Origin of the sequence: Actinoallomurus rhizosphaericola (assembly GCF_024055675.1) — a bacterium.
Classification (GTDB): Bacteria; Actinomycetota; Actinomycetes; order Streptosporangiales; family Streptosporangiaceae; genus Actinoallomurus; species Actinoallomurus soli.
Map to the genome: position 1 here is coordinate 1 of NZ_JAMXMW010000001.1, position 112,135 is coordinate 112,135.

Annotated in this window: 112 protein-coding genes, 1 rRNA gene and 2 pseudogenes (1 of these 115 cut by a window edge); 50 read left to right on the forward strand and 65 right to left on the reverse strand. The window is 71.7% G+C overall.

The features are described from left to right. Positions 1-8: 8 nt before the first annotated feature. A 5S ribosomal RNA gene (gene rrf / locus NE234_RS00005) occupies positions 9-125 on the forward strand. 311 nt (positions 126-436) lie between these two features. Next, a pseudogene (locus NE234_RS00010) lies at positions 437-640 on the forward strand (DUF397 domain-containing protein); the annotation flags it as partial. 145 nt (positions 641-785) lie between these two features. Here the strand turns inward: NE234_RS00010 and NE234_RS00015 are convergent. After that, positions 786-974: a hypothetical protein gene (locus NE234_RS00015; RefSeq protein ID WP_252775567.1), complete on the reverse strand. Its 189-nt coding sequence runs from the start codon at positions 972-974 to the stop codon at positions 786-788. 271 nt (positions 975-1,245) lie between these two features. Further along, positions 1,246-2,049 (reverse strand): histidinol-phosphatase, encoded by an 804-nt coding sequence (gene hisN / locus NE234_RS00020; RefSeq protein ID WP_252775568.1) that lies wholly within the window; start codon positions 2,047-2,049, stop codon positions 1,246-1,248. 82 nt (positions 2,050-2,131) lie between these two features. Here hisN and NE234_RS00025 point away from each other — a divergent pair, with 82 nt between their 5' ends. Next, positions 2,132-2,815 carry an HAD family hydrolase gene (locus NE234_RS00025; RefSeq protein ID WP_252775570.1) on the forward strand — a complete coding sequence of 228 codons (684 nt, stop codon included), beginning with the start codon at positions 2,132-2,134 and terminating at the stop codon, positions 2,813-2,815. Positions 2,816-2,959: 144 nt separating this feature from the next. Here the strand turns inward: NE234_RS00025 and NE234_RS00030 are convergent. The 3 genes and pseudogenes from NE234_RS00030 to aroA all read right to left on the reverse strand — a co-directional run. Continuing rightward, a pseudogene (locus NE234_RS00030) lies at positions 2,960-3,160 on the reverse strand (MmyB family transcriptional regulator); the annotation flags it as partial. A gap of 26 nt (positions 3,161-3,186) precedes the next feature. Continuing rightward, positions 3,187-4,212 carry a ribosome small subunit-dependent GTPase A gene (rsgA, locus tag NE234_RS00035; protein WP_252775572.1) on the reverse strand — a complete coding sequence of 342 codons (1,026 nt, stop codon included), beginning with the start codon at positions 4,210-4,212 and terminating at the stop codon, positions 3,187-3,189. A gap of 3 nt (positions 4,213-4,215) precedes the next feature. After that, the gene (gene aroA, locus NE234_RS00040; RefSeq protein ID WP_252775574.1) at positions 4,216-5,472 is read right to left on the reverse strand and encodes a 3-phosphoshikimate 1-carboxyvinyltransferase; all 1,257 of its coding nucleotides are present in this window, start codon (positions 5,470-5,472) and stop codon (positions 4,216-4,218) included. A gap of 251 nt (positions 5,473-5,723) precedes the next feature. On the opposite strand from aroA, the gene NE234_RS00045 reads away from it, so the two are divergent. Then, positions 5,724-6,449 carry an ATP-binding cassette domain-containing protein gene (locus NE234_RS00045; protein ID WP_252775575.1) on the forward strand — a complete coding sequence of 242 codons (726 nt, stop codon included), beginning with the start codon at positions 5,724-5,726 and terminating at the stop codon, positions 6,447-6,449. Positions 6,450-6,497: 48 nt separating this feature from the next. On the opposite strand, the gene NE234_RS00050 is transcribed toward NE234_RS00045, so the two are convergent. Next, on the reverse strand, positions 6,498-7,055 hold the full coding sequence (locus NE234_RS00050; RefSeq protein ID WP_252775576.1) for a DoxX family protein: 558 nt from the start codon (positions 7,053-7,055) through the stop codon (positions 6,498-6,500). 95 nt (positions 7,056-7,150) lie between these two features. Between NE234_RS00050 and NE234_RS00055 the strand changes: the two genes are divergently transcribed. Together NE234_RS00055 and NE234_RS00060 are read left to right on the forward strand one after the other, a co-directional pair. Further along, a complete protein-coding gene (locus NE234_RS00055) occupies positions 7,151-7,885 on the forward strand; it encodes an SOS response-associated peptidase (protein WP_252775577.1) in 735 nt (244 codons plus the stop codon). A gap of 21 nt (positions 7,886-7,906) precedes the next feature. Beyond that, positions 7,907-8,239, forward strand: coding sequence for a TraR/DksA family transcriptional regulator (locus NE234_RS00060; RefSeq protein ID WP_252775578.1), 333 nt, complete (start codon positions 7,907-7,909; stop codon positions 8,237-8,239). A 171-nt stretch (positions 8,240-8,410) separates the two neighbouring features. Here NE234_RS00060 and NE234_RS00065 read toward each other — a convergent pair whose 3' ends face one another. Further along, a complete protein-coding gene (locus tag NE234_RS00065; RefSeq protein ID WP_252775579.1) occupies positions 8,411-9,178 on the reverse strand; it encodes a methyltransferase domain-containing protein in 768 nt (255 codons plus the stop codon). Positions 9,179-9,443: 265 nt separating this feature from the next. On the opposite strand from NE234_RS00065, the gene NE234_RS00070 reads away from it, so the two are divergent. The 6 genes from NE234_RS00070 to NE234_RS00095 all read left to right on the forward strand — a co-directional run bounded on the left by NE234_RS00070 (position 9,444) and on the right by NE234_RS00095 (position 14,936). Continuing rightward, on the forward strand, positions 9,444-10,043 hold the full coding sequence (locus NE234_RS00070) for a sigma-70 family RNA polymerase sigma factor (RefSeq protein WP_308206815.1): 600 nt from the start codon (positions 9,444-9,446) through the stop codon (positions 10,041-10,043). Further along, entirely contained in the window at positions 10,040-10,306 is a 267-nt protein-coding gene (gene rsrA / locus NE234_RS00075) for a mycothiol system anti-sigma-R factor (protein WP_252775581.1), read from the forward strand. Before NE234_RS00070 ends, rsrA begins: the two co-directional genes overlap by 4 nt. Before the next feature lie 225 nt (positions 10,307-10,531). Then, positions 10,532-11,872, forward strand: coding sequence for an HD-GYP domain-containing protein (locus tag NE234_RS00080; RefSeq protein WP_252775582.1), 1,341 nt, complete (start codon positions 10,532-10,534; stop codon positions 11,870-11,872). Positions 11,873-11,930: 58 nt separating this feature from the next. Then, positions 11,931-13,199 (forward strand): HD-GYP domain-containing protein, encoded by a 1,269-nt coding sequence (locus NE234_RS00085; protein WP_252775584.1) that lies wholly within the window; start codon positions 11,931-11,933, stop codon positions 13,197-13,199. Between the two features lie 95 nt (positions 13,200-13,294). Continuing rightward, a complete protein-coding gene (locus NE234_RS00090; protein ID WP_252775586.1) occupies positions 13,295-14,626 on the forward strand; it encodes an acetyl-CoA carboxylase biotin carboxylase subunit in 1,332 nt (443 codons plus the stop codon). A 97-nt stretch (positions 14,627-14,723) separates the two neighbouring features. Further along, the gene (locus tag NE234_RS00095; RefSeq protein WP_252775588.1) at positions 14,724-14,936 is read left to right on the forward strand and encodes a biotin/lipoyl-binding carrier protein; all 213 of its coding nucleotides are present in this window, start codon (positions 14,724-14,726) and stop codon (positions 14,934-14,936) included. 49 nt (positions 14,937-14,985) lie between these two features. On the opposite strand, the gene NE234_RS00100 is transcribed toward NE234_RS00095, so the two are convergent. The 7 genes from NE234_RS00100 to NE234_RS00130 all read right to left on the reverse strand — a co-directional run bounded on the left by NE234_RS00100 (position 14,986) and on the right by NE234_RS00130 (position 21,185). Further along, positions 14,986-15,702, reverse strand: a complete 717-nt coding sequence (locus tag NE234_RS00100; protein WP_252775590.1) for a hypothetical protein — start codon at positions 15,700-15,702, stop codon at positions 14,986-14,988. A gap of 168 nt (positions 15,703-15,870) precedes the next feature. Next, a complete protein-coding gene (locus NE234_RS00105) occupies positions 15,871-16,422 on the reverse strand; it encodes a GNAT family N-acetyltransferase (RefSeq protein ID WP_252775592.1) in 552 nt (183 codons plus the stop codon). A gap of 79 nt (positions 16,423-16,501) precedes the next feature. After that, positions 16,502-18,121, reverse strand: a complete 1,620-nt coding sequence (gene mctP, locus NE234_RS00110) for a monocarboxylate uptake permease MctP (RefSeq protein ID WP_252775594.1) — start codon at positions 18,119-18,121, stop codon at positions 16,502-16,504. A 4-nt stretch (positions 18,122-18,125) separates the two neighbouring features. Further along, positions 18,126-18,386, reverse strand: coding sequence for a DUF3311 domain-containing protein (locus NE234_RS00115; protein WP_252775596.1), 261 nt, complete (start codon positions 18,384-18,386; stop codon positions 18,126-18,128). A gap of 110 nt (positions 18,387-18,496) precedes the next feature. After that, complete coding sequence (locus NE234_RS00120) at positions 18,497-19,147, reverse strand: hypothetical protein (RefSeq protein ID WP_252775598.1); 651 nt, start codon at positions 19,145-19,147, stop codon at positions 18,497-18,499. Beyond that, complete coding sequence (locus tag NE234_RS00125) at positions 19,144-20,514, reverse strand: sensor histidine kinase (RefSeq protein WP_252775599.1); 1,371 nt, start codon at positions 20,512-20,514, stop codon at positions 19,144-19,146. The genes NE234_RS00120 and NE234_RS00125 overlap by 4 nt, the downstream gene beginning before the upstream one ends. Continuing rightward, a complete protein-coding gene (locus NE234_RS00130) occupies positions 20,511-21,185 on the reverse strand; it encodes a response regulator transcription factor (protein ID WP_252775601.1) in 675 nt (224 codons plus the stop codon). Before NE234_RS00130 ends, NE234_RS00125 begins: the two co-directional genes overlap by 4 nt. Before the next feature lie 162 nt (positions 21,186-21,347). Between NE234_RS00130 and NE234_RS00135 the strand changes: the two genes are divergently transcribed. Further along, the gene (locus NE234_RS00135) at positions 21,348-23,450 is read left to right on the forward strand and encodes a transglycosylase domain-containing protein (protein WP_252775603.1); all 2,103 of its coding nucleotides are present in this window, start codon (positions 21,348-21,350) and stop codon (positions 23,448-23,450) included. 4 nt (positions 23,451-23,454) lie between these two features. Here the strand turns inward: NE234_RS00135 and NE234_RS00140 are convergent, their stop codons facing one another. The 3 genes from NE234_RS00140 to NE234_RS00150 form a co-directional block, all read right to left on the reverse strand. After that, complete coding sequence (locus NE234_RS00140; protein ID WP_252775605.1) at positions 23,455-24,213, reverse strand: hypothetical protein; 759 nt, start codon at positions 24,211-24,213, stop codon at positions 23,455-23,457. A gap of 101 nt (positions 24,214-24,314) precedes the next feature. Continuing rightward, positions 24,315-25,052 carry a dethiobiotin synthase gene (gene bioD, locus NE234_RS00145; RefSeq protein WP_252775607.1) on the reverse strand — a complete coding sequence of 246 codons (738 nt, stop codon included), beginning with the start codon at positions 25,050-25,052 and terminating at the stop codon, positions 24,315-24,317. Between the two features lie 39 nt (positions 25,053-25,091). Beyond that, positions 25,092-26,042 (reverse strand): SDR family oxidoreductase, encoded by a 951-nt coding sequence (locus tag NE234_RS00150; protein WP_252775609.1) that lies wholly within the window; start codon positions 26,040-26,042, stop codon positions 25,092-25,094. Between the two features lie 113 nt (positions 26,043-26,155). On the opposite strand from NE234_RS00150, the gene NE234_RS00155 reads away from it, so the two are divergent. Continuing rightward, a complete protein-coding gene (locus tag NE234_RS00155; protein WP_252775611.1) occupies positions 26,156-26,758 on the forward strand; it encodes a TetR/AcrR family transcriptional regulator in 603 nt (200 codons plus the stop codon). 95 nt (positions 26,759-26,853) lie between these two features. Here NE234_RS00155 and NE234_RS00160 read toward each other — a convergent pair whose 3' ends face one another. Both NE234_RS00160 and NE234_RS00165 read right to left on the reverse strand, forming a co-directional pair. Continuing rightward, positions 26,854-27,606 (reverse strand): GntR family transcriptional regulator, encoded by a 753-nt coding sequence (locus tag NE234_RS00160; protein WP_252775615.1) that lies wholly within the window; start codon positions 27,604-27,606, stop codon positions 26,854-26,856. Between the two features lie 15 nt (positions 27,607-27,621). After that, positions 27,622-28,788, reverse strand: coding sequence for an 8-amino-7-oxononanoate synthase (locus NE234_RS00165; RefSeq protein ID WP_252775616.1), 1,167 nt, complete (start codon positions 28,786-28,788; stop codon positions 27,622-27,624). Between the two features lie 38 nt (positions 28,789-28,826). On the opposite strand from NE234_RS00165, the gene NE234_RS00170 reads away from it, so the two are divergent. Continuing rightward, complete coding sequence (locus NE234_RS00170) at positions 28,827-30,338, forward strand: histidine kinase N-terminal domain-containing protein (protein ID WP_252775618.1); 1,512 nt, start codon at positions 28,827-28,829, stop codon at positions 30,336-30,338. A gap of 271 nt (positions 30,339-30,609) precedes the next feature. On the opposite strand, the gene NE234_RS00175 is transcribed toward NE234_RS00170, so the two are convergent. After that, complete coding sequence (locus NE234_RS00175; protein WP_252775620.1) at positions 30,610-30,864, reverse strand: WhiB family transcriptional regulator; 255 nt, start codon at positions 30,862-30,864, stop codon at positions 30,610-30,612. Positions 30,865-31,120: 256 nt separating this feature from the next. Further along, positions 31,121-32,047: a diacylglycerol/lipid kinase family protein gene (locus NE234_RS00180; RefSeq protein WP_252775622.1), complete on the reverse strand. Its 927-nt coding sequence runs from the start codon at positions 32,045-32,047 to the stop codon at positions 31,121-31,123. 83 nt (positions 32,048-32,130) lie between these two features. On the opposite strand from NE234_RS00180, the gene NE234_RS00185 reads away from it, so the two are divergent. Beyond that, complete coding sequence (locus tag NE234_RS00185; protein ID WP_252775623.1) at positions 32,131-32,508, forward strand: hypothetical protein; 378 nt, start codon at positions 32,131-32,133, stop codon at positions 32,506-32,508. A 126-nt stretch (positions 32,509-32,634) separates the two neighbouring features. Here NE234_RS00185 and NE234_RS00190 read toward each other — a convergent pair whose 3' ends face one another. The 3 genes from NE234_RS00190 to sodN form a co-directional block, all read right to left on the reverse strand. Further along, positions 32,635-33,393, reverse strand: coding sequence for an RNA polymerase sigma factor SigF (locus NE234_RS00190; protein ID WP_252777388.1), 759 nt, complete (start codon positions 33,391-33,393; stop codon positions 32,635-32,637). A 106-nt stretch (positions 33,394-33,499) separates the two neighbouring features. Then, positions 33,500-33,919: an ATP-binding protein gene (locus NE234_RS00195; protein ID WP_252775625.1), complete on the reverse strand. Its 420-nt coding sequence runs from the start codon at positions 33,917-33,919 to the stop codon at positions 33,500-33,502. Positions 33,920-34,116: 197 nt separating this feature from the next. After that, the gene (gene sodN, locus NE234_RS00200) at positions 34,117-34,518 is read right to left on the reverse strand and encodes a superoxide dismutase, Ni (RefSeq protein WP_252775627.1); all 402 of its coding nucleotides are present in this window, start codon (positions 34,516-34,518) and stop codon (positions 34,117-34,119) included. A gap of 78 nt (positions 34,519-34,596) precedes the next feature. On the opposite strand from sodN, the gene sodX reads away from it, so the two are divergent. Beyond that, a complete protein-coding gene (gene sodX / locus NE234_RS00205) occupies positions 34,597-34,953 on the forward strand; it encodes a nickel-type superoxide dismutase maturation protease (protein WP_406566914.1) in 357 nt (118 codons plus the stop codon). Between the two features lie 4 nt (positions 34,954-34,957). On the opposite strand, the gene NE234_RS00210 is transcribed toward sodX, so the two are convergent. From NE234_RS00210 to NE234_RS00225, 4 genes are all read right to left on the reverse strand, one after another. Further along, a complete protein-coding gene (locus NE234_RS00210; RefSeq protein WP_305886646.1) occupies positions 34,958-35,740 on the reverse strand; it encodes an amino acid ABC transporter ATP-binding protein in 783 nt (260 codons plus the stop codon). Beyond that, positions 35,737-36,684 carry an amino acid ABC transporter permease gene (locus NE234_RS00215; RefSeq protein ID WP_252775629.1) on the reverse strand — a complete coding sequence of 316 codons (948 nt, stop codon included), beginning with the start codon at positions 36,682-36,684 and terminating at the stop codon, positions 35,737-35,739. The genes NE234_RS00210 and NE234_RS00215 overlap by 4 nt, the downstream gene beginning before the upstream one ends. Before the next feature lie 7 nt (positions 36,685-36,691). Continuing rightward, positions 36,692-37,588: an ABC transporter substrate-binding protein gene (locus tag NE234_RS00220; RefSeq protein WP_252775631.1), complete on the reverse strand. Its 897-nt coding sequence runs from the start codon at positions 37,586-37,588 to the stop codon at positions 36,692-36,694. Between the two features lie 142 nt (positions 37,589-37,730). Further along, positions 37,731-38,813 (reverse strand): ABC transporter substrate-binding protein, encoded by a 1,083-nt coding sequence (locus tag NE234_RS00225; protein ID WP_308206833.1) that lies wholly within the window; start codon positions 38,811-38,813, stop codon positions 37,731-37,733. Positions 38,814-38,893: 80 nt separating this feature from the next. On the opposite strand from NE234_RS00225, the gene NE234_RS00230 reads away from it, so the two are divergent. The 4 genes from NE234_RS00230 to NE234_RS00245 all read left to right on the forward strand — a co-directional run bounded on the left by NE234_RS00230 (position 38,894) and on the right by NE234_RS00245 (position 41,924). Then, positions 38,894-40,078, forward strand: a complete 1,185-nt coding sequence (locus NE234_RS00230; protein ID WP_252775634.1) for an NAD(P)-dependent malic enzyme — start codon at positions 38,894-38,896, stop codon at positions 40,076-40,078. Positions 40,079-40,238: 160 nt separating this feature from the next. After that, positions 40,239-40,508, forward strand: a complete 270-nt coding sequence (locus NE234_RS00235) for a hypothetical protein (RefSeq protein ID WP_252775636.1) — start codon at positions 40,239-40,241, stop codon at positions 40,506-40,508. Then, positions 40,495-40,923: a type II toxin-antitoxin system VapC family toxin gene (locus NE234_RS00240; RefSeq protein WP_252777391.1), complete on the forward strand. Its 429-nt coding sequence runs from the start codon at positions 40,495-40,497 to the stop codon at positions 40,921-40,923. Before NE234_RS00235 ends, NE234_RS00240 begins: the two co-directional genes overlap by 14 nt. 32 nt (positions 40,924-40,955) lie before the next feature. After that, positions 40,956-41,924, forward strand: coding sequence for a zinc-binding dehydrogenase (locus NE234_RS00245; protein WP_252775638.1), 969 nt, complete (start codon positions 40,956-40,958; stop codon positions 41,922-41,924). A gap of 22 nt (positions 41,925-41,946) precedes the next feature. Here NE234_RS00245 and NE234_RS00250 read toward each other — a convergent pair whose 3' ends face one another. Next, positions 41,947-43,857, reverse strand: coding sequence for a RiPP maturation radical SAM C-methyltransferase (locus NE234_RS00250; protein ID WP_252775640.1), 1,911 nt, complete (start codon positions 43,855-43,857; stop codon positions 41,947-41,949). Between the two features lie 78 nt (positions 43,858-43,935). Further along, positions 43,936-46,083 carry a B12-binding domain-containing radical SAM protein gene (locus NE234_RS00255; RefSeq protein ID WP_252775643.1) on the reverse strand — a complete coding sequence of 716 codons (2,148 nt, stop codon included), beginning with the start codon at positions 46,081-46,083 and terminating at the stop codon, positions 43,936-43,938. 228 nt (positions 46,084-46,311) lie between these two features. Between NE234_RS00255 and NE234_RS00260 the strand changes: the two genes are divergently transcribed. From NE234_RS00260 to NE234_RS00325, 13 genes are all read left to right on the forward strand, one after another. Then, positions 46,312-46,527 (forward strand): aroma-sacti cluster domain-containing protein, encoded by a 216-nt coding sequence (locus tag NE234_RS00260; protein WP_252775644.1) that lies wholly within the window; start codon positions 46,312-46,314, stop codon positions 46,525-46,527. A 46-nt stretch (positions 46,528-46,573) separates the two neighbouring features. Further along, positions 46,574-46,789 (forward strand): aroma-sacti cluster domain-containing protein, encoded by a 216-nt coding sequence (locus NE234_RS00265; RefSeq protein WP_252775646.1) that lies wholly within the window; start codon positions 46,574-46,576, stop codon positions 46,787-46,789. Positions 46,790-46,871: 82 nt separating this feature from the next. Beyond that, entirely contained in the window at positions 46,872-48,239 is a 1,368-nt protein-coding gene (locus NE234_RS00270; protein WP_252775648.1) for a radical SAM/SPASM domain-containing protein, read from the forward strand. Continuing rightward, entirely contained in the window at positions 48,236-48,817 is a 582-nt protein-coding gene (locus NE234_RS00275) for a flavoprotein (protein ID WP_252775650.1), read from the forward strand. Before NE234_RS00270 ends, NE234_RS00275 begins: the two co-directional genes overlap by 4 nt. Beyond that, complete coding sequence (locus NE234_RS00280; RefSeq protein WP_252775653.1) at positions 48,814-50,100, forward strand: MFS transporter; 1,287 nt, start codon at positions 48,814-48,816, stop codon at positions 50,098-50,100. The genes NE234_RS00275 and NE234_RS00280 overlap by 4 nt, the downstream gene beginning before the upstream one ends. Positions 50,101-50,125: 25 nt before the next feature. Next, positions 50,126-50,308 carry an aroma-sacti cluster domain-containing protein gene (locus tag NE234_RS00285; RefSeq protein ID WP_252775655.1) on the forward strand — a complete coding sequence of 61 codons (183 nt, stop codon included), beginning with the start codon at positions 50,126-50,128 and terminating at the stop codon, positions 50,306-50,308. Between the two features lie 54 nt (positions 50,309-50,362). Further along, positions 50,363-53,434, forward strand: coding sequence for an adenylate/guanylate cyclase domain-containing protein (locus NE234_RS00295; protein WP_305886649.1), 3,072 nt, complete (start codon positions 50,363-50,365; stop codon positions 53,432-53,434). Next, positions 53,431-54,342, forward strand: coding sequence for a S8 family serine peptidase (locus tag NE234_RS00300; protein WP_252775658.1), 912 nt, complete (start codon positions 53,431-53,433; stop codon positions 54,340-54,342). The genes NE234_RS00295 and NE234_RS00300 overlap by 4 nt, the downstream gene beginning before the upstream one ends. Further along, positions 54,281-54,955, forward strand: a complete 675-nt coding sequence (locus tag NE234_RS00305; protein WP_252775660.1) for a GAF domain-containing protein — start codon at positions 54,281-54,283, stop codon at positions 54,953-54,955. The genes NE234_RS00300 and NE234_RS00305 overlap by 62 nt, the downstream gene beginning before the upstream one ends. Continuing rightward, positions 54,952-55,923, forward strand: coding sequence for an ATP-grasp domain-containing protein (locus NE234_RS00310; protein WP_252775661.1), 972 nt, complete (start codon positions 54,952-54,954; stop codon positions 55,921-55,923). Before NE234_RS00305 ends, NE234_RS00310 begins: the two co-directional genes overlap by 4 nt. A 50-nt stretch (positions 55,924-55,973) precedes the next feature. Continuing rightward, positions 55,974-57,365 (forward strand): YcaO-like family protein, encoded by a 1,392-nt coding sequence (locus tag NE234_RS00315; RefSeq protein ID WP_252775663.1) that lies wholly within the window; start codon positions 55,974-55,976, stop codon positions 57,363-57,365. 5 nt (positions 57,366-57,370) lie between these two features. Beyond that, the gene (locus tag NE234_RS00320) at positions 57,371-57,910 is read left to right on the forward strand and encodes a TOMM precursor leader peptide-binding protein (protein WP_252775665.1); all 540 of its coding nucleotides are present in this window, start codon (positions 57,371-57,373) and stop codon (positions 57,908-57,910) included. Then, positions 57,907-59,706 (forward strand): hypothetical protein, encoded by a 1,800-nt coding sequence (locus NE234_RS00325; RefSeq protein ID WP_252775666.1) that lies wholly within the window; start codon positions 57,907-57,909, stop codon positions 59,704-59,706. The genes NE234_RS00320 and NE234_RS00325 overlap by 4 nt, the downstream gene beginning before the upstream one ends. A gap of 67 nt (positions 59,707-59,773) precedes the next feature. On the opposite strand, the gene NE234_RS00330 is transcribed toward NE234_RS00325, so the two are convergent. From NE234_RS00330 to NE234_RS00360, 7 genes are all read right to left on the reverse strand, one after another. Continuing rightward, complete coding sequence (locus NE234_RS00330; protein WP_252775668.1) at positions 59,774-60,661, reverse strand: ParB/RepB/Spo0J family partition protein; 888 nt, start codon at positions 60,659-60,661, stop codon at positions 59,774-59,776. Between the two features lie 271 nt (positions 60,662-60,932). Then, a complete protein-coding gene (locus NE234_RS00335) occupies positions 60,933-61,568 on the reverse strand; it encodes a response regulator transcription factor (protein ID WP_252775670.1) in 636 nt (211 codons plus the stop codon). A 215-nt stretch (positions 61,569-61,783) separates the two neighbouring features. Then, a complete protein-coding gene (locus tag NE234_RS00340) occupies positions 61,784-62,530 on the reverse strand; it encodes a PadR family transcriptional regulator (RefSeq protein ID WP_252775672.1) in 747 nt (248 codons plus the stop codon). A gap of 30 nt (positions 62,531-62,560) precedes the next feature. After that, positions 62,561-63,367 (reverse strand): DUF4097 family beta strand repeat-containing protein, encoded by an 807-nt coding sequence (locus tag NE234_RS00345; RefSeq protein ID WP_252775674.1) that lies wholly within the window; start codon positions 63,365-63,367, stop codon positions 62,561-62,563. Positions 63,368-63,499: 132 nt separating this feature from the next. Next, positions 63,500-63,679: a DUF6104 family protein gene (locus NE234_RS00350; protein ID WP_252775676.1), complete on the reverse strand. Its 180-nt coding sequence runs from the start codon at positions 63,677-63,679 to the stop codon at positions 63,500-63,502. 92 nt (positions 63,680-63,771) lie between these two features. Continuing rightward, entirely contained in the window at positions 63,772-67,455 is a 3,684-nt protein-coding gene (locus NE234_RS00355) for a multifunctional oxoglutarate decarboxylase/oxoglutarate dehydrogenase thiamine pyrophosphate-binding subunit/dihydrolipoyllysine-residue succinyltransferase subunit (RefSeq protein ID WP_252775678.1), read from the reverse strand. Positions 67,456-67,655: 200 nt separating this feature from the next. Next, positions 67,656-68,699: a serpin family protein gene (locus tag NE234_RS00360; RefSeq protein ID WP_252775680.1), complete on the reverse strand. Its 1,044-nt coding sequence runs from the start codon at positions 68,697-68,699 to the stop codon at positions 67,656-67,658. Positions 68,700-68,822: 123 nt separating this feature from the next. Here NE234_RS00360 and NE234_RS00365 point away from each other — a divergent pair, with 123 nt between their 5' ends. Next, positions 68,823-69,491 carry a DedA family protein gene (locus NE234_RS00365; RefSeq protein WP_252775682.1) on the forward strand — a complete coding sequence of 223 codons (669 nt, stop codon included), beginning with the start codon at positions 68,823-68,825 and terminating at the stop codon, positions 69,489-69,491. A 293-nt stretch (positions 69,492-69,784) separates the two neighbouring features. Then, positions 69,785-70,684, forward strand: a complete 900-nt coding sequence (locus NE234_RS00370) for an SDR family oxidoreductase (RefSeq protein ID WP_252775684.1) — start codon at positions 69,785-69,787, stop codon at positions 70,682-70,684. 59 nt (positions 70,685-70,743) lie between these two features. On the opposite strand, the gene NE234_RS00375 is transcribed toward NE234_RS00370, so the two are convergent. Next, positions 70,744-71,418, reverse strand: coding sequence for a cupin domain-containing protein (locus NE234_RS00375; RefSeq protein ID WP_252775687.1), 675 nt, complete (start codon positions 71,416-71,418; stop codon positions 70,744-70,746). A 124-nt stretch (positions 71,419-71,542) separates the two neighbouring features. Here NE234_RS00375 and NE234_RS00380 point away from each other — a divergent pair, with 124 nt between their 5' ends. Both NE234_RS00380 and NE234_RS00385 read left to right on the forward strand, forming a co-directional pair. Then, positions 71,543-72,130 carry a DUF1707 SHOCT-like domain-containing protein gene (locus tag NE234_RS00380; RefSeq protein WP_252775690.1) on the forward strand — a complete coding sequence of 196 codons (588 nt, stop codon included), beginning with the start codon at positions 71,543-71,545 and terminating at the stop codon, positions 72,128-72,130. A gap of 259 nt (positions 72,131-72,389) precedes the next feature. Further along, complete coding sequence (locus NE234_RS00385; protein ID WP_252775692.1) at positions 72,390-73,130, forward strand: L,D-transpeptidase family protein; 741 nt, start codon at positions 72,390-72,392, stop codon at positions 73,128-73,130. A gap of 60 nt (positions 73,131-73,190) precedes the next feature. Here the strand turns inward: NE234_RS00385 and NE234_RS00390 are convergent, their stop codons facing one another. Continuing rightward, the gene (locus NE234_RS00390; RefSeq protein ID WP_252775694.1) at positions 73,191-73,577 is read right to left on the reverse strand and encodes an SCO5389 family protein; all 387 of its coding nucleotides are present in this window, start codon (positions 73,575-73,577) and stop codon (positions 73,191-73,193) included. 222 nt (positions 73,578-73,799) lie between these two features. Between NE234_RS00390 and NE234_RS00395 the strand changes: the two genes are divergently transcribed. Beyond that, the gene (locus tag NE234_RS00395) at positions 73,800-76,628 is read left to right on the forward strand and encodes a hypothetical protein (RefSeq protein WP_252775695.1); all 2,829 of its coding nucleotides are present in this window, start codon (positions 73,800-73,802) and stop codon (positions 76,626-76,628) included. A 97-nt stretch (positions 76,629-76,725) separates the two neighbouring features. Here NE234_RS00395 and NE234_RS00400 read toward each other — a convergent pair whose 3' ends face one another. The 10 genes from NE234_RS00400 to NE234_RS00445 all read right to left on the reverse strand — a co-directional run bounded on the left by NE234_RS00400 (position 76,726) and on the right by NE234_RS00445 (position 84,817). Then, the gene (locus NE234_RS00400; RefSeq protein WP_252775698.1) at positions 76,726-76,902 is read right to left on the reverse strand and encodes a hypothetical protein; all 177 of its coding nucleotides are present in this window, start codon (positions 76,900-76,902) and stop codon (positions 76,726-76,728) included. Positions 76,903-77,071: 169 nt separating this feature from the next. Next, the gene (locus NE234_RS00405) at positions 77,072-78,157 is read right to left on the reverse strand and encodes a Zn-dependent alcohol dehydrogenase (protein ID WP_252775701.1); all 1,086 of its coding nucleotides are present in this window, start codon (positions 78,155-78,157) and stop codon (positions 77,072-77,074) included. 124 nt (positions 78,158-78,281) lie between these two features. Beyond that, entirely contained in the window at positions 78,282-78,473 is a 192-nt protein-coding gene (locus tag NE234_RS00410) for a ferredoxin (protein ID WP_252775702.1), read from the reverse strand. A 10-nt stretch (positions 78,474-78,483) separates the two neighbouring features. Next, positions 78,484-78,912: a pyridoxamine 5'-phosphate oxidase family protein gene (locus NE234_RS00415; RefSeq protein ID WP_252775704.1), complete on the reverse strand. Its 429-nt coding sequence runs from the start codon at positions 78,910-78,912 to the stop codon at positions 78,484-78,486. A 205-nt stretch (positions 78,913-79,117) separates the two neighbouring features. Then, positions 79,118-79,507: a D-ribose pyranase gene (gene rbsD / locus NE234_RS00420; RefSeq protein WP_252775706.1), complete on the reverse strand. Its 390-nt coding sequence runs from the start codon at positions 79,505-79,507 to the stop codon at positions 79,118-79,120. Next, a complete protein-coding gene (locus NE234_RS00425) occupies positions 79,504-80,388 on the reverse strand; it encodes a ribokinase (RefSeq protein ID WP_252775708.1) in 885 nt (294 codons plus the stop codon). Before NE234_RS00425 ends, rbsD begins: the two co-directional genes overlap by 4 nt. Further along, positions 80,389-81,339, reverse strand: a complete 951-nt coding sequence (locus tag NE234_RS00430; RefSeq protein ID WP_252775709.1) for a substrate-binding domain-containing protein — start codon at positions 81,337-81,339, stop codon at positions 80,389-80,391. It abuts the gene before it with no gap. Between the two features lie 27 nt (positions 81,340-81,366). Then, positions 81,367-82,326, reverse strand: a complete 960-nt coding sequence (locus NE234_RS00435; RefSeq protein ID WP_252775711.1) for an ABC transporter permease — start codon at positions 82,324-82,326, stop codon at positions 81,367-81,369. Beyond that, complete coding sequence (locus tag NE234_RS00440; protein WP_252775712.1) at positions 82,323-83,819, reverse strand: sugar ABC transporter ATP-binding protein; 1,497 nt, start codon at positions 83,817-83,819, stop codon at positions 82,323-82,325. The genes NE234_RS00435 and NE234_RS00440 overlap by 4 nt, the downstream gene beginning before the upstream one ends. Beyond that, entirely contained in the window at positions 83,816-84,817 is a 1,002-nt protein-coding gene (locus NE234_RS00445; RefSeq protein WP_252775713.1) for a LacI family DNA-binding transcriptional regulator, read from the reverse strand. Before NE234_RS00445 ends, NE234_RS00440 begins: the two co-directional genes overlap by 4 nt. A 184-nt stretch (positions 84,818-85,001) precedes the next feature. On the opposite strand from NE234_RS00445, the gene NE234_RS00450 reads away from it, so the two are divergent. Further along, positions 85,002-85,625, forward strand: coding sequence for a class I SAM-dependent methyltransferase (locus NE234_RS00450; protein WP_252777393.1), 624 nt, complete (start codon positions 85,002-85,004; stop codon positions 85,623-85,625). Positions 85,626-85,629: 4 nt separating this feature from the next. On the opposite strand, the gene NE234_RS00455 is transcribed toward NE234_RS00450, so the two are convergent. Both NE234_RS00455 and NE234_RS44060 read right to left on the reverse strand, forming a co-directional pair. After that, entirely contained in the window at positions 85,630-87,888 is a 2,259-nt protein-coding gene (locus tag NE234_RS00455) for an MDR family MFS transporter (RefSeq protein ID WP_252775715.1), read from the reverse strand. 312 nt (positions 87,889-88,200) lie between these two features. Further along, complete coding sequence (locus NE234_RS44060; protein ID WP_256528158.1) at positions 88,201-88,332, reverse strand: hypothetical protein; 132 nt, start codon at positions 88,330-88,332, stop codon at positions 88,201-88,203. Here NE234_RS44060 and NE234_RS00460 point away from each other — a divergent pair. Then, positions 88,325-88,822, forward strand: a complete 498-nt coding sequence (locus NE234_RS00460; protein WP_252775717.1) for a C39 family peptidase — start codon at positions 88,325-88,327, stop codon at positions 88,820-88,822. The genes NE234_RS44060 and NE234_RS00460 overlap by 8 nt on opposite strands. 116 nt (positions 88,823-88,938) lie before the next feature. Here NE234_RS00460 and NE234_RS00465 read toward each other — a convergent pair whose 3' ends face one another. Next, positions 88,939-89,481 carry an NADAR family protein gene (locus NE234_RS00465; protein WP_252775719.1) on the reverse strand — a complete coding sequence of 181 codons (543 nt, stop codon included), beginning with the start codon at positions 89,479-89,481 and terminating at the stop codon, positions 88,939-88,941. Between the two features lie 84 nt (positions 89,482-89,565). Between NE234_RS00465 and NE234_RS00470 the strand changes: the two genes are divergently transcribed. Beyond that, positions 89,566-90,057: a hypothetical protein gene (locus NE234_RS00470; RefSeq protein WP_252775721.1), complete on the forward strand. Its 492-nt coding sequence runs from the start codon at positions 89,566-89,568 to the stop codon at positions 90,055-90,057. Positions 90,058-90,067: 10 nt separating this feature from the next. Beyond that, positions 90,068-90,952, forward strand: a complete 885-nt coding sequence (locus tag NE234_RS00475) for an alpha/beta fold hydrolase (protein ID WP_252775724.1) — start codon at positions 90,068-90,070, stop codon at positions 90,950-90,952. Here the strand turns inward: NE234_RS00475 and NE234_RS00480 are convergent. The 7 genes from NE234_RS00480 to NE234_RS00510 all read right to left on the reverse strand — a co-directional run bounded on the left by NE234_RS00480 (position 90,949) and on the right by NE234_RS00510 (position 98,118). After that, positions 90,949-92,052 (reverse strand): prenyltransferase, encoded by a 1,104-nt coding sequence (locus NE234_RS00480; RefSeq protein WP_252775725.1) that lies wholly within the window; start codon positions 92,050-92,052, stop codon positions 90,949-90,951. The two genes, NE234_RS00475 and NE234_RS00480, sit on opposite strands and share 4 nt — an antisense overlap. After that, complete coding sequence (locus tag NE234_RS00485; protein WP_252777394.1) at positions 92,039-92,794, reverse strand: class I SAM-dependent methyltransferase; 756 nt, start codon at positions 92,792-92,794, stop codon at positions 92,039-92,041. Before NE234_RS00485 ends, NE234_RS00480 begins: the two co-directional genes overlap by 14 nt. Positions 92,795-92,796: 2 nt before the next feature. Beyond that, positions 92,797-94,062 carry a glycosyltransferase family 4 protein gene (locus NE234_RS00490; protein ID WP_252775728.1) on the reverse strand — a complete coding sequence of 422 codons (1,266 nt, stop codon included), beginning with the start codon at positions 94,060-94,062 and terminating at the stop codon, positions 92,797-92,799. A 140-nt stretch (positions 94,063-94,202) separates the two neighbouring features. Further along, positions 94,203-95,405 carry a cytochrome P450 gene (locus NE234_RS00495; protein WP_252775730.1) on the reverse strand — a complete coding sequence of 401 codons (1,203 nt, stop codon included), beginning with the start codon at positions 95,403-95,405 and terminating at the stop codon, positions 94,203-94,205. Positions 95,406-95,416: 11 nt separating this feature from the next. Further along, positions 95,417-96,286, reverse strand: coding sequence for an SDR family NAD(P)-dependent oxidoreductase (locus NE234_RS00500; RefSeq protein ID WP_252775732.1), 870 nt, complete (start codon positions 96,284-96,286; stop codon positions 95,417-95,419). Between the two features lie 103 nt (positions 96,287-96,389). Then, positions 96,390-97,610, reverse strand: coding sequence for a cytochrome P450 (locus NE234_RS00505; protein ID WP_252775734.1), 1,221 nt, complete (start codon positions 97,608-97,610; stop codon positions 96,390-96,392). A gap of 100 nt (positions 97,611-97,710) precedes the next feature. Continuing rightward, entirely contained in the window at positions 97,711-98,118 is a 408-nt protein-coding gene (locus NE234_RS00510) for a MerR family transcriptional regulator (protein WP_252775737.1), read from the reverse strand. A gap of 124 nt (positions 98,119-98,242) precedes the next feature. Here NE234_RS00510 and NE234_RS00515 point away from each other — a divergent pair, with 124 nt between their 5' ends. Further along, on the forward strand, positions 98,243-98,578 hold the full coding sequence (locus NE234_RS00515) for an EthD domain-containing protein (protein WP_252775739.1): 336 nt from the start codon (positions 98,243-98,245) through the stop codon (positions 98,576-98,578). Positions 98,579-98,608: 30 nt separating this feature from the next. Here the strand turns inward: NE234_RS00515 and NE234_RS00520 are convergent, their stop codons facing one another. From NE234_RS00520 to NE234_RS00530, 3 genes are all read right to left on the reverse strand, one after another. After that, complete coding sequence (locus tag NE234_RS00520; protein WP_252775741.1) at positions 98,609-99,805, reverse strand: steroid 3-ketoacyl-CoA thiolase; 1,197 nt, start codon at positions 99,803-99,805, stop codon at positions 98,609-98,611. A gap of 198 nt (positions 99,806-100,003) precedes the next feature. After that, a complete protein-coding gene (locus tag NE234_RS00525; RefSeq protein WP_252775744.1) occupies positions 100,004-100,243 on the reverse strand; it encodes a DUF397 domain-containing protein in 240 nt (79 codons plus the stop codon). Beyond that, a complete protein-coding gene (locus tag NE234_RS00530) occupies positions 100,244-101,110 on the reverse strand; it encodes a helix-turn-helix domain-containing protein (protein WP_252775746.1) in 867 nt (288 codons plus the stop codon). It lies immediately after the preceding gene. A 162-nt stretch (positions 101,111-101,272) separates the two neighbouring features. On the opposite strand from NE234_RS00530, the gene NE234_RS00535 reads away from it, so the two are divergent. Further along, complete coding sequence (locus NE234_RS00535) at positions 101,273-101,821, forward strand: ATP-binding protein (RefSeq protein WP_252775748.1); 549 nt, start codon at positions 101,273-101,275, stop codon at positions 101,819-101,821. 39 nt (positions 101,822-101,860) lie between these two features. On the opposite strand, the gene NE234_RS00540 is transcribed toward NE234_RS00535, so the two are convergent. Continuing rightward, positions 101,861-102,130, reverse strand: coding sequence for a hypothetical protein (locus NE234_RS00540; RefSeq protein ID WP_252775751.1), 270 nt, complete (start codon positions 102,128-102,130; stop codon positions 101,861-101,863). Beyond that, positions 102,127-102,474, reverse strand: a complete 348-nt coding sequence (locus NE234_RS00545) for a YidH family protein (protein WP_252777395.1) — start codon at positions 102,472-102,474, stop codon at positions 102,127-102,129. Before NE234_RS00545 ends, NE234_RS00540 begins: the two co-directional genes overlap by 4 nt. Positions 102,475-102,840: 366 nt before the next feature. Here NE234_RS00545 and NE234_RS00550 point away from each other — a divergent pair, with 366 nt between their 5' ends. From NE234_RS00550 to NE234_RS44065, 3 genes are all read left to right on the forward strand, one after another. Then, the gene (locus NE234_RS00550) at positions 102,841-103,590 is read left to right on the forward strand and encodes a hypothetical protein (protein ID WP_252775753.1); all 750 of its coding nucleotides are present in this window, start codon (positions 102,841-102,843) and stop codon (positions 103,588-103,590) included. 19 nt (positions 103,591-103,609) lie between these two features. Beyond that, a complete protein-coding gene (locus NE234_RS00555; protein WP_252775755.1) occupies positions 103,610-108,319 on the forward strand; it encodes a cation-translocating P-type ATPase in 4,710 nt (1,569 codons plus the stop codon). A gap of 109 nt (positions 108,320-108,428) precedes the next feature. After that, positions 108,429-108,557: a hypothetical protein gene (locus tag NE234_RS44065; RefSeq protein WP_256528159.1), complete on the forward strand. Its 129-nt coding sequence runs from the start codon at positions 108,429-108,431 to the stop codon at positions 108,555-108,557. A 27-nt stretch (positions 108,558-108,584) separates the two neighbouring features. On the opposite strand, the gene NE234_RS00560 is transcribed toward NE234_RS44065, so the two are convergent. Continuing rightward, on the reverse strand, positions 108,585-109,181 hold the full coding sequence (locus NE234_RS00560; RefSeq protein WP_252775757.1) for a TetR family transcriptional regulator: 597 nt from the start codon (positions 109,179-109,181) through the stop codon (positions 108,585-108,587). A gap of 227 nt (positions 109,182-109,408) precedes the next feature. On the opposite strand from NE234_RS00560, the gene NE234_RS00565 reads away from it, so the two are divergent. Further along, positions 109,409-111,046: an AMP-binding protein gene (locus tag NE234_RS00565; protein ID WP_252775759.1), complete on the forward strand. Its 1,638-nt coding sequence runs from the start codon at positions 109,409-109,411 to the stop codon at positions 111,044-111,046. 9 nt (positions 111,047-111,055) lie between these two features. Next, positions 111,056-112,135 carry the 5' portion of an acyl-CoA dehydrogenase family protein gene (locus tag NE234_RS00570; RefSeq protein ID WP_252775761.1) on the forward strand. The gene runs 135 nt beyond the window's last position, so 1,080 of the gene's 1,215 nt are visible here — the first part of the coding sequence; it begins with the start codon at positions 111,056-111,058; its stop codon lies beyond the right edge, outside the window.

Genomic DNA, 112,135 nt, shown 5'->3' on the forward strand with positions numbered 1-112,135 from the left:
TTGGTCGTTTCGGTGGTTATGGCGAAGGGGAAACACCCGGTCCCATTCCGAACCCGGTAGTTAAGCCCTTCAGCGCCGATGGTACTGCACTGGAGACGGTGTGGGAGAGTAGGACGCCGCCGGACACTTACATAGATCAGGAAAGCCCGCCAGGCTAACGCCGGCGGGCTTTCCTGCATTTCAGGCCGATTCCAGGCGTCAAAACGGCGATTTCTCACGGTCGAGGCTTCGGTCACCGCCGGGCGATCATCGGCGGTGAAACCGAAGGTGATCTCTCGGTCGGCATTTTCAGGACCTTTCACGTCCGCGCGTTCGGCGGCCTGCTGCATTCACCCGTTCGGGCCGGTCCGGAACTGCGAACAACGGGTTCGATACGGTTGGTGCCTGCTAGGTTTGAGCTGCGCCGTTCAGCAGGCGGCGCGTCAGCGGTCATTCGACCGCCCGGGGAACTGAGGTGCGTGTGTCCAACGAGGGCCAGGGCGAGCGCGTCATCGCGGTTCGCGACAGCAAGGATCCTGACGGTCCCAAGCTGTTCTTCAGCGTGAGCGCATGGCGGGACTTTCTCAATCGCATCAAGGCCGGCGAATACGACCTGCCGGAGGACATGCGCGAGGGCCTCGACGAGCGTTTCGCACGCTGACGGGCACACGGCATCGCTCAGCGGCCGGTCATCGCGCTCCTGACCGCGTACGAGGTCGCGCGCATCGACCCGGCGGCCGGTGCGATCTCGATCGGCCGTGATCAAAGACCGACCGCGGCGCCCGCCGCGCCGGCGCCGAACCCTGTCAACTCCCGATCCGCTTGCGGGCCTGCCCGCGCAGCCGCCGCCGCTGGGACGGGTCGAGCATCAGGTAACCGGCGATCGGCGCGGCGATGAGGCCGAGCACGATCAGCAGGGTCACCCACCAGGGCAGCAGCCACCAGGCGATCAGCGCCACGGCCACGCCGCCCACGACATATCCGGTGCGTCCCATGACAGTCTCCGTTCCGAGGGACTTCGCCTAAGGAACGAGTACCACCGCGATCGGTGTTCCGGGAAGCGCGATATATCTTGTCCCGGCGGGCGGCCCACGTGCTCCGAGGGCGCGCTCCGGCGTACGCGGCCGCGCGTGATCGACCACCGGTCATCGAGAGGAGCCGGCCTTCATCGTCCCGGCGGTGACGCCGACGCGACCAACCCGCACCCGTGTCCCCGGAACGCCGTGAAAAGCCCTCTCGCGGCTTCGTACGCCCGAGGACGCGGCTCTAGACCCGGAGGGTGAGCGGCCCGCCGCCCAGCTGCTCGAGGAGCTGGGCGTGGAGCAGGCCGTTGCTGCAGACGACGCTGCCGCCGTCGGGGCTGGGCACGCCGGACAGGTCGGTGAAGATCCCGCCCGCCTCCTCGACGATGATCTGCAGGGCCGCGACGTCCCACAGGGAGACCTCGGGCTCGGCCGAGGCGTCGACGGTGCCCTCGGCGACCATGACGTGCGACCAGAAGTCGCCGTACGCCCGAGTGCGCCACACCTTGCGGCCCAGGTCGAGGAACTTGTCGAGACGGCCCTGCTCCTCCCAGCCCGTCAGGCTCGAGTAGGAGAAGGAGGCGTCCGCGAGCTCCGTGACGCCCGAGACCCGGCAGCGCGTGGCCTTGGCGAGGCTGCGGCCGGTCCAGGCGCCGCCGCCCCGCGCGGCCCACCAGCGGCGGTTCAGCGCCGGAGCGGACACGAGCCCCACGACGACCTCGTCGCCCTCCATGAGGGCGATGAGCGTGGCCCAGACGGGAACGCCGCGAACGTAGTTCTTCGTCGCGTCGATCGGGTCGATGACCCAGCAGCGGGGACCGTAGCCGGTACGGCCGTACTCCTCGCCGTGGATGGCGTCGCGCGGCCGGGCCCGCTTGAGCGTGTTGCGCAACGACTCCTCGACGAGCCGGTCGGCGTCGCTCACCGGGGTGAGGTCGGGTTTCGTCTCGACGCGCAGGTCGAGGGCCCGGAACCGGCGCGTGGACACATCGTCGGCCGCGTCCGCCATGACGTGTGCCAGCCGCAGGTCATCCGAATAGTCCGCCACGAAGGGCAACCGTATCGCGACAGAGCCCGTGGCAGACACACTGGACGGCGTGAACACCTCAATATCTTCCGAATCCCGGCCGATGCCCGAACCACCGACGCCGGCGCTGCTCTTCGATCTCGACGGCACGTTGATCGACAGTGTGTACCAGCATGTGATCGCCTGGCGTAACGCGCTGACCGTCGTGGGAATCGATCTGTCGGTGTGGCGGATCCACCGGCGCATCGGCATGAGCGGTGGTCTGTTCGTGTCGGCGCTGCTGCGAGAGACGGGGGTGTCGCTGACTCCGGCGGAGATCGAGGAACTGCAGAGCCTGCATGCGCGGGCCTACCTCGAACAGGTCGATTCCGTACGGGCGCTGCCCGGTGCGGCCGACCTCCTCGGCTTCCTCACCGAGCGGGGCGTGCCGTGGGCCATCGCCACGAGCGGCCGGATGGAGACGGCGCATTCGGCGCTGGCGATGCTCGGGCTGCCGGAGGACACCCCGATGATCACCCGGGACATGGTGCGGTTCGCCAAGCCGGATCCGGACCTGTTCCTCGCCGCGGCAGCCCTGGTCGGGGTCGAACCGCGGCATGCCATGGTCGTCGGCGACAGCGTGTGGGACCTCCTCGCCGCCCGCCGCGCCGGAGCGCTGGGAATCGGCCTGCAGTCCGGTGGCTACGGCCGTGAGGAGCTCGAGCGGACGGGCGCCTTCCGCGTGTACACCGACCCCGCCGACATGCTGACCCGGATCGACGAGCTCGGCCTCCGGCAGACGACCTGACCGACGGGGATCCGCACGACGGCGACCGGCCGAGGCCCGCCGGCCGGCGGGGACGCCAGGGGAGCGCCGGGCCCGGACACTCGCGGCCGGGCCCGGACATCCGATCGGCGCCTCGGTGCTCCAGGAGGCCAGGAGGCGCGGGTTCGCCTCCGACGGGGAGCCCGCCTCCACGGCGTAGGTGACGAGGATCCGATCCGGGTCATCGGGCAGCCGGAACGACTCGTAGTCCAGGGCCGGCTCGCCGGCCAGCGGGTGGTGCAGGTGGTCGGCCCACCAGCGGCGGAAGTCCTCGCTCTTGACGGACAGCTCTCCGACGAGCGCCGCGAGCTCGTCGGCTCGCCACAGTGCTCACCCCGCGCTCGCCGCGGGGATCAGTCGGTGTCGTCGCCCTCGCGGGCGGCCAGCAGGCGGCGCAGTGAGTCGAGGCGGGCCGCGTCGGCGTGGCCCGCGGCGACCCACGCGTCAAGGGCGCAGTCGGCCTGCAGGTGCGTGCAGTGCGGCGGGCACTCCGCGGCGCCCTCGACCAGGTCGGGGAAGGCGCCCAGGATGTCGTCCGGTGTGACGTGGGCCAGGCCGAAGCTGCGCACGCCCGGGGTGTCGATGATCCAGCCCTCCGCGGAGGGCAGCTGCAGCGCGACCGCCGAGGACGACGTGTGCCGGCCGCGCCCGGTCACCGGGTTCACCTCGCTCACGGCGCGCTCGGCATCGGGGACCAGGGCGTTCACCAAGGTCGACTTCCCGACGCCCGAGTGCCCGACGAGCACGCTCAGCCGCCCGGCCAGGCATTCGTCCAGGTGGTCGACCGGCTCGTCCTTGCGCGTCACGACGTACGGGATGCCGAGCGGCGCGTACGTCTCCAGCAGCGGGTCCGAGGGCGCGAGGTCGGCCTTGGTCAGACACAGCAGCGGCTCCAGGCCCGCGTCGTACGCGGCGACCAGGCACCGGTCGATCATCCCCGGGCGGGGCGGGGGGTCGGCGAGCGCGGTGACGATCACGAGCTGGTCGGCGTTGGCGACGATCACGCGCTCGATCGGGTCCGTGTCGTCGGCGGTCCGGCGGAGCGTCGACGTGCGGGGCTCGATGCGGACCACCCGCGCGAGAGTGTCCGCGCGGCCGGACACGTCGCCGACCAGGCGCACGCGGTCGCCGACGACGACGCTCTTGCGGCCCAGCTCGCGGGCGCGCATCGCGATGACCGTACGGGGGCGGTCGCCCTTGCGGCCGGTGCCGTCGCCGTTACCGCCGACGAGACAGGTGTAGCGGCCGCGGTCCACCGCGGTCACGAACCCGCCGACGGAGTCCTCGTGGGCCGGCCGCCGTCGGGTACGCGGCCGGGAGCCGCGTCCCGGCCGCACCCGAACGTCGTCCTCGTCGAGCCTCCCCCAGTCGCGCGCCATCGGTTAGCGGAGCATCTCCGTCCAGAGCTCGCCGAACTCGGGGAGCGTCTTGCCGACGGTCGGGAGGTTCTCCACCTCCACGTCGGGCACGGCCAGGCCGAGGACCGCCCCGGCCATCACCATCCGATGGTCGTCGTACGTGTGGAAGACGCCGCCGCGCAGCGGTTTCGGCCGGATCTCCAGGCCGTCGGGCAGCTCGCGGACGTCGCCGCCCAGACCGTTGATCTCCGTGGTGAGCGCGGCGAGCCGGTCGGTCTCGTGGCCGCGCATGTGGGCGATACCGCGCAGCCGCGAGGGGCCGTCGGCCAGGGCGGCGAGGGCCGCGATCACGCAGGTGAGCTCGCTGACGTCGCCGAGGTCGACGTCGATGCCGTGGATCCGGCCGCTGCCGCGCACGGTCAGGTCGCCCGCTTCGTACGTCGCCGAGCCGCCCATGTCGGCCAGCAGGTGGCGCAGTGCGTCACCGGGCTGGGTGGTCTCGGCCGGCCAGTCGCGGACCGTCACCCGGCCGCCGGTCACCAGGGCGGCGGCGAGGAACGGCGCGGCGTTCGACAGGTCAGGCTCGATGTCGGCCTCTCCGCCGCGCACGCCGCCCGGGTGGACCCGCCAGACGTCCGGGGCGCTCTCGACGGAGACACCGACGTCGGTCAGCATCCGCATGGTCATCGCCAGGTGCGCGGCCGACGGCACCGGCGGCCCTTCGTGGCGGACCTCGATCCCCTTGGCGTAGCGCGGGGCGGCCAGCAGCAGGCCGGAGACGAACTGCGACGAGCCCGACGCGTCGATCGTGACCGAACCGCCGGGCACCGCGCCGGTGCCGCGCACGGCGAAGGGCAGCGCGTCACCCTCCACCTCCACGCCGAGCGCGCGCAGGGCGGCCAGGATGGGGCCCATCGGCCGCTTGCGGGCGTGCGGATCGCCGTCGAAGGACACCGTGCCGCTCGCCAGCGCCGCGACCGGAGGAACGAACCGCATCACCGTGCCGGCGAGCCCGACGTCGAGGGTCGCCGGGCCGCGCAGCTCGCCCGGGGTGACGCGCCAGGCGCCCTCCTCCGCCTCGTCGACGGCCACGCCCAGCGATCGCAGGGCGCCCGCCATGAGGAGCGTGTCGCGGCTGCGCAGGGGCCGCCGGATCAGCGAGGGCTCGTCGGCCAGCGCCGCGAGGACCAGCGCGCGGTTGGTCATCGACTTGGACCCCGGCAGCGCGACGACGGCGTCGACCGGCCCGTCGGCGGCAGGTGCGGACCACAGAGGATGCATGACTGAAGGGTACCGGTCGCGGCCGTGGCGAACGGCGCGTAAAGCGCCGGTTCCAAGACCGCCGCGAGACGGGAATGCGCCGGTAGATCTCGCGGCGGCGGCCCTGACCGGTCGCTACGTTGACGGCAGCCGACCGACACGCGGACCGGCGGCCGGGCCGCATCAGGGACGGCGGCCGGATCGTCACGCGGTCTGATGGCCGGGCCGAGGCCAGGGACGGCGGCGGATCGAGATGACAGCAGGGGAGGATCGTGGACGCATCGCCACGGTCACGCCGGGCGCGGCGTGTGCCGGCCGGCCCGGACACGCCCGCGGCCGGACGGCGATCGGCGCCGCTCCCCCCGGGACCGTACGAACTGCGCCTCGCCGACCTGCGGACCCGCTGGCCGGGCGGGGAGGTCATCGGCTTCGGCGACGCGGACCTGCTGCTGCCTCAGGGACGCCGGGTCGCGCTGCTGGGCCGCAGCCGTGTGGGCGCCTCGGCGCTGGCGGCCGTACTGCTGGGGTTCCTGGACTACCAGGGCGTCGCCACTCTGAACGACGTGCAGCTTCGTGATCTCGCCGACGAGGACGTCCGGGGGGTCATCGGGCTGTGCGCGCACGACGCCCACCTCTTCGACACGACGATCGCCGAGAACGTCCGGGTCGCCCGGCCGGACGCCACGGACGAGGACGTCGCCCGCGCGCTGCGCGAGGCGGGGGTCGACCTGCCGCCCGACACCCGCGTGGACGATCAGAGCGTGGTGGTCGGCGCCGGACGCCGGCGCATCGCCCTGGCCCGCGCCCTCCTGGCCGACCTGCCGATCCTCATCCTCGACGAGCCGGACACCGGCCCCGAGGATCCCGGCGCGGACGCCGCGCTGGCCGGGCTGATCGCCGCGGCCGAGGGCCGTACGCTGCTGCTGATCATGCATCGCACGGTCCTGCCGGGGGCCGCGCCGATCCTCCGCCACGTCGACGAGGTCCTGGAGATCTGACCGTTCGCGAGCGCGAAGTCGCGGCGGGCGGCCCCGGCGCGACCGATGTCAGTGTCCGACCTTCGCGGCCTTCTTACGGGTGCTCGACACGCGCTTGGCGGCCTTGCGCCGTGCGCGCTCGGCCTTGCGGCTCGCCTCCGACCGGGCGAGCGCCGCCTGCAGCTTCGCCTCGTGCGCGCCCGCGCGGGCCGCCTTCACCGGGCGGTACTTGCTCGGCGCCGTCGCGGCGACGAGCAGCGCCCCGAACAGCCCGGCGGTCTTGAAGAACTGAGATCGCTCCGCGGCGCGGCGCTCCGGGTCGTCCTCGGCCCAGAACCGGTGCTCGGCCAGCAGACTGGGGACGAGCTGGCCGGCGAGCACGAGCGTCGACAGCCGCTGGAACCGGCCCAGGGCCAGCAGCGCGCCGGTGCCGAGGGACAGCGCCCCCTGCAACCGTACGAGCGACTCGGGATCCTTGGTGGGAAGCCAGGACACACGGTCGGCGAGGGGTTTGATCACGGGGGCGATCTTCTCGGCACGGGTGCCGGGATCGCGCAGCGTCTCGATGCCCGTCACGACGAACGGCGCCGCCATGAGGGGACGAGCGAGAGTCCTGATGGGTTGCATGACTCCCGTCATGCCCACCGTACGCGCGAACAAGCCCCCCTCTTTGGCAAGCTTGGCGGGTCCGGCGCGCGGTGCGCCGTACGGACGGGAAGGGGATGCGCGGAGCCATGTGCGGGCGGTATTCCACGACGCGTGGGCGAGACGAGATCATCGACGCCTTCGACGTCGAGCGCGACACGACCGACGCGCTCGAACCCGACTACAACGTCGCGCCGACCAAGCCGGTGCCGATGATCATGACGCGGGACGTCCGTGAGCTCCACGTGGCGCGCTGGGGGCTGGTGCCGTTCTGGGCCAAGGATCCGGCGATCGGCTCCCGGATGATCAACGCGCGGGTCGAGACGGTGCACGAGAAGCCCGCCTTCCGGCGCGCCTTCACCCGGCGGCGCTGCCTGCTGCCCGCCGACGGCTACTACGAGTGGTACACGCGTGAGGAGGGCGGCAAGCAGCCGTTCTTCATCCGGCCCTCCGACGGGAGCATGCTCGCGATGGCCGGCCTGTACGAGATCTGGCGTCCCTCCGAAGAGGCGCCCGCGGAGGAATGGCTGCTGACCTGCACGGTCATCACCACGGAGGCGAGCGACGACGTGGGCCGCATCCACGAGCGGATGCCGATGCTCGTCGAGCCCGAGCGGTTCGGCGCGTGGCTCGATCCGGAGCTGACCGCCCCGGACGAGGTCCGTTCCCTGCTGGTGCCCGCCGCCGCGGGCCGGCTGGAGGCCTATCCCGTTTCCACGGCAGTGAACAAAGTCCGAAATAACGGGCCTGAACTGGTCAAACCCCTGTCCGATATGGGTATCTCTTCCGGCGAGAGCCCCACCCTGTTCTGACCGCCTCGCCGGGAGGTACGCATGGTCGTGGACACGGCGCAGAGGCGCCTGGAGGACATGCTCGCCGATCTTGATCAGGCGATCGCCGTCCTGCGGAGCGAACATCCGGAGGCCGACCAGCACACCGCCGACGCCGGCGCGAGCCTGTCGGCCACCGACCGGGCGGAGGCCGCGCTGGACGCCATGCGCCGCGAGCGCGCCGAGGTGCTGGCCGCTCTCGCCCGGGCCCGGGCGGGCACCTACGGCAAGTGCGTCGACTGCGGCCAGCCGGTCCCGGAGGGGCGGCTGGAGGCACGGCCCGCCGCCGCCCGCTGCGTGACGTGCCAGGCCAAGCACGACCGCTTCCGGCGCTGACCGGCCTGGGGGCTCCCGGTGCCGGCGCCGACCGGCCTCGGCAGCTCCCGTGCCGGCGCCGACCGGCTCGGGAGCCGCCGGCCTTCCGGCGCGCAAGGACCCCGGGAGCTCCCGATCTTCCGGCGGCCGCAGGGTCTCGGGAGCTCCTGATCTTCCGGCGCTGGAACGGCCTCAGGGGCTCTTGATCGCGCTCGCGACCAGGTGGATGCCGACCGGCTCGTCGCCGAGCGGCGCCGTCAGCTCCGCGCGGACCAGGCGCGGGAGCGCCTGAGGACTCGTGGTCAGGACGTGCTCGACCGTCGAGGGCGACAGGGTCGTCCGCGGCCTGATCCACTCCAGCTCCAGCCCGCTGTCGGTGAGCAGCTCCCGGAGCTGCTCTGCGCCGAAGCAGCGGGTGATCGAGCCGTCCGGCCAGGGCACGAGGACGACCTCGGAGCGGGGCACGTCCGACAGGTGCGCCCAGAAGTTCTGCTCGGCGAGGATGGCCATGCCGAGCACGAGCGAGTCGACGCACATCAGCACCCGGCCGCCCGGCCGGAGCACCCGAGCGATCTCCGCCACGACGTTCTCGGTGACGAGGTGCCGGGACAGCACCCGCCCTTCGGCGACCACGGCGTCGAAGGAGCCGTCGGCGAGGAATCCGAGCGAGGCGGGATCGGCCACCACCGGTTGTACCCGCCGCGAGCGCGGCCCGCCGCGCGGTGTCTCCCGGACCTCGACGACCGTGTGGCCCGCCGCGGCCGCCTGCGGCGCGCACCGTGCCTGCGGACCCGACAGGTCCAGGACACGTGACGGCCGGCGCGGGAGCCAGCGGGAGAGTTGGGCGGCGGCGACGGCCCAGTAGAAGGTCCAGTAGCTCGCGAGCGACTCGGACTCGGACTCGCCGACAGCGGGATGCTTCGCCGGAATCGACAGCACGGCGGCTCCTCGGGGATGCATTTATCCCAATCCTTCCCTGTCGGCGGCATGGCTTCACCCGTTGTCACTGGTGACCGAGCATTCCTCTTTCCCGGGAATCTCGCGGCCATGCGAGGTGTTGCACTGCGTCATAACGGTCAGTGACATGGATTAGTTCGAGGTGACGATGAGCCTTCTGCTCGCGGACCGTCGGCAGGCCTCGCCGGCGGACCCGCTATCGTCTGGTGCGTACGGTTTCGATGCCGACGCCGGCCGGACGGAGGAGGTGGGTCAGGTTTCCGAGGCAGTGGAGACTCTGGAGGAGCGGACGAGGCGCTTCGAGCGGGACGTCCTGCCGTTCCTCGACCAGCTCTACTCGGCCGCGCTGCGGATGACGCGGAACCCGGCCGACGCCGAGGACCTGGTTCAGGAGACGTTCGCGAAGGCCTTCGGCTCCTTCCACCAGTTCCAGGAGGGTACGAACCTCAAGGCCTGGCTCTACCGGATCCTCACCAACACGTTCATCAACTCCTACCGCAAGAAGCAGCGGGAGCCGAAGCAGTCCGCCGCCGAGGAGATCGAGGACTGGCAGCTCGCGCGCGCCGAGTCCCACACCTCCAGCGGGCTGAAGTCCGCGGAGTCCGAGGCGCTGGAGCACCTGCCCGACTCCGACGTGAAGACGGCCCTGCAAGCGCTGCCCGAGGACTTCCGCATGGCGGTCTACTTCGCCGACGTCGAGGGCTTCTCGTACAAGGAGATCGCCGACATCATGGGCACTCCTATCGGTACGGTGATGTCCCGGTTGCATCGGGGCAGACGTCAGCTGCGGACGATGCTCGAGGACTACGCGCGTGAGCACGGCCTCGCCCGCGCGAACGGCGGCCAGCGTAGGGAGGACCAGTCATGAGCTGCGGCAAGCCGCACGAGACCCCCTGCTCTGAGGTGCTGGGCCGGATCTACGACTATCTCGACGGTGAGCTGGACCAGGGCGGATGCTCCGACATCAAGCAGCACCTCGACGAGTGCGGGCCCTGCCTGAAGGAGTACGGCCTGGAAGAGGCCGTCAAGAAGCTCGTGCACCGGTCGTGCGGGTGCGACCCGGTGCCGCAGGACCTGCGGGCGAAGGTCATGGGACGCATCGAGCAGGTCCGCTCCTCACTGACCGAGTAAGGCGGATCAGGACCGTAGGTGACGATTGGTTCACGCTTCGCTCACGTTTCAGCGGGCGTCTGCGTGACCTGCCGCAGTCGGGTTAGGCTTACCCCCGATCATTCGGGCATCGTCGAGTCGTAGCCGGGCTGCCGCACCGCCAGGTGCCCAGGCTCGACAGGGGAGGCAGAAACACATGCGAGTAGGCGTGTCCTGGGCTTAGCCCATTACCTCGTGGGGGCGGCATTGCGTGGACTACCCCTGGCCGCATGGGCTTACGTCTGTACGGTCGTCGCGCTCGGCACCTCATGCATCGCACTCTCGTCCTTCGACGGCATCGACTGGACGACACTCGCGGTGCTGGCGGTGCTCTCCGTGATCTGCGAGTCGGTGCCGGCGCTGCTCAGCAGCGCCAGCGCCCGCGTCTCGCTGAGCTATTCGGCCGGACTGGCCTCGGTCGTGCTTCTCGGCCCCGTCGGCGCCGCCCTGGTGGGTGCGTCCGCCGTCGTCACCGGCCGGCGTGACGTCGACCTCGTCAAGAGGGTCTTCAACGGCGCGCAGTTCGCGCTCTCCGGCTACCTTGCGGGCGTCGTCTACCGCGCCGCGGGAGGCACGGTCGGCCGGCCGAGCGACGGCTCGTTCCCCGCGATCATTCCGCCGTACGTCGCGGCGCTGGTCACCTACGTCGCGGTCAACCTCGGCCTGATCGCCATCATTCTGGTGCTGATCAAGCAGGCGCCCATGTGGGGGTTCCGCTGGGGGCCCGTCGGGCAGCTGACGATCGGGCAGCTGGCCTACGGCATGTTCGGCCTGCTGATCGCCGCGCCCTGGAGGGTCGTCGGGCCGTTCTCCGCGGTGCTGGTGCTGCTGCCGATGTTCATCGCCCGGTGGGCCCTCGAGCAGACCCAGGCGCAGCAGGAGGCCCAGGCCGCCACCATCGCGGCGCTGTGCCAGGCGGTGGAGACCAAGGACTACTACACGCGCGGCCACAGCGAGCGGGTCTCCCGCGGCGCGGCGATGATCGCCCGGGAGATCGGGATGCGGCCCGACCGGGTCGGCGCGGTCCGGTACGCCGGCATGCTCCACGACGTCGGCAAGCTCGGCGTGCCGACGAAGGTGCTGCAGAAGTCCGGCGCCCTGACCGAGGAGGAGTTCGCCGCGATCCAGCTGCACCCGATGCGCGGCCTGGAGATCGTCCGTGACATCGGGTTCCTCGACGAGGCCCTGGCGGGGATCATGCACCACCACGAGCGGATGGACGGCACCGGATACCCCATGGGCCTGGCCGGATCGGAGATCCCCGAGTTCGCCCGGGTGATCTCGGTGGCGGACGCGTTCGACTCGATGACCTCCACCCGGTCCTACCGCCCCGCCATGTCGAACGAGGCCGGCATGGCCGAGCTGCGGCGCTGCGCGGGCACCCACTTCGATCCGGCGCTGGTCGACGCGTTCGTCACCGCGGTGGAGCGCGACGGCTGGACCCGGCCCGACCCGGTCGCCCCGCCCGAGGGCGAGGAGACGGCCCAGCAGGACCACGACGACCCGAGCGTGCCGCTGCGCGTCGCCGGTGAAGGCGTCCGCTCGTGACCGCAGGCCGGGAGGCCCCTATCGCCGGCCGGGAGGCCCCAATGAGGACGAGGCGCCCATGACCGCGCCGGCGCCCGTACGCCGGCGCACCATCGGCCAGGCACTCGACTCCGCGCAGCTCCTCCTGAGCGCGGTCGCCGGGCTGCTCGTCATCGGCTCGGTCACCCAGGTCGCCGCGGTCGGCGTCGTCGACTCCCGTACCGCCGTGCTGTTCGGCGCGCTGATCGCGGTGGGCGAGCTGCTGCGCATGAACGTCCCCGGCAACCGGGAGGTCGCGCCGATCGCCAGCGCGGGCGCCCTCGGGTACGCGCTCCTGCTGAAGGTCGGGGCCGAGTCCGCCGCCCACTCGGCGTTCCAGGTCGTGACCGTCACCGCCTGCGGCACCCTCGCCGGCGCGCTGCCGCACATCGCGGTGGGCCGGATCCCCAAGCTGGACGCGCTGGCCCGGCGGATCCTCACCCCCTCGGTGGTGGCCTTCATCTTCCGGCCGATCATGGACTCGTCGCTGCGCGAGCACTGGCCGGCGCTGATCACCGTGATGGTGCTGACGGTCATCCTGTCCTGCGTCATCGACATCAGTGTCGCGGCCGTGATCCGGACGGAGGCCGTCCGCGCGCGGTTCGGCATCGCGCTCGGCGACGAGATCCAGGCCATGGGGCCGCTGTGCGCGGCCTCCGGCGCGACGGGCATGCTCCTCGCCGTCAGCACGTTCGTCATGGGCCCGGCCGCGCTGCTCGTCTTCACCGCGCCGATCCTCGTCACCCAGGTCGCGTTCCGGCGGTTCGCCGGGATCCGGGCGACCTACCTGCAGACCGTCCGCGCCCTGTCCCAGGTCACCGAGGTCGGCGGGTACGTCGAGGCGGGGCACTCCCGGCGCGTCAGCCGGCTCGCCGTCGCGATGGGCCGGGAGCTCGGGATGACCGAGGAGGAGCTCCTCGAGCTGGAGTACGCCGCGCTGATGCACGACATCGGGCAGCTCTCGCTGCGCGACCCGATCCCCGGCGGCGCGACCGTCCTCGCCTCGCCCCAGGAACAGCGCCGCATCGCCGAACTCGGGGCCGGCGTGATCACCAAGACGGGCGTCCTCGACGAGGTCGCCGAGATCGTACGCCGCCAGTCCGACCCGTACCGCGTCAGCGACGGATCGGCGCCACCCCTCGCGAGCCGTGTCATCAAGGTGGCGAACGCCTACGATGATCTCGTCGGCGACTCGGCCGACCGCGATCGGGCGGCGGCCGTGCTGGAGCGGCTGCGCCTCGACTCGGCGGCGGAGTACGACCCCACGGTGATCGAGGCCCTCGGCCACGCTGTCGACCGCATGCGGTGACAAGTCGACCCCACGGGTTTTTGTCGCCGCGCGCGACGGTACATCGGGCTTCGCATGGTTATTCTCGCTGGGCCGAGTGCGAATGAGGAGGATCGGTGTTCGAGTCCGTATTGGTGGCCAACCGCGGAGAGATCGCCCGACGGGTGATCCGTACGGTGCGCGCCCTGGGGATCAAGGCCATCGCGGTCCACTCGGAGGCCGACGCCGACCTCCCGTACGTCGACGAGGCGGACGAGGCGATCCTCATCGGCCCCGCCCAGCCCGCGCAGAGCTACCTCGACATCGACGCGGTGATGGAGGCGGCCAAGCGCACCAACGCGCAGGCGATCCACCCCGGCTACGGCTTCCTCGCCGAGAACGCCGCGTTCGCCGAGCGGGTGATCGCCGAGGGACTGGTCTGGATCGGCCCGCCGCCCGAGGCGATCGCCGCCATGGGCGACAAGATCAACGCGCGTAACCTCATGGAGAAGGCCGGCGTTCCGGTCGCGTCCGGCACCCGTGAGCCCGTCCCCGACGCCGACGCGGCGGTCGCCGCGGGCATCGGCTACCCCGTCATGGTCAAGGCGGCCGGCGGGGGCGGCGGCATCGGGATGAGCGTCGCCCGCGACGAGGCGGAGCTGCGCAAGGCCTACGAGACGGCCCGTACCCGCGCCGAGCGGTTCTTCGGCAACCCGGACATCCTCCTGGAGCGGTACATCGAGCACGCCCGGCACGTCGAGGTGCAGATCCTCGGCCTGGCCGACGGCACGGTCGTGGCGCTGGGGGAGCGCGACTGCTCCGTGCAGCGCCGGCACCAGAAGATCGTCGAGGAGACCCCCTCGCCCGGCGTCGGCCCGGAGCTGCGCGCCCGCATGCTCGCCGCCGCCGTCCGCGCCGGTGAGGCCGTCGGCTACCGCGGGGCCGGCACGGTCGAGTGCCTGGTCGACCCCGTCGCGCAGGACTTCGTGTTCCTGGAGATGAACACCCGCCTCCAGGTCGAGCACCCGATCACCGAGCTCGTCACCGGCCTGGACCTGGTCGAACAGCAGCTGCTGATCGCCGCCGGGGAGCCGGTCTCCTTCACGTCCGTCCAGCCGCAGGGGCACGCGATCGAGTTCCGCGTGTACGCCGAGGACCCGAAGCGCTTCCTGCCCAGCCCGGGCCCGATCACCGTCTGGGAGGAGCCGGCCGGCGAGGTCGTCCGCGTCGACTCGGGCTACCGCGCCGACAACAAGGTGACCCCGTTCTACGACCCGCTGCTGGCCAAGCTGTGCGTGTACGGCCCGGACCGGGCCCAGGCCCTCGCCGCCGCCCGAAAGGCGGTCGCGGAGTTCCGGATCGAGGGTCTCAAGACCAACCTGCCGTTCTTCACCGAGCTGCTGGACGACCCGGGCTTCACCGCCGGCGAGTACGACACCGGTCTCGTGGACCGGATGCGAGCCCGGTGACGGACCGTACGGCACACTGCGAAGACGCGAACGAGAGCCTTCGTCCGATGGGTAACGTGCGTCCGGCGTACGCCGGCGTTTGAGGAGAGGAGCCGCAGTGGCTGAGGTCCGCGCGGAAATGGTGGCGAACGTCTGGAAGGTGCTCGTCAGCGAGGGTGACCAGGTCGAGGAGGGCGACACCCTCGTCATCCTGGAGTCGATGAAGATGGAGATCCCGGTGCTCACCGAGGACTCCGGCACCATCTCCAGTCTGAAGGTCGCCGAGGGCGACGTCATCCAGGAAGGCGACCTGATCGCCGTCATCGACTGACCCCCGTAGACCGCCTTCACCGAGACCTCTGCACGCCTGGACGGCGCGCTCAGCGGCCGGCGTCCTCGCCGGTACGCCTGCGCGCCACCGGGATGCGTTCAGTGCGCGGCAGCCGGGGTGCCGGTGGCCTCGGGCCGGGTCGCCGGGAGACGACAGCCGTCACGGTGCTGTTCCGCTCGATCCACGCGGCCGCATGCGGGCACACGGCCGATGCCACGAACAGCAGATCCGCGTAGTCGGCCGCCAGGTCGCGGCGGTGGATCGGCTCATGATGAGCCAGTCGATTCCGCAGCAGGTGGAGCCGCGCGACCCGGTCGGCGACCTCCCGGCGTCTCTGCGGCCGCAGCTCCGGAAAGGCGTGCCGCAGCGCAGGCGTCCAGAGACTCTGCTCGTACCGAGAGCTCAGCAGGTAGCGCCAGAACCCGAAGCTGAGCTCGGACACCATCCGTCCTGGAGTGACCGGACGGCGGAGGCGCTTGATCCGTCGTCGCGCGTCAGCGATGTCCGCCTGTCGATGTGTCTCGAAGACGCCGAGGGGATCGTCGTACCAGCCGCCCGGCAGCCCTCGTGTCTTGTGCCAGGCGGTGAGTTCTCTGTGGAGAGCGTTGCGGAGGACGACCTCGAACCCCTGGAGAGAGGCGAACATCGCCGCGCTGGCCTCGGTGTTCCATTCGTAGAGGGCGAGGCTGCCGGTGTGGTGGCCTCCGGTCACCGCGTCGTATGACGCAAGGCGTTCCTCCGCGAGGCGGATACGGAGAGTTTTCATCCATGTGGGACTGGTGACCTCGACCACTGTCGGCTATCCTTCAGGGGAACACCCCGGATGGCCTCTGCATCGCAAGCCGCCGGGGTTACTGTTTTCGTGACCTCCTTATTACTAGCAGTGACCGTCTGGTCGCGCAGGCGTTCGAGTCGACAGGACGGCGAGGCCGGGTCAGAGGGCCAGGGCGTAGGTGAGGAGCTCGCCGCCCGGGGTGGGGCTCCAGTCGCGGTCCGGGGTGCGGACGAAGCCGAGCCTGCGGTAGATCCGGTGGGCGGCGTGCATGACCGGCTCGGTCGACAGGCGCAGCGTCGTGCAGCCGTCCTCGCGGGCCCGGCGGATGCAGTACCTCACCAGGGCCTCGCCGAGGCCCAGCCCGCGCGCCATCGGGTTGACCGCGAGCATGCGGAACTCCGCCTCCTTCGGTCCGGCCAGCTGGGCCCAGGCGCTGTCGTGCCGGCAGTAGGTCACGGTCCCGATCGGCTCGCCACCCCGGGCCGCGACGACCAGCTCGGCATCGCGGGCGCGGGAGGCGGCGTCGCGCAGGTAGGGGACGTAGCTTCCGTTCGGGCTGATGTACCCGGCGGCGACGTAGACCGTCGCGGTGAGCTCGCCGATCGCACGCAGCTCCTCGGGGCGGGCGACGCGGATCTCGATGCCGGCCGGCGTCCCGGGTGCGGGCGGTTCCCCCGGTGAACCCAGCACCGGAGGCTTCTCCTGGCTCACGAACGAAGCTTAGAACAACACAAAACCGACCATGTACCCCCGTAGCCTGCGGCAGCCTCGGAGCGGCCGCCGCAGGCGCTCAGCCGGTGGTCACTTCGGGGAGGTCGCGGACGCGCGCGTCGTCGGCGTCCGCGAGGAAGTCGGCCGGGCTGGTCTCGTCAACGCCGTCCGCGACCTTCAGCGCCCTCAGCAGGACGGTGAGCACCACCACGACCAGCATGTTGAGGACGAACGCGGTCAGCGCGATGTACCCGGTGTGGTGGATGAGGGGGATGTCGGCGATCGACTGGCCGAAGTGCTTCTGGGTGGGCGAGGACTGCCGGTACGCCGTGACGGTCCCGTACACCATGGCCACGGCCCAGCCCGCCAGCAGCGCCCAGCGGTGGAACCACCGGGTGAACAGCCCGATCGCCAGCGACGGGAAGGTCTGCACGATCCAGATGCCGCCGAGGAGCTGCAGGTTGATCGCCAGCGACTTGTCGAAGGCCAGGACGAAGATGAGCGCGCCGACCTTCACGAGCAGGGACACGAACTGCGAGACCCGCGTCTCCTCGGCCGGGGACGCCTCCGGCCGGAAGAAGGCCTTGTAGACGTTGCGGGTGAACAGGTTCGAGGCCGCGATCGACATGATCGCCGCCGGGACGAGCGCGCCGACGCCGATGGCGGCGAAGGCGACCCCGGTGAACCAGCTGGGGAAGACGTGGTCGAACAGGGTCGGTACGGCCAGCTGCGGATTCTTCGCGGCCTTCACGGCGGCCGCCACGTCGGGTCTTGCCAGCGCCATGTAGCCGAGAAGGGCGAGGAGCCCGAGCAGCAGGGAGTACGCGGGGAGCAGCGCGGCGTTCCGCCTGATCACGTTGCGGCGGCCGGCGGCGAGCGCCCCCGTCACGGTGTGCGGATAGATGAACAGCGCCAGCGAGGAACCGAGGGCGAGCGTGCCGTACGCCCAGTGGTTCAGGTCGCTGGTGACGATCGATCCGCCGGGCTTGTGGGTCGCCGGGTTGACCTTGGTGAGGGACGCCTGGGCGGTGTCGAAGATGTGGCCCCAGCCGCCGAGCTTCGTCGGGATGTAGAGGATCGCCACGATGATCACGAGGTAGATCAGCGCGTCCTTGACGAAGGCGATCAGCGCCGGAGCCCGCAGGCCGGACGTGTAGGTGTAGGCGGCCAGGAGCCCGAACGCGATGAACAGCGGCAGGTCCCGTGCCAGGCCGGAGCCCTTGACCCCCATGACGGTGAGAACGGCCTGGATGCCGACGAGCTGCAGCGCGATGTAGGGCATCATCGCCAGGATTCCGGTGACGGCCACGGCCAGGCCCAGGCTCTTGGAACCGAAACGGCCGCGGACGAAGTCGGCCGGTGTGACGTACCCGTGGACGTGGGACACCGACCACAGGCGGGGGCCGATCAGGAAGACGATCGGGTAGGCGATCGCGGCGTACGGCAGGGACCAGAAGCCCATCGCACCGCTGGCGAACACCGCGGCGGGCACCGCGATGAACGTGTAGGCCGTGTAGAGGTCGCCGCCGAGCAGGAACCAGGTGACGAACGTTCCGAAGCTGCGCCCGCCGAGGCCCCACTCGTCCAGGTGCAGGAGCGTCTGGCCGCGTCGCCACCGGGCGGCGGCGAACCCGACGACGGTCACCAGGAGGAGGAAGAAGACGAAGACCGCGAGCTCGACGCCGTTGACGTGGTCCATGGACTCACTCGCCCTTCTCGTCGGCCCGGTCGGGGGAGGATCCGCCGGTCTCGCGGCGGGTGAGCGCGTACGCGAGGCCGATGAAGGCCGCCGTGAGGATCACCCAGACCAGTTGCCACCAGTAGAAGAAGGGGAAGCCGGCGAGGCGGGGCTTGATCTTCGCGTAGCTCGGGACGGCGAGGTAGATGACGAAGGGCGCGATCAGGAGGACGGCGATCACGACCCGCACGAGAGGGCGGGTCGGTGGTGCGGCTTTGTTCGGCATGTCGGGGCCCCTTCGGAACAAAGGTTCGCTCCCGCCACTCTGAACGCATGTGATCACAAACCGATCTCGGCCTGCGGCGTCCAGATAACGAACCGGTAACGTCCCGGTGCTCAGCCCGTCGGCTTCGGCACCGGCGGAGAGCCGTTCCCGGGCGAGAGCAGCCGTTTCCGTGGCACGGTCACCGTCGGAGCGCCCGTGGCCCCGATCGGTCCGGGGTACGGGGAGGTGGCGGTCGGGTCCGCGGTCGGCACCCCCTCCGGGCCGCTGGACCCGGCCCCGGCCGGGCCGTCGCCCGCCTGGCACGGGGCGGACGAAAGCTTTTCGATGAGGACCGGATTGAGAGACGGGCCTCTCACGATCGGCGCGCCGGGCAGCAGACGTGCTGTGCAGAAGATCTGCTGATATCCGTCCACCGCCTGTTGCATCAGCCGGCGCCGGGACTCGACGAAGATCGCCTTGGTGCCGATCGGGTGGATGGTGACATCCGCCGTCAGTTCCGTGTGCAGGCCGCGTTCGCGCTCCTGGGCGGTCGGACCGGCCAGAAGGGCGTCGAACACCGCCTGGCTGTCCCACGGCGGAACGGACCGCTCCACGGCCGTCAGGCCGCCGTCATCGAAGAAGTACACCCGTGCCTTGGGCAGGGAGGTGGCGGTCGCGGTCGGCGCCTCTCCGGCGCTCACCACGCCGGTCGGGCGCACTCCGCACCCCGCGAGCAGGCAGACCACGGCGGCCACGGGGACCGCGCGTACGGGCCGCCTCATGCCGGGATCCGTACGGTGAAGACCGCGCCGCCGCCCGGCGCGTTGCCCGCCTCGATCCTCCCGCCGTGCAGGGCGGCGTTCGCCTGGGCGATCGACAGGCCGAGCCCGGTGCCCTTGCCCGCCGGGCGCGCCGGGTCCGCCTTGAAGAACCGGTCGAACACGTGCGGCAGCACGTCGTCCGGGATGCCGGGACCATTGTCGATCACCCGTACCTCCAGCCCGGGCCGCGCGACGACGCGGACGGGCGGGGCGCCGTGCCGCAGCGCGTTGGCCACCAGGTTGGCGATGATGACGTCGAACCGCCGGGCGTCGAGCCGTGCACGCAGGCCGGGCGGGATCTCGATGACGACCTGGTCGGCCCAGCCGCGGGTGGTCACGCACTCGCGGACGAGGGCGGCGAGCGGCACGTCGTCCAGGGTCAGGTCGGCGGTCCCGGCGTCCATCCTGCTGATCTCCAGCAGGTCCTCCACCAGGGCGCCGAGGCGCCGGGTCTGCTCGGCGACCAGGCGGGCCGCCGTGCCGGTGTCCGCGGGGAGCCGGGCGGCGTCCTCCTCCAGCAGGTCGGTGACGGCGGTCATGGCGGCGATCGGGGTGCGCAGCTCGTGCGAGACGTCGGCGGCGAACCGCCGGGCGGTGGCCTCGAGGCGGCGCAGCTCACCGACGGTGTACTCCAGGGACGCGGCGCTCTCGTTGAAGATCCGCGCGACGTCGGCCAGTTCGTCCCGGCCGCGCACGTCGACGCGGGCGGCGAGCTGGCCCTTGCCGAGCGAGCGGGCGGCCCGGGCGAGACGGCGCAGCGGCCGCAGCACGCTGCGCCCCAGGAGCGCGGCGAGGACCACGGCCAGGACGATCGTCAGCGCGCCCGCGCGCGTCAGGGCGCTCTGGATGCGGTCCAGGTCGGCGTTCTCCTTGGCGAGGGACGCGAACACGGCGACGGCGAGCGGCAGCGGCCCTCCGTCGCGGCCCCGCACGCGCGTGGCGGTGACGAGCCAGGGCGTCCCGTGGATGACGACCCGCTGGAAGTACAGCCCCTGGGCGGCGTGGGAGGCCAGGCCGGCGGGCACGTCGCGCGGGCCGAACTCCCCGGTGGCGACCACCGTGGTGCCGTCGGTCACGACCACGTACCGGTCGGGGCGCACCAGCGCGGTCGCCACGTCCCGCAGCGTCCGCTCCGGCACCGGGGCGGACAGGTCGCCGGGCACGGTGTGCGCGAGCGTCTCGCGCGTGTCGATGAGGACGGCGTCCTGCGCCCGCTGCAGGATGGCCCGGCGGACGAGGACGTACCCGATGCCGGCGACGAGCGCGGTGGAGGCGAGGCAGGCGGCGACGAATGCGATGAACAGGCGCGCGCGCAGTCCGCTGATCACGGTGCCGTGAACCGGTAGCCGAAGCCGCGGACCGTCTGGATCAGCGTGGGCGCGGCCGCGTCCGTCTCGATCTTGGCGCGCAGCCGTTGCACGCAGGCGTCCACGAGGCGCGAGTCACCGGCGTAGCCGTGGTCCCACACTTCCCGCAGCAGGTAGCCGCGGGTCAGCGCCTGCCCGGGATGACGGGTCAGCTCCAGGAGCAGCCGCAGCTCGGTCGGGGTGAGGTGGACGTCCTCGCCGGCCTTCGTGACGCGCAGCGCCGCCCGGTCGATGACCAGGTCGCCGAAGCTGGAACGGCTCATCGGGGTCTTCTCGGCGCGCCGCAGGACGGCGCGGATCCGCGCGTCCAGCACGGCCGGCTCGACGGGCTTGACCACGTAGTCGTCGGCACCCGCCTCCAGGCCGACGACCACGTCCAGGCTCTCGCCCCGCGCGGTCAGCAGGATGATCGGGATCTCGTCGGACTTACGGAGCCGACGGCAGACCTCCACGCCGTCCAGGCCGGGCAGCATGACGTCCAGCACGACGATCTCCGGGCGGCGCGCCCGCGCGTACTCGAGGCCCTCCTCGCCCGTCGTCCGTGCGGTGACCGAGTGCCCCTGACGGGTGAGGGCGAGCTCCAGCCCCGTACGGACCGACGGGTCATCCTCCACCAGCAAGATCGCGACCATCGGCCCATTATCGAGCGGCGGGCCCCGCGGCGTGGTTCTGTCACCGAATCCAGACATTTTCCGGGAAGTGTGACCGCATCCCGACAGCTTGATGACGCTTCCTGACGATGGTTGATCGACATGGCAGGACGTCGCAGACGCGAGCGGAGACGATGGACGCGGATGGCGGTACGGGGTCTCGGGGGCCTCATACCGCGCAAGGGCCGCAGGCTGCGGCTGGTCCGGCGGGCGGGCTACGTGCTCGGCGGTCTCGTCGTGGTCCTCGGAATCTGCCTCTGGGTGGTCTACACGCAGGTCAAGGTGCCGCCGGTCAGCGCCGCCGCGCGGGCGGAGGCGAGCATCCTGTACTACCGGGACGGGACCCCGATCGCCCAGGTCGGACGGCTCAACCGCGTCGCCGTGCCGCTGCGGTCGATCCCGGCGCACCTGCGGGGCGCGGTCCTCGCCGCCGAGGACCGCGGCTTCTACAGCGAACCCGTCGTCTCGCCCACCGGCCTGACCCGCGCGGTCTTGGCCGCGCTGTCCGGCGGGCCGCGCCAGGGCGGGTCCGGCATCGCCCAGCAGTACGTCAAGGTCGCCTACCTGAGCCCCCGCCAGACGCTCGACCGCAAGGTCAAGGAGCTGTTCATCGCGGTGAAGCTGAATCGCTCCCGGTCCAAGGACTGGATCCTCGAGCAGTACCTCAACACCGTCTACTTCGGCCGCGGGGCGTACGGGGTGCAGGCGGCCGCGCGCGCGTACTTCCGCAAGGACGTCGGTGACCTCACCCCGGCCGAGAGCGCACTGCTGGCCGGGGTGATCCAGGCGCCGTCGTACCTCGATCCCGCGCTCGGGCACACCGCGCAGACGCAGGCCCGCTGGCGGTACGTCATCGACGGGATGATGAGCACCGGAGTGCTGCCGAAGGGGCCACGGCCGGCGTTCCCGAAGGTCGCGCCCGCGCACACCGACGCGCTGTACGGCGGGCAGCGCGGCTACCTGATCGAGCGGATCACCGGCGAACTGCACCGGCGGGGCTTCGACGACGACGCGATCTACCGGCGCGGCCTGCGGGTGACCACCACCCTCGACCGTGCGACGCAGGAGGAGGCGCCGCGCGCGGTGGCCGATGCGGTCGGCGGGGACAAGGACATCGAGACCGGGCTCGTCTCCGTACGGCCGGGCACCGGTGAGATCCTCGCGGCGTACGGCGGACGGGACTACCTCAAGCACCAGTACGACAACGCGTTCCTCGCCGACCTGCCCGCGGGTTCCTCCTTCCACCCGTTCGTCCTGGCCACGGCCCTGCAGGACGGCATCGGCCTGCGCAGCGTCGTGGACGGCTCGCCCCTGAAGGACGTCCGCAACGACGACGACCACAAGGCCGGCGCGACGGACCTGCTCGAGGCCACGGCCGCCTCGTACAACACGGTGTTCGCCCGGCTGGGGGCGAAGACGGGCGCCTCCGCCGCCGGCCGCGTCGGCCTCCCGAGCCGGCCCGTGCCGCCTCGGGTCCACGCCGTCGACCAGGCCGCGGCGTACGCCGCCCTGGCCGACGGCCGGTACGCCGACCCGCACATCATCGCCCGCGTCACGGACGCGTCCGGGAAGACGCTGCTGACTGTACGGCCGCACGTCCGGCGGGCGCTGTCCCCGGCCGTGGCGGCGGACGTCACCTTCGCCCTCGGGCTCGGGGCGAAGGTGGGCGGCGCGCGGGCCGTGCTCGACCGCCCGGCGGCCGGCCAGATCGGCACCACGGACGCCAACGCCGCCGCCTGGTACTGCGGCTACACGCCGAGCGTGGCCACCGCCGTCGTCACCTACCGTGCCAGCAACCGTCCGCTGATCAACCAGGGTGACGCGCCCCTGCGCAAGACCACCGGCACGCCGGCCGCCATCTGGAAGGCCGTCACGACCACCGCCGTCGCCGACCGGCCCCCCGAGGACTTCCCGCCGCCCGCCTGGGTCGGCACGCCCCAGCGGTTCGCGACGCCCACGCCGAGCCCCACCCCGCCGACGCCGCCGACCACCCCGCCGGTGTACGTGCCGCCGGAGAAGCGGGCAACGCCGCAAGTGCGGTCACCGAAGGGGATGCTTTCCAAGACGTCTCCGCCCACCCGCCCCTCGAAGGGCCACGCGACCCACCCGGCGACGGCCGACCCGGACGCGACGGCGGACCCGGACGCGACGGCGGACCCGAAGGGGCCGCCCGACTCGGAAGGGAACGCCGACTCGGAAGGGAAGGCCGACTCGGAGGGGAAGGCCGACTCGGAGGGGACGCCCTGACCGGTCAGGCGAGGGCCGAGCAGTCCGCCTCGTCGGGCAGCAGCGGCCGGAACATCACCCGGTAGAACCGGCCGTGATCCGTCCAGTCGCTCCACCGGCCGGCCGGCGCCTTCCGTGCGTCCGCGCCGGTGAGGACGGTGCAGGTCCGCGTGCCCACCCGCGTCCCCGAGCCGAGCGGCACGGCGAACGGCCACCGCGGCGCTCCGGTCGCGGATCCGGGCAGCGCCAGCGCCGCGACCTTGGCCGGGCGGTACGGGTGCGGCGCGGCGGCGAGGTCGCCGCGCGCCCAGGCCGACGGGTTCAGCAGGGCGAGCAACGCCGCCGCCCTGCCGTCGCTCACCGGCTCGACGAGCCGGGTCGTACGCGGCCGCCCGTCGACGACGAAGGTGATGACCGCGTACATGGCGTCGGCCATGTACGGGCTCTCCACGGTCCGCGGCGTCGCGAGCCCGGCGTTCCGAGCCGCCGACACGATGCGCCGCACCGCCCGCGGGGTCAGCCGGTACTCGGTCAGCGCGCCGGAGGCCCCGGCGACGACGCGCCCGTCGCCGTACAGGGAGAAGTCCGGCAGGCTCCCCGGGCCGCCCAGCCCGGCGATGCCCCCGCTCGTGCTCGTCCGCAGCACCAGCGCGGTGCCGGACGGTGCGGACGCCGACGGCGCGGACGCCGGCGGCGGCGCCGGCGTGGGATCGAGCCCGGCCTCCGAACGTCCGGAACAGCCCGCCGCCGCCAGCGCGGCGGCCACCACGACCATGGCCTTCATAGAAGATCGCTCCTCAGTGCGTGGCGCGTCCCCGGAACTCAGACGTGCTCCGAGGCCGCGCGGTTCCCTGGTAGGTCGGGGGGAGCGGGTCGTAGGGGGGTTCAGGGGATGAGGTCCCAGCTGCGGGCGCGGGCGGCGCAGTCCGCGCGGAAGGCCGCGGCGTCGAACACGCCGCCGAGATGCGGGGCCAGACCGTCGCGGGCGGCCAGCAGGAACTCCGGCCCGGACAGCTCTCCGGACCGCTCGGGCAGCGCCCCGGACAGCGGGCGGGCGGCGATCGTCTCCAGGTCCCGGACGTTGCACAGGTCGTCGAGGCCGGGCCGGCGCGGCCAGGACCCGATGACGACCCCGGCGAGTTCGAGCCCGTGATTCGCCATGGCCTCCAGCGTCAGCGCCGTGTGGTTCAGCGTGCCCAGCCCCGGCCGCACGGCGACCAGCACGGGCGCCCGCAGGGAGTGCGCGAGGTCGGCCAGCGTGGTGCCGTCCTCGTCGTAGCGCACCAGCAGCCCGCCGGCCCCTTCGACGATCACCAGGTCACGGTCGAGCGCCTGGATCCGCTCGGCGGCCGTGCGGAGATCGAGCGGCGGGAGCCCGGTCCGCCGGGCGGCCGCCGCCGGTGAGAGCGCGTCGGTGTAGCGCGCGAACTCGTGCAGATCGCCGACGCCCGCGAGCCGCCGCACCTCGTCCAGATCCCCGGCCTGGTCCGGGCGCGCACCGGTCTGTGCGGGTTTGACCACCGCGACCGACGCGCCACGCGCCCGTGCCAACGCCGCGAGGGCCGCCGTGACGACCGTCTTCCCGACCCCGGTATCCGTCCCGCTGACCACCAGCACACTCATTCGAGTGAGCGTAATGAGAGAAGACGCCGAACGAGAGCCTCAGCGCCGAGGATTTCCGTGCCGATGGCGACTCCGATCCTCGGCATGAACGTTCCGCCCGTTCTCCTCCTCGAGGAGGTCCGCAATCAGGCCGGGTCTCGCGGGGGTCCAGCCGAGCAGGTCGCGGGTGCTCTGGCTCGAGGTGGGAGCGTCGAGGCCGATGAAGGCGGCCAGATAACCGAAATGCTCCGCGGCGTCTTCGGGCGCGATGGGTGCGGCCGGAACGCCGAGCCGGCGGGCGATGGCCGCGGCGATGTCCCGGAGGGCGATGCCCTCCTCGGCGACGGCGTGCAGACGGGACCCCGCGGGCGCGGATTCGAGCGCGCGGCGGTAGAGGCGGCCGACGTCGCGTGTGTCCGCGGCGGGCCATCGGTTGGCGCCGTCGCCGGTGTACCCGGACACTCCCGTGGCCTGCGCGATGGCGATGAGGCCGGAGGCGAAGCCGTAGCGGCCGCGGCTGTGCACCGTCGGCGGCAGACGGACGACCGAGGTCCGTACTCCCTGCTCGGCGAGGGCGATCACCCGGTTCTCCGCGTCGATCCGCGGTCCCCCGGGCCACACGTCGTGCTCGGTGATCCTCGCGCGGGAGCCGGCGAGCGCCAATCCGAGCAGGGCGTTCGTGCCGACGAAGGGCTTCCCCGTGCCTCGCAGGGCGGCACCCATCGTCTCGATCGCACGCAGGTCGGCGGTGGCCGCGCCGCCCAGGTCCCCGGCGCGCATCTCGTCGTGCTTGAACGCGAGGTGGATGACACCGTCGGTGTCGTGGACCGCGGCGGTCAGACGGTCGAGGTCGTCGAGGTCGCCATGGCGGACGTCGGCGCCGAGCGACCGCACGACGGCCGCCGACCGCTCCGAGCGGGCCAGCCCGACGACGCTGTGACCGGCCGACACCAGTTCGGGGATGACCGCGGAGGCGATGTGCCCTGAGGCGCCGGTGACGAATACCCGCATTGCTGGACCTCCTTCGAGGCCGCGCCGAGGTACGAGTCGGCACGGTGACTGCACTTGGTGCAGTCAGTCTACCGACGCTGACTGCACTTTGTGCAATGGGTACGCTCGCAGGCATGCCGAGATGGGAACCGGACGCCGTCGGCCGCCTGCAGGCCGCCGCTCTCGACCTCTTCGCGGAACAGGGCTTCGAGCGCACCACGATCGAGGAGATCAGCAGACGGGCGGGGCTCAGCAAGCGCTCGTTCTTCAATCACTTCGGCGACAAGCGCGAGGTCCTCTTCGGCCCGGTCTCCGAGATGCAGCGGGAGACCGTCACCCGCGAGATCGCCGCGTGCCCCGAGACCCTGCCGCCGCTCGAAGCCGTCGTCCGCGGCCTGCAGGCCGCCGCCGACGCGGTGTTCGAGGCGCGCCGCGACGCGGCGACGCGCCGCCGCGACATCGTCGAGGCCAATCCCGAACTGTGGGAACGCGAGCTCCGCAAGCAGGCCGCGCTCACCGACGCCGTCGCCGCCGCGCTCCGCGCGCGAGGCGTCGACCCCGACACGGCGCTCCTCTGCGCCCGCGCCGGCATGGTGGTGCACCAGACCGCGATGCGGCGATGGACGCGATCGACCGACGGCCGGTCCCTGCGGGATCACCTCTCCGACGCGCTGGACGCACTGCGCGCGACCGCCGCCCAGACGGCGGGTCAGGGAGACGCCGACGCGGCATCGTGAAGGGGGAGGCGTCCCGCGCCGATCTCGGCGTCCGCGCAGCGTCGCGGCAGGCCCCCGATCACTTCACGGACGGGCCCGTCGGGTCGCAGGAGCCGTCAGGGAGTCTGACCCTGGCGGCGGAGGCGGGTGATGAACTTGTAGCGGTCGCCGCGGTAGAAGGACTGGGCCCACTCGACGGGGTGGCCGTCGACGTCGAAGGCGTGCCGGGACAGCAGCAGGAGCGGCAGGCCCACGTCGACGCCCAGGAGCTGGGCGTCGTCGGGGGTGGCCAGCACGGTCTCGATGGTCTCCTCCGCCTCGGCGAGGTGCACGTCGTACGCGGTGGCGAGGGTCTCGTACAGCGAACCGTGGCGCGGCAGCTCCTTGCGGAGGCCGGGGAAGCGGCGGGCGGGCAGCAGGGACGTGTCGATCGACATCGGCTCACCGTCGGCGAGGCGGAGCCGGTGGATGCGCAGGGCGCGGCCGCCGGGCCGGATGCCGAGCAGGCCGGCGACCCGTTCGTCCGCGGTGACGTAGTCGATGTCGAGGATGCGGGTCTCCGGTTCGAGGCCGTGGTGCCGCATGTCCTCGGTGTAGCTGACGAGCTGCAGCTCCTGGGCGACCTTGGGCTTGGCGACGAACGTGCCCTTGCCCTGGATCCGCTGCAGGCGTCCCTCGATCACCAGCTCGGCGAGGGCCTGCCGTACGGTCGTACGGGAGGTGCCGTACTTCTCCGCGAGCGTGCGTTCGGGCGGGAGAGGGCTTCCCGGGGTCAGCGCCTCGGTCAGCTCGATGAGGCGCTTCTTCAGCCGGTAGTACTTCGGGATCCGTGGCTCGATCCCGAGCTCCGGTGCCTGCTCAGCCGTCACGCGCACTCCTTACGTTCACCGCCGCGTCGCTCCGGCGTTAGGAGCAGGGTACGGTCTGGTCCGCTTCTTGACATTAGCCAGTACTCGCGTGACGGCTGTGAGATCCGCCTCGCCGAGGTCGGCGCGTGCGGTGAGCCGCAGGCAGGCGCGCCCCACCGGAACGGAGGGCGGCCGGAAACAGCCGACCCGGACCCCGTGGTCCGCGCACAGCTCCGCCGCGCGGACGGCCTCGTTCGGGTCCCCGATGATCACCGGGACCACGGCGGCGGCCGGGGACGTCGTCTCGAGCCCGAGCCCACGGGCGACATCGGCCAGGTGGAGGGCGCGGGCGCGGGCGCGCTCCGGCAGGTCCGGCTCGGCGGCCAGCACGCCGAGCGCGGCGAGGGCCGCACCCGCGCACGCGGGCGCCAGCCCGGTGTCGAAGACGAACGAACGCGCCGTGTCGATCAGCGTCTCGATCACCTCGGGCGCGCCGAGGACCACACCGCCCTGCGCGCCGAGCGACTTGGACAGGGTGGCGGTGAGAACGACGTCGGGCTCGCCGGCGATCCCGGCGGCGTACGCCGCGCCCCGGCCGCCCGGCCCGACGACGCCGAGCGCGTGCGCCTCGTCGATCAGGAGGATCGCGCCGTGGCGCCGGGCGACCCGGTGCAGCTCACGGAGCGGGGCCAGGTCGCCGTCCACCGAGAACACCGCGTCGGTCGCGACGACCGCGTCCGCCGAGCCGGTCAGGGCGGCGTCCACGGCCGCGACGTCCCCGTGCGGCGTGACGGTGACCGCAGCACGGGACAGCCGGCACCCGTCGATCAGCGAGGCGTGGTTGCCCTGGTCGGAGACGATCAGCCGGGGGCGCAGCGCGGTGAGGGCCCCCAGGTTGGCCAGGTAGCCGGAGGAGAACACCAGGGCCGACGGCATGCCGGTGAACTCCGCCAGCCGGTGCTCCAGCTCGGCGTGCAGCTCCGTCGTCCCGGTGACGAGACGCGACCCGGTGGATCCGGCCCCCCACTTGCGTACGGCCTCGATCGCCCCCTCGGCCAGCCGGGCGTCGCGGGACAGGCCGAGATAGTCGTTGGAGGCCAGGTCGAGGAGCGACGCGACGGGCGGGCGTGGGCGCAGCGTCCGGTGCAGGCCGGCGGCCGTGCGCTCGTGGGTCGCGGCCGTCAACCGCTGAAGTGGGTCCACCCGGAAATCATTCCAGCCCCGCCTGCGATTATGCAGACGTGCCCACGTTGACCGACCTCACCAGGCAGCACACCGATCTGGACGCGGCGGACCTGGAATGGATCCACGCCCTGGTGTCGGACTGGCAGCTGCTCGCCGACCTGTCGTTCGCGGACCTGGTGCTCTGGGTCCCGCTGACCGGCCGCCGCTCCCGCGGGGGCGGCGGCCCCGGTGCCGTCGACGGCTGGGTGGCCGTCGCCCAGATCCGGCCCACGACCGGCCCCACCGCCTACACCGACGACCTCGTCGGCATGGTCGTCGAGCCCGGCGGGCGCGGCCTGATCGACGTCGCCTGGGCGGAGGAGCGCATCTGCCGGGAGGGGGACCCGGAGTGGGGGAGCGGCATCCCGGTGCGGGAGGAGGCGATTCCCGTACGCCGGGACGGCCGGATCCTCGGCATCATCCAGCGGAGCACGAACCTCAGCTCGGCGCGTACGCCCAGCCACCTGGAGCTGACGTACCTGCAGAGCGCCAGCGACCTGGCGAAGATGATCGACGAGGGGCGGTTCCCGTTCCGTGAGGTGGAGCCGAACCTCGCCCGGTCTCCGCGGGTCGGCGACGGCCTGATCCGGGTGGACCGGGACGGGCGGGTGCTCTACGCGAGTCCCAACGCGCAGTCGGCGTACCGCAGGCTGGGGCTGGCCACCGACCTGGTCGGAACGCTGCTGGGGGACACCACCGCCCGGCTCATCAACACGGCGGTGGACGACTCGCTGGCGGTGGTCGCCGGCGGCCGCGCCCCGAGCGAGACCGAGATCGAGTCGAACGGCGCGATCGTGCAGCTGCGGGCCATCCCGCTGATCGTCGACGGGGACCGTACGGGCGCGCTCGTGCTGCTGCGGGACGTCACCGAGCTGCGCTGGCGCGACCGGGCGCTGATGAGCAAGGACGCCACGATCCGGGAGATCCACCACCGGGTGAAGAACAACCTGCAGACCGTCGCGGCGCTCCTGCGCCTGCAGGCCCGGCGGCTGCGGGTTCCGGAAGGACGGGCCGCCCTGGAGGAGGCCGTGCGCCGGGTCGGCTCGATCGCGATCGTCCATGAGACGCTCTCGCACACGCCGGAGGAGCTGGTCGACTTCGACGACATCGCCGACCGGGTCATGGCCATGGCCGGGGAGGTCTCGGCGCCGGAGACCCGGGTGCGGCCGAAGAGGGTGGGGAGTTTCGGGGTGCTGCCCGCGGTGATCGCCACCCCGGTCGCCATGGTCCTCGCCGAACTGCTGCAGAACGCCCTCGAACACGGCCTGGCGAACCGCCCCGGAACCCTCGAGGTGGTGGTGACGCGCGGCGACGAGCGGCTGAAGGTGCTGGTCGCCGACAACGGGAGCGGGCTGCCCGACGACTTCGACGTCGACTCGACCGCGAGCCTGGGCCTGCAGATCGTCCGCACGCTGATCGTGGGGGAGTTGGGCGGGGTCATCGACCTGCGGCCGCGTCAGGGCGGGGGCACGGAAGTGGTCCTGGACATCCCCCTGGACCAGGGGCCGCGTACGGCTCCGCACCCCTGAGCCGGGCGACCGGTCAGCGGCGCGGGCCGTCCGGGCGGAGCGGCGACCTGCGCCGCCGCCCGAGCCGGAGGGCGCGGCGGGCGGGCCGGCCGAGCCCGGCGGGGCCGACGGGCCGATTGAGCTCCGCGGGGCGGACGGGCCGCCCGAGCCCGGCGGGGCCCGGGAAACACGAACGCCCGTGACCTGGGGTCACGGGCGTTGATCCGGCGCGATGTCGATGGGCCGATCTGCGAGCCACGATGCGGCGGACGTCGTTTCTCAGGGTGGTCTCTCAGACGTGGGCGCGAGCGCGGGCGCGGGCGTTCCGGCGCTTCAGGGCGCGGCGCTCGTCTTCGCTCATCGCGCCCCAGACCCCGGCGTCCTGGCCTGAGGTCAGTGCCCAGTTCAGGCAGGCGTCGGTCACCGGGCAGCGGCGGCATACCTGCTTGGCCTCTTCGATCTGTACCAGCGCGGGGCCGGTGTTCCCGATCGGGAAGAACAGCTCGGGGTCCTCGTCACGGCAGGCAGCGCGGTGGCGCCAGTCCATGCGGTCCACTCCTTCGTAGCGCGTGAAGTGTCGACTCCACTTGTGAACGGTTTCACGATGTCGCGAACAGTCCAAGGACCATGGGTAAGGTCCGGGAAGTGTTCATGGCGGTCTCGACCAGGGGTGATACCCGATGCCGCGCGCCACTTAGAGATTCCCAGGGCGTCAGAGAGGGCGCAAGAGCTTTGAGAAACTTTTCTCAAAGTATGGCTGTCGCGTGTGTCACATGGCCGAAACCCGAACGTAACTTCGTGACTCAGATCACGATGCGCACCGCTTTGGGAACGGACCGGAAGGTCACCGACTCGCGTTGCCCGAGGTAGTCCCCGTCGACCTGGAACGCTATCGGCCGGTGGGAGCGCAGCGTGAACTCCGTCAGGTCGTGCAGACCGAGGACCTGGCTGCCGCGCGGCTGCCGCTGGAACGGCGGCAGGATCTGCGACAGCACGTTCAACGTCGACAGCACGTCGAGGCGCCGCAGCCCGAACAGGTCCAGGCCGGTCGCGAACGCCGCCCGCGGGCTCGGGTCGACCGGCCAGGGACCGGCGTACGTCCACGGCGAGGTGTTCGACACGATGCCCATGAAGATGTGACCGAGCGGCGGCTTGCCGGGCACCTCGAGGGTGAGCGCCGGGCGGCGCCGGTCCGTCAGCACGAAGAACTGGCGCAGCGCCGTGCGGATGTACAGCGTGGAGTACGCACGGGAGCCGGCGGCCCGGCGCTGCTCGACGGCGTGGACGACCTCGGCGTCGAGCCCGAGGCCCGCGCAGAACGTGAAGTACCGGTCGTCGGCCATGCCCAGGCCGACCGTACGGTGACGCCCGGCTCGCAGCGCCTCCAGGACCTGCCCGGCGGCGTCGAGGGCGTTGTTCGGCAGCCCGAGGGAGCGGGCGAAGACGTTCGCGCTGCCGGAGGGGACCACGGCGAGCGCTGGCAGGTCCTGCGACGGCCCCGCGGCGAGCAGCCCGTTGACGGCCTCGTTCACGGTGCCGTCGCCGCCCAGGGCGATGATCACGTCGTAGCCCTCGCCGACCGCCTGCTCGGCCAGTTCCATCGCGTGCCCGCGCCGCTGGGTCTCGGCGAGCTCCAGCCGCACCTCGCCGGCGAACGCGCGCATCAGCACGTCCCGGGCTCGCCGTGACGTTGTCGTCGCCTTCGGGTTGGCGATCAAGAGAGCGCGCACGCCAAAAGGGTAGCTTCACCGCAGACCAGTGGATGGTGCGGCCTGGCCATCACGGGGCGACGCGCCCGGCTACTGTTCCGGTTGTGTCCACACGTCCAGCCACTCTGAGCGCCGCAGCCGTCGTCGAGGCCCTGGAAGGGGTCGCCGTGCTGGCCGTCGGCCTGTACGTCGGCGTCGAGGCCGTCATCGGCCGTCCCCACGACCTCGCGAGCGCCGTCGCCCTCGCCTTCATGGCCGTCCTCGGCGGCGCCGGCATCATCGCGGTCGGCTGGGGGCTGTGGCAGGTACGCCGCTGGGGACGCGCGCCCGCGCTCCTCACCCAGATCTTCACCTTGATCATCGCCGTGTCGATGTTCCAGAGTCATCGGCAGGTCCTGGGGATCGTCCTCGTCGTGGTCGCCGTCGTCGGCGCCGCCGCCCTGCTCAGCCCCCCGACGACCCGCGCCCTCATCGACGAGTGACCGCAGACGACGGGCCCGCCGGAGACGACACGCGCAGCAGGGAACGACGCGCCGCCGGGACGGCGGAAACGACGCGCCCGCCGGAACGGGTGTTCCGGCGGGCGTGTTCGGTCGGTCTGTGCGGGCTCAGTCGTCGGCGGTCAGGCCGTCCCGGAGCTGGGCCAGCGTGCGGGCCAGCAGCCGGGAGACGTGCATCTGCGAGATGCCGAGCTCGGCGGCGATCTGCGACTGCGTCATGTTGCCGAAGAACCGCAGCAGCAGGATGCGCTTCTCCCGGGCAGGGAGCTTCTCCAGCAGCGGCTTGAGCGACTCGCGGTACTCGACGCCCTCGAGGGCGTCGTCGACGATGCCGAGGGAGTCGGCGACCGCCGGGGCGTCCTCGTCGCCGGAGTCGGGCGCGTCGAGGGAGACGGTGGAGTAGGCGTTCGCCGACTCCAGGCCCTCCAGCACCTCCTCCTCGCTCATCTGCAGGTGCGCGGCGAGCTCGCTGACGGTCGGCGCCCGGCCCTCGCGCTGGGCGAGGTCGCTGATCGCCTTGGTCAGCGACAGCTTCAGCTCCTGGAGCCGGCGCGGCACGCGGACCGCCCAGCCCTTGTCGCGGAAGTGGCGCTTGATCTCACCGACGATCGTCGGCGTGGCGTACGTGGAGAACTCCACGCCACGCTCGAGGTCGAACCGGTCGATCGACTTGATCAGCCCGATCGTCGCGACCTGGACGAGGTCGTCGAGCCACTCGCCGCGGTTGCGGAACCGGCGGGCGAGGTACTCGACGAGCGGCAGGTGCAGCTCCACCAGCTCGTCCCGGATGCGCTGGCGCTCCGGGTCGCCTTCGGGCAGGGTGGCGAGCCGCTCGAACAGCAGACGCGCTCGAGCGCGGTCGGGCACTCCGTGCTCGTTGCCGGCCACCGTGGTCTTCTCGGTCACGCGTCCACCTCGCTCAGCGGCCCGAAGCCGCGTGGGCGGTGATCGAGTGCCGTGGGGATCGCGGCGTTCATGACGTCTTCCCGCGCCGCTTGTTCATGACGATGGTCACCCGGTCGTCGACACCGACCTTGGCATCGACGTCGCCCGCGAGCGAGCTCAGGACGGTCCAGGCGAACGTGTCCCGGCTGGGCTCCAGGCCGTCCACGGTCAGGACCGAGACCGAGATGCTCATGGCGTCGTCGGTCAGCTCGAACTCGCAGGTCAGATCCGTGCCCGGCACCGCCTGGGCCAGGAGCATCGCGCACGCCTCGTCGATCGCGATCCGCAAGTCCTCGATCTCGTCGAGGTTGAAGTCGAGGCGTGCCGCCAGCCCGGCCGTGGCCGTGCGCAGCACGGAAAGGTAGGCGCTGTCGGCCGGCAGCCGTACGGTCACGACGTCGCGCACGTCGGACACACTCGCCGCCATGGCCGCGGTTTCCTCGGTCACGTCACTCCCTCGTTGGGGCTACCCGCTGATGTCGAAACTACCGCCTCAACGCACCCGCGCGCGCATCCGGCGCGCTCGGACGTCGAAGTGATGATCGTAGAGGCCGGGGGGCGTCTGGCCGCCGACGGGGGCCGCCCGTACGGCCCCTGCTCCCGCGGGCCCGCCGCTGGTCCGATCCCGGCCGAGAGAAGCCCGGATCAGGCGTTCTTGGTCTCCCAGAAGATCTTGGCGATCTCATCGATCTTGGCGAGGAGCTCGTCCGCCTTGGCCACATCGAGGGTGCCCTTGGTGCCGGCGGCACCCGCGAGCTTGGTGGCCTCGTTGAACAGCTGGTGCAGCTGCGGGTACTTCTCGAAGTGCGGCGGCTTGAAGTAGTCCGTCCACAGCACCCACAGGTGGTGCTTGACCAGCTGGGAGCGCTCCTCCTTGATGATCAGAGCCCGAGCGCGGAACACCGGGTCGTCGTTGGCCTGGTACTTCTCGATGATCGCCTTGATCGACTCGGCCTCGATCCGGGCCTGCGCCGGGTCGTACACACCACAGGGCAGGTCGCAGTGGGCCGACGCCGTGGTCTTAGGGCGCAGAAGTCGTGCAAGCACCTGCGTGTCCCTTCCGTTGTTTCGGATCATGCTCCGCTAGCAGACACTACTCCTGGTACCCTTCCCGCGCGCAGAGAGGTGACCCACGTGCAGACGGTCGAGGTCACGGGTGAGTCGATGCTGCCGGTCCTGCGGCCCGGCGACTGGCTCCTCGTACGCCGCGGCGCCCGCCTCGCCCCCGGCCACATCGTCGTCGCGCGTCATCCCCGCGAGGCCCGGCTGATCGTCAAGCGGGTGGCCTGGCGCGACCGCGACGGGTGGTGGCTGGAGAGCGACAACCAGCGGGCCCCAGGACGGCAGGACAGCTGGGACTTCGGCGCCGTGCCGGACGATCTGATCGTCGGGCGCGTCATCGCGCGCTACTGGCCCCGCCCCTCCGTACGGCTCCGCGCGCCCCGGCGGGGCCGGAGCGCGCGGACACGGAACGACGCGTAGAACCTCAGAGCACCTTGGACAGGAAGTTCTGGGTGCGCTCGTGCTGCGGGTCGGTGAGCACCTCGCGGGGGTCGCCCTCCTCCACGACGACGCCGCCGTCCATGAAGACCAGCGAATCGCCGACCTCGCGGGCGAAGCCCATCTCGTGGGTCACCACGACCATCGTCATGCCGTCCTCCGCGAGCCGCCGCATGACGTCGAGGACGTCACCGACCAGCTCGGGGTCGAGCGCGCTGGTCGGCTCGTCGAACAGCATGAGCTTCGGCTCCATCGCCAGCGCCCGCGCGATGGCCACGCGCTGCTGCTGGCCGCCGGACAGCTGCGACGGGTAGCTGTCCACCTTCTCGGACAGTCCCACCTGATCGAGGAGCCGGAGCGCCCGCTCCCGTACGACCTGGCGGGGCTCGCCCTTGACCCGGACCGGCGCCTCCATGATGTTCTGCAGGGCCGTCATGTGCGGGAACAGGTTGAACCGCTGGAACACCATGCCGATGTCCCGGCGCTGCGCGGCGACCTCCTTCTCGTGCATCTCGTGCAGCTTGTCGCCCCGCTGCCGGTAGCCGACGAGGTGCCCGTCCACCCAGAGCCGCCCCGCGTCGATCTTCTCGAGGTGGTTGATGCAGCGCAGGAACGTCGACTTGCCGGAACCGGACGGGCCGATGACGCACATCACCTGACCGCTGCGGACCTCCAGGTCGATGCCGCGCAGGATGTGCAGGCGGCCGAAGTACTTGTGGACGCCCTCGGCCTTGACCATCACGTCGTTCGCCGGTGCGTTCTCCGTCATGCGGACCCCTCCCGTACGGCCGGGGGCTTGGCGTGGAAGGTCGTCAGGTTCCGCCGCAGCCGTTGCAGCGGGGTCGGCGGCAGTTCCCGTGCGGAGCCGCGGCCGAAGTGACGTTCCAGGTAGTACTGCCCGACCGAGAGGATCGAGGTGACGATGATGTACCAGACGCTGACCACGATCAGCAGCGGGATCGTCTTGTAGTTGGCGTTGAAGATGTCCTCGCCGGCCTTCAGCAGTTCGGTGAACGCCACGGTGGAGGCGAGCGAGGTCGTCTTCAGCATCGAGATGGTCTCGTTGCCGGTCGGCGGGATGATCACGCGCATCGCCTGGGGGAGCACGATGCGCCGCATGATCTGCAGCCGCCGCATGCCCAGCGCCTGTGACGCCTCGGTCTGACCCTCGTCCACCGACAGGATGCCCGCCCGGACGATCTCCGACATGTACGCGGCCTCGTTCAGGCCGAGGCCCAGGATCGCCGCGATGAAGGTGGTGACCAGGCTGTTGACGTCCCAGGTGATGAAGGTCGGCCCGAACGGGATGCCGAGCGAGATGTCGCCCATCAGGGACTTGATGTTGAACCAGAAGATCAACTGGACCAGGACCGGCGTACCGCGGAAGAACCAGATGTACAGCCAGGCCGCCGACGACATCAGCGGGTTCGCCGACAGCCGCATCAACGCCAGGATGATGCCGCCCACGATGCCGATGGCCATCGCGATGACCGTCAGCTCCAGCGTGGCGACGAGGCCCTTGAGGATGCCGCCGTCGAAGAAGAACTTCTGGAAGGTCGTCCAGTCGAGGTTCTTGTTGGTGAACAGCATGTGGACGAACATCGCGGCCAGCACGAGGATGACCGCGCCGCTCACCCACCTGCCGGGGTGCCGGACCGGCACGGCCTTGATGCTCTCAGGCCGCGCCGATCCGGTGCTGTCGATCTCGGTCACGTTCGCCTCAGCCACTCGCCCCGTTGACCTTCGGGTCGGTCAGGGCACCCGCGGAGATGCCCCACTTCTCGGTCAGCTGCTTGTAGGTGCCGTCCGTGATCAGATCCTTGACGGCCTTCAGGATCCCGTCCCGCAGGTCGTTCTCGTTCTTCGGGACCGCGATGCCGTACGGGGCCGTGTCGTAGGCGTTGCCGGCGATGACGAACTTGCCGCCGGACTCCTTGGCGGCGTACGCGGCGACCGGCGAGTCGGCCAGCACGGCGTCGGCACGGCCGGCGCCGAGAGCCAGGTTGGCGGCGTTCTGGTCGTCCAGTGAGATCTTCGTCGGAGCCGGCTTGCCGCCCTGCTTGCACTTGTCGAGGCGCGCGCCGGCGTCGGGCTTGGCCGCGGACTTCGGCGTGAGCTCGTCCTCCTGCGTCGTGCCCTTCTCGACGGCGATCTTCTTGCCGCAGAGCGACAGGTCGTCCGGGCTGAGCTTCTCGGGGTTGCCGGCCTTGACCATCAGGCCGGTGCCCGCCGTGAAGTACGTGACGAAGTCGAAGCTGGCCTCCCGCTGCTTGTTGTCGGTGAAGGAGGACATGCCGATGTCGTACTTCTTGCTCTGCAGCGCGGGGAGGATGTTGTCGAACTTGACGTCCTGGAACTCCGCGGTGACGCCCAGCTTCTTGGCGATCGCGGTGCCGAGGTCGACGTCGAACCCGACGATCTGGCCGTTCTGCTTGAACTCGTTCGGGGCGTAGGACGCATCGGTGGCGATGACGATCTTGCCGTTCTTCTTGATCGTATCGAGTGCGCTCTTACTGCCCCGGGACGTCGTCTTGGCGTTACAGGCGGACAGGGCGACGGCGGCCGCCAGGACCGAGATGCCCGCCCCGATGGCGTGACGGCGAAGACCGCTGTGCACGGCGTCCTCCTCCAGGCTTACGGGGCGGTCACGCCCCGGTCGATTGCACGGTGGTTGTGCGACATCTTGGCGCAACCCCGTCCGAAGTGCGATTACTGCCTTGAAACAATCCCACAACGGCCGGACGATCTTCGGGCAGGTCTCAGCTCGCCGCCGCGTTGATCTTGGGCTCGCGGACGGCCCCCGCCGAGATGCCCCACTTGTCGGTGAGCTGCCGGTAGACGCCGCCGTCGATCAGGTCCTTGACCGCTTTGAACACCGCGTCCCGCAGGTCGTCGTGGTGCTTGGGGATCGCGATCCCGTACAGCGCGTCGCCGTACGGCTGCCCCGACGTTTCGAAGCGGCCGGCGGACTGCTTCGCGCCGTAGATCACGGACGGCGTGTCGGCGAGCACGCCGTCGGCGCGCCCCTTGGCGAGGGCGGCGTTGGCGGCGGACTGGTCGTCGAACGACAGCCGGACGGGCGCGGGCCTACGGGCGCTCTTGCACGCGCCCAGGCGCGAGCCGGCGTCCGGCTCGGCCGCGCTGGCAGGCGTGAGCTCCTCCTCCTGCGTCGTTCCCCTCTCCACGGCGATCCGCCGGCCGCACAGGGACGGGCCGTCGGGCCGCAGCCGTTTCGGATTTCCCTTTCGGACCAGCAGCATCGTGCCCGCGGACAGGTACGTCACGAAATCGAGCCGGCTCTCCCTTTCCCGCGTGTCAGTGAACGAGGAGAGGCTGAGGTCGTACTTGCCCTCGGTCAGCGCGGGCAAGATCGACTCGAATTCCATGTCCTGAAACTGCGGTTGAACGCCTAGTTTCCGGGCGATCGCGGTGCCCAGGTCGATGTCGAAGCCCACGATCCGTCCGTCCTGCTTGAACTCGTTCGGCGGATACAGGGCGTCGGTCGCGATGACGATCTTTCCGGCCTTCCGTACGCGGCCCAGGGCGCCTGCGGGATCGGTGTCCCGGCAGGCCGAGAGGGCGGAGGCCGTCGTGAGGGCCGTGAGGGCCGCCGCGATCAGGCGGCGGCCGAAGGGACGGGGACGCAGTGCTCCTCCTCGGGGCGGAGGCGGGGGGACGTACGGGGGAGTCGGACGACATCTTGGCCTACTCTCACCCGGATCGTGATCAAGATTGACACGAATGGATAACGGGCGATGTCTTGTCTCACACATTGCGCCCCGCTGACTGCCGAGCGCCGTAGGGTGTGGGACCATTGGTCGACGGGTGACCCCCGTACACATCGAGAGACGGCCGCGCTGTCCATTGACCCGGAGGCAAATGCGGTCGTCTGCCCGTATTTCCACTAGTAGCAGGGGTCGCTGTGGCCGTTGAGCCTGTCGAACCGCACAATTACGACGATGATCCGGCCTTCGCGTTGCATCGCGGAGGCAAACTCGAGGTCTGTTCCACCGTCCAGGTCCGGGACAACGACGACCTCGCCCTGGCGTACACCCCCGGTGTGGCGCGCGTGTGCTCCGCGATCGCGGAGAGGCCCGAGCTCTCCTACGACTACACCTGGACCTCCAAGGTCGTGGCCGTCATCACCGACGGCACCGCCGTGCTCGGTCTCGGCGACATCGGCCCGGCCGCGGCCATGCCGGTGATGGAGGGCAAGGCGCTGCTGTTCAAGGAGTTCGCCGGAGTCGACTCCGTGCCCATCTGCCTCGACTGCACCGACACGGATGAGCTGGTCGAGACGATCACCCGCCTCGCGCCCAGCTTCGGGGGCATCAACCTGGAGGACATCAGCGCGCCGCGCTGCTTCGAGATCGAGGACCGGCTGCGCGAGGCCCTCGACATCCCCGTGTTCCACGACGACCAGCACGGCACCGCGATCGTGGCGCTGGCCGCGCTGCGCAACGCGTCGCGCCTCATCGGCAGACCCCTGTCGAAGATGCGCGCGGTCGTGGCCGGGGCCGGTGCCTCCGGAGTGGCCGTGTCCCGCATCCTGCTGAACGCCGGGATCGGGGACCTCGCCCTCTCCGACAGCAAGGGCCTGATCCACGAGGGCCGCGAGGGGCTGAACCCCATCAAGCGGGCGCTCGCCCGTGAGACCAACCGCGCCGGGCTCAAGGGCTCCACCGAGGACGCCCTGCACGGCGCCGACGTCTTCATCGGCCTGTCGGGCGCCACCATCCCGGAGGACTGCCTCGACGTGATGGCCGAGGACGCCGTCGTGTTCGCGCTGTCCAATCCGGAGCCGGAGATCCACCCGGAGATCGCCCGGCGGCACGCCCGCGTGGTCGCGACGGGGCGGAGCGACTTCCCCAACCAGATCAACAACGTGCTGGCGTTCCCCGGGGTGTTCCGCGGGGCCCTCGACGTCCGCGCGCACACGATCACGGAGGGGATGAAGCTCGCGGCGGCCGGCGCGCTGGCCGACGTGGTCGGCGACGACCTGTCCGAGGACTACGTCATCCCGAGTCCCTTCGACGAGCGCGTCGCGCCCGCCGTCACCCAGGCGGTCGCCGACCAGGCCCGCAAGGACGGCGTCGCCCGACTCTGACCCACCCGCACCGCGGCCCGCGCACCTCACCCAAGGCGCGCGCGGGCCGCGGCGCGTTTCCGCCAACGGTGACTTCGTACAGTGATTACCAAGGAACCGATTGTGATCATTGACATCTTTATGTCACGCTGCCGACACTGAAGGCATGCGGAGGACGACGGTGCGGATCGACGATCAGCTACTCGCGGACGCCAAGGCGTTCGCGGCCCAGCAGCATCGCAGCCTGAATTCGGTCATCGAGGATGCGCTGCGTCAACTGTTGCGGCGTGCGGACGCTTCCTCTCGAGAGCCCGCCGCGTTCCCCACGTACGGCGGCACTGGACCGGCCAGACCCGATATCGACCTGAACGATCCTCGCGTACTCAAGAGTCTCATGTACGAAGAGGAAGACGAGGATTACAGGATGCGAGCCCGTGATGCGGCTGGTTGATGTCAACGTCCTGGTGTACGCCCATCGCCCGGATATGGCCGATCACGAGCAGTATCGGGGCTGGCTCTTCGAGATGATGGACGGCCCAGAACCCTTCGCAGTGTCGGACCTCGTACTGAGTGGGTTCGTTCGGGTGGTGACGAATCGGCGCATCTACAAAGATCCGACACCACTCACTACGGCGTTGGCCGCCGTGTCCACTCTTCGCAACCGGTCGAACTGTGTCCCTCTCGTACCGGGTCCGCGTAACTGGGCCATCTTCACCGAACTCTGTGAGAAGACCGGCGCCAACGGCAACGACGTGGCGGATGCCTATCACGCCGCCCTCGCCATCGAGCATGGGTGTGAGTTCATCACCACGGACAAAGGCTTCAGCCGGTTTCCAGGGTTGCGGTGGCGGCATCCCCTGAACTGATCGTCTGGCGAGGGGCGGGTTAGGCTGCGGGCATGTTCGCCGTCACTGCCGCACGCATCGATGCCGACGACCCGCTGAACGCGCTGGAGTTGGGGGATCGTCCCGAGCCGACGGTTCCCGAGGGGTGGACGACCGTCACCGTCAAGGCGGCCGCGCTCAACCATCATGACGTCTGGACGCTCCGCGGTGTCGGGATCCGGGAGGACCGGCTGCCGATCGTCCTGGGCTGTGACGCGGCCGGGGTCGACGAGGACGGCAACGAGGTGATCGTGCACTCCGTCATCGGCGATCCGGAGCGGGGCGGGGGCGACGAGACGCTCGATCCGAAGCGCTCCCTGCTGTCGGAGTCCTATGACGGCACGTTCGCGGAGAAGGTCGCGGTGCCGCGCCGCAACCTGGTGCCCAAACCCGCCTCGATCTCGTTCGAGGAGGCGGCCTGCCTGCCGACCGCGTGGCTGACGGCCTACCGGATGCTGTTCGACAAGGCCGGGCTGCAGCCCGGGTCGACCATCCTGGTCCAGGGCGCGGGCGGCGGGGTCGCCACCGCGCTGATCGCGCTCGGCGCGGCGGCCGGTTACCGCGTCTGGGCCACCAGCCGTACCCAGGAGAAGCGCGAGCGCGCCCTCGAACTGGGCGCCGACCAGGTCTTCGAGTCCGGGGCGCGGCTGCCCGAGCGGGTCGACGCGGTGATGGAGACCGTGGGCCAGGCCACCTGGTCGCACTCCCTGAAGTCCCTGCGGCCCGGCGGGCGGATCGTCGTGTCCGGCGCGACCAGCGGCCAGGCGCCGCCGGCCGAGCTGAGCCGTGTGTTCTTCCTGCAGCTGTCGGTGGTGGGCTCCACGATGGGCACCCGGGACCAGCTCGTACGGCTGGCACGCTTCCTCGACAAGACCGGCGTGCGCCCGCGGATCGACCGCGCCATCCCGCTGAGCCAGGCCCGTGACGGCTTCGCGGCGATGATCGAGGGCGATGTCTTCGGGAAGATCGTCTTCACCGTGTGATTGGTCTTAGGACCACTCGCGGCTACCAGCCCGGGTTCTCGGGGAGCGCCAGCGAGAGGTACTTGTCGTCCTCGGAGACCATCAGCCCCACCTGGCAGCAGCCGTCCAGGAAGGCGGTGACCTCGCCCAGCGACAGGTCGAATCCCCCGTCGAGCAGTGCCTGGTGGACGCGCTTACCGGCCCGCGCGGTGTCGCCGCACGCCTCGTACGCCTCGGCCTGCCAGCCGCGCAGCACCGCCTTCCGCGGGCTGCCCGTACGAGTGTCGATGACCTTGAGTCTGCCGGGCAGGCGCTCGTAGAACAGCACCGGCCGGTCGCCGCTCGCCCATCTGCGCTTCCACTCCATGACCGCGGACGCCATGACGCCGTGGCTGTCAGTAGAGGCGACGTCCGGGGCTTCGAAGTCGAAGAAGTAGGCGATGCGGGAATGGTCCAGCTCAGGCGGGTAGACGTACTTGTAGCTGGCCTGCGGGTGGACGCCGGAGATCGCGAACGACGGATCCGTGAAGTACGGGCTGAAGCGTTCGAGCCAGATGCCGACGTGGCTCCCCGGCGGTTGCAGGTGATGCAGCAGCGGAAGCAGCTCGGCCTGTTCGGTGTAGTCCTGGTCGGTCTCGCCGGGGAAGCCGAGCAGGACGTGCCAGGCGAGCGAGATGCCGTGATAGCGCGCCCACTTCAGCAGCCGGATGTTGATGAGCTTGCTGGAGCCCTTGCGCATCAGCCCGAGGACGTGGGTGCTCAGGCTCTCGATGCCGGGCTGGATCCGCCGGATGCCGGCCCGTCGCATGAGCGCCAGCTGCTCCCGTGTCAGGTTCGCCTTGACCTCGAAGAACATGTTGAGGTCCCAGCGCCGCTCCGCCAGCTCGGTGCAGAACGAGGACAGGTACGCCATGTCGAGGATGTTGTCGACCGCGTCGACGCGGTGTGTCGGATGGGCGCGGAGGAGTTCCTCCAGGTCGGCGAGTGCCTGTTCGCCGCTCTTGGAGCGGTAGTTCATGCCGAGGGCGTTCAGGCCGCAGAACGTGCAGTGGTGCTTCTGCCCCCACCAACAGCCCCGGGAGAACTCGACGAGGAGCCGCACCTCGCTCTCGCCCAGAACGCGTGACCGGTCGTGCCGCTCCAGGGCGCGGAAATAGTCGTCATAGTCGGGCGCCGGAAGGACGTTCAGGTCGTATGTGCGCGCGGCTTCGCCCACGTCGCCGTGGTCCGCTTCCCGGCGATGCACGCCCGGGATCGGGCGGGACGCGCCGGCGGCGAGGTCGTGCAGCAGCGCGGGCAGGGCGATGTCCCCCTCCCCGGACACCACGTAGTCCAGCCACGGCAGCTCCTCGGCGTAGGCGGCGCCCATCCCGCCGTCGAAGTTCGCCCCCCCGTAGATCAGCGGCAGGTCCGGGAAGCGCTCCTTCAGCCGGCGTCCCAGCGCGAGTGAGGCGGTGTTCTGCAGGAAGGTCGAGGAGAATCCGACGGCGTCGTAGGAGGACCAGTCCACCAGGTCGAGGCAGCCGTCGATCCAGGCGGGAAGGACCTCCCGGCGATAAGCGATCAACTGGTCGGGGCCGTTCTCCAGGATCTTCGACCAGGCCGCCGGCACCTCCGGGTACTCGGCGAAGTAGTCGGCCTCCGGCCGGATGTCCCCGAAGGCGGCGTAGGAGAACAGCCACTCTCCCAACTGGTGGAACCGGTCGTCGTTCATCCGCGCGATCGGGTCGTAGATCTTGTTGCCCAGCAGGGCGCTCAGCTCGACGTTGAGATAGAGCACGTCGCAGTGGTGGCCGGCCCTCTTGACGATCGCCTGCAGCAGACCGCACTGGATGGAGGGCGAGTCGACCCAGCACCACGGCATGTTGACCAGGGCCACCCGGAGGGGCCGTGGCGGGGGCCCGGGAATCGGTGGGGACTGATCCTTGGGCGCCAGCGGCAGCACTCTGGTCATCGCCCCGGTTCCCGCCGGTTCACCGGCGGCCGCACTCGGATGCAATTTCTCCTCCTCTGTGGAGAGCGCTATGCGCACTCAGATGTCGCCGTTGAGCCGGGCGGTGAGCTTGATGAGCGCCCGGAGCCGGTCGCGGCTCACCCCTTGTCCGGCGACCGGGAGGGTGAACGCCCTGCCGGAGGGCAGGACCGCCACCGAGCTGTCGCCTCGGCGCGCGCTGCCTCGTCCGCCGAGCCAGGGAGCGATCGACGTACTGCTCGCGCCCCCGTTGCGCTTGAGGAGGAAGAACTGGTCCCGTACGTCCGCGAAGCCGGCGAACTCCTCGATGTTGGCGAACGGGATGGTCGGATCGGTGATCGGCACGAGATCGACGCCGGGGTCGTCGAGTGGCGGGGCCGGCCGGAGACGGCGCCCGAACTCCGCGAAGTACAGCAGGGTGTGGGCCGTGTCGATCCCGCCGACGAACGGCCGGTCGTCCGACGTGCGCCGGACGAGGCTGATTCGCTCGTCGTCGACCCGTCGGTCGATCTCCCCGGGCCACCGGTCCGCTTCCTGGGCCGTGTCCCGCCAGGGCAGGTAGCGCGCGACGTCCTCACTCGGCGGGAGCGGAAGGATCTCGACCGCGAACGCGCCGGGATTCTTGGCGATGATGGAGCCCGGTGTCAGGGAGAACGTGCCGATCGCGGCGAGCGACCACAGGTCGTCGTGTTCGAGCAGGAAGTCGTACGTGCGAGCCGCCTCGTCGTCACGCTCGCCGGGGAACCCGGTGAACCCCATCATCTGGGCGCCGATGTCGTTCCTGGCCAGGTCGCGGAGGATGTCCGGCACGTCCGTGAGCCGTACCCCCTTGTCGATCAGGTCGAGCACGCGCTGCGACCCCGACTCGTAGCCGAAGGAGATGGCGACGCAGCCGGCGTCCTTGAGCCTCTTGGCCATGTCCCGCTTGGGGAACGTCCGTTCCAGGCGGAGTTCGGCGCTCCACCGGACCGGATCGCGCAGGTCTTTCATGGCGTCGCAGAGCAGGCGGAGGTAGCGCGGGGACATGGCGTCGACGGCGAAGTACACGGTACGGCCGAAGGCGGTGATCTCCTCAAGGTCCTTGATCACCGCATCGACGGGACGCTCCCTCGACGGCGAGGTCGGGCGGTCGGAGTTCAGGCCGTAGTCGCAGAAGGTGCACTTGTTCCAGTAGCAGCCCCGCGTGGGGCTGTAGAGGATCACCGGCTCCGGTGACCAGTAGGCGTCCCAGTCCCAGACGTCGTAGGCGGGCGTCGGCAGGTCCGCGACGTTCTCATAGTTGATCGACGGGGATTGCCCGGTGTCCTCGCGGGTCAGCACGCCCGGGATCCCGGCGAGGTCGCGCCCGTCCCGCACGGCGGCGAGGATGCCGCAGAACGGCGTCTCCCCCTCGCCGGGGACGATGAGGTCGGCGTCGGTGAAAATGCGCCAGTAGTCCCCAGGGACCCGTGCGAAGCGGACGTGGTCGCAGACCTCGGTGCCGCCGAACACGATGACGGTCTCCGGGCGGGCCGCGCGGATCTCCCGCGCGAGGCGCAGCGCCATCGGAAGCTGCCCGGTGTAGGCGACCGAGAGGCCGACCACCCGCCATTCGCGTTCCCCGATCAGGTCGCGGAACGGCCCGTGGACGTAGGGGTCGAACGGGCCGGTCAGGCGGTCGATCAGCGCCGGATCGCACAGGTCCGCGTAGCAGGCGAGGTTCACCACCGGCCCGGGCAGGATCTGGAAGTCGGCGATGCTCTGGGGAATCCCGTCGAGGGAGAGCAGTTCCTGCCAGCGCTTCATCGCGAAGACGGCCTGCCGGTAGGTCGGATGGTGGTAGAAGGACCGGCCGTCACGGAAGATGTCGATGGCCCTGCCGACGAAGTCCGGGGTGAGCCCCTCCGCGCCGAGCGCGGCGCGATAGTCCAGCTCGTCCGCCCTGGTGAGGCCGGCGGACGCCTCGATGCGCTGCCTGGTCGCGGCCGCCCGCTCCAGCAGCCGGCCGACGTTCTCCGGGCGTGCCAGATGGTTGAGCGCGTCGATGTTGGCGTCGACGCACCGGCCGCCGGAGAATCCCGCGCGCCGTGCCGCCGCCACGAGGTACGGAATCGAATGATAGGGCTGGGTGGGGTCGGTCAGCGGCGGATTGATCAGCAGATACGGCAGATCGCTTTCCCGATGCCGCCGATTGCGGATCGCAGGTATTTCGGTCAGGAATGTGGCCACCCGTTCCTCCGCGATCGCACTGGATCCCGCCCATCGGATTAATGATCGCGAGTTTGGCATGGCCGTCTGGTAATGGGAAGTCACGGTCGCCGTGCTGTTCTTAAGACCGGTGGCGAGTGATTTTAGAACGCCCCGCGATCTGTCTTAAGAATCCGGTCACGGCGAGGGTGGACGGCGACCTGGACGCGACATATGTTCGCGGCAGTCCTCGATCACCAGGAGGTTCGAGTGTCCAAGGACCCACCCGCCCCGCTCGACACGGCCGGTCTGCAGCGGCTCCCGGAGCCGATGAGAGCCGTGTTCGACGATCTCAGCCCGGAAGAACTGAGGGTGGCCAACACCATCCAGGAACGGCTCAACGCCCTGGTGCCGGACGTCGAAGGCCAGATCAGCGACCCCGGCAGCGGCGGCGGTGGCGGCAACACCAACAACACTCTCTGCTAGGGCAGTACCGGACCCCATAATTCCGGATGATCACCAGGAGGAACGCATGTCCAAGGACCCGATCGCCCCACTCAACGCGGCCGGTCTGCAGCGACTTCCGCAGCCGATGAAGGCCGTCTTCGAAGACCTCAGCCCGGAAGAACTCAGGGTGGCCAGCGCCATCCAGGAACGGCTCAACGCCGTGACGCCGGACGTCGAAGGCCAGATCAGCGACCCCGGCAGCGGCGGCGGTGGCGGCAACAACAACAACACTCTCTGCTAGCGGATTCCCCGAACCGCGTTGGCGGAATTCCCGGCCCGCCATTTCCGGCGGGCCGGGAGAACAAACGCTGTGAGGTGAAGCTATGGGGGAGAAGGTCAGCCGCTATGTGGTCGTCAGCGACCACGTCTACGGTGACGACGAAGGACTCCGGGTCTCGATTGTTTACGCCACACGGACCGCGAAGGCGCTGTTCGTCGTGCCGCGGATCGCCGACGCCGTAAGGGCGGGCGACCTCGGCGCCGTCCCGCCGGCCACGCTCGCCCAGCTGAGGCAGGCGCAGGCCGTGGTGCCGGACGGGGAGGACGAGCTCGAGGCGATCCTGGAGCGCAACCGGACGGCCGCCCTCGACACCTCGGCGGCGAGCTTCATCCTGCTGCCCACGTCGTACTGCAACATGGGCTGCACGTACTGCGGGCAGGAGCATGTGCGCGGGCGGCTGACCGCCGACCATCGCGATCGGGTCCGCGCTCGGGTGCTGCGTGCCCTGCGGCTGCCGGCGACCCGGCGGTTGAACGTGGACTGGTTCGGCGCCGAACCGATGATGGGATACGCCGTCATCCGCGACCTCGCTCCGGATTTCGTGCGCGCCGCCGCTGAAAAGGGCGTCGATTACACGTCCGCCATGGTGACCAACGGCTCCCTGCTGACCTCCAGGAACCTGGACGTCCTCATCAGGGAATGCGGGATATCGACGTTCTTCCTCACGATCGACGGCCCGCCCGAGGTACACGACGTTCACCGGCCGATGAAGAGCGGTCGCGGATCGTTCTGGAAGATCATCCGCACCGTCCGCGCGGCGCTCGACAACGACGACTACAGGCACGTGACGTTCGACTTCCGCACCAACGTCGACGTGCACAACCAGGACGCCATTCACCGGTACATCGAGCTGATGGCCGAGTTGGGATTCGCCCGCCCGAACGTCAACTTCAGCCTCGCCCGCGTGCGCCCCTGGGGGAACGACGTCTCGGCCATCGAACTGGCCGGAAAAGAGTACGCCGAACGCGAGCTCCCCTGGCTGGCGGCCATGCAGGAACACGGCCTGCCGTTCTCGCGGCTGCCCACGCTCGCCAAAAAGATCACCTGTCCGGCGGTTAAGCGGACGGCGGAGCTGATCGGCGGCAATGGGAACATCTTCTCCTGCACGGACCACCCCCTCGTGCCCGAGGCGGAACGGACCAGTGCGCTCGCGCACATCGCCCAGGCCGACCTGCCGGACATCCGGCCCAAGGGCGAGTTCGACGACTGGAACGACGAGATCGCGCAGGGCAGGTCCTGGTGCAAGGACTGCGTCTTCCTGCCCACCTGCGGGGGCTTCTGCCCCAAGGCCTGGCACGAGGGCAATCCGCCGTGCCCCAGTTACCGGCACAACGTTCAGGGACGGCTCGACCTCATCGCCGGGCGGCTCGGCCTGCGGCCGGTCCCGGCGGATGGCCTGATGCCGCTGTGAAGAGCTACTTCAACCTTCTCCTGGGCGCCAGCGGCGCGGCCAACGTGATCAACCTGCCCGGTTACCTGATCGCGCTGCGGCGGTTGCCGCGAGTCCGGGTGCACGTGGTCATGACGGCCACCGCGGCACGGCTGCTGCCGATCGAGACCGTACGGCTGGTGAGCGACGCGGCGTACGGCGAGGGGGAGGGCAATCTCGATCCCGGCCACGCGCGGCTGGCGGCCTGGGCGGACCGGTTCATCGTGCTGCCGGCGACCGCGCACACGCTGGCGCAGGTCGCACACGGTTTCGCCGGGAACCTGCTGACCGCGACGCTGCTGGCGCACCAGGGCTCGGCGATCTTCTTCCCCAGCATGAACGCGGAGATGTGGCGGAAGCCGAGCGTGCAGCGGAACGTCGCCCAGCTGCGGGCGGACGGGTACCACGTCGCCGACCCGGTGATGGCGCCGGCGTGGGAGATCGCCAGCGAGTCCGTCCGTACCGGGCCGGGGCTGCCGTCGCCGGCGCAGGTCGCCGGGATCGTCGAAGAGATCATCACGCCGCACCTGACCGCCGTGGCCGACGAGGAGGCACGGTGAGCCGGACACTGATCGCCGCGATCAAGTCGCCGCTGACCACGGGCCCCATGGCCGTCCGGGGGTTCCCCCGGCTGATCGCCGGGCAGTTCACCTCCAGCCTCGGGGACCTGTGCTCGGCGATCGCGCTGCCGTGGCTGATGCTGTCCGTCTCCGGCGGGCCCGTCCTGCTCGGCTCCGTGCTGGCCTGCTACGGGATCAGCCGGGCCGTGGCGACACCCATCGGCGGCGTCCTCACCGACCGGTACGGCGCGCGCCCGATCATGCTGTCGACGGATCTCGTCCGGTGCGCGCTGACCGCGCTGCTCGGCGTGCTGGCCTACGCCGTCACCCCGTCGTTCGCGTGGCTGGCCCCCATCGCGCTCGTGCTCGGCGCCTGCGGCGGGCTCTTCGTACCGGCCTCCTTCGTGCTGTTGCCGTCGTTCCTGCCGGACGCGGACCTGACCGCCGGGAACTCGATGTCCTCGGCCGCCACCCGGCTCGGCAGCCTGCTCGGGCCGGCCCTCGGCGGCATCCTGATCTCCGCGTTCGGCCCCGGCCCCGCGCTGTTCGTGGACGCCGCGACCTACCTGGTCTCCGCGGCCACGCTGTACGCGCTCGCGGTGCCGAAGGCGGTCACCGGGCAGGACCGGGAGGAGGAGAAGGCGGTGACACTCCGGGCGGTCCTGTTCCGCGGCCGGTTCCTGCAGATCGTGCTCGTCACGGCGGCCGTCGGGAACCTCGTGTACACCGGGGTCTCGGAGGTGGCGCTGCCCGCGCTCGCGCACCGCGACTTCGGCGCCGGCGGGTACGGCACGATGCTCGCCGGGCTCAGCGCCGGCCTGATCGCCGGGTCGCTGCTGGCCCGCCTGGAATGGCAGGGGCTGCGGTCGGCGTACCTCCTGGCGATCCTGGCGGTCGTCATGAGCCTGTCCGTGGCGCTGGTGCCCTTCACCGGCGGGCTGGCCGGAGCGACCGTGTGCATCACCGCCTTCTCCGTCGCCAACGGCTGGTCCGGGATCGTCCTCATGACGATGTTGCAGCTCTGGGCCCCGCGGCACCTGCTGGCCCGCGTGATGAGCGTCATGCTGCTGGCGATGTCCGGCACGTTCCCGATCTCGGCCGCGCTGTCCGGCTGGGCGGTGGACCGGCTCGGGGTGAGCGTGCTGTTCCCCGTCGCGGGCTGCGCCATCGGCGTCGCGATCCTGTGGGCCGTCGCCCACCCCACCTTCCGGAACGTCAATCCGGGCGACCGGTACACCGAAGAGCCGGAGCCGGTGGCCGGTTCCGCCGAGCCGGTCGGTTAGAGCGAGCAGAGAGGGGGAGAGGCGAATGGCATTCGACGCGCTGTCGGCCCTGCGGGAGAGCGGTCACTGGGTGGACCTGCTCTCGGCGGACCAGAGACGGGTCCTGGCCGAGCTCACCGAGGACGAGGTGAGGCTGCTCAACAGGATCAAGCACCGGCTCGACGAAGCGGCCCCGGACGTCCAGGGCCAGGAACTCAAGTTGCTGTGACGAAAGCGAGCCTCGGTGTCCGACCACACGGCGTGCCGCGCCTGCGGTGCCAGATTGTCCGAAGGCCATCGGTTCTGCCCGTTCTGCGGCGTCGTGGTGGAGGTGACGGAACCGGGCCCGGACGTCCGCAAGAGCGTCGCCGTGCTGTTCATCGACCTCGTGGACTCCACGGTCCTGGGTGAACGGTTCGACCCGGAGCTGTTGCACGGCGTCCTCCGGCGCTACTACGGCGTGTGCGGTGACGCCGTCACCGCGCACGGCGGCGTGATCGAGAAGTTCATCGGCGACGCGGTCATGGCCGTGTTCGGCCTGCCGGTCAGCCATGAGGACGACGCCCTCCGGGCGGCGCAGGCCGCGAGGTCGATCGTCGAGGCGGTTCCCCGCCTCGCCGCCGCGTTGCAGTTCCCCGGCCTCGGGCTGAACGTCCACTGCGGAGTCGCCTCGGGAGAGGTGGCGGTGATCAGCGGCCCGGGCGTCGACCTGCGGATCGTCGGCGACACCGTCAACACCGCCGCACGGCTGCAGAGCGCGGCGCCACCGGGCGAGATCCTGATCAACGCGGAGGCCGCGCACCTCGTCCGCGGCCGCATCGGCCTGGAGGAGCTGGGGCCGCTGTCCCTGAAGGGCAAGGCCGAACCGGCACGGGTCTGGCGGGTCACGACCGCGGCTCCCGAACAGGCTCTCGTCCGGGCCCCGCTGATCGGGCGTTCGGCGGAACTGGCGAGCCTGACGGCCTGCTACCGGCAGGCCGTGGCCGACCGGGAGTGCCGCCACGTCCAGGTGGTCGGCGAGCCCGGCATCGGCAAGACCCGGCTCGTCCAGGAGTTCCTCGCCCGGATCCCGCCCGATGAGGCCCTCGTGCTGACCGGCTCCTGCCAGCCGTACGGCCGGGACATCACGTTCCATCCGCTGCAGTCCATGCTGCGCGACTCGCTGCCCGGCGGCCTGCCATCCGTCGAACGGCTCCTGAGTGAGGACGAACGGGCCCGGCGGACGCTGTCGGCCGTCGCCGGCGAGGATCCGGGACGGCTCCCGGCCGGTGTCGAGGAGATCCGCTGGGCCGTCGTCCGGCTGTTCACCGCGCTCGCGGAGCGCCGGCCGCTGATCCTGGTCTGGGAGGAACTGCAGTGGGCCGAGCCCATGCTCGCCGCCCTCATCGAGAACCTCAGCGGCGAACTGACCGGCCTGCCCATCCTGGTCGTCCGCGTGGCACGGGACGAGCCACCGTCGAGCACCGGGCGGACGATCCGGCTGGGGCCCCTCGATCCGGCCGACACGTCGACACTGGTGGGCGCGCTCTCGTCCGGCCTCGCCGAGGTGACCGCCCAGCAGGAGCGGCCGGCGATGGCCGGGATCGCCGAGCGCAGCGGAGGGAACCCGCTGTTCGCCACGATGCTGATCGGCGCCCTCGCGGACGGCGACCCGGCGATGGCCGCGTACGGCGACCCGGGCACGCTCGCGGACGGCGACCCGGCCGCCCCGGAGCTTCCGCCCACGATCTCGGCGCTGCTGCGCGCGCGGATCGACGCCCTTCCCGCCGCCGAGAAACGCACGCTGCAGTGGGCCGCCGCCTGCGGCCGCGACTTCGACCTCGACCAGCTCCGCGCGCTCGGCGGTGAGGACGGGGCGCCCGAGGGCGACGTGGCCCGCCCGCTCGCCGGCCTGACGCGGCGCGGCCTCGTCCACCGGCTCCCGTCGGGCCGGCTGCAGTGCGCGCAGGTGCTGATCCGCGACACGTGCTACGGAATGACGGCGAAGACGCTGCGGGCACGGTGGCACGCGCTGCTGTCGGACCGGGCGGGCCCGCCCGGCGAGGCCATGTACCACGCGGAGCGGAGCGCGCTGCTCTACCGCGACGTCGGCCCGGACGACCCGCGGCTGGCCGCGCTCTCCGACCGCGCGGTACGGCTGCTCGTCGCGGAGGGGACGACGGCGCTGCACCGGCGCGACACCGGGGCCTCCCGGTCGCTGTTCGAACGGGCGCTGCGCCTGCTGACCGGGCACGGTCGCCGGTACGCGGACGTGACCATCCGCCTGAGCGAGGTGCTGCTGGCGCGCGGAGACGGCGAGGGAGCGCTGCGCGTCCTGGACGAGGGCGCCCGGCGCGTCGACGCGGCGCATCGGATCACGGTGGGCTTGCAACGCGACATCGTCGGCTTCCGCCTGGGACGTACCGGCTTCGACACCGCACGGACGAGCCTGGACCGCTACGAGGCCGGCCTGCGCGACCGGCCGGACGACCACCTGAACTGGTGCCTGCTCCACCAGTTCCGCGGCTTCGTCGAGCTCAGCGCGGACCGGGTGGGCAGGGCGGAGGCGGCGTTCCGCGACGCCCTCGACCGGGCGCGGCGGCTGGACGAGCCCTGGATCGCGGATCGGCTGTCGAGCGCCCTGTGCGAGCTCGTCCAGTGGTCCCCGACCACGGTCGCCGAGGGACTGGCGCTGTGCGACGAGCTGTGCCGACGGTTCGCCGCCGACCGGCTCCTCCTCATCCCCGTCCTGACCACGCGCGCCCGCCTGCTCGCCCTCGCCGGGGACGTCGCCGGTGCGCGCGCGACGCTGGCGTCCGCGCGGGAGGACGCCTCGGCGATGCACGCGGCCCTGCCCGAGATCGCGATCAACCAGTCGGAGGCGGTGCTGCTGTCGCTGCTCGGCGAGCACACCGCCGCCGGCGGCCGGTTCGCCGAGGCGGCCGGGATGCTGCGCGGCCAGGGCCATCTCCAGCCCGCGCTGACGCTCGAGGTCTACGCGGCGCGGGAGATGCTGCGCGCCGGCCGCGAGGAGGCGGCCGCCCGTGCCATCGCCGAGCTGGAGGAGAACGAGCTGGTCGCCCGGGCGCGGATCTGGCTGCGGCTGCTGCGCGCCCGCCTCGCCTGCGCGGCCGGCCGCGCCGGTGAGGGGTTCCACCGGGCCCGCTGGGCGCTCGACGCGCTGGAGACCGACGATCCGTGCCTACGCGGCGACGCGTGGTTCGAGTACGCGGTCATCTCGCGTGCGGCGGGCCGGACGGACGAGGCGGCGTGGGCCGTCGCCGAGGCCGAGACCTGCTACACCGCGAAGGGCGCGGACCTCCCCGCCGGCGCGGCGCGACGGTGGGCCGCGGCGACGACGGGCGGTGAGGCATGACGCATCCCTGGCATCGGCCGGCCACCGAGCACTTCCCGGGCGTCCCCGCCTGGGGGGTGCCGACCTCACAGGTGCCGCTCCAGACCCTGCCCGTCGTCCACCTGGAGAACGTCACCCCCGAATGGGCGTGGGGCGGCGCCGACGGCGGCGGCGTGCGGGTCTGCATCGTCGACAGCGGGGTCGACGGCGCCCACCCGCAGGTGGCTCCGGTGGATGAGGCGATGACCGTGGTCTTCGACGAGAACGGCGATCCGAGCATCGTGCCGACCGAGCCCGTGGACACGGCCGGGCACGGCACCGCGTGCGCGGGCATCGTACGGTCGATGGCGCCCGGCGTGTCACTGTCGTCGATGCGGGTGCTGACCGACTCGATCGCCGGGACCGGCCGGGCGCTGCTGGCGGGCCTGGAGTGGGCGATCGACGCCGGGTTCGACGTCATCAACCTGAGCCTGGCGACGCGGAAACCGGAGTTCGTCCCGGCGCTCCACGACCTGGCCGACCGGGCGTACTTCCGGCGCTCGGTGCTGGTGGTCTCGGCGCACAACATGCCGGTCCGCAGCTTCCCGTGGCCGTTCGCCTCGGTCGTCTCGGTGGCCAGCCACGACCAGGGCGACCCCTTCCTGCACTACTACAACCCGTCTCCGCCCGTGGAGTTCTACGCCAACGGGGTCGGCGTCCCGGTGGCGTGGCCGGGAGGCGGGCGGACCCGGAGCTCCGGCAACAGCTTCGCCGCCCCCCACATCACCGGGCTGTGCGCGCTGATCCTGAGCAAGCACCGCTGGCTCACGCCGTTCCAGCTCAGGTCGGTGCTCTACCAGACCGCCAAGAACGTCATCGGAGTCGACCATGCCGCTGCAGAACTACTCGCTCCCGGACACCCGCACGGACCAGACCGCGTCGCTCACTGAACGGCAGCTCCTGTACTCGGTGGTGGAGATCGCCCGCAACGTCTTCGGCGCGGCGGCGTCGTCGATCTTCCTGATCGACGACGACACCGGGGAGCTCGTCTTCGAGGCGGTCGCGGGGGAGGGCGACGCCCACCTGCCGGGGACCCGCTTCCCCGCCGGGACCGGCATCGCCGGGTGGGTCGCGACGAGCGGCCAGCCGATGTACGTCGACGACCTGTCCGGCAGCACGCGGTTCGCCAGGGACGCGGCGGCCTCGACCGGGTACGTGCCGGACAAGCTCATGGCCGCCCCGCTGATCCGCGGCGAGGACTGCATCGGAGTGCTGGAGGTCCTCGACGCCTCCCAGACCTCCCGCAGTGAGCTGACCGACCTGGACCTGCTCGGGCTCCTCGCCATCCAGGCCGCCATCAGCCTGGAGATCTTCATCCGCGCGCACCGGCGCCCGACCGTCCCCCGCCAGGCCGGCCCCCACCCGGCCGGCGACGACCCGTACCTGCTGGTGGCCCGGATCGGAGACGGGCTGAGCACGGCGGACCCGGCCGCGGTGACGCTGGCGACCACCCTGCTGAAGGCCGCCGCCGACATCGTCGCCGGTGGGCGGCCGACCGCGTGATCCCCGGCGAGGAGAGCGTCGTCTTCTTCACACGGACGGCCGACGCGGAGGTGTCGGAGCTGGAACGGCTCCTCGCCCTGCTCGGCGTCCCCTCCCTGCGGATCGACGCCGACGTCCTCGGACCGATCCAGGTCGAGCCGACCACCCCGGCGACCATCCGGATCGGCGGCCGGGCCGTCCGCCCCACGGCGAGCTGGACGCGCAGATTCTGGGCCTCCGCCATGCCGCCGGCGCGTACCCCGGTCGACGTGCTGCGCCGGGACAGCTGGCTCGCCCTCGCCGCCCAGCTCGCCGGATCGGCCCCGGCCGCACTGCCCGGCCCGCGCATGGGACTCCTGGAGCAGCTGACGGACGCCGCCGCGAGCGGCGTGGGCGTCCCGGCGACCGTCGTCGGCACGGGCCTGGCCGAAGCCGCCGACCTGCTGCCCGGCGACCGGCTGATCGTCAAGGTACTGGACGCGCACTTCGTCGAGTCGGCGCCGGGCACACTGCACGGCTTCCTTCCGTGCGTCCTGCCGCGCGCGGAGGTCGCCGGGCTCGCCACGACCTCACGGACCCCGCTCGTCGTCCAGGGGTACGTGCCGCACACGGCCGAGTACCGCGTCTACGCCATGTGCGGTGAGCTGATCACTTTCGAGGTGCGCAAGCCCGCGCCGGACGCGATCTGGCGGGATCCGGACGCGGTCGCCGTCCGCGCCGTCGACGCCCCGGCGGACGTGGCCGCGGCCGTCGCCGGCCTCGCCGAACGCTGGTCCCTCGGCTACGGCGCGTTCGACGTGCTCGCGACCGAGGACGGTGCCGTGTTCCTGGAGGTGAACGCCGACGGCGACTGGCGATGGTACGAGGCCAAGGCCGGTGTCCGGACGGTCAGCCGGGCGCTCGCGCTGATGCTCCGCGACCTGCACATCGCCTGCGGCGGCGCGGTCATGCGGTCCGGGTTCGACCTGCTGACGGTGATGGCCGGTTGACCGGGTTCGACGGGTTCAAAGGGTTCGACGGGTTCGATGGGGAGGCGCGTGTGGGACAGGGGTCCGCACTTCTGGACCTGGCCGGGCCGTACGGCGCGGTCGGCCGGCCGCGACGGGTCAACACCTACGGCTGGATGCCGAACGAGTGCGTGCTGTACACGGCGTCCACGGGCAACCCGTCGGCCGTGACCGGGCCGTTCCGGGCCGACGCGCGCGTCGGCCACGGCACCGGCAGGGCGTACGGCGACGCGGACCGGGCGCGGCTGCTCGCGGTGGCCGAGGCACTGGAGCGGTACTCGGGCCTCGTGGCCCCCGAACGCGGCGTGGTCGTGGCCTCGGCCGCCGAGCTGGGCGACGACGCGCTGGACCTGGACCTCATCGCGCGGTGTTCGCCCCGGGAGCTGCGCAGGTCCGGCTGCCCGGTCCACGCCCCCGACAGGACCCGGCCGATCCGCTGGACCGAGGCCGTGAACCTGCGCACGGGCCGGCCGGTGCTCGTCCCGGCCGTGCTGGTGTTCCTCACGTTCCCCGAGCTGGCGGCCGAGAACTTCTGGATCCCCATCTCCACCGGCTGCGCCGTCCACCGCACCGTCGAGGCGGCCATGGTCAACGCGCTGTGCGAGTTGATCGAACGCGACGCCCTCGCGCTGACCTGGCTGCTGCGGCGGCCCCTCCCACGGCTGGCGGAGGACCGCCTGCCGGACTCGGCGCGGTCCATCCTCGCCTGGTGCGCCGACCACGGCATCGAGTCCTTCCTGTACGACGCCACCACCGATGTCGGGGTGCCGGTCGTGTACTGCCTGCAGACCGCCGAGCACACGTCCCGCACCGGTCAGCTCGTGGGCGCGGCCTGCGGGTTCGACGGCGCCTCGCTGACCGAGCACGCCCTGCTGGAGGCCATGGGGCTGCGGCTGGGGATCGAGAGCCGGCCGGCGCCGCCCCGCCGGTACGCCGACCACCGGGTGGTGGACGACGGGGCGGCCGTGATGGCCGCGCGGGCCCGCCGGGAGGCCTTCGGGTTCCTGCGCGGCGACCTCCCGCCGTCCCGTCCGGCCGGTGACCTCTCGGTGTCCCACCCGGCCGGTGAGCGGCCGGCGTCCCACCCGGCCGGCGCCCTCCCGGCGTCTGGTCCGGCCGGTGGGCTCTCGGCGTTCCATTCGGTCGGCGGCGATCCGGGCTCGGACCGGGCGCGCCTGGAGTTCCTGTTGCGGCGGCTCGCGGAGCTGGACATGACGGTGCTGATGGTCGATCTGACAACGCGCGAACTGCGGGACAGCGGCCACGTCGCCGTCCGGGTGATCGTGCCCGAGCTGCAGCCGATGTCGGCCCGCCCGCTGGTGCAGTACCGCGCCCACCCCAGGCTCCGCACCGCCGCCGAGCGGATGGGTCTGCCGCCCCTGCCCGAACGGCGCCTCAATCCCTATCCGCAACCGATGGCGTGAGGTCCATGGACGACGACACCGCGACGGACGTACGGATCACGGCCGACGGCGACTTCGGCGCCGCGTTCGCCGAGCACCTGCGCGGCCTCCTCGCCTCGGCCGGGGGGCCGGTGCGCGCGGGGACGCCGCGGATCGACGTCCGGGCCTCCTGGCGGGACGTGCCGAGCGAGTTCGCCGCGTTCGGGGCCGCGGAGCGTCCCGCGCCCTGGCTGCCGGTCGCGGTGGCCCATCCGTACATCCGCGTCGGCCCGCTGTTCGTGTCCGGCCGGGCTCCCTGCCACACCTGCTTCCGCGCTCGGACACGGCAGCACGAGGACCCCGTGGAGGAGGAGATCAGACAGCGGCTCGCCGCGGATCCGGGGCTCGGAGTGCGCGGGTTTCTGCCGCACCAGTCCATGATCGCCGCTGGTCTGGCGCTGGCGTTGCTGCAGGGTGAGGAGAGGGGAACGGTCGCCGTGATCGACTGCCGTACCGACGAGGTGGCCACCTGGCGCGTGACACCCGCCGAACAGTGCCCCGGCTGCGACGACGGGACGGACCGATGAGCCGCTACCCGCGCCGCAGGGAGGGGCTGGCGTTCGTCCCGACCGACGACGGCTACATCGTGGACGGCGGGCCACGGCGGGAGCACCTGACCGGCCGGCTGGCGCGCGAGGCGCTGCCCGTGCTGTTCGGCCTGATGGACGGCACCAGGACCGTCGAGCAGATCGGAGACACGCTCGGCGTGCCCGTCGACCCGATCGTGGACCTGCTCGTGGAACGCGACCTCGTGCGGTACGAGGCGGCGCCGGACCCCCACCCGTCGTGGATCTTCCTGCAGCGGTCCCTGCCCGCCTCCCGGGCGGAAGGCGTGTGGCGGCGGCTGCGGGCCGCACGCGTCACCGTCATCGGCGACGGTCCAGTGGCCGAGCTGCTCGCCGCGTTGCTCCGCCAGTCCGGCGTTGGGACCGTCGACCGCTCCGGCGGCCCAGCGGACCTGACCGTCGCGGTGGTGAGCGGCACCGAGACGCCCGCCGTCCCGCCGACCGGGGCCTTCCTGCCGGTACGGACGGACTCGGCCGCTCTCCCGATCGGCGGGATCGACCGCGATCCGGCCCGGGCGGCCGTCACAGCGGGGATCGCCGCCGGAATCGCCCTGCGCCGCCTCGCCGGGTACCGGCCGGCCGGGATCACGGAGGAGACGGAGACCGCCGAGGACATGGCGGCCGCCGAGGGCAGGGTGGCGGCCGCGGACCTGGAGCCCGCCACGGGGATGGGAGCCACCGCGCGGTCGGGATCCGCTGCGGTCAGGGGAGCCGCGGTAGGCACGGGAGCCGTCGAGGGGACGGGAGCCGTCGCGGGGTTGGGAGCCGGAGCGGGCACAGGAGCGGCGGCGGGTACGGGAGCGGCCGCGCGGTCGGGATTCGCCGTGGGGTTGGAGGCGGCCGGGGAAATGGTGCCTGCCGTGCGTCCGGCGCCCCCCGCCAAGTGGTATCTGACCGAACGCCGCGTCCCCCTGCGGCGCAGCCCGCATCCGCTCGTTCGGACGATGTCCTGGATACTGGCCGGCCGGCGGCTCGCGCCGGCGGCCGCGCCGCGCGCCGCCGTCCGGACGTACCTGGTGGGCGACCTCACCGGCGGCGGGCACCGGGCCTACGCCGTCGACCTGGCCGCGGGCGCCTTGGTCGAACTGCCGGGAACGGTGAAGCCGGGCGGTGACGTCGTCACCGTGGTGCTGACCGGTGACCGCACGTGGCCGCAGGGCACGGTCGGCGAGCGGCTGCTCCACGGCGACACGGGTCTGCTGATCGCGCAGCTCGCCGATGACGCCCGGTCCGCCGGCTGGAGCGTCCGGACGCGCGACGCCGACGGCCGTGCGGAGGCGCTCGATCTCGATCCGGACCGGGAGCGCGTGATCGCCGTCCTCGACCTCGCCCCGGTCCGCCGGGTCGCACGCCCGTCCCGGCGCCGGCGGCGTCCGCCGGGCCATCGCTTCGGCGATCCGGCCCGCGACATGAGCCGCCTGATGAGGCTCGCCGGCCTCGGCCTCGCCCGCGCGGACGAGATCTGCCCCGATGGGCGGGTGCGGTACGCCTGCCGTCCGCGCGGTGCGCTCGGGTGGGTCGGCGAATATCTGGACGATCGAGGGCTCGCGGCCGCGGCGGTGCTGCTGTTCACCGGCGAAGCGGACGCCCGCCTCGTGACCAAGGCCGCGGTGGCGGCGGGGACGGTCCGCCTCCTGGCGGCGAGCGCGGGGATCGGGGCCGGGCTCGTCGCCGGCCTCGCCGACCACGACCCGCACGTGCTCTACGGCTGCGTGCTCGCAGACCCGGGGCGGATCCCCAGGGCCGTCGTTCGATGAGGCGGCGCCGGCCACGGTGATGGGCGCCGGTGCCGCACGCCGCGGGCGCTCGGCCTGACGCGCCCGCTCAGCGTCCGGCGGACGGCGCGGCGGGAAGGCGGACGTCACCTCCGCCGTCACGGTAGAGGGAGTTCGGCATGGCCATCGCCTGCTGCAGGAACGCGGAGATGATGCGTGCTCCCGCGCGGTCCTGCGTGAGGTTCTTGGCGCGCGCCCACGCCCGGAGCAGCTCCAGGTCCGCGATGCTCAGGGTGACGATGATCTGTTTCACCGAGCCGGGCCGGTGCCCGTCGCCCGTGGGTTTCTCGTCTTCGGTGGAGTTCATGGCCTCGGCCGCGCGTGTCTTAAAGTAGTCCGCCTGCTGCGCGTTCGACATCTCGGCCACCGCGGCGGCGATCCGGCGCAGTTGCGCGTCGTCGACCTTCTTCGCTCCGTAATGGTCCTCGATTCTGAGCGCCGCGCGAAGGTCGATGTCGCCGCTTCGGACGAGTTCCTTCAGGGCCGGCCTCAGGCGGTCGAACTTGACGTAGCGCCGAACCCTGCCGTAGGGAAGTCCGAACCGTTCCGCGACCGCCTTGATGGACCCGTACTTGTGGTAGAGCCTGGTGCAGGCGTCGATCAGGTCCAGGGTGTTGAGATCGCGGCGTATGAGGTTCTCGCTGATGGAGAGGGCGCTGGCGACATCCTTGTCCGGCCTCTCTTCGATGATCGCCGCCGCGATCTCCGTGGCGCCGAGCCTCCGCATCGCCAGCCAGCGTCTCTGGCCGGCCAGGATCTCGTAGTATCCCGCTCTGTCCTCCAGCGGAGCGATGATGATGGGTTCCAACTGGCCGTGTACGCGAATGCTGTCCACCAGTTCACCGATGTCCTGTTCGACATCGCGGGTTCGCGCCTGCTGTTCGCCGATGACAAGTCTGTCCAGATTAATATTTTCAACCCTGTTGAAAAGCACCATATCGGCCCCTCCGTCTGCGCATCGCCCACCTATGCGCCTCCCATGAACCAATGGTCGATCCGGACGTCAGAGGCGTCCGGATCAGAATCGACGACGCGCTATCAGCCTGGCCTGGCCGTCGACTCGAATGACATGCCGCTAACAGGGGCGACCATGTCCGAAATTATGAGTGCCGGGAGTCGGCGGCGGTAGGTCATATAAACACCTCAGCGACGACCTCGCGGTGCTCCACAGGGCTGTGGTGCCCGCGCCACAGCCCTGTGGTCTCGACTCACCAGACCGCCATGCGCGGCGACATCTCGCGCTCCATCGCCGCGCGGGCGAGTTCGGCCTTGTTGCCGACGCCGAGTTTGGCCCGGATTCGTTCGACGTAGGTGTCCACGGTCGACTTGCGGACGCCGAGTTGGGTGGCGATCTGGCTGTGGGTGAGACCACGCGCGAGCATGCGCAGGGTCTGGTCCTCGCGGGGAGACAGGCGCGGTCGGCCGGCGTCCGAAGTGACCATCAGCGTGTGGGCCACGTCGGCGATTTCGTCGCAGAGCAGGAATCCGCCGCCCGCGACGATGCGCAGACCGGCGATAAGTACCGAGGTATCGCAGCGTTTGGTGAGATATCCACTCGCGCCGGCGCGTATCGCCGCTACCACGTCCGGCGGTCTCGCCGACGTGGACATGATGAGAACGCGGGTAGCGGCGAGCTTGGCCACCGCGTCGATCGCGGGAATCTCACCGTCGAGGTAGGGGTCGAAAACCACGACGTCGACCTGGAGTCCTTCGACGAGCAATCGTTGCAGGTCCTCCACGTCGGCCACTGACGCCACTACGGCCATGTCGGCGACCGATTCTAAGGCGTGTTCGATCCCGCAGCGGGCGATCGGGTGGGCATCAATGACCGCGACATGAATCAAAGTGGCCCCCGGCGGAGGTCGGCCGATGATCTGTGCCCCACAAATGTGGTGTTATTTAGTGCATCAACACAGTATCTGGAAAAATAGCGCTAATCCAGAAGCATTCGGACAATCCCCAGCCAGGTGACGTTCCGTTCTAAATCAGTGACCGATCGGCATCGGTCCACTGCGGCGATACCACGGCGATGACAGAGGATGCCGGTTCGGCGCGGCCGTTACCGAGGGCGCCCGTCCTCCGGAACGCCTTGGTCCTTACCGAGGATCTCCGTGCGCAGCCGCGTCGACGTCTCGGCGAGAAGGGCGCGGGCCGCGGCCACCTGTTCCTCGTCGACGCCGTCCCGGGTCGCGGCACGGACCTCGTCGACGAACCTACGCAGCGCCCGGTCGAGTTTGACGCGGGTCGCGTCCTCGCTACTGCCCGTCGCGGTGGCCCAGGCGTCGTCCCAGGTGTGCCGCCACTCCTCCTGCAGGGTGCGCTTGTGCTCCTTCCAGTGCGCCTTCTGCCGCTGCCACTCGTCCTTCTGCCGCCGGGTCGTCTCCTTGAGGTTCTGCGCCGCACCCGCCGGGCCCTGCCGGCGCATCTCACGGGCGGCCTGGGTGAGCTCCTCGCGCAGTGACCGTACGGTGTCGCGGACGTCCTCCTGGACCTCGCGGGCGATGTCGCGTACGGACTCGGTGAGCTCTTCCTCCAACTCCGCGAGCTCGTCCATCCGGCGTTCGAGCTCGTCGCGGCCCGCGTCGGTCAGGCGGTAGACCTTCTTGCCCTGCACCACCTCGTGGGTGACCAGGCCCTCCTCCTCCAGCCGGGCCAGGCGCGGGTAGATCGTGCCGGGGGAGGGGGAGTAGACGCCCAGGAAACGGTCCTGGAGCAGCCGGATGACCTCATACCCGTGCCGAGGACTCTCCTCGAGCAGCTTCAGCAGGTACAACCGCAACCGGCCATGCCCGAAAACTGGACTCATCGTTCGCTCACCCTCACAGTCGATCGCCGATCACGTCAGTTCCTCCGGGGCCGGTCGGCTGAGCAAGGTGACGGCACCGGAGACCGAGTTCACCGTGAGGGACGCGTCGCCGTCGCCGAGCGTACCGCTGACGTACCGGCCCACCGGACGCTCCTGCCGGGTCAGCTCGGGGAAGGCGGCGTCCACCCTGCCGGTCATGGAGTTCAGCGTCACCTTGGCGGAGGTCGACTCGGGCAGCCGAATGGTGACCTCGCCGGAGACGGTGCTCACCTGGGTGTGGCCGCCGGCACGCAGGTCGACGTCGGTGGTGACCTTCCCGGCGACCGAGTGGGCGGTCAGCCGGTCGAGGCTGCCGCCGGCGAGCGCCAGGTTCCCGGAGACGGACTTGAAGGTCACCGAGCCCGCGAGGCCCTGCGCCTCGATGTCGCCAGCGGCGGTGTTCGCGTCGATGGCCCCGGTGACCCCGTCGAGGGTGACATCACCCGAGGCGGCCTTGACGGACACCCGGCCGGCGAGGCCGGTGACGATCGCGTTCGCGGTGACGACGTTCAGGGTGACCGGGCAGTCGGGTGGAACGGTGATCGTCACGTTGACCCGGCCGCGGGTGTTCTGCAGCCACTTGAGGACACCGTCCCAGCCGCCGCTCTTGTGGTTGACGGTCAGCATCCCGGCCTCGTGGACCACCTCGAGGGGCTGGCCGGAGATCTCGGAGACCTGGAGGGTGGGCCGTTCGTCGCTCGGGAGGATCGAGACGGTCCCGGCCACGATGTTGGCCTTGAGCGCCACCACGCCGTCGAAGTCGAGTTTTGTCGGCTCATCAACCGTCCAGCGCGCCACGGCACGATCCCCTTCCGTCGGGAGGCTTCGCTGTAACACGATATGTCGCGTTACGCGAAAGTCAAGATGTATCGCGTCACACCACCGTGAGCTCCGTACGACGCGGCGAGCCGTCGGCCGCCGAGGAACGGATCAGTCGTCGTCCTCGTCGCCCAGCCGGGCCAGCCAGGTGGCGAGTCGCTCGACCGGGGTCTCGAACTCGGGGTTCAGATCGACGAACTCACGCAGCCGATCGGCCAGCCAGACGAAGGACACCTCCTCCTCGCCGCGGCGGTCGGCCAGTTCCTCGATCCCCCGATCCGTGAAGTACATGGCAATCGTTCTCTTTCGCTGTCATCTCGCGCCTGGAGCGGAACGGCGCTCCACACGTGACCGTGCGGAGCGCCGTACGCCGGATGCGGCCGTTACTCGCTGAAGACCGCGGCCACCAGGCCCTGCTGCTCCAAGGCGTGGATCTTGGCGGACCCGACGGCGGGCGAGGAGCTCGCCTGGCGGGACACCCGCTTGAGCTCCCGGCCCTCCAGGTGCGGCGGCAGCTTCAGCGCCATGAAGGGCCACGCCCCCATGTTGGCGGGCTCGTCCTGCGCCCAGACCAGCTCGGCGTCGGCCGGGTACTTGGCCAGCTCCGCCTTGATCTCGTCCACGGGCAGCGGGTAGAGCCGCTCGACGCGGACCAGCGCGATCGAGGTGTCGCCGGACTTCTCCCGGGCGGCGGCCAGGTCGTAGTACAGCTTGCCGGTCGTGAGCACGACGCGGCGGACCTGCCCGAGCTGCTTCGGGTCGCCGATCACCGGCTGGAAGGAGCCGGAGGTGAAGTCGGCCGTGGCCGACGTCGCGGCCTTCAGCCGGAGCATCGACTTCGGGGTGAAGACGATGAGCGGCTTCTCCCGCGGCGACAGGGCCTGCCAGCGCAGCAGGTGGAAGTAGTTCGCCGGGGTCGTCGGCTGCGCGACCGTCATGTTGTCCCCGGCGCAGGTCTGCAGGTACCGCTCGATGCGCGCCGACGAGTGGTCCGGGCCCTGGCCTTCGTACCCGTGCGGCAGCAGCAGGACGACGCTGGAGCGCTGGCCCCACTTCTGCTCACCGGAGGAGATGTACTCGTCCAGGATCGACTGCGCTCCGTTGGCGAAGTCGCCGAACTGCGCCTCCCAGCAGACCAGCGCGTCCGGGCGGGTCATCGAGTAGCCGTACTCGAAGCCCATCGCGGCGTACTCGCTGAGCAGCGAGTCGTGCACGTAGAACTTCGAGGTGCCCGAGCCGAACTGCTTGAGCGGGGTGTGCTCCTCGCCCGTCTTGCGGTCGAAGAGCACGGCGTGCCGCTGGCCGAACGTGCCGCGCCGGCTGTCCTGGCCCACGAGGCGCACCGGGCGGCCGTCGATCAGCAGCGAGCCGAACGCGAACATCTCACCGGTCGCCCAGTCGATCGCGTCCTCTTCCACCATCTGCGCGCGCTTGGCCAGCAACGGCTGGACGCGCGGGTGCGGCGTGAAGCCCTCCGGCAGGTTGAGCTGCGTGTCCACGATCCGCTTGATCGTCTCGTCGGAGACGGCCGTGGCGACGCCCGCGTGGTCGAGCGGGATGCGCTCGACGTCGGGCTTGGTGAAGCCCGCGGGCGGCTGCTGCTTGGTGGCCTCGCGGGTCTCGCTGAACGCCCGCTCCAGCTGCTGCTGGTAGTCGCGCAGCGCCTGCTCGGCCTCCTCGACGGTGATGTCGCCGCGGCCGATCAGCGCCTCGGTGTAGAGCTTGCGGACGGACCGCTTGGCGTCGATGAGGTCGTACATCAGCGGCTGCGTGAACGACGGGTTGTCACTCTCGTTGTGACCCCGCCGCCGGTAGCAGATCATGTCGATGACGACGTCCTTGTTGAACGCCTGGCGGTACTCGAACGCGAGCCGGGCCACGCGCGCGCACTGCTCGGGGTCGTCCCCGTTGACGTGGAAGATCGGCGCCTGGATCATCCGGGCCACGTCGGTGGCGTACACGCTGGAGCGGGAGTACTCGGGCGCGGTCGTGAAGCCGACCTGGTTGTTCACGATGATGTGCACGGTGCCGCCGGTGCGGTAGCCGCGCAGCTGCGAGAGGTTGAGGGTCTCGGCCACGACGCCCTGGCCGGCGAAGGCCGCGTCGCCGTGGATGAGGATCGGCATCACGGTGAAGCCGCCCTCGCCGACGTCGCGCAGGTCCTGCTTGGCGCGGACGACGCCCTCGGCGACCGGGTCGACCGTCTCCAGGTGGCTCGGGTTGGCCACCAGCGAGGTGCGGATCTTCGAGCCGTCACGGGCGATGAAGTCGCCGTCGGCGCCGAGGTGGTACTTCACGTCGCCGGAGCCCTGGGCGCTGCGCGGGTCGAGGTTGCCCTCGAACTCGCCGAAGATCTGGCCGTAGGACTTGCCGACGATGTTGGCGAGGACGTTGAGGCGGCCGCGGTGGGCCATGCCGATGACGACCTCGTCGAGGTGGTCCTGCGCCGCCGCGGTGATCACCGAGTCGAGCAGCGGGATCAGCGACTCGCCGCCTTCGAGGGAGAAGCGCTTCTGCCCGACGAACTTCGTCTGCAGGAAGGTCTCGAACGCCTCGGCGGTGTTGAGCCGGCCGAGGATGTGCAGCTGCTCCTCGCGGTCCGGCTTGTCGTGGGGGACCTCGACCTTGGACTGGATCCAGGCCCGCTCGTCGGGGTCCTGGATGTGCATGTACTCGATGCCGACGGTGCGGCAGTAGGAGTTGCGCAGGACGCCGAGGATGTCGCGGAGCTTCATCGTCGGCTTGCCGCCGAAGCCGCCGGTGGCGAACTCCCGCTCCAGGTCCCACAGGGTGAGGCCGTGCTTCAGGACGTCGAGGTCGGGGTGCCGGCGCTGGGTGTACTCCAGCGGGTCGGTGTCGGCCATGAGGTGGCCGCGTACCCGGTAGGCGTGGATCAGCTCGTGCACCCGGGCGACCTTGGCGACGTCGTCCTCGTGCGTGGCGCTGATGTCCTGCACCCAGCGGACCGGCTCGTACGGGATCCGCAGCGCCTCGAAGATCTCGTCGTAGAACTCGTCCTCGCCGAGCAGCAGCCGGTGGACCATCCGCAGGAAGTCGCCCGACTGGGCGCCCTGGATGATGCGGTGGTCGTACGTCGAGGTCAGCGTCATGACCTTGCTGATGCCGAGCCGGGCGAGCGCCTCCTCGGAGGTGCCGGCGTACTCGGCGGGGTACTCCATCGCGCCGACGCCGATGATCGAGCCCTGGCCGGGCATGAGCCGCGGCACGGAGTGGACGGTGCCGATCGTGCCCGGGTTGGTCAGGCTGATCGTCGTCCCGGCGTAGTCGTCGATCGTCAGCTTGTTGCCCCGCGCCTTGCGCACGAGCTCTTCGTACGCCGCCCAGAACTGGCGGAAGTCCAGCGTCTCGGCGGCCTTGATGTTCGGCACGACGAGCTGCCGCTGCCCGTCGTCCTTCTTCAGGTCGATGGCGAGGCCGAAGTTGACGTGCTCCGGCTTGATCAGCATCGGCTTGCCGTCGACCTCGGCGTACGAGGCGTTCATCTCCGGCATCGCCTGCAGCGCCCGGACGATGGCGTAGCCGATCAGGTGGGTGAAGGAGACCTTGCCGCCACGGCCGCGCTTGAGGTGGTTGTTGATGACGATGCGGTTGTCGATCAGCAGCTTGGCCGGGACCGCGCGCACGCTCGTCGCGGTCGGCACGGCCAGGCTGGCCTCCATGTTGGTGACCGTGCGGGCGGCGACGCCGCGCAGCCGCACCTCTTCGGCGCCGGCGGGCGCCTGGGGAGCGGGGGCGGGCTTCTTCGCGGGCGCGGCCTCGGCGGGCCTGGCGGGCGCCGCGGGCTTGGCCGCGGCCGCGGGGGCGGGGGTCTGCTTCGGAGTGGGAGCCGTCGGCGGAGTCGTCGGAGGCGCGGCCGCGCCGTCGGCGCCGGCGGGCGCCTTGGCCGGGCGGTCCGGCTGGTAGTCGGCGAAGAAGTTCCACCAGGCTCGGTCAACCGAGTTGGGGTCTTCCAGGTACTTTTGGTAAAGCTCGTCGACCAGCCACTCGTTGGGACCGAAGTCGGGAGTGTTCAGGTCGGCGGAGGATCGCGACGACTGGGTCGACACGGCGGCGATCGCCCTCTTCCGCGGCTCGCAGGTGGATCAGTAACCTTGTCAAGGCTACCGGCCCTGCGGGCCCGGCGGGGCAAAGCCCGGAACGCTCTGGTAGGTCGTCAGTGATCTCCGGCAAAGCAATTGGTGTGCTTTGAGCGAAATCAGGGTATGGCTAATCGATTAAGCTACTTCGTATGTGACCTTGATCTCATTCACAGGTCGGTGATCCGCGCGGCGAAGTAGACCGCCTCGGTCCCGGGGTGGCGCACCAGCACGAGGAACGGCCGGTCGACCCGGAACTCCACGGCGCGCACGGGGGTGAAGGCCGCGAGCGTCATCACGGCGGCCGTCGCGGCCGCCCCCTCGAAGCCCCTCTCGTCCACCTCCAGCACGGCCTTGTGCTCGATCCGGTCGAGGTGGACCGGCTCCTCGGCCAGCCCGGACAGGTCGGCGTCCTCGGTGAAGGCGGTCCCGGCGCCCAGCGCCCGCAGGGCCTCGCCCAGGCTCACCCGGCCCTCGACCCGGAACCGGGGAAGGGACAGCGCCACGCTCATCTGCCGTGCCGAGCCGCGCAGCCGCCGGAGGAGGTCCGGGCCCGGTGGCGTACCGGCGGGGTCCTTCGGCCCGACGAGCACCTCGACCGCCAGACCGCCCTCGGCGGCCGGGGCGGCCATCCGCCAGCCGCCGGCCTCGGCGTACGCCATCCGCCCGGTCCGCCGCATCATCGGCACCCGGCGTCGTCCGCCCGCGCCGTGGAAGGGTTCGGGCCGGGTGTCCCGCCCGGCGAACGGGCTCCGCCAGGCCGCCTTCAGATACAGGGCGTTGGCGAGGACGGCGGCGGTACGCCGGCCCACCGAGCCGGGCGGCAGCAGGTCCCGGATGAGGTCTTCGGTGACCTTCTCCACCTCGGTGTTGATCGCCCGGCGCGCGGCGTCCGGATCCCCGGCGAAGTCGGCGACCCGGAACGCGGCCCCCGGGAGGTCCGCGAGCGCCCGCCGGTAGGCGTCCTTGACGGTCAGCCCCGGACGGGCCCACAGGATGTTGGCCACGTGGATCTCGGCGTCGCCGAGCGCGGCCGACTCGGCGAGCCGGAGCCGCTCCGGCGGCCCTCCGAGCACCCGCGTGAGCTCCGCCAGGGTCGGGCCGCGCGCGCCGGCGGCGACCAGCGCGAGCGCCGACGCCACGGAGTACGGCGACCACACGAGGTTCGCCTCCGGCGGCAGGTGGTCGTGCAGCCGCATCATGAAGTCGTCCACGGTGCGCACCTCCCTCTCGATCCAAAGTAATGACCCAGTCTCAAACCTGAGGACGATTCGCGAGTGGACCAGGGCTCATACGATGACGAGGTGCCGACGCCGGAAATGGGATGTTGATCGCCTGTGGGCTCCATCACGCATGCTCTCCTGGACCTGCACGGTCCGGTCATCTATGGCGTCGTCGCGGCGCTGGTCTTCGCCGAGGCGGCGCTGTTCTTCGGCTTCGTCTTCCCGGGCGAGACCGCCATCGTCGTGGCCGGCGTACTGGCCAGCCAGCACCGGGTGTCGCTGCCCGTCCTGCTGGTGGTCATCGTTCTGTCGGCGGTCGTCGGCGACTCGGTCGGCTACGAGATCGGCCGCCGCTACGGTGACCGGCTGCTCGGGATGCGGGTGCTGCACAGGCACCGGCCGAAGGTGGAGAAGGCGCACGGCCTGCTGCGCCGCCGCGGGGCGTTCGCCGTCTTCATCGGCCGCTTCACCGCCCTGCTGCGCGCGCTCATGCCCGCCCTCTGCGGCAGCGCCAAGATGCCGTACGGCAGGTTCCTGGTGTTCAACGCGCTCGGCGGGGTCACGTGGGGGGTCGGCTTCACCGTCGGCGGCTTCCTCGTGGGCACCGCCTTCGAGCAGGTGGCGCAGTGGGCCGGGCGGGTGCTGGCGATCGCGGTGGCCGCCGTCGCCGTCGTGGCCTTCGTCGTCTGGTCGGTGCGCCGCAGGCGCCGGGAGAACGCCGCCGAGCAGGAGGAGCTCGCGTCGGCCGAGGAGCCGGAGCCCGTTCCCGACCGCGGCCCCTGACGCGCCGCGGGGTCATTCGCCCGGGTCACCGCCGATCGGCCGTTCCTCACGGTGGCGATGATCACCTCGGCGGTTCACCGGCTGGAACGTCTGGGTCTCCGGGTACACCCACTGCGGCTGACCCGGTCCGGTACGGACACCGAACGGCCCGCGATCCGGGGACGGATCGCGGGCCGTGGCGTTTCCGGGACCTTGACGCGTCCCCGACCGAGCGGGATTCGGTCGGGTATTGGACACTGGGGGCACGGTGGACCCCGTGTTCAGGAGCTCAGGTCGCGAGGAGGGTACGGAGAATGGCGGAACTGCGGTTCGACGGACGGGTGGCGATCGTCACCGGAGCGGGTCAGGGGCTCGGGCGGCAGCACGCCCTCGAACTCGCCGCGCGCGGCGCGAAGGTCGTCGTCAACGACCTCGGCGGCGCGCTCGACGGCACCGGTGCCTCCACCGGCCCGGCGGCGGACGTGGTCGCCGAGATCAAGAAGAACGGCGGGGAGGCCGTCGCCAGCACCGACAACGTCGCCACCACGGAGGGCGCGGAGGCGATCGTACGGACCGCGCTCGACGCGTTCGGCCGCGTGGACATCGTCGTGAACAACGCCGGCATCCTGCGGGACAAGTCGTTCAAGAACATGTCGCCGGAGGAGTTCGACCAGGTCATCGCGGTGCACCTGCGCGGATCGTTCCTCGTCACGCACGCCGCCTGGCCGCACCTGCGGGAGCAGGCGTACGGCCGGGTGGTCATGACGTCCTCGCCCGCGGGCCTGTTCGGCAACTTCGGGCAGGCGAACTACTCGGCGGCGAAGATGGGGCTCGTCGGCCTGACCAAGACGCTCGCGGCCGAGGGCGCCAAGTACGGCATCAAGGTGAACGCGATCGCCCCGATCGCCTGGACCCGCATGACGGAGGACCTGTTCCCGGCCGAGTTCAAGGACCGCCTCAGCGTCGAGCACGTCACGCCCCTGGTCGCCTGGCTCGCGCACGAGAGCAACGAGAGCACCGGCGAGACCTACACGGTGGGCGGCGGCAAGGTCGCCCGCGTGTTCGTCGCCGAGGGGCCGGGCTTCACCAAGAAGGACGGCCTGAGCGTCGAGGACGTCCGCGACAACTGGCAGCAGATCAACGAGACGGAGCCGTACCTGCTGGCCAAGAACATCGGCGAGCAGACGACGGCGCTGTTCCAGGCCCTGCAGTGAGACCGGCGCCCTGACCGGTGCGGCGGACGGCCGCCGCGCCGGTCAGGGTGTCGCGCCGGTCAGGGCGCCGCTTGGAAGTCGGCGAAGTCGAAGCCGGGGGAGACGACGCAGCTGACCAGGACCTCCCGGTCCGAGGCGGGCCGGGCGGACTGCCAGACGCCCGCGGGCACCAGCGCCTGCGGGCGCTGGCCGTGCTCGACGTCCGGGCCGACGACGACCGTCTCGGTCCGCTCGCCCGGCGTGTCGGCCTCGCCGCCGAGGACGAGCTCCAGCGGGCCGCCGCGGTGCCAGAGCCACACCTCGTCCGAGCGCACGGAGTGCCACATCGACTCCTCGCCGGGCCCGAGCAGGAAGTAGATGCCGGTCGCGGTCGGCCGCTCGCCGCCGTGCGCCGCGACCGGTACGGACGTCCGCCAGGTCTCGCGGAACCAGCCCCCCTCGGGGTGCGGCAGCAGGTCCAGGGCCTCGGCGATCGACGGCCTGACCTCGAAGGCGGTGACCCTGCCGCCCGGATTCCGGCGGCCGTACCGGATCTCCCGCACCGTCTCGCGGTTGACGGCGCCGGGCAGCATCAGCCGCGGATGGTCGAAGACCAGCGCGATCACCTGCTCGTCGCCGAAGTGGTCGGTGGCCAGGGCGGCGGCGTCCTCTTCCGGTGCGTACGCGGCCGTCTCGCTGCGGAAGTCCTGGTCGGGATGCGCGCGCCACGCGGCGAGCGTCGTGAGTAGGAGCACGGTTCCACCGTAGTCCGGTGTGCCGCCCCTCAGGCTGAGGCGAACGCGGGTCGTGTTCACCCGAACAGGTCTCGAACTTGGAGAGAATTGGGTTAAGATACATCGCGAGTGAGAGGGGCCTCCGATGGAGCCGTACCACCAGCCGGCACCGGACCGGGCGAGCCTGCGCGCTTCCGACCAGGACCGGGACGAGACCGTCCAGCGGCTGCAGGTCGCCTTCGCGGAGGGCCGCCTCACGGACGGGGAGTTCGACGAGCGCATGCGCGGCGCGCTGGCCGCGCGGACCTACGGCGACCTCGCCGGGCTGCTCGCCGACCTGCCGGCGGCCACCGCCCCCGTCAGGCCGCGCCCGGCGGTGCCCGCGCACCCGCCGAAGCCGGGGCGCTACACGGTCGCCTACAAGGACATCGTGCGGCTCGCCGGCCGCTGGCGGGTGCCCGGGACGTACCGCGCGCTCGTCTACAAGGGCAGCGGGGTCATCGACCTGCGGGCGGCGGAGCTGACCGAGCCGGTCACCACCATCCTCGCCGTGGCCTACAAGTCCGACATCCAGTTCCTCGTGCCGCCCGGCGTCCGCGTCGAGGCGAGCGGCTTCGGGGTCACCCGCGACGAGGAGTGGACCGGTGACCTGGACGCCGACGCGCCGGTCGTGCACATCCGGGCCTTCGCCTACAAGGGCCGCGTCGAGACGCGGACGATGCCCAGACACTGAGTCCAGGCGATGCCCGGGCACTGAGCCCGGACGACGCCCGGGCACTGAGCCCGGGCGCCTCGACCGGAGGCGGACACCCGGGTGGACGCCTGACCCCTTCGCCCGGATTACGACCGGAGACCGGCCTTTCCGGTCGGCTGCGGTGACATCTCCCACAGCATCCGAACGAACCTTTGCGACGGCAAAAGCATCGTAATGATCGCTCGCATGAGGTAAAACAGGTTGGCTCGTGCAATCTGTCAACGTTTGGGAGAGCTGTATGCGAATAAGCCTGGGGAAGGCCGCCGCCATCGGGACGTTGTCGGCAGTGGCCCTCGTCCCGGCTGTGGCCGCCCCCGCGACGGCCTTCGCCGTCGCCGCCACATCCCCCGTACAGGCGCAGGCCAACCCGACGCTTCATTTCGGTGACAAGGGTGCGGCGGTCACACGTCTGCAGCAGCGTCTCATCGCTCTGCACTACGACCCGGGAACGGTCGACGGGCAGTACGGCAGCCAGACCCGGTTCGCGGTCTGGGCTTTCCAGAAGGCCCAGGGAATGCACCCGAACCAGTCGGCGCCGGTCGGCTCGAAGACCTGGGCCGCGCTGGCGCACCCCAAGGTGCCCAAGCCCCTCGTCAAGGGTGGCGCCAAGAACCGCGCCGAGGTGGACCTGACCCACCAGCTGCTCTACATCTACAAGAGCGGCAAGCTGGTCCTCATCAGCCACATCTCCAGCGGCCGGGCGTACTACTACCAGAACGGCCACAAGATCAACGCCCGTACGCCGACCGGCAACTACTACGTGTACCGGAAGGCGAAGGGCTGGGAGACCGGCCCGCTCGGCAAGCTCTACAAGGCCAACTACTTCCACGGCGGCTACGCCATCCACGGCGAGCCCGAGGTGCCGCTGTACCCGGCCTCGCACGGCTGCGTGCGGACGCCGATGCACACGGCGGACATCGTCGCCAAGCTCCTGCCCCTCAACACCAAGGTCTACCTGCGGGGCAAGGCGCCGGCCTGAGCATCCTGAGACGGAGCCGTACGCGTGGGCGTACGGCTCCGTTCTCCTTTCTCGCCGGTCTCAGCAGTCCACGAGCTCCGGGCGCTGGTTCAGGATCTGCGCGCGCGGGGTGACGAACTCCCGGTACGCCTCATCGGCGTCCGGGCGGAACACCGCGACCTTGTGGCAGTTCTGGAACGCCAGGCGGACGCCGTAGTGACGTTCCAGCGCTCCGCGCATCGCGTCGCTGGCCAGCATTCGCAGCAATTGGCCGCGGGCGGCCTCGTCCGGGGGCGGCACCTCGTTGGCCGTGAAGTCGGTGCCGTCCGCCCGGAGCTCGCCGATCAGCCCGTCGACGACCTGCCAGGCGTACGGCAGGGACGTGCGGATGCATTCGACGAAGGCCGCGTCGTCGAGTTCGTCTCGCCGGGCGCTTTCGAGGAGTTCGGGGGAAACGGTCAGGGACATGTCACCACCTCCGGAACGGGACGTTAGGCAGCCCTGCCGGAGACGTCTATGACCCGACGGTGACGACGGCCTGCAAGCGGTCGCCGACGTACGGGAACGGGCCGGTGACGGGCCGTTCGAAGGTGAAATTCCCATCGGAACGGTCTCGTCTCCGCCCCCCGTTGCGGGCCGAATAGCGGTTTGATAGGTCCTTGCACGAACGGTCTTCAACAAGAGGTGAGCGTGACCACGACCGGTAGCGGAGCGCCCCCCGGGGAGCCTTTCGGCGGCAGTGCCGTCCGCCCCGCCCAGAATCACCCCCGGCCGGGCACTCCCCGGCGCTCCGGCCGCGACGAGCGCCGCCGCATCAGCGAGCGGCTCGCGGAGGCGGCGGACGCGGCCTCGGACGGCCGCCGCGTCCGCGGCGTGCCGAACTCCTCGCCCTGGCAGCGTTCCAACGCCGTGTGGCACCGGGCCGGAATCGACTGGAGCCGCGCCGAGCCGGAACGGCGCCCGCCGGCGCCGGCCAGCGTCCCCGTCGCGGCCAGCGCCGCGGCGTATCCGAACGCGGCGAGCACCGCGCAGCGGCCCACGGCCGCCGCCGCGGCCGTTCCCCCCGCGGCTCCTCCGGCCCCGGCCCCGGCGCCGCCCGCCGCCCCGGTGCCTCCTCTCGCTCCGGTGCCTCCGGCCGCGCCGCCGGGCGGGACGGTGGACGGCGAGCCGTGGGCCCCACCGGCGCGTGCGCGCCGCCTGCCCCAGGTGCCGCTCCGGCCCGTCGCCATCGCCGCCGCGGTCGTCGTCCTCCTCGGTGGAGGCGCGTACGCCCTGGTCGGCACGGGCGGCGATGAGCCGAAGAAGCCGGCCGCGCCGGTGCCCGTGGCCGCCGACCGTCTCTTCACCCCGGACCCGGCGGCCAAGACGAGCGGCCGGTCGCACGCGCTCACCGCCGTGGTCGCGGCGGGCGGCGCCGTCGTGGCCATCGGCTCGGAGCAGGGCGGCGTCTACTCGCGCGCCCAGTTCCTGACCTCCGCCGACGGCGGCCGCACCTGGCAGGTGGCACGGGTGCGCGGGGCCGACGGCGGCGATCCGCCGCCGGGGGAGTACCCGCAGTTCCTCGCCGGGAACACCGGCGGGTGGGCGGCGCTCGGCGTCACCTCGCAGGGCGTGGTCTCGTGGACGAGCCGCGACGCCCGGACGTGGACGCACGCGGCGGTCGTCGGCGCGTTCGCTCCCGGCGACAAGATCAACCGCCTGGTCCGCACGGGTTCGGGGTTCGTCGCGGTCGGGACGGGCGCCACGCAGGGCGGCGGCACGCAGGGGGTCGTCTGGACCTCCCGCGACGGGCGCTCCTGGACGCGTGTGGGCCCGGGACAGCTCACGCAGCAGAAGGGCGGCACCCTGATCCGCGCCTCCTCCGCCGCCGCGTTCGGCGACACGGTGGTCGTCGAAGGGACGCTGCGGACCACGGAGACGGTCACCAAGAAGGTCAAGAAGAAGAAGCGCAAGGTCACCCAGACGGTCGACCAGGAGGCCTTCTGGCGGTCGCCCGACTCCGGGCGCACCTGGGCGCCGGTCACGATCCCGCAGGGCCAGGGGTCGTCCGGCGACGTCACGGCGCTCGTGAGCACGCGGTCGGGTCTGTTCGCCGCTCGCGAGGGATCGCAGACCACCGGGTCGAAGAAGCACCGCCACACGACGTCGTACGCGGTCATCTTCGGTTCCGCCGACGGCCAGACCTGGGCGGCGGTGGGCCGGCTCGGCACGGACGGTTACTCCCACCTGGGCGCCCTGCGCGGCGCGGACAACGGCCTGGCCGCCCTGGTGCCGGTGGGCGGCGGCAAGACGGCCGTGCTGACGAGCGCCGACGGCAAGAGCTGGCAGCGCACCGGAGACGTCCCGCCGGGCCGGACCCTCACCGACGTCGCGCCGGGGACGGCCGGCGCGGTGGTCACGGGACGGACCGGGACGAGCGACGCGTACCTCACCGTCGCCGGAGTCGGCGACGTCAACCTCGGCGCGATCCCCGGCGCCGTCCACCCCGAGCTCACGCTCACCGACGTGGTCGCCGACGCCGGCCGCGTCATGGCGGTCGGCGGTTCGAACGGTGACGCCGCGCTGTGGAGCTCGCCGGACGGCTCGGCGTGGACCCGCGCCACGCTCCCGGCCGGCACCCCTCCCCGGCAGCTCGCCGACGTCGTGCACGGGGCCGCGGGCTGGCTCGCGGTCGGGCACGCCGGGGGCCGTCCGCTCGTGCTCATGTCCGCCGACGGCGGGTCGTGGCAGGCCGTGCCGGGCGGGAAGACGTTCGGCGGCTCCGGCCTCACCACGGTGGCCGCGGCCGCGAACACCGGGACGTACGTCATCGTGGGCCGGAACGGAGACACGAGCGCCGCGGCCTGGTACTCCACGGACCTGAAGAACTGGACCTGGGCCGGTGAGGCGGGGAAGGGCGACCTGCACGGTACCGGGGACGCGCCCAAGTGGACCGCCGACGTCGCGGCGGGCCCGGCCGGGTTCGTCGCGGTCGGCGGCCAGACCAAGAACAAGACCGCGCAGCCGGCGGTCTGGACCTCGCCGGACGGGAAGAAGTGGGCGCTGTCCCCGGCGGCGCCGGCGCTCCCGCAGGGGGCCGCCGCGGGTTCGCTGACCTCGGTCGTGGCGCGGGGCGGGGTGCTGGTCGCGACCGGTGTCACCGGCGCGGCGGGCGTCACCGGCCCGCCGGCGGCGGGCGCTCCGGGCTCCGCGGCCTTCGCCGTGGTCTCGGCGGACGGCGGCCGGACGTGGCAGCCCGTCTCCCTCCCCGGCGCGGGGCAGGGCACGGCGGTGACGGCGGCGACGGTGACGGCGCACGGGTTCGTCCTGGCCGGCACGGCGGGTTCGGACGTGGTCCTGTGGACCTCGCCGGACGGTCGCACCTGGCGGTCGTCGCGGCCGCACGGCCTGGGGCTGGACGGGCTCGGCACGCAGCGGCTCGCCGGGCTGACCGTCGTCGGCGGCACGCTGGTCGCGGTCGGATTCACCGGAGACGCGTCCGGGGACGTGCCGACTCTTTGGCGGACGCCGATTCCCTAGATCCCGGACCGACCGAAAAGGCGATTCGGTCGCATGAGAACGCCATTGCGGCCGCCCTTCGTACGAAGGGCGGCCGCAATGGCGTTTCCGGGGGGCGTCAGCTGACATGCAGGTCGACGCCGAGGAGAATGAGGACCCAGAGGAAGATCGCCAGTATGGCGCTGACGACGCGCTTGAGCAGGCCGACCGTGATGTAGTCGTGGTCCCAGGCCACGAAGATCCCGATCAATATGTAAATCAGGCCGACGAAGCTGATGCCGCCCCTTATTCGCATTGGAGCCTCCTGGTTCCGAGCTGAACGCCCGCCAGATGCCCGATATGCGGCAAATAAAACTTCCGCCTGTTGACGATTGCCGGAAAGTGTGTAGCGAATTGGGAGCACCGGGGTCGCGGCGGGGCGGCCGGCGGCCGGGCAGCGCCCGTCGGCCGCCCCTTTCGACTCCCTAGTCGAAGACGACGACCTGGCGGATCGCGTCGCCGCGCCGCAGCGTCGCCATGGCGTCGTTGAGGTCCTCGAACCGGATGCGTCGCGTGATCAGGCCCTCGATGTCCAGCCTGCCGCTGCGCCACAGGTCGACGAAGAGCGGGATGTCGCGCCTGAGGTCGCTCCCGCCGTACAGCGAGGACTTGAGGTTCTTGCCCTCGAACAGCAGCGAGAAGGCGCTCATCTGGAAGTTGTCGTCCGTCGCGCCCGCGCCCACCACGATGACGTCGCCGCCGCGCCGGGTGGTCCGCCAGGCCGTCTCGATGGCCGCCGCCTTGCCGACGACCTCGAAGACGTAGTCGAAGCCCTGGCCGCCGGTCAACAGGCCGTTGACCTCCTGCAGGTCGTCGAGTGTGGCCGTGTGGGTGGCGCCGAACTGCTTGGCGATCGGGTGCTTGGACTCGTTCGGGTCGATCGCCAGGATCGTCGCCGCGCCCGCGATCCGGGCGCCCTGGATCACCGACAGGCCGACGCCGCCCGCGCCGACGACGGCGACCTTCGAGCCGGGCCGTACCTTCGCCGTGTTGAACACCGCGCCGACGCCGGTCGGGATGCCGCAGCCGAGCAGCGCGGCGTACTCGAACGGCACGTCCTCGGCCACCTTGACGACGCCCTGCCAGGGCACGACGAGCTCCTCGGCCCAGGTGCCGCAGCCGGCCATCCCGTACGCGGGGGCGTCGCCGCCCAGGCGGAACCTCGGGTCGCCGAACGTCTGCGCGATGAAGGTCATGCACAGGTACGGCTCGCCGCGGACGCACTCGGCGCAGGTGCCGCAGTCCGGCGTCCAGTTGATGACGACGTGGTCGCCGGGCCCGACGTTCGTGACGTGCTCGCCGACCTCGACGACCTCGCCGGCGCCCTCGTGCCCGATGACGCAGGGGATCGGCATGGGCAGCACGCCCGTCAGGACGGACAGGTCGGAGTGGCAGACGCCGGTCGCCCGTACCCTGACCTTCACCTGGTCGGGACCGGTCTCGGTCGTCGTGGCGTCGTCGCGCAGCTCGACCTCTTCGTCGCCGACCTGACGTAGGACCGCGGCTCGCACCGTGCACACCTCCATGGCAGGGCCGACGGGAGCGCCGGCCGACGATACGGCGCCCCGGGCGGGCGCCGGACGACGTGATCAACCGGGCGGGCGCCGGACGCGACCGGCGCCGTGGGCGCCGGCGCTACTCCTCGAGGGTCAGCGCGGCCTTGGGACAGGAGCGCACGGCGTGCCGGACGCGGTCGAGCAGCTCGGCGGGCGGACGCGGCTCGACGATGTGCAGGACGTCGTCGTCGTCGAGGTCGAACACCTCGGGCACCAGGCCCACGCACACGCCGTTGGCCTCGCAGACCAGCGGGTCGACTCGTACTTCCATGGCTCCTCGCTCAGGTGAGCTTGCGATGGTCCCAGGACGCGACGCCCGTCGGCTCGACGATGTACGCGTGCCGCTTGGCCGCGGTCTGGTCGACGAGCGAGGCGATGGCGTCATCGTCCTTCAGGTCCATCATCCGGCGGACCACTTCGCAGCCAACATACCGAATGTCGTTCGGTTCGGTAAGGGCCCGCACCGTGCCGTACATCATCAGCCCGCGCAGCTCGAAGTAGTCCTCGCCCGTCTCGATGAGACAGGTCACCCGAGGGTCGCGCCGCAGGTTGTGCGCCTTGCGCGACGTCCGGTAGGTCCAGAAGGCGATCTTGTCGTCGACCAGGCCGTAGAACATGGTCACGAGATGGGGGCTGCCGTCGCGATTGATGGTCGCCAGCTGCAGCTTCTTCTGCTCCTTCAGGAGCGCGGCGACCTCGTCGTCCGTCATGGCGACACGGGAACGCTGACTCACGCGAGAAAGTAGAACACGTTTCAGTAAGCGCGGGCAAGTGCGGCCGGAGGGCGACGGCCGCCGTCGGCCGGAAGACGACGGCCGGCACCGGCCGGGTTACGGGCGCCGTCGGCCGGAAGGCGGCGGGCGGCGTCGGCCGGGCGACGGGCGCCGCCCGCCGGTGCCGCCGGCCCGGAGCGGGTCAGAACGCGACGCCGCACCGGAGGATGACGTTCGCGTACGGGGTCGCCTCCCCGGTCCGTACGACCAGCTTCACCGCGTGCGCCAGCAGCTTGAGCTCCTCGTGCGGGACGTACGTGAGGGCGGGCAGCCGGTCGTCGAGCAGGGCGTGGCACTCCGGGTTGCCGCCCACGACCTCCTCGGCCGCCACCGCGCCCTCGACGACCAGCTCGGTCAGGATCCCGTCCAGCACCTCGGCGAAGCCGGGGACGCCGAGCGTGAAGGCCAGGTCCACCACGTCCGCGCCGGCCGGGATCGGCATCCCGCTGTCGCAGATCAGCACCTGGTCGGTGTGGCCCAGCCGGGCCAGGGCGCCCGAGAGGGCGCCGTTGAGGATTCCCCCGCGTTTCACAATTCCTCCAGATCGGCCGGCCGCGGGAACGAGCTCTGCGCACCCGCGACCCGTACGGCGGCGGCCCCGACCCGCGCGGCGAAGCGCGCTGCGTCGGCGAGCGCGTCACCCCGCGCCAGCCGCCAGGACAGGGCGCCGGTGAACGCGTCCCCGGCCCCCGTGGTGTCCACGGCCTCCACCCGCGGGCTCGGGACCTCGGTGACGCCGTCGGCGTCCGCGACGATCGCGCCGTCCGCGCCCTTGGTGATGACGACCGAACGCGGGCCGCGCGCGAGCAGGCCCACGGGGTCGCTCGCCCCGAGGAAGGCGGCCTCGTGCTCGTTGACCACCAGGGGGTCGCAGAGCGCGAGGAGCTCGTCCGGTACGGCGGCGGGCGGCGACAGGTTGAACACCACCCGCGCGCCCGCCCCCTCGGCGGCGCGCGCGGCGGCCAGTACCGCGTCGAGCGGCACCTCCATCTGCAGCGAGACCACCGACGCGGCGGCGAACAGCGGGCCGGCCGCCGCCACGTCCTCCTCGGTCACGCGGCCGTTCGCGCCGGGGGAGACGATGATGCTGTTGTCGCCCTCGGGGCCCACCGTGATCAGCGCGACCCCGCTCGGGCCCGGCGTGGTGATCAGGTGGGCGATGTCCACGCCGTCGCCGCGCAGGGCGTTCCGGAGGAAGTCGCCCTGCCCGTCGGTGCCGACGCGGCCGAGGAACGCCACCCGGCCGCCCAGCCGGGCGGCGGCGACGGCCTGGTTGGCCCCCTTGCCGCCCGGGTAGGTGGCCAGGTCCGAGCCCAGCACCGTCTCCCCGGCCGCCGGGCGCCGGTCGACGCGGACCACGAGGTCCGCGTTGACCGAGCCGACGACCAGCACGTCGTAGGTCTTGTCCGGCATTCAGGATCCGTTCGTGAACTGAGCCACGTTGTCCTTCGTGGCCACCTTGACGGGGACCGCCACGGTAGCGTCGATCTTGTCGCCCTTCGCGGCCTTCACGGCGGCCTGAACGGCCATCTGGCCGAGGAGCACCGGCTGCTGGGCGACGTCGGCGGTGAGCGTGCCGGCCTGGATGGCCTTGAGCCCGTCCGGGGTGCCGTCGAAGCCGATGACCTTGACCTGCTTGCCGGCCTTCGCGCCCAGCGCCTTGATCGCGCCCAGCGCCATCTCGTCGTTGGCCGCGAACACGCCGGTGATGTCGGAGTGCGCCTGCACGATGTTGGTCATGACGTCCAGGCCCTTGGTCCGGTCGAAGTCGGCGGGCTGCTGGGCGACGACCTGGATGCCGGGGAACGCCTTGATGCCCTCCTCGAAGCCCTTCTGCCGGTCGTTGGCGGCCGAAGTGCCCGCGGTGCCCTGGAGGACGGCGACCTTGCCCTTGCCGCCGAGCGCCTTGCCGAGCTCCTGGGCGGCCAGCTTGCCGCCGGCGACGTTGTCGGAGGCGACGGTCTGGGTGACGGTCGCGCCGTCGACGCCGCGGTCGGCGGCGACCACGGGGATCTTGGCGCGGTCGGCGGCCTTGGCGGCCGGTGCGGCGGCCGCGGAGTCGACCGGGTTCAGGATGATCGCCTTCATGCTCTGGCTGACGAAGTTCTGGACCTGGTTGACCTGCTGGGAGGCGTCGTTCTGGGCGTCCGTCGTGGTGATCTTGACGCCCTCCTTCTTCGCCTCCGCCTCGGCGCCCTGGCGCAGCTGCACGAAGTACGGGTTGTTCAGCGTCGAGACGGACAGGCCGATCTTGATGTCGCCCCCGCCGCCGGAGGACGAACCGCCGCCGTTGTTGCAGGCCGTGAGGCCGAGGGCGAGGACCGCACCGGCGGCCGCGATCGCGGCCGGCTTGGTGAACTGCATGATGGTGAGACCTTTCGATGTGTTTCTTCAGCGGGCCTGGCGGCGGCGCAGCGTGTCGAGGAGCACCGCGAGCGCGATGACGACCCCGATCACGACCTGCTGCCAGAAGGCGGAGACGGACAGGAGGTTCAGGCCGTTGCGGAGCACGGCGAGGATGAGCGCGCCGACGAAGGTGCCGAGGGCCTTGCCCTTGCCCCCGGACAGGCTCGCCCCGCCGATGACGACGGCGGCGATCGCGTCCAGCTCGTAGCCGGCGGCGGCCTGCGGCTGGGCCGAGGCGAGCCGGCTCGCCAGGACGATGCCGGCGACGGCCGCGAAGCCGCCCGCCAGGGCGTAGGTGACCAGCTTCTGCCGGGTGACCTTGATCCCGGACAGCCGGGCGGCCTCCTCGTTGCCGCCGATCGCGTACATCGCGCGGCCGGAGTACGTCCGGTTCAGCACGACGGCGGTGATGACGCCCATCACGATCATCACGATCACCGGCACCGGCAGGTAGCTGCCGATCGTGTCGCCGAGGTGCGACACCGAGTCCGGCAGGGCGATCGGGCTGCCCTGGGAGATGACGAGGCCGAGGCCGCGCGCGACGCCCTGCATGGCGAGCGTGGCGATGAACGGCGGCAGCTTCCCGTACGTGATCAGCACGCCGTTCACCAGGCCGCACGCGATGCCGACGATCAGCGCGAAGCCGGTGGCCAGCGGCCAGGGCATGCCGTGGCTCGTGGCGGTCCAGGCGAGCACGACCGCCGACAGGGCCGCGACCGCGCCGACCGACAGGTCGATGCCGCTCGTGATGATGACGAACGTCTGGCCGAAGGCGAGGATCGCGGTGACCGCCGCCTGGACGCCGACGTTGAGCAGGTTCGTGACCGTCAGGAAGTCGCCGGACAGCAGGGTCAGGGCGACGACCAGGACGACGAGCCCGAGGAGCGAGCCGTTCTCGCTCAGTACGGCGCTGCCCTTGCGCAGCCGCAGCGTTCCGGTCGTCATGCTGTTTCCTCCAATTCGCCGACGGCGAGTGCCATCACCGAGTCCTGGGTCGCTTCGGCGGCGCTGAGCTCGCCGGCGAGCCTGCCGCGCGCCATCACGAGCAGCCGGTCGCTCATGCCCAGCACCTCGGGGAGGTCGCTGGAGATCATGAGCACCGCGTGCCCGGTGGCGGTCAGCGAGTTGATGAGCTGGTAGATCTCGACCTTGGCGCCGACGTCGATGCCCCGGGTCGGCTCGTCGAGGATGAGGACCTTCGCGTCGGCCAGCAGCCACTTGCCGATGACGACCTTCTGCTGGTTGCCGCCGGACAGCGTGCGGACCTCCTGGCCGAGGCTGCTCATCCGCACGCCGAGCTGCTCGGCGACGCGGGCGGCGGCCTTGGCCTGCCCGGCCCGGTCGACGAACCCCGCCTTCGTGGCGCGGCGCATCGTGACCAGGCCGAGGTTCTCCCGGATGTTCGCGCCGAGGACGAGTCCCTGGCCCTTGCGGTCCTCGGGCACGAGGCCGAGCCCGGCCTCCATCGCGGCGGTGACCTTGCCGCGCGGCAGCGGCCGGCCGTCGACCAGGACCTCGCCCGAGTCGTACGGGTCCGCGCCGAAGATCGCCCGGACCACCTCCGTGCGGCCCGCGCCGACCAGGCCGGCCAGGCCGACCACCTCGCCGGCGCGCACCTCGAAGGACACGTCCTCGAAGACGCCCTTGCGGGTGAGGTTCCGGACCTCCAGCAGTGGAGCGCCTTGGGTGGAACGTTCCCGCGGGTACTGCTGCTCGATGGAGCGGCCGACCATCAGCCGTACGAGCTCGTCCTCAGGCGTGTCGGCGGGCACCTCGGCGACCGAGGCACCGTCCCGCAGCACCGTGACCCGGTCGCCGATCTGGGCGATCTCCTCCAGGTGGTGGGTGATGAAGACGATCGCCACGCCCTGCCGCTTGAGCTGGCGGACGATCGTGAACAGCCGCTCCACCTCGGAGGTCGTGAGCACGGCGGTCGGCTCGTCCATGATCAGGACCCGGGCCCGGAGGCCGAGCGCCTTGGCGATCTCCACCATCTGCATCCGGGCGATGCCGAGGCTCTCCAGCGGCGCGCGGGGGTCGGCGTCCACGCCGACCCGGTCGAGCAGCTCTTGGGCGTGGCGGTACATCGCCTTCTTGTCGACGATGCCGAAGCGGCGGGGCGGCCGGCCGAGCATGAGGTTCTCCGCCACGGTCAGCTGCGGCACCAGGTTGAACTCCTGGTAGATCGTGGCGATGCCGAGGTGCTGGGCGTCCTCGGCGGTGCGGATCGCGGTCTCCCGGCCGTCGACGTAGATCGTGCCCTCGTCCGGGTGGTACGCGCCGGACAGCATCTTGATCAGCGTGCTCTTGCCCGCGCCGTTCTCGCCGAGGAGGACGTGCACCTCGCCGGGGCGCAGGTCGAAGTCGACGCCGTCGAGCGCCACGACCCCGGGGAACCGCTTGCGCAGGCCGCGTACCCGCAGGATCTCCTCTGTCATTTCGTCTCCGTTTCTCCGCAGGAGCGGCGGATCACGAGCCGGGCCGGCAGGACGACCGACTCGACGGGGTGGCCCTCGACGCGGTCCAGGAGCACGCGCACCGCGCGGCGCCCGAGCTCCTCGGCGGGCTGCGCGATCGCGGTGAGCGGCGGGTCGAGGTGCACGAACCACGCCACGTCGTCGAAGGAGGCCAGGGCGACGTCGTCGGGGATCCGCAGCCCGCGCGACCGGATCTCGTCCAGGGCGCCGAGTGCCATCAGGTTGTCTCCCGCGAAGATCACTTCGGGGGGTTCGGGCAGGTCGAGGAACCGGGCGGCGATGGCCCGCCCGCTGGCCGCCTGGAAGTCGCCCGCCTCGACGTACTCGGCGGGGGCGGTCAGGCCGCACGCGCGCATCGCGTCGTGGAAGGCCCGCGTCCGCTCCCGTCCGGTGGACAGCAGTTCCGGCCCGGAGATGAACGCGATCCGCCGGCGGCCGAGCCGGTGGATGTGCCGGACCAGGTCGTGGATGGCCTCCGTCCCGTCGGCGCGCACGGAGGGCACCTCCAGGCCGGGCAGCGTGCGGTCGAGGAAGACGACGGGGGCGCCGGAGCGCACGCAGTCCTCGACGAGTGGGGTGATCTCCGCCGTCGGGCAGATCAGCAGGCCGTCCACGCGCTGCTCCAGGAGCGTGCGCACGTAGTGGTCCTGCTGTTCGGGCCGCTCGTCGGCGTTGCCGATGACCACGGTGTAGCCGGCCGCACGCGCCTCGTCCTCGACCGCCCGCGCCAGGACGGCGAAGAACGGGTTCAGGATGTCGCCGATGATGAGCCCGAGCGTCTGGGTGGCCTCGGTGCGCAGCGAGCGGGCGACGGCGTTCGGCCGGTAGCGCAGCGCCCGCATCGCCGCCTGGACCTTGTCGCGAGTCTCCTCGCTGACCCTGGGGCTGTCGTTCAGCACCCGTGACACCGTGGCGACGGAGACGCCCGCGTGTGCGGCGACGTCCTTGATGCCGGCCATCGGGCCTCCTGTTCGGTGCGTGGTGGAAACGATTACACGGGAGTGTATGGAAACGATTACATGATCTCTATGTGATGTGGGTCACCTAGGGTCGGACCAGGATCGATCGGGCCGGATGGGGAGCGGCCGGGCGGCGGCGGGTAGGGTGCCGGGCGTGACCAGCCAGGCGACGAACCACGCGCCCATGCCGCCCGACCTGCGCCGCGTCGCCGAGGCGGCGAAGGGCTTCATGCCCGTCCCCGAGGGCATCGCGCTGTACGAGACCGCGCTGGAGTACGGCCCGCGCGGCCCGATCCTGGAGGTCGGCACCTACTGCGGCAAGTCGGCCGTCTACCTCGGCGCCGCCGCCCGTACGGCCGGCTCCACGGTCGTGACCGTCGACCACCACCACGGCTCGGAGGAGAACCAGGCCGGCTGGGAGTACCACGACCCGTCCCTCGTCGACCCGACCACGGGCCGGATGGACACGCTCCCCGTCTTCCGGCGTACGATCGCCGCCGCCGGCCTGGAGGACCACGTCGTCGCGGTGGTCGGCGAGTCCGGCACCGTCGCGGCGCTGTGGGGCCGGCCGCTCGCCATGGTCTTCATCGACGGCGGCCACGCCGAGGACCTCGCGCAGGCCGACTATGACGGCTGGGCACCGCACGTCATGCCGGGCGGCGCACTCGTCTTCCACGACATCTTCCCCGACCCGGCCGACGGCGGGCAGGCGCCGTACCGCGTCTACCGGCGCGCCCTGGCCACCGGGCAGTGGACCGAACGCCGCGTCGAGGGTTCCCTCCGCGTCCTCGAACGCACGGAGCCCTGACCGGTCAGGGCTCCGCCCGCCGCACGAACACCGCGAACGCCGCGGTGACCAGCGTGATCGCGCCGATGACGACGAGCTGGGTGTGCATCCGGGCCACCAGGAGCGCCCGCGGGTCCCGGAAGGGGGCCAGGTCGGTGGGGAGGGCCAGGGCGTAGAACACCGACGTCCCGACGGCGCCCCCGAGGAGCTGCCCGCCCTGGTGCAGCCCGGCGGCGGCGCCCCCGAGGCGTACGGGCGCGTGCCCGAGCACGGCGGCGGCCGCGGTGGGGATCACGAGCCCCAGGCCGAGCCCCGCGGGCGGAAGCCACGGCACCACGGACGCGTAGGAGAAGTCGCGCCCGAGCAGGGACAGGCCGAACGCCGCGGCCATGGTCAGCAGCAGCCCGATCACGAGCGGCGGCCGAGGGCCCACCCGGCCGCCGACGGCGGCCGCGATCGCCGCGCCGGCGACGTACGCCAGCGTCATCGGCAGCGTGGCGATCGCCGCCTTCAGCGGCGCCATGCCGCCGACCGTCTGCAGGTAGACCGCCAGGAGCATGTACAGGCCGTTCAGCCCCGCGAAGCCGACCGCCGACAGGCCGATCGCCGCCGGCAGCGAGGGCGAGGCCAGCAGGACCGGAGGGCGACCGCGCCGGATCTGCGACTCCACGATCCAGAAGATCCCGACGAGCAGCGCGGCCCCGGCCAGCAGCACGCCCGTCACGACGCCGGCCGACTCCTGGACGCGGACCACCGCGAAGGTCAGGACGAACAGCGCCGCCGACAGGAAGACCATCCCGGGCGGGCTGAACGACGCGGACGCGTCACCGCGCGACTCACGGCCGGCGGCCAGGACGATCACGGCGGCGAGGACGCCCAGCACCGCCGGGAGGACGAACACCCAACGCCACGAGACCTGTTCGATCACCGGCCACGCGACGAACACCCCGGCCAGCGCCGTACTGCCGGCCACGGCGCCCCAGACGCCGGTGACGACGATCAGCCTGACGCCGGAGAACGCCTCGCGGACGAGCCCCAGACCGGCGGGCAGAGCCAGGCCCGCCGCCACCCCTGCCGCACCGCGCAGCACGATCAGCACGCCGAGGGCGGGGGAGAGGAGCGCGAGGAGCGTGGCCACCGCGCACGCGGCCGTACCGATGACGAACAGCCTCTTGCGCCCGAACCGGTCGGCGAGCCATCCGCCGGCGACGACGCTGAGCGCGAGCCCGAGCAGATAGGCGTTCGCCACCCAGGTCAGGCCGGCGACTGTCGCACCCAGGTCCCGCTGGACGAAGGGGAGAACGAGATTCACCCCGCTCGCGGTGAGTGAGTTCGCCAGCACGCCGAGCACCACACCGAGTGCCGCGAGCGGCGGAACGCCGCGCGCCGGCGTCCACGCCGGTGCGGTCTGGAACGGCGGCGCGCCGTGGCGGGTCGCGGCCGCCGCCCCCTGGGTGAGCAGCCCCATGACGTCGCCCTGCGGAGCGCCGGGCGGGGCGCCCAGCAGGTGCAGCAGCGCCTGCGCGGCGGTCGGCCGGCGCCGCGGGTCCTTCTCCAGGCAGGCGGCGACGAGGCCGCCCAGCCAAGGCGGCAGCCCGCGCAGGTCCGGGACGCCGTGCAGGATGGCGTTCATCACCGACGGCACCGAGTCGCCGGCGAAGGCCCGGCGTCCCGTCGCCGCGAACACCATCGTCAGACCCCACGCGAACATGTCCGCGGCCGGCCCGATCGGACCGGCCGCGAGCTGCTCCGGCGCCATGTACGCCGGCGTGCCGACGACCTGGCTCGTCATCGTGACGTCGGAGTCCAGCACCCGCGCGATGCCGAAGTCGATGACCCGCGGTCCGCCGGGGCCCATGATCACGTTGGCGGGCTTGAAGTCCCGGTGCACGATTCCGGCCTGATGGACGGCGGTCAGGGCGGTGGCGGTGCCGATGGCCAGCCGCAGCAGCTCGGGCTCCGGCAGCGGGCAGGTCACGTCCTGCAGCGCCGGGCCGGGCACGAACTCGCTGACGATGTACGGCTGGTCGCCGGCGACGTTCGCGTCGATCACCGGCGCGGTGCAGAACCCGGGCACCCGCTCGGCCGCCGACAGCTCACGGACGAACCGCGAACGCGCCCTGGCGTCTCCGCTCAGCTGCGCGCGCAGCAGCTTGATCGCCACCTGCCGCCCGGCCGCGTCCGCCCCGAGATAGACCACCCCCTGGCCGCCCTCACCGAGACGCGCGGTCACCGTGTACGCGCCCAGCCGCGTCGGATCGCTCGGGAGCAGTGCGGCCGTCATCCGTCCTCCGAATGGGGGTCGATCGGAGCTGGGCCCGCCATCGATCGACGGGGGAACCCGATCATTATCGACGCTGCGGCGCTCCGGGACCGGCCATCCGCGCAAAGCACCGCCGGTGGGCCCTGCGACCCAATGCGAAATAGGGCCCCCGGCCCTTTCTGCGGCGACGGCAGGACCCAATACTGATCACCCGGACCGGTCCTTTACCCCACCTTTGAACCCCCCGAAAGGGGCCCTCGTGGCCAAGGTTCGTGTACTCGCCTCCGCCGTCGCCCTAACTCCGCCGCTCCTTCTCGCGGTCGCGACCGGTGCTCAAGCGTCCGCCACCTCATCCGCGCCCGCCATCTCATCCGCGCCCGCCACCTCTTCGTCCGCGCCCGCTCCGGCGCGACCCGCCGGCCCCGTGTCGGCGGCCGCGGTCACGAAGACGGTCAAATTGGTCACGCAGGAGCAGTCGAAGTCCTACTACTGTGCTCCGGCCGCCGGGCGCGCCGTCGCGTCGACGTGGATGCCGAAGAGCTCCCTGCCCAGCCAGAACACGGTCGCCAAGGCCATGCACACCAAGGCGCCGAATGGGACCGGCACCGCCTGGATCGCGATCGGCATCAACGCCGTCATTCATCGCGGTTCCTACTATCAGAACCTCCACCCCACGTCCGCGAACTTCGTCTGGAACGCGGTCACCTACGACATCGGCACCAAGAAGCACGCGGTCGTCGCCCGGGTGCTGGCAGGCGCGAAGCCGTGGACGCCGCACTGGAACGACAAGACCGGCCACGCCATGGTCATCTACGGTTACCACTCCGATTCCCACGGCAAGCAGCTGTACTGGTGGGACCCGGCGGACAACACCTTCCACCACTCGTCGCTGAGCTCGTCCTGGACCGCGATCTCGAAGGGCGGCAAGAACCTCATCGGCTTCTACCCCAGCTGAGCCGGATTCCGCCTGCACGGCATCCGCAGAGCGACGGCCGGGGCCCGCCGGGGGACCCGTGGGGCGGGTCCGCCCCGGGAAACGGGAGCGGCCCGGCCGAGGGTACGACGCCCAGGTCATCCGCGCAGAGCGGTGCGAACGTCCATCAGCGCGAACCCGAGCAGGTTGAGCCCACGCCACTCCGACGGGCGAGCCGCCTCCGGCTGCGACGCCGACAGCCCGATGCCCCAGACGGTGTCGTACGGGCTGGCCTCCACGAGCACCCGATCGCCCGTGGCCAGCAGGAAGTCGCGCAGCGGCGGATGCTGCCCGAACTTGGCGGCGTTCGCCGCCACGACGAGCCCGTACCGGTGCTCGGCCCAGACGTGCTCGTCGAACCCGCGCACCCCGCGGCCGGCGCTCTTGGCCTTGGCCGGGTCGTCGTCGGCGAGCACGCGCTCCTCCGCCTCGGCGTCCCCGAACAGCCGCGCCTTGCCCGCCATCATGTAGTGCTCGGCGGTCGCGTACCGCGCGCCGTCCACCGTGAACGGCGCCGGATACCACTGGCTCAGGCAGCCCTTCCCGACGCCTCCGCCCTTCGGTGGCCGGTGCCCCCAGAACAGCAGCATCTCCGGCAGCCCGCCGTCTTCCTCCAGCCGAACCAGCTCCTCGACCCGCATAGGACCCGATGCTGCTGGTATCGGCGGTATCCGGGCAACCCGTTTCCGGGTACTTGACGAGGACTGCCAAGTACTGGACGATTGGTGTCAAGTGATGCTGGACCGCGAGAGGAGCCGGTCATCCGTAGAGAGCTCATCGACCAACTGGTCCGGATCATCGAGGTGCGGTTGCTCGATCCGCTGGAGATCCTTCTGGACGGGGACGACGCCGTCGGCGTGTTGCGGCGCTCGGTGCGGGATCGGGCGGCGGACTGGGCCGACCGGATGATCGACGGCGACGAGCAGACCGCGACGCACACGATCGCGCGGATGATGGCGACGCTCTATCCCGGTGACGAGCCCTTCGACCCGCCCGCCGACTGGTGGCGGACGCCGCTGGGGCAGGTCGTCGTACGCCGCGTCGGGCATCCCTTCGCGCGCGCCGTCTCGTACTCGGTGGCGGGGGCGATGCTCGGCATCACCCGGCAGGGCGTCCATGACCTGGTGACCCGGGGAAAGCTCGAACGCCACCCGGACGGCGGCGTGACGCCCGAGTCCGTACGCGACCGCCTGAACCGGCGGTCCCCGACCTCCTGAGAGGAATCCCATGGCCGTTCGTCTGGCGATCGAGGACTTCGGCGGGCCGGGAGCGCCACTGCTCCTGCTGCACGGGGCCGGCGCGAACCTGGTGAGCGTGGCGGCGCTCGCGCGGGAGCTGTCCCCGCGGTTCCGCGTGGTGACGGTGGATCTGCGCGGGCACGGCCGGTCCGAGGACGGGCCGTGGGAATGGACCGCGGTGCTCGACGACCTCGAGACGGTCACGGCCGATCTGAACCTCGGGGAGCCCGCCGTCGTCGGCTGGTCGCTGGGCGGCATGCTCGCGGCGCTGTGGGCCGAGCGGCACCCGGACTGCCCGATGGCGGTGAGCATCGACGGTACGCCGCCGCCTGCCCGGCCGGAGCAGCTCGACGGGCTCGATCCGGCCGACGCCGAGGCGGAGATCGACCGGCTGCGGGCCGCCTTCGACGGGATGGCAGCCGTGTACGCCAGGCCGCTGGCGCCCGAGGAGGTCGAGGCCGCCGTCGAGGGGCAGCGGGCGATGGCGCGGCGGGTCGGCGCGCCCGAGGAGCCGGCGGCGGACGGCTTCCGGCGCAACCTCGTGACCCGCGACGGGCGGACCTGGATGCGGCCGTCGCCGGACGTTCTCGCTGGCCTCCGTACCGCGATGGAGGCGCTCGACGTCATCCCCGTGTACCGGCGGGTGCGGTGCCCGCTGCTGGTGGCCGTCGCGACCGAGGATCTGCCGGAGCAGCGGCCGTTCCAAGAGCTGTACGCCGCCTACCGGCGCGGGTTCGAGCGGCGCCTCGCCGAGGCGGCGGAGGCGAACCCCGCGCTGCAGATGGTGCGCGTCGAGGGCGCGAGCCACGCGATGGTCGCCGAGCGGCCCGCCGAGCTCGCCAAGCTGATCACGGAGTTCGCCGACAGGGTCTAGCTCAGCGCCTCGGCCAGGGACTCGCAGCCGCAGGCGACCGGGTCGGCGGGCTCGGACGGGCCGAGCGGGCGGCCGTCGATCTCCTTGAACAGGCGGGCGGCGGGGGAGGCGTCGGCGAGGGCGTCCGCCGCGAGGATGACGGCGGCGGCCGTGTAGGTGGAGCGGTCGCCGGGGAAGTGGCGCCGGTTGGCGAACTGCCAGCCGGTCCAGTACGACCCGTCCTCGTGCCGCAGGTGCTGGATGGTGGCGAACAGCGCGCGGGCGCGGGCGGTGTCGCCCATCGCGTCGAGGGCGAGCACGAGCTCGCACGACTCCGCGCCGGTCACCCACGGCTGGTCGGAGACGCACCGGCAGCCGAGACCGTCGGCCACGAACGTCTCCCAGCCCTCGTCGATCCGGCGGTACGCCGCGGGGCCGCGCAGCGGGCCGCCGAGGACGGGGTAGTACCAGTCCATCGAGAAGCGGCTCTTGTCGGCGAACGCCTCCGGGTGGGCGGCGACGACGTGGCCGAGCTGGTCGGCGGCCAGCTCCCAGTCCGGCTGGGGCTCGCCGAGGCGTTCGGCCAGGGCGACGGCGCAGCGCAGCGACTGGTGGATCGACGAGCAGCCGGTGAGGAGCGCGTGGTCGTCGGGGGAGCCGTCCGGATGGCGGATCCAGATGATCTCACCGCGCGCGGTCTGCAGGCCGAGCGCGAACTCGATCGCGCGCCGGACGGCCGGCCACATGCGCTCCGCAAATTCCTGGTCGCCGGTGAGCAGCAGCTCGTGCCACACGCCGACGGCGATGTACGCGGCGTGGTTCGACTCGCCGCCGGGCTCGGTGACCTCGCCCAGGACCCACTTGGCGGGCCAGGAGCCGTCCTCGCGCTGGTTCGCGCGCAGCCACTCGTACGCGCGCCGCGACTCGGCGCGCAGCCCGGCGATGGAGAGCGCCATCGCCGCCTCGACGTGGTTCCAGGCGTCGACGTGGCCGGGTACGCCACCGGTCGGCGCGAACCAGGGGATGGCGCCCGAGGGCTCCTGCTGGGCGGCGATGCTGCGGGCGGTGGCGAGGATGTCGTCTGCGGTCAGGATTCCGGGTACGGCCTCAGGCCGCCGCATGCGCCTGCTCCTGGTCCTCCGCCGCGGCGACGGTGGGCTTGGTGAAGTAGACGACGACGCTCTTGCCGATCACCGGGTTGAGCACGCGCTCGGCGAGCCGGGTGGCGAGCGGCCGCTTCATGATGTCCCAGACGAGCACCTGGTGGTACGCCTTGGCGAGCGGGTGGCCGTCGTTGTTCACGCCCACCGCGCACTTGATCCACCAGTACGGCGCGTGCAGGCCGTGGGCGTAGTGGTGACCGCCGACCTCGAAGCCGATCGACTTGAGCTTGGCCTCCAGCTCGGCGCGGGTGTAGATGCGCACGTGCCCGCCGGGGGCGGTGTGGTAGTCCTCCGACAGCGCCCAGCAGATGCGCTCGGGAAGCCAGGACGGCACGGTGACGGCGAGCTCGCCGCCGGGCTTGAGGACCCGCAGCAGCTCGGCCATGGCCGCCATGTCGTCCGGGATGTGCTCCAGCACCTCCGCCGCGACGATCTTGTCGAACGTGTCGTCGGGGAACGGCAGGCTCAGCGCGTCGCCGGTGACGGTCCGCGCCGAGGCGCCCTCGGGCGGCTCGCCCTCCAGCGCCATCGCGGCGAACATCTTCGCCACCTCGGCCAGCTCCGCCTCGTCGCGGTCGAACGCGACGACGTGCGCCCCGCGCCGGTACAGCTCGAACGCGTGCCGGCCCGCGCCGCAGCCCATGTCGAGCACGTGCTCGCCGGGCGACACGCGGAACCTGTCGAAGTCCACGGTCAGCAGGGTCAAGCTCCTTCCGGGCGGCGCCCGCGGCGGCGGGCGATGGCGGCCTCGTAGTGGCCTACGGTGGCCCGCGCGACGGCGGACCAGGTGAACCGCTCCTGCACGCGCGCGTAGCCCGCCGCGCCGACCCGCTCGCGTTCCTCCGGGGAGTCGTGCAGCCGGCCGAGCACGCCCGCCAGCTCCTCGACGTCACCGGGCTCGACCAGGATCGCGGCGTCGCCGACCACCTCGGGCAGCGCGCCCGTACGGCTGGCGACGAGCGGGGTGCCCGAGGCCATGTGCTCGACGGCGGGCAGGGAGAACCCCTCGTACAGCGAGGGCACGACCGCGATCTCGGCGCTCGCCAGCAGCTCGCCGAGCTCCTCGTCGGAGATTCCGGAGACGAAGCGGACGCGGTCGCCGAGGGACAGCTCGCCGACGAGCTGGTCGGTCGGGCCGCCCGGCCTCGGCTTGCTCACGATCACGACGTGGACGTCCCGCTCGGTGGCGAGCTTGGCGACCGCGCGCAGCAGCGTGGAGACGCCCTTGAGCGGGGAGTCGGCGCTGGCGACGGCGACGATGCGGCCGGGGACGCGTTCGCCGCGCGGGTGGAAGTACCGGGTGTCGACGCCGAGCGGCAGGATGTGCACCTGCTCGGGCGGCGCCTGGAAGTCGCGGATGATGTCGTGCTTGGACGACTCGGAGACGGTGAGGATCGGGCCGATGCGCTGGGCGACGCGCGCCTGCATGTTCACGAACCCGTACCAGCGGCGCTTGCCGAACCGCTCCTTGACGGTCTTGGCCGCCTCGATCTCGATCCGGCGGTCCACGCTGATCGGGTGGTGGATGCTGGTGACGAGGGGCAGGCCGAGCCGGGGGATGGCGAGGTTGCCGTAGCCGAGCACCTGGTTGTCGTGGACGACGTCGATCGAGTCGCGGTACTTCCGCAGCTCGCGCAGCACCCGCAGGCTGAAGGTCAGCGGCTCGGGGAAGCCGCCGGTCTTCATGTGCGCGAACTCCAGGACGTCGATCCAGTCGCGGTACTCCGACAGCGCGGGCGTGCGGAACGGGTTCTCGTCCGCGTACAGGTCCAGGCTGGGGACCTTGCGCAGCAGGATGTCGTCGCGGTCCAGCTCCGGGTACGGCTGGCCGGAGAAGACGACGACGCGGTTCCCGAGCTCGGCCAGCTCACGGGTCAGGTGCCGCAGGTACACGCCCTGGCCGCCGCAGTGCGGTTTGCTCCGATAGGAGAGCAGGGCCACGCGCAATGGTTCGCCGACCTCGCCCACGCGTTGCCCCTCCCGCACGTGTCACTGCTGGTGAAGTTAGACCATAGCCTGACAACCGTTACGCCTGACCCCCTATTAGCCATTGAGTCTAAAAAGGTGGTGAAGGCCACGTTCGGCGCATCAGGTGACACGTCGCCGGATCACCCGCCGAAGCGCACCGGCATCTTCTTGATGCCGTTGATGAAGTTGGACCGCTGCCGCCGCGGCTCGCCCGCCAGGGCGATGCCGGGCAGCCGCTCGGCGAGGGTCTCGAACAGCACCCGCAGTTCGAGGCGCGCCAGGTGGGAGCCCAGGCAGAAGTGCGGTCCGCCGCCGCCGAAGCCGATGTGCGGATTCGGATCACGCCCGATGTCGAAGTCGTACGGGTCGGGGAAGACGTCCTCGTCCCGGTTGGCCGAGGCGTAGAACACCACGACCTTGTCGCCCTCGCGGATCTCCTTGCCGCCCAGCTCGGTGTCGCGGGTCGCCGTGCGCCTGAACAGGTTGACCGGGCTGACCCAGCGCACGATCTCGTCGGCGGCCGTACGCGCCAGGTCGCCGCCGTTCCGCAGGTCGTCGACGAGCCGGTGCCACTGGTCCGGGTGCTCGAAGAACGCGAGCATGCCGCCGGAGGCGGCGTTCCGCGTCGTCTCGTTCCCGGCCACGATCAGCAGCATCATGAACAGGTCGAACTCGTCGACGGTCAGCTCCTGGCCGTCGTGCGGCCGCAGTAACGTCGTGACGATGTCGTCCCGCGGCTCCTTCCGGCGGCGCTCGGCAAGCTCGTTCGCGTAGGCGTACAACTCGGCCGCGGCGGCGCCCTCTTCCTCCTCCGTCGAGCGCAGGTCGGGATCGTCCTCGCCGATGAGGCGGTTCGACCACTCGAAGATCTTCTCCCGGTCCTCGACGGGCGCGCCGATCAGCTCGCAGATCACGTACAGCGGGAGGGGCGCGGAGACGTCCCGGACGAAGTCCGCCTCGCCCCGGCCCGCGACCTCGTCGATGAGACCCCGGCAGATCTCGCGGACGTGGTCCTCCAGCCGGCCGATCGTCCGCGGCGTGAACCCCTTGTTCACGATGCTCCGCTTGCGGGTGTGCTCCGGCGGGTCCTGGTTGAGCATCATCATCCGCTGCAGGACCAGATGCTCGTCGGCCGGCTCGGGGAACAGCGCGAGCCTGCGGTAGGAGGAGAAGATCTCGGGGTGCCGGGAGACGTGGACGACGTCGTCGTACCGGGTGACCGCCCAGAAGTCCGGTTCACCGGGGTGCCGGTGGACGGGGTCGTGGTGGCGCAGCCACCGGAGCCGATCGTGCGGGATGCCGGCGTTCGCGTACCGGTCGGGGTCGACCAGGTCGATGTCCATCCACGACTCCCTCACAGGTCGGTTGTCTGGAATCCTCCGTCGGGAAGCCCGGTCAGCGCCTCGGCGAGCGCCTCGGGGGTCGAGCCGGTCACCCGCAGCGCCACCGTGGGCGGCGCCAGGACCGTGACCGTGCCGCCGTAGGCGACGAACACCTGGCCGGTGACGTCCTCGGCGGCGGGAGAGGCGAGGTAGGCCACCAGCGGGGACACGTGCTCCGGGGCCAGGGGGTCTGCGCCGTCCTCGGGCGCCGGGCCGAAGACATCGGCCGTCATCGCGGTACGGGCGCGCGGGCAGATCGCGTTCGCGCGCACGCCGTACCGGCCGCACGACTGGGCGATGGACAGGGTCAGCGCGGCGATGCCGCCCTTGGCCGCCGCGTAGTTCGGCTGGCCGGGCGAGCCGAGCAGGAACGCCTCGGACGCGGTGTTCACGATCCGGGCGTAGACCGGGCCGCCCGTCTCCTTGGACCGGGCCCGCCAGTACCCCGTCGCGTGACGCGCCATCACGAAGTGGCCCTTGAGGTGGACGGCCACGACGGCGTCCCACTCCGCCTCGGACATGTTGAAGATCATGCGGTCCCGGGTGATGCCCGCGTTGTTGACCAGGACGTCGAAGGCCCCGTACGTCTCCAGCGCCGTCTTGAGCAGCGCCTCGCCCGCCGTCCAGTCGGAGACGTCGCCCTCGGCGACCACCGCCTCGGCGCCCTCGCGCCGTACGAGCTCGGCGGTCCGCCGGACGGCCTCGCCGGGCAGGTCGTTCAGGACCAGCCGCGCTCCCCGCCGGGCGAGTTCGAGCGCGTGCGCCCGGCCGAGGCCGTCGCCGGCCCCGGTCACCGCGACGACCCTGCCCCCGAGCGAGACGTCCTTGTCCGTGGCGGCCATCCGGCTCCTTCCGTGACGGCATGCCGACCGCCCGGGGTGGCCACCCGGGCGCCGGCATGCCGCGTCCACTATAAGTGAAACGTGTTCTAATGTGAAACCTGTTCTAGCCGCGTCGTCCGGACGGGGTGAACCGGACCGGAAGCTCCTTGATGCCGTTGATGAAGTTCGAGCGCAGCCGCCGCGCCTCGCCGGCCTGCTCGATGTCCGGCATGCGTTCGAGGAGGACCTCGAACAGCACGGTCAGCTCCAGGCGCGCGAGGTGCGTCCCGAGGCAGTAGTGCGGTCCGCCGCCGCCGAAGCCGATGTGCGGGTTCGGGTCGCGGCCGATGTCGAAGGCGTACGGGTTCTCGAACACGTCCTCGTCCCGGTTGGCCGAGGGGTAGAAGATGACGACCTTGTCGCCGGCCTTGATCGGCTGCCCGCGCAGCTCGGTGTCGCGCATCGCCGTTCGGCGGAACAGGTTCACCGGGCTGACCCAGCGCACGATCTCGTCCGCGGTGGTCCGGAGCAGGGCCCGGTTGTCGCGCAGCCGCCGCCACTGGTCCGGGTGCTGGAAGAAGGTGAGCATGCCGCCGGACGCGCCGTTCCGCGTGGTCTCGTTGCCCGCCATGATCAGCAGCAGGATGAACATCGCGAACTCGTCCGCGCCGAGCACCCGGCCGTCGGCGTCGGGCTGCAGCAGCTTGGTCGCGATGTCGTCGCCGGGGTGCTCCCGGCGGTAGGCCGCCAGCTCGTGGGCGTAGGTGAGGATCTGCGCCGAGACGTCGCGCGCGTGCTCGGCGGAGGTGCCGTAGTCGGGGTCGTCGAAGCCGATCAGCGCGTTGGACCAGTCGAAGAGCCGTTCGCGGTCCTCCACCGGCGCGCCGATGAGCTCGCAGATGACGTACAGCGGGAACGGCGCGGAGATGTCGCGGACGAAGCATGCCTCCCCGCGTTCGACCACGTCGTCGATGAGCTGGTGGCTCACGTCGCGGATGTGCTCCTCGAGCTGCTTGATCATCCGCGGCGTGAAGCCCTTGTTCACGTAGCCGCGCTGGCGGGTGTGCTGTGGCGGGTCCATGAACAGCATCATCAGCCGGTACAGCGCGATGTCGTCGTCGGTGAACTCCTCGAACATCGACGTGCGCGCGTACGAGGAGAACAGCTCCGGGTGGCGGGAGACGTGGACCACGTCGTCGTACTTGGTCACCGCCCAGAAGCCGGGTGAGCCGTCGTCCGGATCCTCGTGCCAGTAGACCGGCGCCTCCCGTCGCAGCCGGCGGAAGGCCTCGTCCGGGAAGCCTCCTCGCTCGTAGATCTCCGGCGTGATGATGTCGATCCGCATCGTCGCTCCTCGGGCGGCGGCTTGTCTGAAACACGTTCTAAACCAAGCGCTCGCTCGGGTCAAGAAGACAGAGGTCGCCGGGGGAGTGGCGCGCGTCTCATCAGCCGATAGTGACCACAGTGTCACTCAGCGGAGAGTCCGAGGCGGCCAGCCGGGCCTGGTAGGCGCTGTTCTCGTCGATCAGCCGATCGAGTGCCGCGAGCGCGGCGAGGACCGTGTCGAGTGTGGCCGAGAGGCGCTCCCGCTCGCGCCGCATCACCGCCATCGAGTCCTGCGCGGCCCGCATCGTCGGCCTGGTCGTCATGCACGGGAGCATCTCGACGATCGTGCGGCTGGACAGGCCGGCCGCGAAGAACGACTGGATGAGCTCGACCCGCTGGACCTGGTCTTCGGCGTAATGGCGCTGACCGCTCGGCGACCGGGTGCTCACGAGAAGCCCCTGCTCCTCGTAGTAGCGCAGAGAACGCCGGCTGACCCCGGTCCGCTCCGACAGTTCGCCGATCCTCATCGACACTCCATTCGTGCTGACGATTGCGCTTGCCCCTCACATCAATGTCACCGTTTACCGTAATCCGTGCCGACAGGGGGTCCGCGTCAGGCGGGCGGACCTCGCGTCAGTGAAAGGAGACACTGTGATCAAGTTCGCGTATCTGATCAATCGGGTCGACGGCATGACCTTCGAGGAGTTCGTCGAGTACCACCGCGACCGTCACGCGCCGCTCTTCACCTCGATCCCCGAGGCGAAGCAGTACGTCAGGAAGTACACGGTCTCGCATCCGGTGCCGGCCGAGAACTACCCGGCTCCGGCGTACGACGGCCTCACCGAGATCTGGTTCGACAGCTGGGCGGATCACGACGCCTTCTTCGCCTCCGAGAACTACCGGCTGCGGGTCCACCCCGACGAGGCGAAGTTCATCGACCAGAACTCGATCGGCGTGATGGTCACGGAGGAGAAGACCGTCATCTGACGCCGGGGAGGGACCGTGCGGAGGCGGGAGTCAGAGGCGTTCGAGGACCGTCGCGGTGGCCAGGGCGCCGCCGGCGCACATCGTGATCAGGGCGGTGGACGCGTCGCGGCGCTCCAGCTCGTGCAGGGCCGTGGTGATCAGGCGGGCGCCGGTGGCGCCGACCGGGTGGCCGAGGGCGATGGCCCCGCCGTTGACGTTGACCCGGTCCAGGTCCGGTTCGTGGACCGAGGCCCAGGACAGGACGACCGAGGCGAACGCCTCGTTCACCTCGAACAGGTCGATGTCCCGCATCGACATGCCCGCCGCCGTGAGCACGGTCTCCGTCGCCTGGACCGGGCCGTCCAGGTGGTAGTACGGCTCGGCACCGACGAGCGCCTGCGCCCGGATCCGCGCCCGGGGCCGCAGCCCCCGGGCGCGGGCCCGTTCCTCGGACATCACGAGGACGGCGGCGGCGCCGTCGGAGATCTGTGAGGACGTTCCGGCGGTGTGCAGCCCGTCGCCGGCCGCCGGGCGCAGCCGGGCCAGCCCGTCGAGCGTCGTCTCGCGCGGCCCCTGGTCACGGGTGACGGTGCGGACCTCTCCGGTGGGGGCGCCGTCGTCGCCGAGCACCGGCGCCTCGATCGGCGTGATCTCCCGGTCGAAGCGGCCGTCCGCCTGCGCCTTGGCGGCGCGCTGCTGGGAGCGCAGGCCGAAGGCGTCCAGGTCGCCGCGGGTCAGGCCGCGTCGCGCCGCGATGCGCTCGGCGGCGGTGAACTGGTCCGGCAGGTCGATCGACCAGTCGTCGGGGCGGGGCCGGGCGTACGGGTGACGGCCGCCGGCCTCCTGGCAGGGAGCGGTGCTCGTGATGTTCGCGCCGAGCGGCGCGCGGCTCATGACCTCCACGCCGCAGCCGATCGCGGCCTCCACGACACCGGCCTGGATCAGGGCGGCGGCCAGGTGGACCGCCTGCTGACTCGACCCGCATTGGGCGTCGATCGTCGTGACACCGACCTGGTGGGGGAGCCCGGCGTACAGCCAGGCGTGACGGCCGACGTGGCCGCCCTGTTCGCCCGCCTGTGTGACGCAGCCGGCGAGGACCTGGCCGATGTCGGCCGCGTCGATCCCGGCGCGCTCGATCACGGCGCGCTGCGCGTGGGCCAGCACCGCCTGGGGCTTCAGCCCGGCCAGCCATCCGCGGCGCTTGCCGATCGGCGTGCGTACGGCTTCCACGATGACCGGCGAGCCCATGTGGCCTCCTGCGGTGACGACGCCTCGCCCGAACTATAACCCGTTCTAATATGACGGTTGCAAGCCTCGCGGCATCGGCGGATGCCGGGAAGAACTTGTTCTGGTGCGGTTCGATTCGGTGAGCGTGCCCGCAGCGGCCGGTCCGTCGCGGACCCCCGGCCGAGCGTGCCCGAACGGGGGTGTGTCGAAGTGTGGCCGTTAGGCGATCAGAGTGTCGAAGTCGCCGGCCTTGGCGCCCTGGATGAGGGCTTTGATCTCCGCCTTCGTGTAGACCAGGGCGGGCCCGGCCGGATGCCGGGAGTTCCTGACGGCCACGCTGCCGTCGGGCAGCTGGGCCAGCTCGACGCAATTACCTTGTGAGTTGCTCCGGTGGCTCTTCTGCCATCGGACGTCGGCGAGATCGGTGGCGGGGATGCCGTTGTACGCCCGGTACTGCATTCATGTCTCCTGGAGAATCCTGCTGAGGATCTCGGCGGTGTTGTCCGGAGGTGCGCTGACCACGCAGAGGCGTTCCATCGCCTCCATGTAGGCGTCCACGTCGTCGCGCCTGTCCAGATACAGCGCACTGGTCAGTTGCTCGACGTAGACCACGTCCGGCAGGTCCGATTCGGGAAACCGCAGGATGGTGAACGCCCCGGCCTCGGCGGTATGACCGCCGACCCGGAACGGCAGCACCTGAAGAATGACGTTCGGCAGCTTCGTCGCCTCGATGAGGCGCTCGATCTGACCGCGCATCACTTCTCGTCCCCCGATCGGGCGTCGCAACGCCGCCTCGTCCACGACCGCCCACAGGCGAGGACCGTCCCCTCGCGTGAGCAGCTTCTGACGAGTTATCCGCAGGCTGACCCTCTGCTCGATCTCTTCGGGAGGCGCGGCCGAGTTGCCCAGGGAGATGACGGCGCGGGCGTACCCCTCGGTCTGCAGCAGACCGGGGATGAACTGGACCTCGTAGGTGCGGATCAGCGCGGCCGCCTCTTCCAGCCCCACGTAGGTCTCGAACCAGCCCGGCAGAACGTCGCCGTACCTGTGCCACCAGCCGGGAGTGTTGGCGTCCTGAGCCAGCTCGAGAAGGCTTTCGCGCTCTCGCTCGTCCATGACGCCGTAGAGGGTGAGCAGGTCGGCCACGTCGCGTTCCTTGAATCCCACCCGGCCCAACTCCAGGCGGCTCATCTTGGAACCGGAGGCGCGGATCGCGTACCCGGCCTCCTCGCGCGTGATGCCCTGCCGCTCACGCAACCGGCGCAGCTGAGCGCCGAGGAGCCGGCGCAGAACGGTCGGTCCTCCAGCGGGCTGCGCTGTGTCCACCCCTACCTCCATGAGCATCGGTCAGCGCACAGTGTGCCACTCCCTTCCGTCGCTGTCAGAGTTGCACGATCGTCTGCACGTGCATCGGGCCTTGCATATGCAAGGCATGTCGAGCAGGATAGCGCGCGAGGCACGCCGATCACTGCTTCCCAGGGGATCGCGATGACAGCACACGGAGCGCGCTGGATGACCGGTGAGAGCGTCGACGAAGCGCATGAGTGGCTGTTGTCGGCGATCGCGCGTGGCGGACGGTGGCCCGGCCACCTCGTGCCGCCCGCCAGGATGGGCTCGGACGCGATGACGCGGGACCTCGCCGCGCTGCCCGAATCGGTGCGGGAGGCGCGCGAGTTCACGCGTGACGGGCTGAAGACCTGGGGCCTGGCGGCCATGTTCGACGACGTCGGCCTCGTCGTCTCCGAACTCGTGACGAACGCCATCCGGTACGCCGTAGGGGCGACCTCCGGCCCCGGCGACACCCCGGTCAGGCTCGGGCTCCTGCGGACCGTCGGCCGGCTGACCTGCGCGGTCGCCGACCCCAGCGATGAGGTGCCGCAGCAGGGGGAGGCCGACTTCGTCTCCCAGAGCGGGCGCGGTCTGTACCTCGTCGCCGCTTTCAGTGACTCGTGGAACTGGACCCCGCTGTACGGCCACGGCAAGGTCGTGTGGGCGACCTTCACCACCCGCGGCGGTGAGCACCGGGGCGGTCGCTGACACGCGTCCGCGCGGGCGTAGGAGGAATCGCGCCGGGGTTCACAGCATCAGAACGCCCGCGATCGCGACCCACACGCAGGCGCCGGCCAGCAGCAGTCCCTCCACCGGCGACATCGGCGGCGGTTCGGCGTGCCCGCGCAGCCATCGGCGCCTGCGGTACGCGACGGCCGTCACCGCCAGCGGGCCGAGCAGCGCGACGGCCCCGGCCGGGAACGCGATCTTGACGGCGAGCAGGCCGGCCGCCCAGGAGGACAGCAGGGCCCGCAGCCAGGTCAGCTCCGTCCGCTGAGCCTGGAGGCCGGAGCTCACCGGGTCACGAGCCCGCTGACGAGCGTGGCGGTGAAGAGCACCGCCACGCCCACCGTGAGAACGGCGGGAAGGGGATCGCGCGGCAGGCAGACTCCCAGCCGCATCGCCTCCTGGGCCCGCCGCCAGCGCCGGTAGGCGACGGGCGCGATCACCACGCTCAGCGTGATGGCGCCGAGGCCGATCTCCCGGTGCCAACCCGGCAGCGCGACCCCCCGGATGCCGCCGACCAGCGGTATCCCGAGGGCCACCAGGCCGAAGGCCGTCCGCACCCAGGCCAGCAGGGTGCGCTCGTTGGCGAGCGAGAAGCGGTAGTCGGGCTCGTGCCCGGGTTCGACATCCGACATCGTCTTCAAGGCCCCTCCTCAAGACGGTCGCGGCGCATCCGATGATGCTTCTACCCACCGCCGCCGTCCCCGGGCGTGTCCCGCCACCGGCACGCCGGCGCGGCGGGCTCCGCGTCTGCGGCGACGGAGCCCGCTTCGGACGCGCTCGGTCCGGGAACGTCTGCTCAGGGTGTTCGTTCCGCGCGGTCGTGCGCGGGTCCGTCGCCAAATCGGGCGTACGTGGCAACTCGCTCGATTTTGCCCTTCGTATGACCCTGAGCAGGGAAAAGGTCTGTCCGGATCTCCCATTGTGGGCTTGTGTCGAGGCCGTTCGCGGAGCAACGTGGACCTTCGAGAGCGGAAACGGTGTACCGGCACGATCGGGGGATGGTCGGCATGGCCGCGGAGAGAAGAGCCACAGCCACGAAGGAGAGGCCCGCGTCGCAGAGGACGTCGGCGACGACCGCGGCCACCACACGGCGCGGTCGTACGACGACCCCGGCGACGACGGCGGAGACGATGCACACCGAGGAGCACGGGGCGGCGGTCCCCGTCCCCGTCGTCACGCCGCACGTCAGGATGTTGAGGATTCCCCTCCCCACCCGGGGGCTCGCGATGGTCGGCGACATGGGCCGGGTCGCCGCCGCGTACCTGCCGCCGAGGGACCGGCTGATGTTCTACGGAGGCCTGGCGGCCGCCGCCGCCATCGGAGTCCTCGACTGGCCGGTGGCCGCGGCCGTCGGCGTCGGGACGATGGTGGCGCGCCGGGCCGTCGGCCGGCGGGAGACCGCACGGCCCGTTCCGGCGAGCACGCAGGCCGCGACGCCGGCCACGACCCCGGCGCGGACCACCGGCCGGACCACGGGCGCCGGCCGGACGACGACGGGCACGAGCCGGTCCCGTACCACCACGGGCACCACCGGCCGGACCCGGACGACCGCGGGCACGACCGGGGCCAAGACGACGGGCACGAGCCGTTCGCGGACGACGGCGGGCACGAGCCGGGCGCGGGCGACCGGCGCCACCGGCACGACCGCGGGCGAGGGCGCCGCGGGAGCCGAGACCGGAGCCACGGGCGCGGCCGGTACCGCGACCACGCCTCGTTCCACCGGCCGGTCCACGGCCGAGAACGCCTGACGGCCGGGTACCCGGACTCATGCCGCTGGGACCACTCCTCCGTGCCGCGTCCGGTCTGCTCCAGATGACGGCGACGGTCACCGGCACGGCCGCACGGGCCACCGCGACGGTCACGGGTACGGCCGCGCGGACCTCGGTGACGGTCACGGGTACGGCCGCACGGGCGTCGGTGGCGGTCCCGGGTGCCGTACGGCGCGCCTCGTGCGAGGCGGTGCGCCTTCCGGGTCTGCTGGTGCGTCTGCCCGCGGCCGCCGCTCGGGCGTCCGAGGCGGTCGTACAGGACCCGGCGGCCGCGCTGCGCGCCGCCATCGAGACGGTCGAGCAACGGCGGGTGCAGCGGGGCGACCAGCGGACCAGCATCCGGGTCCGGGGCCTGCATCGCCCGGGTCGCGAGGGCATGGCGAGCGACCTCGTCACCGCGATGAGCGAGGTCGCGGGGGTGCGCCGCGCCGAGGTGAACGGCGTTCTCGGCGTCGTGATGGTGGCGCACGACGGTGACGTTCCCGTCGACGCGCTCACCGGGGTGGTCGACGCGGTCGAGGACCGGTACGACGCCGCCGGTGATCCGTACGCCGCGCATCCCGACCCCGGCCACCGGCAGGCGGTCCTGCGGGAGACGGCGCTCACGGCCGCGTACGCGGCGGGCGCGACCGTCGCCATCACGGGCAGGTTCGTGCTGCGCGCCGTGCCGATCCCGCCGGCCGTGGGCACCCTCATCGCGATGGCCGACTCGACGCCGCAGGTCAGGGACCGGCTGACGCAGTTGATCGGGCGCGCGGCCACCGACGTCCTCATCGGTGGTGGCCTCGCGAGCCTGCAGGCGCTGGCGCAGCAGCCGACCGGTCTGGTGATCGGCTCCGTGCACCGGATGATCCGTGTCGATGAGGCGCGCGGGTACCGAGCCGTGTGGCACCGGCGCATCGGGCACCTGATCCGTGAGGAGGGCTCGTTCGAGGCCCCGGCCCTGCACGTGCCCGAGCGGCCCGTGCCGCTGCCGTACGGGCCGGTGGAGCGCGCCGCCTGGACGGTGCCCACGGCGATCACCGGTGCGGTGGGCGCGTACGTTGTCACCCGCGACGCCGCGCGGGCGCAGGGAGTGCTGGCCGCCGGTGTGCCGAGGGCGGCGCGCATGGGCCGCGAGGCGTTCGCCACCCAGCTCGGCCTGGTCTTCGCCGGCCGGGACATCATCGTCATCGACCCGGAGAGCCTGCGCCGGTTCGACCGGGTCGACCACGTCATCGTCGACGCGTCGGTGCTGCGCACCGGCGACATGGTGATCGAGGACGTCGTCCCCCTCCCGTCGCCGGTCACCGCCGAAGAGGCGCACGAACGCGCCCACGCGCTGGTGGACCTGGAGCGCCCGGAGGCCCGGCGCGAGGACGGACCCTGGGCGGTGACCCCGCTGCGCCCGGCCGCCCCGGCGTCCATGCCGACCCCGGTCTCCGCCCCCGTCTCCACGCCGGACTCCACCTCGGACGCCGTTCTCACGTCCGCCTCCGCAGGCGTCCCGGCCACCGGGACGGAACCGGCTCCGGTGTCCGAGGCCGACCTCCCGGCCGAGGCGCGGGCGCGCGCTGTCGAACTGCGGGAGCTCGGCGCGATCGTGCTCCTGCTGACCCGCGACGGTGAGCCGGCCGCCCTCGTCTCCGTGGTCGCCGAGCTCGACCCGCTGGCCGAGGCCCTGATCGACGCCGCCAGGGGGGTGGGATCGGTGGCCGTGGCCGGCGCCTCCGCGCTGGCGCAGCGGCTGTCCGTTCCCGACGCGGTGCCCGGCGGCGGCCGGCTCCTCGACTCGGTGCGCCAGGCCCAGGAGGCCGGGCACGTCGTCGCGCTCGTCGCGGCGCGCGGTGGCGCGCCGCTCGCGGCGGCGGACGTGGGGATCGGGCTGCTGGCGCCCGGCCGCCGTCCGCCCTGGGGCGCCCCCCTGTTGTGCGGGCCGGGTCTGGCGGAGGCGTGCCTGCTGCTGGGGGCCATGCCGTCGGCCCGGCGGACCAGTACGCGCGCCGCCCGGATCGCCAACGTGGGGTCGGTGGCGGGTGCGCTGCTGGCCGCGGCCGGGTCGTCCGCACGCGCGCCCCGGCGAGCGCGGCTGGCGGTCGACTTCGCCACCGTGTCGGCGTTCGTCGTGGGCTCCCTGTCGGGCCGGGCGCTGACCCGGCGGCCCGCTCCCGTGCCGCAGGACCGTACGGCCTGGCACGCGTGGCCGGCCAAGGCCGTGCTCACCCGGCTGGGATCGTCGATGTCCGGCATCGACGAGGACGAGGCCGCCCGGCGCCGTTCGGACGTGGGGGAGGTGATCCGCCCGCCCGGGCTCGCCCAGGTGACCGTGGACGAGCTGGACAACCCGCTGACCCCCGCGCTGGCGGCCGGGGCCGGAGTGTCCGCGGTGGTCGGATCGATCATGGACGCGGCCCTCATCGGCGCGGTCCTCGGAGTGAACGCGATGATGTCCGGCCTGCAGCGGGTCCGCGCCGACCGCGCGCTGCGGCAGCTCGTCGACCTGAGCGCGGTGCGGGTACGGCTCCGGCGTCCGGACGCGGGCGGCGAAGAGCCGCGGGCCACCGCCGACCAGCTCGTTCCCGGCGACGTCGTCGTCCTCACCGCGGGGGACGCGGTCCCGGCGGACCTGCGCCTGCTGTCGGCCAAGGACCTCGAGGTCGACGAGTCGAGCCTCACCGGCGAGTCGCAGCTGGTCACGAAGGACCCCCGGCCCAGCATGGCCCGGTCCGTCGCCGACCGGCACTCGATGCTGTACCAGGGCACGGTGATCGCCGCGGGCGACGCGGTCGGCGTCGTCGTCGCGACGGGCGCCCAGACCGAGGTGGGGCGCACGACGCGGCAGGCCGGCGCAGAGGACCGTCCGGGCGGCGTCGAGACGCGCCTGCGCGCGCTGACGCGGGTGACCCTGCCGGTCGCCCTGGGGGCCGGCGCGGTGCTCTTCGGAACGGACCTCCTGCGCGGGGCCACGCTCGCCCGTGCCCTCGGACCGGCGGTCAGCCTGGCCGTCGCCGCCGTGCCCGAGGGGCTGCCGTTCGTTGCCACGGCGGCCGAGCTGGCCACCGCGCGGCGGATGTCCCGTCGTGGCGCGCTCGTCCGCAACCCGCGCACGATCGAGGCCCTCGGCCGCATCGACGTCCTCTGCTTCGACAAGACCGGCACGCTGACGGAGGGACGGCTGCGGCTGGGCCAGGTGTCCGACGGCATCGCGTCCTGTCCCGTCGAGGAGCGGCTGTCGCCGGCGTTCCGGGAGATCCTCGCGGCCGCCGTGCGCGCGACGCCGGATCCCGGCGGCGGCCGGCTGCCCCACCCGACCGACCGGGCGATCATGAGGGCCGCCCGCAAGCTCGGCATGGACGCCGCGGAGGGGCTCGGGTCGTGGCAGCGGGTCGACGAGCTGCCGTTCGAACCCGCGCGCGGCTACCACGCCGTGCTCGGCCGTACGAACCGCCGGCAGCGGCTGAGCGTGAAGGGCGCGCCGGAGATCATCCTGGAGGCGTGCGACACCTGGCAGCGCGACGACGGGCCGGTTCCGTTCGACCAGGAGGCGCGGGAGAAGGTCGACCAGGAGATCGACCGCCTGGCCCGCCTCGGCTACCGGGTGCTGGCGGTCGCGGAGCGCGCGGCGTCGGGGCGCCGGGACCTCACCGCGGAGCGCATCGACCGGCTCGGCTTCCTCGGCCTGCTCTGCATCGCCGATCCGGTCCGGCCCACCGCCGCGGAGGCGGTCGGCCGGCTGCGGAAGGCGGGCGTCGACGTGATCATGATCACCGGTGACCACCCGACCACCGCGGAGGCCATCGCCGCCGAGCTGCGGCTGCTGAACGGCCGGATCATGACCGGGCCGGACCTCGACGCCCTGCGCGACGAGGAGCTGGCCGACGCGCTGTCCAGGGTGGCGGTGTTCGCCCGGGTCAGCCCCGCGCAGAAGGCCCGCGTCGTCCGGGCCCTGCGCAGCGCCGGGCGGGTGGTCGCCGTCACCGGCGACGGCGCCAACGACGCCCCGGCCATCCGGCTGGCCGACGTCGGCATCGCGCTCGGGGAGCGGGCCACTCCCGCCGCCCGCGAGACCGCCGACGTGGTCGTGACCGATGACCGGATCGAGACGATCACCGACGCGATCGCCGACTGCCGGGCGATGTGGCGCTCGACGCGGGACGCCCTCGCCGTGCTGCTCGGCGGCAACCTCGGCGAGATCGCCTTCACCGTGGGAACGGGGCTGGTGAGCGGGCGCAGTCCGTTGAACGTGCGTCAGCTGCTCCTGGTCAACCTGCTCACCGACATGCTCCCGGCGATCGCCCTGGCGGCCCGCCCGCCGTCCGGCGTGACGAGCGAGGAGCTGCTTGCCGAGGGACCGGACCGCTCGCTCGGCGGCGCGCTGACCCGTGACGTCACGGTCCGCGCGGGCACGACGGCGGGGGCGGCGCTGGCGGCCTGGATGCTGGCACGGGCCAGCGGAACCCGCGGCCAGGCCGACACCACGGGCCTCGTCGCGCTCGTCACCACGCAGCTCGCGCAGACGATCGTCGCGGGCGGCCGCGACCCGCTGGTGCTCGGCTGCGGCCTGGCGTCCCTCGGTGCGCTGGCGTTCATCGTGCAGGTGCCGGGCCTCAGCCACTTCTTCGGCTGCCGGCCGTTGCTCCCGCACTGCTGGGCCATCGCCCTCGGATCGGGTGTGGGCCTGGCTCTGGCGGCCGTGCTGCTCACCCGGATCCGGCGGCCGGCCGTCTGACTTGGGAAAATGTTCACCTACCCGTCACCTGGCACCGTAACCATCGATTCGGACAAGAAGGCATAATTCAGGCGGAAGGTATCCCCACTCAACCCCTAGGTGCCCCACCATGCCTGACCTCGTGTCGACCGTCCTCGCCAAGGCACTCGTGATGCTCGTCGAGGCCCTTGCCACCCGGCTGGCCCTCTACCTGGTCCGCACCGGGATGTCCGGGCAGCTCTGGGCGGCGGCTGCCTGAGCCTGCTCCCGGCCCGCGTCCTCGGCCTCAGAAGTCGGCGAGCAGGCGGGCCGCCGCGATCTCCAGCCGCGCCTGAATCTCCTCGTTCGTGGTGTGGCCGCGGAGCATCTCGATCATCTCCATCACCCACACGCTGCTGAGCGACCGCAGGAGGATCCGGCTCTCGCCGCCCTCCCCGGCGTCGGCGTCGGTCCCCGTCACCCGGGCCAGCATCCCGGTCATGCGGTTGCCGAAGTCGGTCTTGACGTCCGACAGCAGCAGTGACCGGATCAGCGCGTCGGCCAGCTCCGGCTCGCGCATCAACCCTCGCGTCGCGCGCATCAGCACCTCGACGGCGCGCCCCGCCGCGGTCGCCGAGCGCGGCGGGCGGCGCTCCAGGCTGCCCTCGAGGGTGTCCATCTCCTCGCTGACGACCGCGACGACCAGGTCCATCTTGGACGGGAAGTACCGGTAGAGCGTGCCGAGGGCCACGCCGGCGCGCTCGGCGACGGTCCTCATCTGCATCGCCTCCACTCCACCGCGGGAGGCGAGGGCCGCGGCGGCCTGGACGATGCGCCGGCGGCGCTGGTGCTGGCTGCGGGAGCGGACCCCCGGATGGCTGGCGGCGGTGGACTCTGCCGTCACGACGACTCCTCGAGCTGTGAGCGCGGTGCCCCGCCCGCGCGTGTCATGGATCAGCGTACCGCCCGGTGAGAACACGTTATGCCTCGCCGCGGGCGAGGGGGGTGGAGCTCGTTCGGTCGAGGTAAGCAGAGCCTGACGCGGTCAGAGGACGGGTGGGCGATCACCGATGGTGGACACATAATAGAATCTGTTCTAGTTTTCTTCCGGTGAGCCCGGGAGGTGACGCGGTGTCCGGAACGGTGGCCGACCTGCTCCGGGCACGGTCCGCCGACGACCGCGTCGGGCTCCGTGCCGCCGACGACGCCTGGACCTGGCGCGCGCTCACCGGGGAATGCGCCGAGCGCGCCGGCTGGATGGCCGGGATCGCGAGCCGGGGGCCCGGGTCGCGGCCCCTCCACGTCGGCGTCCTGCTCGACAACGTCCCCGAGATGGTCTTCCTGCTCGGCGGCGCGGCCCTGTCCGGCAACGTGATCGTCGCCCTCAACACGACACGCGCCGCCGAGGAACTGGCCGGCGACGCGACGCGCGCCGACTGCGACCTGCTCGTGACGGAGCCGCGCCACGCCGCCCTCGCGGAGCGGGTCGCCGCCCGCACCGGCCTGCCGGTCACCGGGCCGGAGCGCGCCGCGCCCCTCGGAGAGCCCGCGCCGGTCGCCCCGGAGACCCTCCTGATGCTGATCTTCACGTCCGGCACGTCGGGACGGCCCCGCGCGGTGCGGGTCACCCATCGCAAGATCGTCGTCCCCGGCGCGGTGCTGGCCGGCCGCCTGCTGCGGCCCGACGACGTCGTCTACTGCCCGATGCCGCTCTTCCACTCCGGCGCGGTCATGGCGGCGTACGCCCCGGCGCTCGCCGCCGGCGCGCAGCTCGTCCTCCGCGCGCGGTTCTCCGCCTCCGGGACCCTGCCCGACGTCCGCCGGTACGGCTGCACGTACCTGCACTATGTCGGCAAGGCGCTGTCGTACGTCCTGGCGACGCCCGAGCGCGCCGATGACGCGGACAACCCGCTGCGCGTCGCGTTCGGCAACGAGGCCGCGCCGCTGGAGCAGCGGCGGTTCGCCGAGCGGTTCGGCTGCGCGGTCGTCGACGGGTACGGCTCCACCGAGACCGCGATCGCCCTCACGCCCGATCCCGACGGCCCGCCCGGAGCGCTCGGCCGCCTCGGCGACGGGATCGAGATCCTCGACCGGGCCACCGGCCGGAAGTGCCCGCCCGCCCGGCTGGACGCGGCCGGCCGCGTCCTCAACGGCGAGGAGGCCATCGGCGAGCTCGTGAACACGCGGGGGCTCGGCCTCTTCGACGGCTACTACAACGAACGCGCCGACGACCGGCTACGGGACGGCATGTTCTGGAGCGGCGACCTCGCCTACCGGGACGCGGACGGCTTCGTGTTCTTCGCCGGACGGGACGCCGACCGCCTGCGCGTGGACGGGGAGAACTTCGGCGCCGCCCAGGTCGAACGGGTCCTCGGCGAGCTGCCCGGCGTCGCGGCGCTCGCGGTGTACGGCGTGCCGGATGTCGCGGCGGGGGATCAGGTGATGGTGGCGCTGGTCGGTTCCTTCGACCCCGAACGGTTCGCCGCGTTCCTGCGCGGGCGCGCCGACCTGAGTCCCAAGTGGACGCCGCGCTACGTACGGGTCGCCGGCCGGCTGCCGTCCACCGCCTCGAACAAGGTGGTCCGGCGGGCGCTGGCGGCGGACGCCTGGAACACGACGGACCCGGTCTGGTGGCGGCCCGGCCGGGAGCTCCGGTACCGCCGCCTGACCGGCGAGGACGCCGAACGGCTGCGTGCCGAGTTCGAGAGCCGGGGCAGAGCGCACCTGTGGCCCGCCGGGAACGGCCGGGCGGCGGGGAACGTGACCTGAGGAGGGGCCATGGACTTCGACCTGGACGAGAGCGCCCGCGAGCTGCAGGACCTGGCGGCCGGCCTGCTCGACCGCGAGGCGACGCCGGAACGCCTGGAGGCCCACGAGAGGTCGGGCGCGCCGTACGACGCCGCGCTGTGGCGGGCGATGGCGCAGGCCGGCCTGCTCGGCGCCTGCCTGCCCGAGGAGGTCGGCGGCGCCGGGCTGGGGGCGGTGGAACTCGCCGTCATCCTGCGCCAGGTCGGCGCGCACGTGGCCCCGGTCCCCGCGTACGGCTCTCTCGTCGCGGCGGCGACCGTGGCCGCGCACGGCACGGTGGAGCAGCGCGGCCGCCTCGCCGACCTCGCCGCCGGCGGATCGGTCCTCAGCGTGGCGGTCCGCGAGCCGGGCTCCGGCCTGGCCACGGCCGCCGCCCGCGAGCCGGGGACCGGCCCGGCCACGGCAGCGCCGCACCAGCCGGGCCACGGCCCGGCCAGAGTGCCGCGCGAGCCGGGGGCCGGCCTGGCCACGGCAGCGCCGCACCAGCCGGGGGCCGGCCCGGCGACGACGGCGCGCCGTGACGGGGACGCGTACGTCCTCGACGGGGTCAAGACCTTCGTCCCGTACGCCGAGCAGGCCGACGTCATCCTCGTTCCCGCGTGGCTCGGCGAGGAGACCGGCGTCTTCCTCGTGGAGCCCGGCGCGGTGGCGCTCGCCCCGCAGCCGTCGGCCACCGGCGAGCCGCTGTGGCGGATCGGCCTGGACGGCGTACGGGTCGGCGCGGACGCCCTGCTCGGCGGTGGCGCGCACCGGACCCTCACCGAGTACGCCACCGCCGGTGCGGTCGCCATCGTCTCCGGAGCGCTGGACCGGGCCCTCGCGCTGACCACCGAGCACGTCAAGACCCGTGAGCAGTTCGAGCGGCCGCTCGCGGAGTTCCAGGCCGTCACGATGCAGATCGGCGACGTCTACATCGCCAAGCGGGCACTCGACGTGGCGGTCTGGGCGGGCGTGTGGCGGCTCGCCGAGGGCCTCGACGACGCCGCCGAGGTGCTCGCCGTCGCCGCGTACAACGCGTGCGACCCCGCGCTGCGGGCCTTCTACACCTGC

Bases quoted from the DNA above. Each gene is read 5' to 3' on its own strand.
- NE234_RS00390 (WP_252775694.1), bottom strand. From the start codon at position 73,577: ATGTCCCTGACCGTTTCCCCCGAACTCCTCGAAAGCGCCCGGCGAGAC.
- NE234_RS00265 (WP_252775646.1), top strand. From the start codon at position 46,574: ATGTCCAAGGACCCGATCGCCCCACTCAACGCGGCCGGTCTGCAGCGA.
- NE234_RS00135 (WP_252775603.1), top strand. From the start codon at position 21,348: ATGGCGGTACGGGGTCTCGGGGGCCTCATACCGCGCAAGGGCCGCAGG.
- NE234_RS00270 (WP_252775648.1), top strand. From the start codon at position 46,872: ATGGGGGAGAAGGTCAGCCGCTATGTGGTCGTCAGCGACCACGTCTAC.
- NE234_RS00505 (WP_252775734.1), bottom strand. From the start codon at position 97,610: ATGCGGATCGACATCATCACGCCGGAGATCTACGAGCGAGGAGGCTTC.
- NE234_RS00305 (WP_252775660.1), top strand. From the start codon at position 54,281: ATGCCGCTGCAGAACTACTCGCTCCCGGACACCCGCACGGACCAGACC.
- NE234_RS00440 (WP_252775712.1), bottom strand. From the start codon at position 83,819: ATGACAGAGGAGATCCTGCGGGTACGCGGCCTGCGCAAGCGGTTCCCC.
- NE234_RS00400 (WP_252775698.1), bottom strand. From the start codon at position 76,902: ATGCGAATAAGGGGCGGCATCAGCTTCGTCGGCCTGATTTACATATTG.
- NE234_RS00115 (WP_252775596.1), bottom strand. From the start codon at position 18,386: ATGCCGAACAAAGCCGCACCACCGACCCGCCCTCTCGTGCGGGTCGTG.
- NE234_RS00325 (WP_252775666.1), top strand. From the start codon at position 57,907: ATGAGCCGCTACCCGCGCCGCAGGGAGGGGCTGGCGTTCGTCCCGACC.
- NE234_RS00545 (WP_252777395.1), bottom strand. From the start codon at position 102,474: ATGTCGGATGTCGAACCCGGGCACGAGCCCGACTACCGCTTCTCGCTC.
- NE234_RS00155 (WP_252775611.1), top strand. From the start codon at position 26,156: ATGCCGAGATGGGAACCGGACGCCGTCGGCCGCCTGCAGGCCGCCGCT.
- NE234_RS00300 (WP_252775658.1), top strand. From the start codon at position 53,431: ATGACGCATCCCTGGCATCGGCCGGCCACCGAGCACTTCCCGGGCGTC.
- NE234_RS00130 (WP_252775601.1), bottom strand. From the start codon at position 21,185: ATGGTCGCGATCTTGCTGGTGGAGGATGACCCGTCGGTCCGTACGGGG.
- NE234_RS00475 (WP_252775724.1), top strand. From the start codon at position 90,068: ATGGCCGTTCGTCTGGCGATCGAGGACTTCGGCGGGCCGGGAGCGCCA.
- NE234_RS00385 (WP_252775692.1), top strand. From the start codon at position 72,390: ATGCGAATAAGCCTGGGGAAGGCCGCCGCCATCGGGACGTTGTCGGCA.
- mctP (WP_252775594.1), bottom strand. From the start codon at position 18,121: ATGGACCACGTCAACGGCGTCGAGCTCGCGGTCTTCGTCTTCTTCCTC.
- NE234_RS00430 (WP_252775709.1), bottom strand. From the start codon at position 81,339: ATGCAGTTCACCAAGCCGGCCGCGATCGCGGCCGCCGGTGCGGTCCTC.
- NE234_RS00380 (WP_252775690.1), top strand. From the start codon at position 71,543: ATGGAGCCGTACCACCAGCCGGCACCGGACCGGGCGAGCCTGCGCGCT.
- NE234_RS00320 (WP_252775665.1), top strand. From the start codon at position 57,371: ATGGACGACGACACCGCGACGGACGTACGGATCACGGCCGACGGCGAC.
- NE234_RS00225 (WP_308206833.1), bottom strand. From the start codon at position 38,813: ATGTGTACGGGGGTCACCCGTCGACCAATGGTCCCACACCCTACGGCG.
- NE234_RS00060 (WP_252775578.1), top strand. From the start codon at position 7,907: ATGGTCGTGGACACGGCGCAGAGGCGCCTGGAGGACATGCTCGCCGAT.
- aroA (WP_252775574.1), bottom strand. From the start codon at position 5,472: ATGCATCCTCTGTGGTCCGCACCTGCCGCCGACGGGCCGGTCGACGCC.
- NE234_RS00120 (WP_252775598.1), bottom strand. From the start codon at position 19,147: ATGAGGCGGCCCGTACGCGCGGTCCCCGTGGCCGCCGTGGTCTGCCTG.
- NE234_RS00495 (WP_252775730.1), bottom strand. From the start codon at position 95,405: ATGGACATCGACCTGGTCGACCCCGACCGGTACGCGAACGCCGGCATC.
- NE234_RS00100 (WP_252775590.1), bottom strand. From the start codon at position 15,702: ATGAAAACTCTCCGTATCCGCCTCGCGGAGGAACGCCTTGCGTCATAC.
- NE234_RS00550 (WP_252775753.1), top strand. From the start codon at position 102,841: ATGGTCGGCATGGCCGCGGAGAGAAGAGCCACAGCCACGAAGGAGAGG.
- NE234_RS00450 (WP_252777393.1), top strand. From the start codon at position 85,002: ATGCCGCCCGACCTGCGCCGCGTCGCCGAGGCGGCGAAGGGCTTCATG.
- NE234_RS00425 (WP_252775708.1), bottom strand. From the start codon at position 80,388: ATGCCGGACAAGACCTACGACGTGCTGGTCGTCGGCTCGGTCAACGCG.
- NE234_RS00210 (WP_305886646.1), bottom strand. From the start codon at position 35,740: ATGACGGAGAACGCACCGGCGAACGACGTGATGGTCAAGGCCGAGGGC.
- rsrA (WP_252775581.1), top strand. From the start codon at position 10,040: ATGAGCTGCGGCAAGCCGCACGAGACCCCCTGCTCTGAGGTGCTGGGC.
- NE234_RS00065 (WP_252775579.1), bottom strand. From the start codon at position 9,178: ATGCATCCCCGAGGAGCCGCCGTGCTGTCGATTCCGGCGAAGCATCCC.
- NE234_RS00015 (WP_252775567.1), bottom strand. From the start codon at position 974: ATGGGACGCACCGGATATGTCGTGGGCGGCGTGGCCGTGGCGCTGATC.
- NE234_RS00410 (WP_252775702.1), bottom strand. From the start codon at position 78,473: ATGGAAGTACGAGTCGACCCGCTGGTCTGCGAGGCCAACGGCGTGTGC.
- NE234_RS00510 (WP_252775737.1), bottom strand. From the start codon at position 98,118: ATGAGGATCGGCGAACTGTCGGAGCGGACCGGGGTCAGCCGGCGTTCT.
- NE234_RS44065 (WP_256528159.1), top strand. From the start codon at position 108,429: ATGCCTGACCTCGTGTCGACCGTCCTCGCCAAGGCACTCGTGATGCTC.
- bioD (WP_252775607.1), bottom strand. From the start codon at position 25,052: ATGAGTGTGCTGGTGGTCAGCGGGACGGATACCGGGGTCGGGAAGACG.
- NE234_RS00500 (WP_252775732.1), bottom strand. From the start codon at position 96,286: ATGGCCGCCACGGACAAGGACGTCTCGCTCGGGGGCAGGGTCGTCGCG.
- NE234_RS00245 (WP_252775638.1), top strand. From the start codon at position 40,956: ATGTTCGCCGTCACTGCCGCACGCATCGATGCCGACGACCCGCTGAAC.
- NE234_RS00370 (WP_252775684.1), top strand. From the start codon at position 69,785: ATGGCGGAACTGCGGTTCGACGGACGGGTGGCGATCGTCACCGGAGCG.
- NE234_RS00285 (WP_252775655.1), top strand. From the start codon at position 50,126: ATGGCATTCGACGCGCTGTCGGCCCTGCGGGAGAGCGGTCACTGGGTG.
- NE234_RS00330 (WP_252775668.1), bottom strand. From the start codon at position 60,661: ATGGTGCTTTTCAACAGGGTTGAAAATATTAATCTGGACAGACTTGTC.
- NE234_RS00415 (WP_252775704.1), bottom strand. From the start codon at position 78,912: ATGACGGACGACGAGGTCGCCGCGCTCCTGAAGGAGCAGAAGAAGCTG.
- NE234_RS00455 (WP_252775715.1), bottom strand. From the start codon at position 87,888: ATGACGGCCGCACTGCTCCCGAGCGATCCGACGCGGCTGGGCGCGTAC.
- NE234_RS00350 (WP_252775676.1), bottom strand. From the start codon at position 63,679: ATGTACTTCACGGATCGGGGGATCGAGGAACTGGCCGACCGCCGCGGC.
- NE234_RS00445 (WP_252775713.1), bottom strand. From the start codon at position 84,817: ATGGCCGGCATCAAGGACGTCGCCGCACACGCGGGCGTCTCCGTCGCC.
- NE234_RS00520 (WP_252775741.1), bottom strand. From the start codon at position 99,805: ATGGGCTCGCCGGTCATCGTGGAAGCCGTACGCACGCCGATCGGCAAG.
- NE234_RS00465 (WP_252775719.1), bottom strand. From the start codon at position 89,481: ATGCGGGTCGAGGAGCTGGTTCGGCTGGAGGAAGACGGCGGGCTGCCG.
- NE234_RS00555 (WP_252775755.1), top strand. From the start codon at position 103,610: ATGCCGCTGGGACCACTCCTCCGTGCCGCGTCCGGTCTGCTCCAGATG.
- NE234_RS00050 (WP_252775576.1), bottom strand. From the start codon at position 7,055: ATGCAACCCATCAGGACTCTCGCTCGTCCCCTCATGGCGGCGCCGTTC.
- NE234_RS00025 (WP_252775570.1), top strand. From the start codon at position 2,132: ATGCCCGAACCACCGACGCCGGCGCTGCTCTTCGATCTCGACGGCACG.
- NE234_RS00085 (WP_252775584.1), top strand. From the start codon at position 11,931: ATGACCGCGCCGGCGCCCGTACGCCGGCGCACCATCGGCCAGGCACTC.
- NE234_RS00240 (WP_252777391.1), top strand. From the start codon at position 40,495: ATGCGGCTGGTTGATGTCAACGTCCTGGTGTACGCCCATCGCCCGGAT.
- NE234_RS00055 (WP_252775577.1), top strand. From the start codon at position 7,151: ATGCGCGGAGCCATGTGCGGGCGGTATTCCACGACGCGTGGGCGAGAC.
- NE234_RS00340 (WP_252775672.1), bottom strand. From the start codon at position 62,530: ATGAGTCCAGTTTTCGGGCATGGCCGGTTGCGGTTGTACCTGCTGAAG.
- rsgA (WP_252775572.1), bottom strand. From the start codon at position 4,212: ATGGCGCGCGACTGGGGGAGGCTCGACGAGGACGACGTTCGGGTGCGG.
- NE234_RS00250 (WP_252775640.1), bottom strand. From the start codon at position 43,857: ATGACCAGAGTGCTGCCGCTGGCGCCCAAGGATCAGTCCCCACCGATT.
- NE234_RS00535 (WP_252775748.1), top strand. From the start codon at position 101,273: ATGACAGCACACGGAGCGCGCTGGATGACCGGTGAGAGCGTCGACGAA.
- NE234_RS00480 (WP_252775725.1), bottom strand. From the start codon at position 92,052: ATGCGGCGGCCTGAGGCCGTACCCGGAATCCTGACCGCAGACGACATC.
- NE234_RS00435 (WP_252775711.1), bottom strand. From the start codon at position 82,326: ATGACGACCGGAACGCTGCGGCTGCGCAAGGGCAGCGCCGTACTGAGC.
- NE234_RS00525 (WP_252775744.1), bottom strand. From the start codon at position 100,243: ATGCAGTACCGGGCGTACAACGGCATCCCCGCCACCGATCTCGCCGAC.
- NE234_RS00175 (WP_252775620.1), bottom strand. From the start codon at position 30,864: ATGGACTGGCGCCACCGCGCTGCCTGCCGTGACGAGGACCCCGAGCTG.
- NE234_RS00140 (WP_252775605.1), bottom strand. From the start codon at position 24,213: ATGAAGGCCATGGTCGTGGTGGCCGCCGCGCTGGCGGCGGCGGGCTGT.
- NE234_RS00150 (WP_252775609.1), bottom strand. From the start codon at position 26,042: ATGCGGGTATTCGTCACCGGCGCCTCAGGGCACATCGCCTCCGCGGTC.